Origin of the sequence: Sulfidibacter corallicola, assembly GCF_017498545.1 — a bacterium.
GTDB classification, from domain to species: domain Bacteria; phylum Acidobacteriota; class Holophagae; order Acanthopleuribacterales; family Acanthopleuribacteraceae; genus Sulfidibacter; species Sulfidibacter corallicola.
Window position 1 is genome coordinate 9,598,304 of record NZ_CP071793.1, and the last position, 115,343, is coordinate 9,713,646.

At 58.8% G+C, this 115,343-nt stretch carries 91 protein-coding genes (2 of these 91 running past the window's edge); 65 read left to right on the forward strand and 26 right to left on the reverse strand.

From position 1 onward, the window contains the following. From J3U87_RS28975 to J3U87_RS29165, 41 genes are all read left to right on the forward strand, one after another. Positions 1-1,100 carry the final stretch of an LAGLIDADG family homing endonuclease gene (locus J3U87_RS28975; RefSeq protein ID WP_237379278.1) on the forward strand. The gene continues 1,648 nt to the left of window position 1, outside the view, so only the last 1,100 of its 2,748 coding nucleotides appear in the window; the start codon falls outside the window, past its left edge; the stop codon is at positions 1,098-1,100. A gap of 783 nt (positions 1,101-1,883) precedes the next feature. After that, entirely contained in the window at positions 1,884-2,027 is a 144-nt protein-coding gene (locus J3U87_RS35415) for a DUF6985 domain-containing protein (RefSeq protein WP_420038229.1), read from the forward strand. 69 nt (positions 2,028-2,096) lie between these two features. Then, positions 2,097-2,981: a hypothetical protein gene (locus tag J3U87_RS28980; RefSeq protein WP_237379279.1), complete on the forward strand. Its 885-nt coding sequence runs from the start codon at positions 2,097-2,099 to the stop codon at positions 2,979-2,981. 326 nt (positions 2,982-3,307) lie between these two features. Continuing rightward, positions 3,308-4,792 carry a phage portal protein gene (locus tag J3U87_RS28985; protein WP_237379280.1) on the forward strand — a complete coding sequence of 495 codons (1,485 nt, stop codon included), beginning with the start codon at positions 3,308-3,310 and terminating at the stop codon, positions 4,790-4,792. 101 nt (positions 4,793-4,893) lie between these two features. Next, positions 4,894-6,324 carry a phage head morphogenesis protein gene (locus J3U87_RS28990; protein ID WP_237379281.1) on the forward strand — a complete coding sequence of 477 codons (1,431 nt, stop codon included), beginning with the start codon at positions 4,894-4,896 and terminating at the stop codon, positions 6,322-6,324. Between the two features lie 44 nt (positions 6,325-6,368). Next, a complete protein-coding gene (locus J3U87_RS28995; RefSeq protein ID WP_237379282.1) occupies positions 6,369-7,619 on the forward strand; it encodes a hypothetical protein in 1,251 nt (416 codons plus the stop codon). A 10-nt stretch (positions 7,620-7,629) separates the two neighbouring features. Further along, entirely contained in the window at positions 7,630-7,989 is a 360-nt protein-coding gene (locus J3U87_RS29000; protein WP_237379283.1) for a hypothetical protein, read from the forward strand. 37 nt (positions 7,990-8,026) lie between these two features. Further along, the gene (locus J3U87_RS29005) at positions 8,027-8,890 is read left to right on the forward strand and encodes an HK97-fold major capsid protein (RefSeq protein ID WP_237379284.1); all 864 of its coding nucleotides are present in this window, start codon (positions 8,027-8,029) and stop codon (positions 8,888-8,890) included. A gap of 14 nt (positions 8,891-8,904) precedes the next feature. After that, positions 8,905-9,240, forward strand: a complete 336-nt coding sequence (locus tag J3U87_RS29010; protein ID WP_237379285.1) for a hypothetical protein — start codon at positions 8,905-8,907, stop codon at positions 9,238-9,240. Beyond that, a complete protein-coding gene (locus J3U87_RS29015; RefSeq protein ID WP_237379286.1) occupies positions 9,227-9,679 on the forward strand; it encodes a hypothetical protein in 453 nt (150 codons plus the stop codon). The genes J3U87_RS29010 and J3U87_RS29015 overlap by 14 nt, the downstream gene beginning before the upstream one ends. After that, a complete protein-coding gene (locus J3U87_RS29020) occupies positions 9,679-10,035 on the forward strand; it encodes a hypothetical protein (RefSeq protein ID WP_237379287.1) in 357 nt (118 codons plus the stop codon). The genes J3U87_RS29015 and J3U87_RS29020 overlap by 1 nt, the downstream gene beginning before the upstream one ends. Positions 10,036-10,048: 13 nt before the next feature. Further along, positions 10,049-10,537: a phage virion morphogenesis protein gene (locus tag J3U87_RS29025; RefSeq protein WP_237379288.1), complete on the forward strand. Its 489-nt coding sequence runs from the start codon at positions 10,049-10,051 to the stop codon at positions 10,535-10,537. A gap of 319 nt (positions 10,538-10,856) precedes the next feature. Then, a complete protein-coding gene (locus tag J3U87_RS29030; RefSeq protein ID WP_237379289.1) occupies positions 10,857-11,072 on the forward strand; it encodes a hypothetical protein in 216 nt (71 codons plus the stop codon). A 75-nt stretch (positions 11,073-11,147) separates the two neighbouring features. Beyond that, positions 11,148-12,251 carry a hypothetical protein gene (locus tag J3U87_RS29035; protein ID WP_237379290.1) on the forward strand — a complete coding sequence of 368 codons (1,104 nt, stop codon included), beginning with the start codon at positions 11,148-11,150 and terminating at the stop codon, positions 12,249-12,251. Next, positions 12,241-12,861 (forward strand): DsbA family protein, encoded by a 621-nt coding sequence (locus J3U87_RS29040; RefSeq protein WP_237379291.1) that lies wholly within the window; start codon positions 12,241-12,243, stop codon positions 12,859-12,861. The genes J3U87_RS29035 and J3U87_RS29040 overlap by 11 nt, the downstream gene beginning before the upstream one ends. A gap of 165 nt (positions 12,862-13,026) precedes the next feature. After that, complete coding sequence (locus tag J3U87_RS29045) at positions 13,027-13,599, forward strand: hypothetical protein (RefSeq protein ID WP_237379292.1); 573 nt, start codon at positions 13,027-13,029, stop codon at positions 13,597-13,599. After that, entirely contained in the window at positions 13,590-13,853 is a 264-nt protein-coding gene (locus tag J3U87_RS29050) for a hypothetical protein (RefSeq protein WP_237379293.1), read from the forward strand. The genes J3U87_RS29045 and J3U87_RS29050 overlap by 10 nt, the downstream gene beginning before the upstream one ends. Before the next feature lie 9 nt (positions 13,854-13,862). Beyond that, complete coding sequence (locus J3U87_RS29055) at positions 13,863-15,716, forward strand: phage tail sheath C-terminal domain-containing protein (protein ID WP_237379294.1); 1,854 nt, start codon at positions 13,863-13,865, stop codon at positions 15,714-15,716. A 31-nt stretch (positions 15,717-15,747) separates the two neighbouring features. Then, on the forward strand, positions 15,748-16,209 hold the full coding sequence (locus tag J3U87_RS29060; protein WP_237379295.1) for a phage tail protein: 462 nt from the start codon (positions 15,748-15,750) through the stop codon (positions 16,207-16,209). A gap of 23 nt (positions 16,210-16,232) precedes the next feature. Next, positions 16,233-16,904, forward strand: coding sequence for a T4 family baseplate hub assembly chaperone (locus tag J3U87_RS29065; RefSeq protein WP_420038230.1), 672 nt, complete (start codon positions 16,233-16,235; stop codon positions 16,902-16,904). 136 nt (positions 16,905-17,040) lie between these two features. Beyond that, positions 17,041-20,331 carry a phage tail tape measure protein gene (locus J3U87_RS29070; protein WP_237379297.1) on the forward strand — a complete coding sequence of 1,097 codons (3,291 nt, stop codon included), beginning with the start codon at positions 17,041-17,043 and terminating at the stop codon, positions 20,329-20,331. 11 nt (positions 20,332-20,342) lie between these two features. Beyond that, a complete protein-coding gene (locus tag J3U87_RS29075) occupies positions 20,343-20,789 on the forward strand; it encodes a hypothetical protein (protein WP_237379298.1) in 447 nt (148 codons plus the stop codon). Positions 20,790-20,897: 108 nt separating this feature from the next. Next, positions 20,898-22,175 (forward strand): phage late control D family protein, encoded by a 1,278-nt coding sequence (locus tag J3U87_RS29080; protein ID WP_237379299.1) that lies wholly within the window; start codon positions 20,898-20,900, stop codon positions 22,173-22,175. Next, on the forward strand, positions 22,172-22,627 hold the full coding sequence (locus J3U87_RS35145; RefSeq protein WP_337249544.1) for a YcbK family protein: 456 nt from the start codon (positions 22,172-22,174) through the stop codon (positions 22,625-22,627). The genes J3U87_RS29080 and J3U87_RS35145 overlap by 4 nt, the downstream gene beginning before the upstream one ends. Beyond that, the gene (locus J3U87_RS29085) at positions 22,624-22,941 is read left to right on the forward strand and encodes a hypothetical protein (RefSeq protein WP_237379300.1); all 318 of its coding nucleotides are present in this window, start codon (positions 22,624-22,626) and stop codon (positions 22,939-22,941) included. The genes J3U87_RS35145 and J3U87_RS29085 overlap by 4 nt, the downstream gene beginning before the upstream one ends. 57 nt (positions 22,942-22,998) lie before the next feature. Continuing rightward, positions 22,999-23,973 carry a phage baseplate assembly protein V gene (locus J3U87_RS29090; protein ID WP_237379301.1) on the forward strand — a complete coding sequence of 325 codons (975 nt, stop codon included), beginning with the start codon at positions 22,999-23,001 and terminating at the stop codon, positions 23,971-23,973. A gap of 9 nt (positions 23,974-23,982) precedes the next feature. Next, positions 23,983-24,753, forward strand: a complete 771-nt coding sequence (locus J3U87_RS29095; protein ID WP_237379302.1) for a glycosyltransferase — start codon at positions 23,983-23,985, stop codon at positions 24,751-24,753. Further along, entirely contained in the window at positions 24,750-25,103 is a 354-nt protein-coding gene (locus J3U87_RS29100; protein WP_237379303.1) for a hypothetical protein, read from the forward strand. The genes J3U87_RS29095 and J3U87_RS29100 overlap by 4 nt, the downstream gene beginning before the upstream one ends. Positions 25,104-25,110: 7 nt before the next feature. Continuing rightward, on the forward strand, positions 25,111-25,371 hold the full coding sequence (locus tag J3U87_RS29105) for a PAAR domain-containing protein (protein WP_237379304.1): 261 nt from the start codon (positions 25,111-25,113) through the stop codon (positions 25,369-25,371). Between the two features lie 11 nt (positions 25,372-25,382). Then, positions 25,383-25,691 (forward strand): hypothetical protein, encoded by a 309-nt coding sequence (locus J3U87_RS29110; RefSeq protein ID WP_237379305.1) that lies wholly within the window; start codon positions 25,383-25,385, stop codon positions 25,689-25,691. Between the two features lie 38 nt (positions 25,692-25,729). Next, a complete protein-coding gene (locus tag J3U87_RS29115) occupies positions 25,730-26,461 on the forward strand; it encodes a hypothetical protein (protein ID WP_237379306.1) in 732 nt (243 codons plus the stop codon). Continuing rightward, positions 26,458-26,871 carry a GPW/gp25 family protein gene (locus J3U87_RS29120; RefSeq protein ID WP_237379307.1) on the forward strand — a complete coding sequence of 138 codons (414 nt, stop codon included), beginning with the start codon at positions 26,458-26,460 and terminating at the stop codon, positions 26,869-26,871. The genes J3U87_RS29115 and J3U87_RS29120 overlap by 4 nt, the downstream gene beginning before the upstream one ends. A gap of 18 nt (positions 26,872-26,889) precedes the next feature. After that, on the forward strand, positions 26,890-28,317 hold the full coding sequence (locus J3U87_RS29125) for a baseplate J/gp47 family protein (protein ID WP_237379308.1): 1,428 nt from the start codon (positions 26,890-26,892) through the stop codon (positions 28,315-28,317). Continuing rightward, a complete protein-coding gene (locus tag J3U87_RS29130) occupies positions 28,314-29,852 on the forward strand; it encodes a hypothetical protein (protein ID WP_237379309.1) in 1,539 nt (512 codons plus the stop codon). The genes J3U87_RS29125 and J3U87_RS29130 overlap by 4 nt, the downstream gene beginning before the upstream one ends. 81 nt (positions 29,853-29,933) lie before the next feature. Then, positions 29,934-30,539 (forward strand): hypothetical protein, encoded by a 606-nt coding sequence (locus J3U87_RS29135; protein ID WP_237379310.1) that lies wholly within the window; start codon positions 29,934-29,936, stop codon positions 30,537-30,539. Continuing rightward, complete coding sequence (locus tag J3U87_RS29140; protein WP_237379311.1) at positions 30,539-31,141, forward strand: hypothetical protein; 603 nt, start codon at positions 30,539-30,541, stop codon at positions 31,139-31,141. The genes J3U87_RS29135 and J3U87_RS29140 overlap by 1 nt, the downstream gene beginning before the upstream one ends. 132 nt (positions 31,142-31,273) lie before the next feature. After that, a complete protein-coding gene (locus tag J3U87_RS29145; protein WP_237379312.1) occupies positions 31,274-31,525 on the forward strand; it encodes a hypothetical protein in 252 nt (83 codons plus the stop codon). Between the two features lie 444 nt (positions 31,526-31,969). Further along, on the forward strand, positions 31,970-32,284 hold the full coding sequence (locus J3U87_RS29150) for a hypothetical protein (RefSeq protein WP_237379313.1): 315 nt from the start codon (positions 31,970-31,972) through the stop codon (positions 32,282-32,284). Between the two features lie 161 nt (positions 32,285-32,445). Next, positions 32,446-32,979 (forward strand): phage tail protein, encoded by a 534-nt coding sequence (locus tag J3U87_RS29155; RefSeq protein ID WP_237379314.1) that lies wholly within the window; start codon positions 32,446-32,448, stop codon positions 32,977-32,979. A 12-nt stretch (positions 32,980-32,991) separates the two neighbouring features. Then, positions 32,992-36,570, forward strand: coding sequence for a DUF4815 domain-containing protein (locus J3U87_RS29160; RefSeq protein ID WP_237379315.1), 3,579 nt, complete (start codon positions 32,992-32,994; stop codon positions 36,568-36,570). Between the two features lie 516 nt (positions 36,571-37,086). Beyond that, positions 37,087-37,896, forward strand: coding sequence for a hypothetical protein (locus tag J3U87_RS29165; protein ID WP_237379316.1), 810 nt, complete (start codon positions 37,087-37,089; stop codon positions 37,894-37,896). A gap of 236 nt (positions 37,897-38,132) precedes the next feature. On the opposite strand, the gene J3U87_RS29170 is transcribed toward J3U87_RS29165, so the two are convergent. Further along, positions 38,133-39,221, reverse strand: a complete 1,089-nt coding sequence (locus J3U87_RS29170) for a tetratricopeptide repeat protein (RefSeq protein WP_237379317.1) — start codon at positions 39,219-39,221, stop codon at positions 38,133-38,135. Between the two features lie 334 nt (positions 39,222-39,555). Between J3U87_RS29170 and J3U87_RS29175 the strand changes: the two genes are divergently transcribed. The 5 genes from J3U87_RS29175 to J3U87_RS29195 all read left to right on the forward strand — a co-directional run bounded on the left by J3U87_RS29175 (position 39,556) and on the right by J3U87_RS29195 (position 48,115). Further along, on the forward strand, positions 39,556-40,428 hold the full coding sequence (locus tag J3U87_RS29175) for a PP2C family protein-serine/threonine phosphatase (RefSeq protein WP_237379318.1): 873 nt from the start codon (positions 39,556-39,558) through the stop codon (positions 40,426-40,428). 69 nt (positions 40,429-40,497) lie between these two features. Beyond that, a complete protein-coding gene (locus J3U87_RS29180) occupies positions 40,498-41,184 on the forward strand; it encodes a hypothetical protein (RefSeq protein ID WP_237379319.1) in 687 nt (228 codons plus the stop codon). A 152-nt stretch (positions 41,185-41,336) separates the two neighbouring features. Then, positions 41,337-41,861: a hypothetical protein gene (locus tag J3U87_RS29185; RefSeq protein WP_237379320.1), complete on the forward strand. Its 525-nt coding sequence runs from the start codon at positions 41,337-41,339 to the stop codon at positions 41,859-41,861. A gap of 570 nt (positions 41,862-42,431) precedes the next feature. After that, a complete protein-coding gene (locus tag J3U87_RS29190; RefSeq protein WP_237379321.1) occupies positions 42,432-47,735 on the forward strand; it encodes an RHS repeat domain-containing protein in 5,304 nt (1,767 codons plus the stop codon). Between the two features lie 11 nt (positions 47,736-47,746). Then, a complete protein-coding gene (locus J3U87_RS29195) occupies positions 47,747-48,115 on the forward strand; it encodes a hypothetical protein (RefSeq protein ID WP_237379322.1) in 369 nt (122 codons plus the stop codon). A gap of 96 nt (positions 48,116-48,211) precedes the next feature. On the opposite strand, the gene J3U87_RS29200 is transcribed toward J3U87_RS29195, so the two are convergent. Beyond that, the gene (locus tag J3U87_RS29200; protein WP_237379323.1) at positions 48,212-49,570 is read right to left on the reverse strand and encodes a tyrosine-type recombinase/integrase; all 1,359 of its coding nucleotides are present in this window, start codon (positions 49,568-49,570) and stop codon (positions 48,212-48,214) included. Positions 49,571-50,282: 712 nt separating this feature from the next. Continuing rightward, positions 50,283-55,679, reverse strand: coding sequence for a hypothetical protein (locus tag J3U87_RS29205; protein ID WP_237379324.1), 5,397 nt, complete (start codon positions 55,677-55,679; stop codon positions 50,283-50,285). Between the two features lie 528 nt (positions 55,680-56,207). Between J3U87_RS29205 and J3U87_RS29210 the strand changes: the two genes are divergently transcribed. The 4 genes from J3U87_RS29210 to J3U87_RS29225 all read left to right on the forward strand — a co-directional run bounded on the left by J3U87_RS29210 (position 56,208) and on the right by J3U87_RS29225 (position 60,697). Then, on the forward strand, positions 56,208-56,678 hold the full coding sequence (locus J3U87_RS29210; RefSeq protein ID WP_237379325.1) for a type III secretion system chaperone: 471 nt from the start codon (positions 56,208-56,210) through the stop codon (positions 56,676-56,678). A gap of 965 nt (positions 56,679-57,643) precedes the next feature. Continuing rightward, a complete protein-coding gene (locus J3U87_RS29215; RefSeq protein ID WP_237379326.1) occupies positions 57,644-58,837 on the forward strand; it encodes an acyltransferase family protein in 1,194 nt (397 codons plus the stop codon). Beyond that, positions 58,834-59,967, forward strand: coding sequence for a sensor histidine kinase (locus J3U87_RS29220; protein WP_237379327.1), 1,134 nt, complete (start codon positions 58,834-58,836; stop codon positions 59,965-59,967). Before J3U87_RS29215 ends, J3U87_RS29220 begins: the two co-directional genes overlap by 4 nt. Further along, entirely contained in the window at positions 59,942-60,697 is a 756-nt protein-coding gene (locus J3U87_RS29225) for a LytR/AlgR family response regulator transcription factor (protein ID WP_237379328.1), read from the forward strand. The genes J3U87_RS29220 and J3U87_RS29225 overlap by 26 nt, the downstream gene beginning before the upstream one ends. Here J3U87_RS29225 and J3U87_RS29230 read toward each other — a convergent pair whose 3' ends face one another. Both J3U87_RS29230 and J3U87_RS29235 read right to left on the reverse strand, forming a co-directional pair. Next, a complete protein-coding gene (locus J3U87_RS29230) occupies positions 60,698-61,819 on the reverse strand; it encodes an acyltransferase family protein (protein ID WP_237379329.1) in 1,122 nt (373 codons plus the stop codon). Between the two features lie 468 nt (positions 61,820-62,287). After that, the gene (locus tag J3U87_RS29235) at positions 62,288-62,677 is read right to left on the reverse strand and encodes a hypothetical protein (protein WP_237379330.1); all 390 of its coding nucleotides are present in this window, start codon (positions 62,675-62,677) and stop codon (positions 62,288-62,290) included. A gap of 82 nt (positions 62,678-62,759) precedes the next feature. On the opposite strand from J3U87_RS29235, the gene J3U87_RS29240 reads away from it, so the two are divergent. Further along, entirely contained in the window at positions 62,760-63,497 is a 738-nt protein-coding gene (locus tag J3U87_RS29240) for a hypothetical protein (RefSeq protein WP_237379331.1), read from the forward strand. Between the two features lie 35 nt (positions 63,498-63,532). Here the strand turns inward: J3U87_RS29240 and J3U87_RS29245 are convergent, their stop codons facing one another. The 5 genes from J3U87_RS29245 to add all read right to left on the reverse strand — a co-directional run bounded on the left by J3U87_RS29245 (position 63,533) and on the right by add (position 70,775). Beyond that, positions 63,533-64,618, reverse strand: coding sequence for an osmoprotectant NAGGN system M42 family peptidase (locus tag J3U87_RS29245; RefSeq protein ID WP_420038331.1), 1,086 nt, complete (start codon positions 64,616-64,618; stop codon positions 63,533-63,535). A 98-nt stretch (positions 64,619-64,716) separates the two neighbouring features. Beyond that, positions 64,717-66,474 carry an N-acetylglutaminylglutamine synthetase gene (gene ngg / locus J3U87_RS29250; protein ID WP_237379333.1) on the reverse strand — a complete coding sequence of 586 codons (1,758 nt, stop codon included), beginning with the start codon at positions 66,472-66,474 and terminating at the stop codon, positions 64,717-64,719. 44 nt (positions 66,475-66,518) lie between these two features. Beyond that, positions 66,519-68,357: an N-acetylglutaminylglutamine amidotransferase gene (locus tag J3U87_RS29255; RefSeq protein WP_237379334.1), complete on the reverse strand. Its 1,839-nt coding sequence runs from the start codon at positions 68,355-68,357 to the stop codon at positions 66,519-66,521. Positions 68,358-69,160: 803 nt separating this feature from the next. Continuing rightward, positions 69,161-69,640, reverse strand: a complete 480-nt coding sequence (locus J3U87_RS29260; RefSeq protein ID WP_237379335.1) for a GreA/GreB family elongation factor — start codon at positions 69,638-69,640, stop codon at positions 69,161-69,163. 127 nt (positions 69,641-69,767) lie between these two features. After that, positions 69,768-70,775, reverse strand: a complete 1,008-nt coding sequence (gene add / locus J3U87_RS29265) for an adenosine deaminase (protein ID WP_237379336.1) — start codon at positions 70,773-70,775, stop codon at positions 69,768-69,770. Positions 70,776-71,660: 885 nt separating this feature from the next. Here add and J3U87_RS29270 point away from each other — a divergent pair. Beyond that, positions 71,661-72,380, forward strand: coding sequence for a dioxygenase family protein (locus tag J3U87_RS29270; RefSeq protein WP_237379337.1), 720 nt, complete (start codon positions 71,661-71,663; stop codon positions 72,378-72,380). 7 nt (positions 72,381-72,387) lie between these two features. Here J3U87_RS29270 and J3U87_RS35070 read toward each other — a convergent pair whose 3' ends face one another. Beyond that, positions 72,388-72,585, reverse strand: a complete 198-nt coding sequence (locus J3U87_RS35070) for a cytochrome P450 (RefSeq protein ID WP_272932432.1) — start codon at positions 72,583-72,585, stop codon at positions 72,388-72,390. On the opposite strand from J3U87_RS35070, the gene J3U87_RS35075 reads away from it, so the two are divergent. Next, positions 72,553-72,831 (forward strand): hypothetical protein, encoded by a 279-nt coding sequence (locus J3U87_RS35075; protein ID WP_272932529.1) that lies wholly within the window; start codon positions 72,553-72,555, stop codon positions 72,829-72,831. The genes J3U87_RS35070 and J3U87_RS35075 overlap by 33 nt on opposite strands. Before the next feature lie 886 nt (positions 72,832-73,717). On the opposite strand, the gene J3U87_RS29280 is transcribed toward J3U87_RS35075, so the two are convergent. Next, complete coding sequence (locus tag J3U87_RS29280) at positions 73,718-74,431, reverse strand: HAD family hydrolase (protein ID WP_237379338.1); 714 nt, start codon at positions 74,429-74,431, stop codon at positions 73,718-73,720. A 222-nt stretch (positions 74,432-74,653) separates the two neighbouring features. Between J3U87_RS29280 and J3U87_RS29285 the strand changes: the two genes are divergently transcribed. Further along, on the forward strand, positions 74,654-76,015 hold the full coding sequence (locus tag J3U87_RS29285; RefSeq protein WP_237379339.1) for a sigma-54-dependent transcriptional regulator: 1,362 nt from the start codon (positions 74,654-74,656) through the stop codon (positions 76,013-76,015). A 15-nt stretch (positions 76,016-76,030) separates the two neighbouring features. Here the strand turns inward: J3U87_RS29285 and J3U87_RS29290 are convergent, their stop codons facing one another. After that, complete coding sequence (locus tag J3U87_RS29290; RefSeq protein WP_237379340.1) at positions 76,031-77,272, reverse strand: MFS transporter; 1,242 nt, start codon at positions 77,270-77,272, stop codon at positions 76,031-76,033. Between the two features lie 706 nt (positions 77,273-77,978). Here J3U87_RS29290 and J3U87_RS29295 point away from each other — a divergent pair. The 7 genes from J3U87_RS29295 to J3U87_RS29325 all read left to right on the forward strand — a co-directional run bounded on the left by J3U87_RS29295 (position 77,979) and on the right by J3U87_RS29325 (position 92,060). Continuing rightward, entirely contained in the window at positions 77,979-79,028 is a 1,050-nt protein-coding gene (locus tag J3U87_RS29295) for a hypothetical protein (protein ID WP_237379341.1), read from the forward strand. Positions 79,029-79,513: 485 nt separating this feature from the next. Continuing rightward, on the forward strand, positions 79,514-81,664 hold the full coding sequence (locus tag J3U87_RS29300) for a hypothetical protein (protein WP_237379342.1): 2,151 nt from the start codon (positions 79,514-79,516) through the stop codon (positions 81,662-81,664). A gap of 277 nt (positions 81,665-81,941) precedes the next feature. Next, positions 81,942-82,433 (forward strand): type III secretion system chaperone, encoded by a 492-nt coding sequence (locus J3U87_RS29305; protein ID WP_237379343.1) that lies wholly within the window; start codon positions 81,942-81,944, stop codon positions 82,431-82,433. Positions 82,434-82,471: 38 nt separating this feature from the next. Continuing rightward, a complete protein-coding gene (locus J3U87_RS29310) occupies positions 82,472-86,827 on the forward strand; it encodes an OTU domain-containing protein (protein ID WP_237379344.1) in 4,356 nt (1,451 codons plus the stop codon). A 249-nt stretch (positions 86,828-87,076) separates the two neighbouring features. Beyond that, complete coding sequence (locus tag J3U87_RS29315; RefSeq protein ID WP_237379345.1) at positions 87,077-88,612, forward strand: virginiamycin B lyase family protein; 1,536 nt, start codon at positions 87,077-87,079, stop codon at positions 88,610-88,612. 1,478 nt (positions 88,613-90,090) lie between these two features. Continuing rightward, on the forward strand, positions 90,091-91,257 hold the full coding sequence (locus tag J3U87_RS29320) for a sensor histidine kinase (RefSeq protein ID WP_237379346.1): 1,167 nt from the start codon (positions 90,091-90,093) through the stop codon (positions 91,255-91,257). Then, positions 91,254-92,060 carry a LytR/AlgR family response regulator transcription factor gene (locus J3U87_RS29325; RefSeq protein WP_237379347.1) on the forward strand — a complete coding sequence of 269 codons (807 nt, stop codon included), beginning with the start codon at positions 91,254-91,256 and terminating at the stop codon, positions 92,058-92,060. The genes J3U87_RS29320 and J3U87_RS29325 overlap by 4 nt, the downstream gene beginning before the upstream one ends. Positions 92,061-92,193: 133 nt before the next feature. On the opposite strand, the gene J3U87_RS29330 is transcribed toward J3U87_RS29325, so the two are convergent. Further along, positions 92,194-93,801: a glycoside hydrolase family 43 protein gene (locus J3U87_RS29330; RefSeq protein ID WP_237379348.1), complete on the reverse strand. Its 1,608-nt coding sequence runs from the start codon at positions 93,799-93,801 to the stop codon at positions 92,194-92,196. A 435-nt stretch (positions 93,802-94,236) separates the two neighbouring features. On the opposite strand from J3U87_RS29330, the gene J3U87_RS29335 reads away from it, so the two are divergent. Then, on the forward strand, positions 94,237-95,016 hold the full coding sequence (locus tag J3U87_RS29335) for an aldose epimerase family protein (RefSeq protein ID WP_237379349.1): 780 nt from the start codon (positions 94,237-94,239) through the stop codon (positions 95,014-95,016). Positions 95,017-96,259: 1,243 nt separating this feature from the next. Here the strand turns inward: J3U87_RS29335 and xylA are convergent. The 7 genes from xylA to J3U87_RS29370 all read right to left on the reverse strand — a co-directional run bounded on the left by xylA (position 96,260) and on the right by J3U87_RS29370 (position 106,184). Beyond that, positions 96,260-97,600, reverse strand: a complete 1,341-nt coding sequence (gene xylA, locus J3U87_RS29340; RefSeq protein ID WP_237379350.1) for a xylose isomerase — start codon at positions 97,598-97,600, stop codon at positions 96,260-96,262. Between the two features lie 86 nt (positions 97,601-97,686). After that, positions 97,687-99,174 carry a xylulokinase gene (gene xylB / locus J3U87_RS29345; protein ID WP_237379351.1) on the reverse strand — a complete coding sequence of 496 codons (1,488 nt, stop codon included), beginning with the start codon at positions 99,172-99,174 and terminating at the stop codon, positions 97,687-97,689. Next, positions 99,171-100,142, reverse strand: coding sequence for a Gfo/Idh/MocA family protein (locus tag J3U87_RS29350; protein ID WP_237379352.1), 972 nt, complete (start codon positions 100,140-100,142; stop codon positions 99,171-99,173). The genes xylB and J3U87_RS29350 overlap by 4 nt, the downstream gene beginning before the upstream one ends. Continuing rightward, on the reverse strand, positions 100,139-101,752 hold the full coding sequence (locus J3U87_RS29355) for a sugar porter family MFS transporter (protein WP_237379353.1): 1,614 nt from the start codon (positions 101,750-101,752) through the stop codon (positions 100,139-100,141). Before J3U87_RS29355 ends, J3U87_RS29350 begins: the two co-directional genes overlap by 4 nt. Further along, positions 101,749-102,456: a phytanoyl-CoA dioxygenase family protein gene (locus J3U87_RS29360; RefSeq protein ID WP_237379354.1), complete on the reverse strand. Its 708-nt coding sequence runs from the start codon at positions 102,454-102,456 to the stop codon at positions 101,749-101,751. The genes J3U87_RS29355 and J3U87_RS29360 overlap by 4 nt, the downstream gene beginning before the upstream one ends. Continuing rightward, positions 102,453-103,706, reverse strand: a complete 1,254-nt coding sequence (locus J3U87_RS29365) for a glycoside hydrolase family 26 protein (RefSeq protein WP_237379355.1) — start codon at positions 103,704-103,706, stop codon at positions 102,453-102,455. The genes J3U87_RS29360 and J3U87_RS29365 overlap by 4 nt, the downstream gene beginning before the upstream one ends. A gap of 114 nt (positions 103,707-103,820) precedes the next feature. Continuing rightward, on the reverse strand, positions 103,821-106,184 hold the full coding sequence (locus tag J3U87_RS29370; protein ID WP_237379356.1) for a TonB-dependent receptor: 2,364 nt from the start codon (positions 106,182-106,184) through the stop codon (positions 103,821-103,823). Between J3U87_RS29370 and J3U87_RS29375 the strand changes: the two genes are divergently transcribed. Continuing rightward, positions 106,185-106,457, forward strand: a complete 273-nt coding sequence (locus J3U87_RS29375; RefSeq protein ID WP_237379357.1) for a hypothetical protein — start codon at positions 106,185-106,187, stop codon at positions 106,455-106,457. It abuts the gene before it with no gap. A gap of 416 nt (positions 106,458-106,873) precedes the next feature. On the opposite strand, the gene J3U87_RS29380 is transcribed toward J3U87_RS29375, so the two are convergent. Then, positions 106,874-107,962, reverse strand: coding sequence for a LacI family DNA-binding transcriptional regulator (locus J3U87_RS29380; RefSeq protein WP_237379358.1), 1,089 nt, complete (start codon positions 107,960-107,962; stop codon positions 106,874-106,876). Positions 107,963-108,247: 285 nt separating this feature from the next. On the opposite strand from J3U87_RS29380, the gene J3U87_RS29385 reads away from it, so the two are divergent. Beyond that, positions 108,248-109,939, forward strand: a complete 1,692-nt coding sequence (locus tag J3U87_RS29385) for an amidase (RefSeq protein ID WP_237379359.1) — start codon at positions 108,248-108,250, stop codon at positions 109,937-109,939. Between the two features lie 362 nt (positions 109,940-110,301). On the opposite strand, the gene J3U87_RS29390 is transcribed toward J3U87_RS29385, so the two are convergent. The 3 genes from J3U87_RS29390 to J3U87_RS29400 all read right to left on the reverse strand — a co-directional run bounded on the left by J3U87_RS29390 (position 110,302) and on the right by J3U87_RS29400 (position 112,963). Next, the gene (locus tag J3U87_RS29390; protein WP_237379360.1) at positions 110,302-111,684 is read right to left on the reverse strand and encodes a cobyrinic acid a,c-diamide synthase CobB; all 1,383 of its coding nucleotides are present in this window, start codon (positions 111,682-111,684) and stop codon (positions 110,302-110,304) included. A 96-nt stretch (positions 111,685-111,780) separates the two neighbouring features. Beyond that, positions 111,781-112,230, reverse strand: a complete 450-nt coding sequence (locus J3U87_RS29395; protein ID WP_237379361.1) for a hypothetical protein — start codon at positions 112,228-112,230, stop codon at positions 111,781-111,783. Continuing rightward, complete coding sequence (locus J3U87_RS29400) at positions 112,214-112,963, reverse strand: glycoside hydrolase family 25 protein (RefSeq protein WP_237379362.1); 750 nt, start codon at positions 112,961-112,963, stop codon at positions 112,214-112,216. The genes J3U87_RS29395 and J3U87_RS29400 overlap by 17 nt, the downstream gene beginning before the upstream one ends. A 701-nt stretch (positions 112,964-113,664) precedes the next feature. Here J3U87_RS29400 and J3U87_RS29405 point away from each other — a divergent pair. After that, complete coding sequence (locus J3U87_RS29405; protein ID WP_237379363.1) at positions 113,665-114,570, forward strand: MerR family transcriptional regulator; 906 nt, start codon at positions 113,665-113,667, stop codon at positions 114,568-114,570. A 391-nt stretch (positions 114,571-114,961) separates the two neighbouring features. Here J3U87_RS29405 and hemN read toward each other — a convergent pair whose 3' ends face one another. Next, positions 114,962-115,343: the final stretch of an oxygen-independent coproporphyrinogen III oxidase gene (hemN, locus tag J3U87_RS29410; RefSeq protein WP_237379364.1), read on the reverse strand. The gene runs 1,040 nt beyond the window's last position; 382 of the gene's 1,422 nt are visible here — the last part of the coding sequence; its start codon lies off the right edge, out of view; it ends in the stop codon at positions 114,962-114,964.

The window sequence follows — 115,343 nt, forward strand, 5'->3', positions numbered from 1 at the left end:
CAGGTGCCAACGGCGAATCATTCCGGTCACTCCACGTGCACCGCGTCTGGGTCGACGAAGGCGCCTGGCTGACCGAGCGGGCCTGGAAAGCGTTGCGCCAATGTCTGTTGACCGGGGGCCGGATGCGGATTTACTCGACGCCGAACGGCATGCGCAACACGACCTATTACCGGCTCACCACGAACAGCTCGTTCAAGGTGTTTCGCTGGCCGTCGTGGATCAGCCCTCTGTGGACCAAGGACCGGGAGCGAGACTTGCTCGACTTCTACGGCGGTCGAGACACCGCAGGATGGCAACACGAGGTTGCGGGTGAACACGGCAAGCCAAGTTACAGCGCATTCAACCTCGATGCCTTCAACGCCTGTCGCAAAGAGGTGTTGGCATACAGCCGCATCGCTATCACGGGCGCCGAACTGACTGATTGTGCCGATGAGTCGGCTGTTTTCGATCGGCTCGAAATGTTGTTGAACCTGGAGCCACAGGACGGCGTGTTCTGGATCGGTGGCGACCTGGGCTATACCAACGACCCGACTGAATTGGTCGTGTTCCGCGAAGACGAAAGCGGCGGAAAACCAGTCCTAACGCTTTTCTTGCGAGTCCACATGGAGCAGGTGGCCTATCCGTGCATCTCTCAGGTCATCGCCCTGCTGGATCACCATTTCTCCGCAACCGGAATTGGTGTGGACTACGGTGGGAACGGAATGGCGGTCGTTCAAGAGCTATTGGGCCTCGACAAGTACAAGTCGAATAGCCTGAACGGCCGATTGCTTGGCATCCATTTCGGCGGCATGACGACCGTGACCGTCCGCGGCGGGCAGGAAATCAAAAAGCGAACCAAAGAGCACATGACTCAGCTCATTAACGGAGCGCTTCAACGACGAGAGCTGATCATTCCTGCAAGCGATTCGGACATCGAAGACGAGTTCACCACGCATACCTATGTGTTGCGGGACGGCCGCGTGATCTACAGTAAAGGACACGATCACATCATCGATGCCGTGCGGTGCGCCATGTTGGTGAGGGAACGAAGCCAAACGAACCAGGATGGCGGTCAGGCCAGGTGCGTTTTGCCTGTGGTGACCAATCCCGTTTTTCTTTGACGGGTTTAGGATCCGGTTTGAGGAGAGCTGGGCGCAGGAGATAGACCGTCTCCGCGCTAGCTGAGAGCATAAAGGAAAGTTGGCGAGCACACTTTGTCGTCAAATCATCCCCGTGCTTGCGCAATGCGATTAAGTTAAGGATTCAACCTTAGCGGTTAGGCCGGTAAGCAAAGGTGTAACAGACGGTTTTTGTATTTCGGTTCGTTGGCAGACGGCGTAGGTACTTTCAGCCCGGCTCGATGCTGGTGAGCGAACGGACAAACACCTCCTTTAACTTTTGGATTTGTGGGCTGGGCTTTCCGCGTAATAGCAATAACGGCAACGTGTTTTTAATTTTCGCCAAAGCTTGCGTGAGGCATATTTTGTAGTTGACCTTTTTCCTGAGGTTTGATCTCTTGACTATTTCTCGACAATCTATGCTACAGTAGTCCGGTCACAATTAAGTCAAATATGTTTATTGCACAAGCGACCGTTTTAGTTGCACCACAGGCCACGATTTTGTCAGACACGAGCAATTTCTGTGAAGTTACTCTTGTTTGGGATAATCTTTTGGTTAGGTACAGTGAATAATTTAGCCTTTGATCCTTTTCCTGGGTCAAATCTTAAGCTACACGCAAACATCAAAATTGAGGAAAACACACCTTTAGACGATAATTTAAACGCCGTCTAAGGATTTTTTAGATCCCAGTCGACGTTAGTTTCGGAAATCTTAAAAGGCATTTTTGAATACTACAAAACAATGCGTTCTCGATATGAGCGAATGGGGTCCAGTGGGTAAAAAATATGCCGGATTTTCAGTCATCAATCGAAATACCAGCATTGGTAAACCTTAATTACATTACTGTTAGCTGGCCATATGGAGGCTCGTCACTGATTGGACTAAGTTACACCTGTGATTGGGCTGAGGAGCATGGTCTCGGGGCGTAGTCAATAAAACCCGACTCGGTAAAGTTGGATCCGCTGATTGTGCAATTGTATGAATTGGAGATCAGTCTTATGAACAAGAAAAAGAGAAAAGAAATGCAAAAAGCTTTAATTGAAGCTGCCGAAAGAAGAAGGCGAGAATCTCTTTGGAGCCCAGACCTTCCACCCGAAGAGCTGGAACATTTTGCAATTGAAGCTGCTGAAAGAAGAAGGCGAGAATCTCTTTGGAGCCCAGACCTTCCACCCGAAGAGCTGGAACATTTTTCAAAAGTCACTTCTCAGTATTTTGAGTGTTATCAAAGCATTTCAAAGAAATGTTCATTACCACGGAGACCGATACACAATGAATCCCCTGGAAAAAGTCATTTTGGGGGTTCCTTTCTTTTTCCGGATCGAAAACCTCTACCCAAATCAAAAGACGGGACGCTACTTACTCCGGTTTTTGAATTTTACGTAGACGAACTGCCATTTGTTCCTAGCCAATTAGATGGGACATTGTTAATTCAATTGTTCTTAGAATTAAATCAGTTTAATCCGAATCACTACGATAATTATTCACAATTGGAATACAGCGGAGGCGATTGGGAAATAATTACTTATGATTCGATTGAAAATTTAACTGAGCGCGTATCGAATAACGGCTTTGATCCAGATTTCCTAATATGGGATGAAGTTGTTACTTATCCTTGTTATCCCGACGACTTGGGAATTGTGCCAGACAACTTAGAAAAGCTATTTGAAGAACTTCCTCGTTCAAACGAAATGGCTGGTGAGAAAATCACAACCGGTTATTGGACACGAATTGGAGGGTGGCCAACTTGGTTAACTGGGAGCAATGTCGGCGATTTCTTAATTCAAATCGATGGAGACAGCAGTGGTATCAACCTAGGTTTTGATGGCCAATTGTATTTGGGGTTGGATAAAGGTAAATGGGAAATGGCGTGGGAAATCGGTTAAATGAAAATAGGTTACGCTAGAGTATCAAAAGCAGACGGTTCACAATCGTTAAATTTGTAAGCGGTACCTGCTGGCCTGTCGCATGGCCAACGTCGCCGAAATCAAGAGGAAGAACACTGCATCCGTCACATCGAAGACCATCCCGGTAGGTAGGTCAATAGAGACCTCGTTTCTCTACTCCACGACCAAGGTTTTCTCATGCGTTTCGGAACGGTTTTCAGCGGCACCGAAGCGCCAAGCGTGGCTTGGCATGATCTCGGATGTACAACCAAGTTCTTCGCGGGAATCGTCGAATTCCCGTCGACAATAAAGCATGGGGCAATTCCATGAAAAACGACCCAGCGGTTTCAAGCTCAGATGCAATTGGGCCCCTCGCGACGGTCGCGGCCCTTGACCCATCGGCCTTTTCCACCATCCAAACCAACGAGGCCATCCCCTCGGGATGGACCGAGCGCGCCAAAAAAGCATGGGCCTTCTACCAAGAGGAACCCTTGGTCAAGAACTGCATCAACAGTTGGAAGACCTTCGCCGTCGGCGACTGTATCCAGTTCGCTTCCAACGACGACGACCTCAAGCAGGAAGCAAGCACCCTGGCCCAGCGCGTCCAGTTATCCACCTTCGTCAAGGACATGATTCTCCAACTGCTCGTCAAAGGCGATGCGGTTGGGTTCAAGTCAACCGATCCCAAAGGTGACCTGGCCGAACTGGTGTGTGTGAACCCGGTCTCGGTCAAGGTCACCTATGAAGACGGCAAACTCGTCAAAGCCGCCCAGCAGGCGGAAAACAACGTCGGCGACGGAGGCGTCAAGCTCCCCGTCGACCAACTTCTGCACCTCAAATGGGACGCGCCGACCTTCTCGCAGCGCGGCAACAGCATGGTCCTGCCCGCGTTCGAGTCCATCGAACTCTTGCGAGACTACCGCCGCGCCGAACGTGCGATCGCCAAGCGCTGGACGACACCGCTCCGGTTGATCAAGGTCGGCGGCAGCTACGGCCAAAAGATGGTGATGCCCGATCAGGCCATGTTGGAGCAGACCCGCGACATGATCAACCGGATGGACCTCAAAAGCGGGCTGGTGGTGCCGTTTTACGTGACTTGTGAGACCCACGGCACCGAGGGACAGGTCCTGAACGTCGAAGACAAGATCAGCGACGTCAAGGAAGACATCATGGTCGCGCTCGGCCTGTCACGGAGCATGGTTACGGGAGACGGGCCCAACTTCGCGACGGCCTCCGTGTCGCTTCAGAAGATGCTGGTCATGATCCGGGAAATCAAAGGGTTCGCCATCCGCATCCTCGATTGGGTGTTCGCTGATTGGATCGAAGCCAACGGCTATTCCGGCAAAAGCCTGCAATACCTGTTCAACGACCTGGACCCCACCGACGCCGTCGACTACAAGAAGCTATTGCTGGAACTCTACGACCGCAAATTGATATCCCGGTCGACCCTGCAAACCAAAATGGACCTGGTTCCCGATATCGAGCGCGACAATCGGGAACAGGAAAAGCGCTTGGACCTGTTCGACGAGCGAACGACCCGACCCATCATCGACCTGGTTGTGGCCGGAGTGTTGGACATCTCGCAGGCCAAAGCAATTCTCGGCCTGGACGATGGCGCCACAACTGAGGCCCAAGCGACCGCTTTGGATGGGTTGGGTACTCAGGCCTCGAACAAGCTTTGTGACGACTGTGCCCACTTCGACGCGGACACCAACCATTGTCGGATCCATCGACGGGAAACCCTGTTCGATAGCCCGGCCTGTCGGTTTCTCTCACAAAAGCCGGATCCGGCCGCAGGTAGGGAAAGGTGATCGCGGCAACAGCAGCTCGGACACGCGACCCGCTAGCGATTGCGATTCGCAACGCGACCATTGAAACGGTCGCCGACCGGAACCAATACACCGAGAAGACCGTGTCGGAATTGGTTGCGCTGCTGGAAGCCACACAAAAGGATGTCCATCGGATCATGTTGCGGGCGAAGACGCAAAACATGGTGGAGAACGACAAACGAGCAAAGACCCATGGCCTTCAGACTCTCGAAAAGGAAATCAGCGCCATAGTCGGCGATCTCCGCGCCAACAGCTCATTGTTGTTTCGGCGGACGATTCGGGAAGCCTTCAAAAACGGCATTCGGGGTGGGGCTCAAACACTCATGGCCGCGAGCCTTCCGTATTTCAAGGACCTGGCGCCGAGGGGCTTGAACAAGTTGACCACGTCGGTGTTCCAGGTTATCGACCGCGACGCCTTAGATTTCCTGGCCAAGTACACGGTTCGCTTGTCAGGCGACGTATCCCGCGAATTGCGCGATGGGATCAAGCGCACCCTGTTGACCGGCATCGTGCGCGGCCTCAGTTCGGAGCAAATCGCCAAAGAGATGGGCCAGGTCATTCCCGACCTGGAATCGTTTCGAAATGCAGGTGGCCGGGTGTTTTCGAAGGCGCAATATCGGTTGGAACTCATTGCCCGAACCGAGACCTTGCGTGCGCACAACCAAGGACGGGTCACCTTCTACCAACAAGTCGGTGTCGAGAAAGTGGAATGGCTCACCCTGGACGATGAACGGGTATGTCCAGTCTGTGGACCACTGAACGGCCAAGTGTTTCCTATCGATCAGCCTCTTGACCAACCGCGGCATCCGAACTGCCGGTGCACGCACGTGCCGGCGGGTGACTTCGAAGTTGCCGAGCCTGGCCGCAAACAGAAAGGCGGACTCAAGCCACCGGATGAAATCAACCGTCTGGCGAAGGTCAAAGCCACCAAGCGACGCGAACGTACTCGCGCCTTCAACAGTGGCGACCCCGCGCAATTGAAAGCCTTGCCCTCTGGTCAACTCGCGCAATTGTCGATCGACGAAGGGTTGAGCCTGTGGCGATCCAAATCCGAGTTGGTGGCCCAGTTGAACCGCCAAAACCCTGCCGTCGACCACAGCCGCCTGGACGGCGCAGCATTGCAAGCAACTTTACGGGCCGCAAACATCGGTCGCCGCCGTGATCGCTCCGAGTTGCTGGCGCAGCTCAAGCGCGCGCAAGCCGAAATGATTGCCCTTCGCGAGAAAGCGGAGGCCCTGACGCTCAGCGACTTGACGGTGGCCGAACTGCGGGAGCTGGCCAAAGCCTATTCGGTGCCGGTGACCGTCACCCGAAAGGACGTGATCGACATCGCGACCGACCGATACCCCAAACGCGATTGGACGGAAGTGGCTGGCGCCGAGCTGGCCGCCCTTCGTCGCAAGATGGGCCTGAGCACCGTCAAGACCAAGGATCAATTGATTCGAGCCATCGAAGACCGCCTGGGTGCGCGCCTGGCCAAAAAGGCCATCAACCGTCCGACACTTCGCAAGTGATTGCTTTAGGTAGATAGGGAGAGCGTTTTTCAACGAGGTGGCGCATGGATTCAGCCGATCCGCAAACCCTTGATGCCCAGCCGCAGAATGATGCGTCGGGATCCTTGAGGTGCACAACGACCGTTCCCGTTGATCTGGAGCCGCTCACAACTGCCGCCGATATGGCCACGACTCTCAACGTCGACCCGAGGTTCCGGTTCACCTTGTGCCACGTGGGCACCAACCGCAATGGCGATCACTTTGGCGAAGACGAATTGCGCCAAGCGTTTTCATCGGCCATCGGCCAGAAAATCGACCTGGCCCACAGTCAGGACATCAAGGATATCGTCGGCGCGATCACCGCCGCCGACCTGGCCGGTGCAGGCGAGGAAACCCGAATTGAATGCCAAGGCGAGCTGTACACGCGCGAAAGCGCGTTGGCGAGATTGGTTCACAAGCTGATCGCGCGACGGGTCATTCGCCAGGTGTCCATGGAATGCGATTACCAAACCGGAACCTGCAGCGTGTGCGGCCAATCGTTTCGGGCCAAGGCCGATTACTGCGTGCACCTCAAAAAGTACAAAGGCAAGGAATACCAGGGGAAACCGGTGTTCGAGGTCTTGAACGGCGTTCGATTCTGTGGTCTGGGCCTACTTTCCAAGGAAGGTGCCGACCCGAATGCCCGAATCACCCAAGTCGCCCATCGCGATGCGGACAGCCCGAAAGGAGACACTTTGGAAGACGTCACGGAACCCAGTCAGGAAACGCAGATACCCAGGGCCGCCAATTCACCCAATGACGATAAACCCAAAACCGAGCAAGCACCCAAAGGCCAAGACGCGGAGCTGCGACGCGTTCAGACAGAGAACCAACGCCTCAAGGACGAAAAGCAGGCCGTCGAAAGCAAAGTCCTGGAATTGACCAAGCAGGTCAAGCAACTTCAATCGGAGCAACAGGCCGCCGCGCGACGGGAACGTGCGGCTTCTCTGATTGCTCAGTTGGAAACCGGCGGAATCGTATTGGACGCGTCGACCAAGACTGCGGAACTCGACCGGCTGGCCGAGTTGGATGACGCCGCCTTTACCGCGGCCAAGACCACATGGGATTTCGCGCTGTCGGCCGCGGCCAAGAAAGGCGCTGGTGCTCCACCAAACAAGCCGACCGGGACCGCCCAAACCTCGGAGCCTGGCGTTGCCAAAACCGCAACCGCCGACGTTCGACCGCGCGACGTGGAAGACCGGATTGGTGGTGACCTCCAATCCCGCCTAACCGAGCGATTTATGGGTGCTTGGCGCGCACGCACCAACCAAACCTAAAGGGGGAATCATGCCGTTCTTCAGATCTCTTCACCGAGGTATCGCATACGGTGCCGGGCACATGCAAACGGCTGGCACCGAAGGTCAAGTCGTTGCGCTGACTGGCAACGATCTGTTTGCACCGATCACCGGCAACGCAACGCCGTTTGGCATCCTGCGCGCGGATTGCGCGGTCGGAGAGATGCCAGGCGTGTGGTTCAACGGCGGCCTCTACGAAACCGATCGCTACGAGGGCACACCTACCGCAGGCGCACCACTGACCTTCAGCGCCAACAGCCTGTTGACGGCCGATGTTCAAACGGATGATTCCGTGATCGGCACCGTCGTCGCGGTCAACGGCAGCACGATCAAGTTTAAGTTGCTTATCTAAACCGCCTGACCGGCGGTTCTCATCGAAAGGGGAACACGTGGAAGAACAAGTCGTGGACTACCACAGCCAGGAGTTCTTGGAAACCATGGCTGGGTTGATGACCGAAGCGCTGGACACGCCTGGCGGGCTGCAGGCCCTTGCCGCCGCGATCGCCGCACCGATCGAAAGCGAGATCATGCGCCGGGAGATCAGTAGCCTGTTGCTCACGCGGCATGCGCTGCCCAAGGGCGAACGCGCGGTCTACCAGATCAAACCCCAGGTTCGGGCGTATTGGATCAGTAAGCACGGCGACGCCATCGCCCAGGAACTCGGCCAGGATGAAGTCGAACTCCCAATTAACCGGATCCACAGCGCACCGACGGTCGATGTCTCCGTGCTTCGCCACGGGAACATCGGCACGATTCAGGACATCCAGCAAAGCGCCGCCGACGCGATTCGGACGGAAATAGACCGCCGCACCATTTCGGTGATCAGCGAAGCGGTTCCCACGTCCAATACGATCGAAGTCACCGGCGGCAAGCTGACCGAGGAAGCCTTGAACGAAGCGATTTCGATCATCGAGGACAAGGAACTGTCGGTGAAGCACATCGTGATGCGCGGCCGTCGCTTCAATGACCTGCGTTCGTGGGACCTGGACCCGACGACCAAGGCCGAGCTGCGCGCCAAGGGCGTCGTCAAGAACTACGGGACCGGGTCCATCCTGCTGACCGCGTCGGCCTCGATGAACGAGGTGCTGATCGTGCCGAACAAGGAAGTCGGCAAACTTGCCGTGCGTGAACCCCTGAAAACCCAACCGATCGACAAGGCGATGGAGTTCTCAACGGGTTGGTTGGTCTGGTCGGAAATCGGTCAGGGCGTGACGCGTCCCGACATCATCACCAAGATTCGGATCTTGGATTAACGGAGGTGGCCATCATGCGGGTCAAAAACATGCGCCCCAACGTGCTGATCGTCGCCGATGCCCATGCGCGTCTGAATCCTGGCGAGACGTGCGAATGCTCGGAGACGCCGCAGATCAAAGCGGCCTTGGCCAACGATTTTTTGGTGGCGGTTGATCCTGTCGACACTTCGAAACCGGAACTTGAAACCCGTCACGAAATCACCTTGATGGGTTGGAGCGACGCGTGTGACGCGGCAGCGGCGTTAACGGATGTTGGCGAAATCGACCACCTGCTGACCGAGGAAACCCGCCGCACCGTGCAAGACGCGTTGCGGAAACGCAAACGGGAATTGACCGATGCGGGTGGCTGACCTGATTGTCGACCTGCAAGTGGATCTTGCCGATCCCGATCACGGGCTGTTCACTCAGGCCGCCTCGGAACGCTTCGTGTCCAAGGCGGTCCTTTTTGTGGGCCGCGATCTTGACAGCACATTCCAAATCGATGCGGGCGCGATCACGCCGGAACCGGACGCCGACACACGCGAATTGTTCCTGATCCTGGCACAGATCCACGCTTGCCAATTCATGCGGGCGCGAACGGCGACGGTCATTGACGTGTCGAGCGGCGACAAGAGTGTGGACCGGAGCCGCACGCCGGTCGAATGGGCCAACCTTGAAAAGGACCTTCGCACGCACTACCAACAACGACTGGCGGCAGCTCGGCCGACACCGTCGTCGCCAGGTGACGATTGCGGGCTGATCACGCCGAACTTGGCCACGGTCATCTATGAACAGGGGCGAGACCTGTAATGTGGACAAGCCGGGAAGCGGACGACATCCGCCAAGTCTTCCGAGCAATGATCGAGGCGTGCGATACCAGGGCCCGCGTGCTACGACGGGGCGAAGGCGAGCGCCTGTTCGGCCCCGATCCCGACGGCTGGGATGAGGTTGGTGAAGAACCCATCGAGATCATTCGCACCCCGCCGATTGACGTCACGAACGCGATTGACGCCAAGGCCAGCACCTTCCCGGATTCGGTCATCCAGGCCGGTGACCGGTTGGAAGTCAGTGGCCAAACCTATCGGGTCCAGACACGGGTGGAAAAGGACTTGTTCGGCGTCGTGACCCATTGGGAACTGGAATTGGTCGAGATCATCGAAACATGAGGTTGTGGCAGACATGGGCATGAAACGTACCGGTGACTGGAACGAGTTGAAGCGGAACGTGGGTTCGAATTTTGGTGCACGGCTGGCCGTTGAACTCCGAAAAGCCACGACCAAGAACGCAATCATCCTGGTTCGGGCGATCAAAAAGGGCATCATCAGCCAAGCACCTGGCGGCCAAAAGTTTGTCGCATTGTCACCATCGACGATCGCCAATAAAGGTTCATCTAAGGCTCTGATCGATGAAGGCTATTTGATCAACGCGATCACGCAAAAGATCATGGGTGATAAGGCCATCGTGGGCTTGATGCGCGGTGCGACGAACAAGCGAGGCGAAGACCTGGTGAACATCGGTGCGGTTATGGAATTCGGCGCAACGATTCGGATGCCGAACGGCACGCTGATCGTGATTCCCGCACGGCCATTTTTGCACCCGGTGTTCGACGAGATGCGAGGGGAAATGGTCGGGAACTATCGAAAGGCCATTCAAAAGGCTGTTGCATGATTGAATTCACAAACTCAGACAAACCCTTTGCCTTCGAAGAATTTGTTTTATTGATGGAAACCGGCACTTTGAGCTCGCAGTCTTCCTTCTTATCAATGTTGCAGTTTGCATGCTGCTTGTAGTTACTATCATTCAATGTTTTTAAATACTGTATTGTGAAATATTGAATTAAAATTAAAACATCTTGAATCATCCATTTGATTTGATTATCATTCTCTTCTGTGGCCACAAGAGTAATCCCAGTCTAGAAATATAACCGAAGCGATCGGGATGCGGTGCTGTCCTCGCGTATTCCGATCTGCTTTACAGGAGAACCAAAATGAAAAACCTTTACCTCTGCCTCGTCGTGGCAGTATCGTTGATGTATGGGTCATTTTCCATGTGGTCTTTTGCGGGAAGCCGCGACAACGATCTTCATTGCCAACAAGAATGGATGGATGATATCAATGGCTGTATGGGAGACGGCGGCGAAATAGGCCCGGCCCAAGAACGTTGTCTCCGTGCGGCTCAAAGAGCCTATGAAGCCTGCATCTAAACGGAACTCAAAGTAGGATAATTAATCACCAGGCCGGAAAGAAGTCATTCTTCCCGGCCTGAACGGAGAAGACACATGTTTTTCATTGCTGTTGCCGTTTTGGCCGTAATTCCCGAGTGGCAAGTTTCCGTTGACTATTACATGCCGCTTTCCTCGAAATCGACCGTCATAGACGCTTCTGGTAATATATACACATTAAATGCGCACGAACCCTTTGTTACACAGTACTCAAAAGAGGGGAAGCGTCTGAATAATTTTGTAAAAAAGGGTGAGGGTCCTGACAGCGCCATGTCGCCAAAGTCTCTGTATTATATTGGTGACCATTTGATTATCAAAGACTCAAAGTATTTCAAAAAATTTTCTACCGACGGCGTATCCGTTCATGCTGAGCGCTTGAAAAGCCAGAAAGGCTTTTTCGTCACGGAATACCTTTCCCTACCTGTTGTCAACGGATGGGCTTGCATATTGAACCCCTTCTATTTAAAGAAAGATACCCCACTTCTCTTCATCGACAATGACGCGCCACCTCTTACCTTGATGACCTTGACAGAATTGCAATCATTTGGCTTTGACGCCGACGCTTATTCACCGTGCCGACCCTCCTATGGAATGAAAATAGATCGGTCAGGTCGCTTCGTTTACGTCAAGGATGACGACGAATACAAGTTCTGGGTTTTCGATATGACAACCAAAAAGGCCGTTGGAACGGTGCATCGCGCACTCAAGCCATTGTTTAATCCCGAATGGGGTGAATCGATGTTTCAGAACCATATCGAGGAGTCGAAAGAAGATCTCCGAATCATGGGCATTGACCCGAATGCTGCGCACCATACCGAACGTGACTTTCCAACCCATTGTCCGGGCGTTCGAAGTTGGTTGATTGATCCACACGGGAACTTGATTGTCATGGCCTATTCAGAAAACCCTGCCGTTGACAAACCTGTTCATGGGTACAACACCAAAGGCGAACCGATCGAACTCAAATACTCTTGGGAAGCCTACGAGCGGATTCTCGGCTTTCACGGAGAGTTTGCCTACGTGGCGACCTTTGACAATGATGAGGAACAGGCTGGTATCGCCAAAGTCAAAAAGCAAGATGTGAACGCCTTCGTGGCGAAACATCCAGTGATTTTTAAGATGACCGCCCGGCACTTCTTCGGTGGAAAGTATGCCAAATGAAAAGGTTAGCTTCTCGGGTACACTCCTTCGAATTTATCCGGTACTCGCGACCCTTTTGATTTTGTTTCTCGCATACGCAAACAACCAATTGATGGCGAGGCTGAAGACCCAAGCAAAGGTACCCGTGCTCATCGAGCAGGAAAGCGCGCCGTCGACCGGGTCAGATTCGGCGCCCGTCACGATTATCGAGTACACATCTCTTTCCTGCGTCTACTGTCGTATCGGTTTCCAGAATTTGGACAACCTGATCCGCGAGAAACCCAACGGAATTAGGGTGGTGACCAAGTTTGTCTCTGAGGAACCGGGCCAACCTCTCGAAACATACCTTTGGAACACACAGTTTGAGGGCACCTTTTGGTCCTCGAGAAGTAAGGTCCACGCCCTTTCTCATAGCCCATCCGAGCTTGCAACATTCATCGCCCAACTTGACCCGGAAATGCGCCCCTTGGATCCGATCGCCTGGAAAAGATACCGATCCCATGTAGATCGAGAGGTGGAAGAACTAGAGATTAAAAGATTTCCGACCTATTTCGTCGACGGCATCAGGGTCGAGGGAAGTGACCTTGACCCCATGCTTGTGGCTATAGAAAAGGTAACAGCCACTGATTGAAGTCGCTCTAGGCCACATCCCTTCCGTTTCTCTTGCTCGTAATCAAACGCCGTCAGGCCCAGTGCTGCCGGCGTTTTTTATCGAGCATTGCGTTTTGATGCTTCGACACTTGGCTCGCCATCCCGGTAGGTAGAAAAGGAAGTGCCCCACATTGGAGTCGCCGCCTTGGATACCCTACTTCTGACCATCGAATCGCTGATCAGGCTTTGTCAGGCAGACATCGACGGCAATACAATCTTGGTGCCCAAGGACGACCCATTCGAAGTCAAGCGCCTGCCTTCGGTGATTCTGCAAGGTCCCGTCCTTGAGGAACACAAGCGGCGTCGCACGATGGCCACCTTCATTAACCGCGACCTGCCAAACCTCACGTACACCGAAGGCCGTTTCCCGCGCTTGTATCACCTGGTGTTCGACCTGATCGTGACCACGCGAACCGAACGAGAATTGATCCAATTCCACGAGGTCGTCGCCCGGTTTTTCGCGCGCCATCCGCAATTGCAGGTTGCCGACCGCGGCACGTTGACGCTCACCGTCGACAAGCCGCTCGGTTCGGTCGCACGCGTGAATCTGTCGAATTTGCGCCAGGCGTCCGGTCAGTTCCGGGTGGAGGACTGCCCGATATTCGACGGGGCACTTCAAACCGGCAAGCTCATTCGTGATCGCATGGTCGCGTTTGAGGGCTGCCAACACGAAACCATCACGATTCATCCCGACCAAGAGGTGTCACTGTGCCCCTGATTCGAAACCTACTGTTTCAGCCCATCACTCTGAACACGACCGGAGATCATGACGCGGTCCACTTGGGAAGCCGAAAGGTGCTGTCGGTTCCTGCCGACCAGATTTCACCCGAAATCGTCCTGGCCGCGCACCGGGGGTTCATCAAGATCCTGCCCGATTTGAAGGAACGTCAAACGCCATCCGCTTCCCAAACCGGATCCGGCAGGACCGCACCGAAACCGCGTCGCCGCACCAAGCGGTCGAGCAACCGATAGGGAGGCGACATGACGGCTTATCTCAGTCCTGGTGTCTACACCAAGGAAACCGACTTTTCTTATTACGTCCGGCAAATCTCCACATCCACGGCTGGCATGGTCGGCGTCGCCGAACGTGGACCGATCAACCAACCGCAACTGGTCACGAGTTGGGAACAGTACACCAACCGCTTTGGTGGGTATACGGCCAACGGGTATTTGGCCTATGCAGCCCGGTCGTTTTTCGACAATGGCGGCCGCAATCTCTTCGTCAACCGAATCGCGCACCTATCCGATCCCACCAACCGGGCATCCGTAACCGCCAGGCGGGCGACAACGACCTTGCGTGACCGTCGGCAGGTCGCCGCCTCCTTGACAACCGGAACCGCCGGCAACGACGAGATCACATGGACGGCAACGGTTGCAGGGGCGGCCGGGAATGCGATCACCATTGAAGTACTGGCGACTGGCAACGATTCACCTCTGACCGTCGATGTGGCCGACAATGCCGTCACGATCCGACTTGCCACCGACAGCGGCGGCATTCCGATCACGACGGTCGCCGAGTTGCGCGCGGCCCTGGCCGTTCAGGCATCGGCAGTGATATTGGCCGAATCCGAAGATTCGGGCGTTGTTGCCCCGTTCGCAGTCGCCTCCCTTGCCGGAGGAAGCGGCGCGGGCGACACCCTCACCGTATCCGCTGCCAGCGAAGGCTCCTGGGGTGATTACTTGGAAGTGATCGCGTCTGAATCAGGTCGGGGGACCGGCACCTACGATCTGGCTGTTCGGTATCGCGGCCAACAAGTTGAGGTGTTCCGCGACCTGTCGATGGACGAAAACGCCCCCAACCATTGCGAGCTGGCCGTCAACGGCGTGTCGGCATTCATTGTGGTAGAAGACCTCAATCCCGGTTCGAATTCGACCGACGACCAACCGCAGGTGGGCGCCTCACCGCTTGCCAGTGGCGACGACGGCCTGACCGGCCTTTCCGATCAGGACTACATCGGCGACCCCTCCCAGCACACCGGCCTGTATGCCTTCCAGGAACGAGACGCGTTGAATATGCTGGCGGTGCCCGGCGTGTCGTCCTCGGCAGTGATCGCCGCGGGTGCCGCCCTGGCAGAATCCCGAAGAGACCTGATGTTCCTGGTGGACCCGCCCATGTTGCTCGAGCCCCTCGAGGTCATCGACTTTCGCAAGGGTGAGGGCCTTTACAGCCACGCCCCCATTCAATCGTCCTACGCGGCGATGTACTATCCCTGGCTCAAGATCTCCGATCCGGTGACCGGCCGTGATCGACTTATTCCGCCGAGTGGTGCGGTGGCGGGTTGCTACGCCCGATCCGATCTGTCCGCCTACGTCTGGCGTGCCCCTGCCGGGATTGCGCGCGGCCGAGTCTTCAACGTTCTCGGCGTCGGTTACCGGCTTTCCCAGGGCGAGATGGACGCCCTCTATCCCGAGGGTATCAACCCGATTGCCGTCTTCGACGATTCGGGTGTCACGGTGTGGGGTCAACGAACCCTTTGGGGCCAATCCACCGCGCTCGATCGCGTCAACGTGCGACGCCTCATGATCTACCTAGAAGAAGCCATTTCCAAGTCATCGCGGTTCGTGGTTTTCGAGCCTAACAACGAGCAGACTTGGCGCGCCATCAAACGCACGCTGAACCCCTTCCTTCGTGAGGTGCAGGACAAGGGCGGCTTGGCGGCTTATCGCGTCCAGTGCGACGAAGACACCAATCCGCCAGCCGTGATCGATCGCAACGAAATCGGCGTCCGCATCTTCGTCACGCCGGTCAAGGCCGCCGAAATGGTGGAACTGAATTTCACGCTGACACCTACCGGCGCCAACTTCCAAGAAATCTACACCGGCAACCGCCGATAACCTGCGCCGCGCGCGCCTGTGAGGTGAACCTGTGAAGCCTGGCAACATGCCCAAAGGTCTCTATCAACGTTGGCAATTCGCGGTCGAAATCAATGGTTTCGACGTGGCGTTGTTCAGCAAGTCCAATCTCCCCAAAACCGAATTCGAGGAAGTCACCTTCAACCCCGCGGGCAGCATGTTCCCCCAAAAGCTTGCTGGACGCGTCAAATTCGACGACATCACCCTCGAAAAAGGCGTGCTCCAGGACGGGAGCGAACAGGCTGCGCGCGATTGGATCACCGCGATTGTCGACGTCAACGCGGGTAACGGCGCCTTGCCGTCAGACTACATGCGCCAGGTGGAATTGGTCCAGTACGACCGGAGCGGGAGCGAGACTCGACGGTGGACCTTGCACGGCGCCTGGATCAAGGCCTTGGAATACGACGAGTTGGAAGGCGGCAGCTCGGAAAACCTGATTGAGAAACTGACCCTTTGCTATCAATACTGGGAATAACCGGATAGATAGGAGTGACTTGCATGTATACCGTCATCTTGCCGAGCGGCACCGAGGCCGAGATTCGCGAATTGACCGGTCGCGAGGAAGAACTTTTGACCAACGAACGGCTGGTCCGGAAAGGCGAGGCCATCAACAAGGTGTTCGAGAACTGCGTACTTCGGATCGGGGAGAAGACCGACATCACCGCTACGGACGTGCTCGATTTGCTGGCCGGTGATCGGCTGGCGCTCTTAATCGAGTTGCGCAAGGTCTCGTTGGGTTCCGACCTCGATCTCAATTTGACTTGCACCAACCCGGCCTGCGGTCATGAACAAGTGATCGCCGTCGACCTGGGACAGCTCCCCGTTCGGCCATATCCGTCAGAGCGTGATTTCTCGGTGGTGTTACCCAGCCAAACCCGAATCACGTTTGGGTTGCTGGACGGCCATGCCGAAAAGCGACTGGCGGCGATCGCCGAGCCGACGGTTTCCACCGCGCTGATGATGCGGATCCGTACCATCAACGACCAACCACCGACCAAAAAGACGCTGGCCGATCTTTCGATGCGAGATCGCGTGGCGCTCCGTCGCGAGATGCAAGCGGTTGATGGTGGCGTCGACACATCAATCGACCACGCATGCGAAGCCTGCGGCACACGGCTGACTACCCGAGTGGAGGTCGAGCCGGATTTTTTGTTCCCGAATCTCCGTTGACCGCGGACGCGTTCGCGCTGGCCTATGGCGGCCTACACTGGCCCTTCTCTGAAGTGGCAGGCCTGACACTTCGGCAGCGCGAGCAATTCGTGGCAGCACTCATGAACCAGCTTGACCTGGAACGGAAGGCGGCGACATGAACGAACTCGGCTTGGGCGTGGTCATCAGCATGCGTGACTTGTTCACGAACACGGCCAACCGGGTTCGTTCGTCCGTACTAAGTCTGGATTCGACGGTGGCGGCCGTATCCAAACGGATCGACCGCAATTTCGATCGGATGCAAACAGGCATGATGGCGGTCGGTGCCGGAATCAGCACCCTTGCGGTTCCAGCCGGATTGCTGGCGTCCTACGCTGACACACAGGCCGCGCTCGGCACTCTGGCGAGCCTTGGTGTCAAAGACCTGAATGCGCTCGAACTCGCCTCGGAACGCTTCGTCAACCAATGGGCGGGCTTCACCAAGGGCGAGTTCATCCGTGCCGCCTATGACGTGCGGTCAGCGATTTCGGGTTTGAGCGACGAAGCGACAGGCGCATTCACAGCTAATGCGGCTCTCACCGCCAAAGCAACCAAGGCCAGCATTCAAGAGATGGTTGGCGCGTTCACGACGAGTTACGGCATTTTCAAACCGATGATGGCGGACCTGTCCGACATGCAGTTCGGCGAGGCGCTTTCCGGTGCGCTCAGCCAAACCGTGAAATCGTTCAAGACAAACGGAAAGGAAATGGCGGACGCGATCAAGAACATCGGCGGTGTGGCCGCCATCGCCAATACCCCCTTACAGGAACAATTGGCCATCTTGGGGACCTTACAAAGCTCGATGCCCGGAGGCGAGGCCGGCACGCTGTACAAAAGCTTCGCGCTGAAAGCCTCCAAGGCGGGGCTGACGTTGGGCTTGAGTTTCACGGATGCCCAAGATCGAATGAAAGGCATTGTCCCCATTTTGAGGGAGATCAAGAACCGCTTTCCCGATCTGGGAAAATCGATGCAGTCGCGCACGCTTCAAGAAGCCCTGGGCGATGAGGCCTATAAATTTGTGACCCAGATGATCAAGGGTTTGGAGCCACTTGAAGCCAACATCAACGCGATTGCCGGTGCGATGAAGACCGGCACAGCCAACGCGGAAAAAATGGCGCATGCCATGAACATCGACATCGGTTCGCGGTTTCGGCTGATCGGCCAACAGGCACGGAACCTAGCCGAAATCCTTGGTCGCACACTGGTTCCCGTCATCACGCCGATCACCAACGGTATCTCGGCGGTCCTTTTGCGGCTCCAAGAACTGGCGCGCGCCTATCCCGGATTGACTGGGGGTCTCATGGTCACCGTCAGCGCCATCGGTGCGGCCTTGGTCGCGGTCGGCGGCGTCATCTCGGCGATCGGCCTGGTGGGTGTGATCGTGCCAGGGATCAAGGCCGGTTTCGCGGCGATCGCCGTCGGTGTGAAGGGGGCGATGGCGGCCATCGCGGCCAACTTCCTGCCGATCACGCTCGGCATCGCGGCGGTGATTGGCGGGGTGATCCTTCTCAAACGGGCCTGGAAGACCAATTTCGGCGGGATGCGAACGACGCTCACCAACCTGTGGACCAAGATTCGGCTGTTTGCGCGAGGTGCGCGTGACCTGATCATGTCGCTATCCGATGGAACCGGTCAGATTTCCGCCAAACTGCACGACCAAATGAAGGCCGCAGGCGTTTGGGACTTTGCGGTTTCATTGTTTCGGTTGTTCTACCGGGTCCGTTCGGCGGTGGTCGCATTCGGGAATGCGATGGGCGAGGCGTTTTCAAAGGTTGGCAACATCTTGGCGCCGACAGTCAAGGCGCTGGGTTCCGCCTTTTGGGAACTCCAAGCCGCGGGAGTGGCCATTGTGGAATCGCTGTTCGGCGTGGGCAATGCGATCAACCATCCCGCCTTTCAAACTGTCGGTTTCGTCGTCGGAAAGGTCGTAGGCATGGCGGTCCAAGGGGCTGCGTATCTGCTCAAGGGCGTTTTGACCCTGGTGACCGGCTTGCTCAAAACCATCACCTGGGGCATCGGGGCGGTGGGTGGATTGGTTCGATTCCTTTCGACGACCATTCCCATGGTGGTTTCCGGCCTGTACAAAAACGTGCTCCCGATTCGGTTGCTGGTCCGAAGCTTCGTTTTTCTTGGCGAGACCGTCTCTACCGTTTGGAAAGCGTTGTCTGGACGAATCACGGTTTGGCAGGGCATCAAGGACATCGGTGCCGCGCTTGGGCGCTACCTTATGACGCCATTCCGGTTTTTCAGAGATCTGGCGGAGACTGCCGCCGATCGCACAATCACCGCATGGCAGGGCGTTTCCAAAACCTTGATGCGGGTGGGACGGGCCTTTTCCTGGTTTATTTTCCCGCTTACCTGGCTCACGAAACAAGCGCTTCAGCCCTTCAGGCAATTGCCGTCACTCGTTGGCGGCGTGAGCGCCAATGTCGTGAAACTCCTGGCCTGGCCCTTCCGATCCCTTGCTCGAATCGGAATGGGTTCGATAGGAAAATGGCTCGGATTGACCGGTCAGGGCGTTGACATCATTGCATCCAAAGTCCGTTCGCTTTTTACCTTATTGGCGGGCTTGAAGGTTTCGCGGCCCTTCGATTTCAGATCGCTCGTTCGCACCGCTTCTCAAGGTTTTTTGGCAATCGGGGAGAATGCACGCACGTCGTTGGTGGGTGCATTCCAAATTGGCCTCGAAGCGCTGAAAACCAAATGGCGCGCCACCGTTCAACATTTCGGGCGACCGATTCAGGGCCTGATCGGTCGAATTCGCAACTTGTTCCGAACCATCAGGGCGGGCGTCCAAGCATTGAGAAATACGCCATTGTTCCAGGGCATGGAGAAGGCCTTGAGCAAGATCAGCACTTTGGCACGGAACCTGGCGGGCGCCTGGCCCGGTTCGGGAATCCCGGGCAAAGCAGTTGCCGGTTTGATACCACCTCCCGCGACCGTTTCCGACGAAGCCGCACTTCGTTGGACAACCCGGCCGCAACGCTCCACGCCATTGGCCCCCATATCGCGACCCCTCGCGACCACGCTTTCGGTGACGCCACAGTTGGCGGGTTCTATGCCCGGCACCTTTGCGGGTCGAATGTGGGTCACGCCTCGCTTGGGTCCCATGCCGGACGTGGCAGCCAGGCCGATGGCTAGTTCCAAGGCACGTTCGCGAAAAAATGATCAGCGTCATTCGCGTTTGGCAGACCTGTTGACCCGACCTGAACCCGCGAAAATGCGCGGCATGGAAATGGCCGGGCAACTTGATGCAGTTCAAGCGGAACTCGCCGCGATCAAGGCCTTGTTCGCTGCCCAGGTTGACCGACCGATTTCCCTGAACCTCAGCACCCAGGTGGATGGCCGCGAAATCGCACGCTCCGTTTTGGAAAACATCCGCGACAGTCAAACGCGGCATTACCGGTAAGGCGGCAATCGATGAAGTGGAATAAGCCACCCGAAAAAGGCATGCTGATCGATACGATCAACCAGGAACGACTTGAATTCCCGTTGAATCCTGAGCAGATCACGGATAGCAAAACCACCAGTTATGCCGCGATCAAGGTTCCAGGATTAGACCGGCCACGGTACCAATTCGTGACTGGGGATGTGCGTAAGATCGAATTCAAGATTCATCTGTTCCAGGGCCCCGTAATGGAACAGGTCGCATGGTTGCGAAGCCGGCAGGTACCTGAACGTGAGGATGCCAGATTAGTGGCAGCCCCGCATTCGGTGCTGTTTCTATTCGGGACGATGTATTCGGGGGTGCTGTGTGTCGTCACGAGCGTCAAAGCCGATTTCCATTCTCTGTTTTCGCCAGAACTTGAGCCCATGCAGTGCGAGGTGAGTCTAGCGCTTGAAGTTCTGGAAGATCAAAAAAGGTGACTGCCCACTATTTTTGCCGGGTCCATTTCGGGCTCGTCACTTCCTGGATGATTTCGGTAGGTAGAAAAGAGAAGCTCATTTCTCAACTACCGACCGGAGCAGGCCGTCATGTTCCCCAGCTACCACCAACCGACTTTCCACCTAACGATCGAAGACGAAGACCTGCCCGCAATCGTCACGGAGGAAATCACGGCGCTTACCTTCGAAGATGCCGAAGGCGAACTCGATTTGCTGGAACTGACCCTTGCCAACCGGAACGGTCAACTCACCGACCATCCCTTGTTCCAGGAAGGCAACGCCATCACGATCCGATTTGGCTATGTCGACGACCTTTCCCCGCCAAAACACTGCGTGATCAAAGACATCACCTATGACTTTCCGGAAAGCGACGCGCCCCGCATCTCCGTCAAAGCCTACGATCGCGGCTTCCAGCTCTCCGGCAAGGAAACGCAACGCGTGTGGACCAAACCGGCACCCGGCATCCTGTATTCCGACATCGCCGAAACCATGGCGGCCGAAAACGGACTTCAAGCGCTCGTGGCCCCAACGCGAGTGCCCCACCTGCGTGTGGTTCAAAGCAACCAGAGCGATGCCGTTTTTCTTACCGAGCTGGCCAAATCGGCTCGAGCACAGGACGGCGACGGGTTGACCGGTTACGTCTTCTACGTCGAAGACGACGTGCTTCACTTTCATCCGCCGAACCACGATACCGAGCCGAAGGCCCACTTCGCGTATTTCACCGACGGAGACAGCATCCTTCGAAGCTTCCGCGCTGAGATTCGTGCTCAGGGTGTCAAGAGCCGCGGCACCGAGATCAAAACCATCGGCGTCGATCCTCGCGAAAAGAAGGTGGTCGAACACCGCGCCAGTAATCAGACCGCTGGCGATCGACCGGTTTTGGGTGAGCGAACCTATCTCGTCGACGGGAATACCGGAGAAGCCCGGTTCAAGCCTTCTGAGTCAGGCCACATCCAACCCGCCTTCGCGCGCGCTGAGTACCTTCACAAGGAATCCGCAGTCAAACCGGAACAGGCCCAGGCCGAGGGCACCTTCAAACAAGGCGAGTTCTTGCAAGTCACCGCAACGGCCACTACGATCGGCCTTCCCTCGCTGAAGGCCAAACAGAATGTGATGATCACGGGCGTCGGTGAAAAGCTGTCCGGGGTCTACTACTGCCGGACCGTCCGCCACCAAATCGACAGCAACGGCTACCTGTGCGAGTTGACTTTGCGGAAAAACGCACTCGGCACAGGCGCGGGAGCCAAGAGCGAGAAAGCCAAGGGCAAGCAAGTCGGCAAGGTTCAGCCGGTACCAACCCCGGCTGGGCCCGACCTAATCCGGGTCGATGCAAACACCGGCGTCGTCCTTGGCAGGGGGCCGCGATGAAACGAAGTGTGTTGCTTGTCTTGGCGCTTGTTGCATGTGGTCAAACCGGCCCAGGTTCCGAGATCCAACTCGCCACTCGGGACGCTGCAGGTTCCGAGTTCGCGTGCCGGCACTGTGGACGGAACCGTATTGATCCCGCTCTGGTCGCCGCACTCCAAGAGCTTCGTAACCTTGCCGGGCAACCCATTACCGTCACCAGTGGGTTCCGGTGCCCCGAGCACAACCGCGCAGTAGGCGGCGCCTGCCATTCCTACCACTTGACCGGCCAGGCCGTGGATGTTCGCTGCGATGCGTTGACCCCTGCAATCCTGGCTGACCTGGCAACCCGGGTCCCGCCCTTCGCCAATGGCGGCATCGGCGTGTATCCCGATCATGTCCACCTTGACTTACGACTCAAACCCACTCGTTGGGGTAACTGGCATGAATCAAACACCTTGGAGGTGACCCCTTGAACTCGATCCTTGACCTGATTTCCAACCATCCGTATGCCGTCGGCTCTGCCGTGGCGTTTCTTGTGGCGCTTCTCAAGCTCACCAAATGGGGCCGGGCCCAAGGCGAAGCGCTGGATATGTTGGTGAACATCATCGAAGAACACAACTCCAAACCCATCAAACGGGAAGTGGCCGAAGCCAGCCAGCGCGGCACCCAAGGCGCGGCCGACGCCATCGACAACGCCGTCCGCAAAGCCGACCGTCGCAAAACGCCGCGTCCCTTCCTGGAACGCGCTGCCATGGAACTGTTGCGCGGTTGGGGCCGCAAGGCCTGATCAATCAGGGGAAGCCCGGAACGACCGGGTTTCCCTTTCATCGGGGATAGGATTGCCATGCTCGATCACATATCAACGACGACACAACCCGGACACTGGTTCGGTAAATACCGGGGTTTTATTCGCGACAACAACGACCCGGAACGCTTGGGACGGTGCCGTCTCGAAGTGCCGGCCGTTTTAGGCTCCGGCCCTGATCATTGGTCGGACTGGGCGGCGCCGTGCTTTCCGTATGGGGGCAACGACGACCTCGGGATGTTCATGGTTCCGCCGGAAGGTGCTTCGATCTGGGCTGAGTTCGAAGGTGGTGACCCACAGTTCCCGATTTGGTCGGGGGTCTGGTTGGCGCGCTCGAATCCTGGTGAACAATCCGAGGAATCCAAGCGCCTGTGCCACAACCCGCTGTGTCACGATTGCGAAGATGCCAAAGACCACGCATCCAATCCCATCGACGCCGCCGAACACGCTCGGTTCCATGATCACCCGCCGTATTACTGCCCACGACGGTTGGTTTTGCTCAAGTCGGAAACCGGCCACACGATTGTGTGTGACGATCGGGATCAAGAGGAGTTCCTAAAAGTCCTGGATCGTGCCGGCCAGGGGATTCATTTTCAGGCCCACGTCAAACGCGACGTGCAGGTGGCCAACACCAAACGGCGTGGCACGCGCGAAGCCGAGAACGGCGACCAACTGGATCTGGCCACGGACATCGAAGACCAACGCGCCAAAATCGAAATCACCGACATTTCCCGGCAAACCCTTCGGTTCGACGCCTGGCACGACCACGAGAAGATCACCATCCAAAGCAACGACAAAACCCGATCCCGTTGGCAACGGCTTGTGTTCGACACGACTAAAGGCCGCGAGAAGGTCACGATTTTCGGGCTCGGTGGTACGCAAACCATCGTCGTCGACGGTACCGAAAGTCGAGAACGCATCCAGATTCGAGACAAGGCGGGAAGCATGATTCGGATGGATGGCGTCTCGGGCATCCTGGCTGTCAAGGCGGCCAACAAGCTGTTGTTGGGTTGAGGTGCCATCATGCAAACGCCTCGCGTGTCCCTCGTGATGACCGTGCTGAATGGCGCGCGCTACATTTCCGAAGCCATCCAGAGCGCCGTCGATCAAACCTTCCCCGACTGGGAACTGATCATCTTCGATGACGGCAGCACGGATCGGTCGCAAGCCCTGGCCCGGACGTGTGCGAAGACGGATCCCCGCATTCGGGTCGTTGCATCCGAACATGTAGGCCGAGTTGAAGCCCTGAATCGAGCAATGGCCTTGGCGACCGGCATCTACGTGGGTTGGCTGGATGCGGATGATCGACTCACCCCCGATTGCTTGGCAAAGACTGTCGCCTTCCTGGATCAACACCCCATGGTCGGCATGGTGTACACCGATTACCTGAACATTGACCTCAACAGCAGGAACCCCAGTTTGGGTCATCGAACGCGAACGCCCTATTCCCCGCAAGCCCTCTTGACCTCGTTCATGGTTTTCCATTTCCGCCTGTTCCGGCGTGAGCTGTTCACGTTGGTCGGCGGCCTTGATCCCGAGACCGCGTTTGCCGAGGATTACGATTTCGCGCTCAAAGCCTCGGAGGTCGCGGAAATCCGCCATTTACTCAAGGCGCTCTACTGCTATCGGCGCCATCCCGACAGCACCACCAGCCGCCACCGATACCAGCAAATCGTGGCGTCCCGAATCGCCATCCAACATGCCTTGAACCGGCGCGGCCTTGGCGACCGGTACCGGGTCGAATTGGAAATCCAAGGCCGTTACCGCATCACGCGAAAGGACCATCGCCCATGAACACCCCTAACGGATCCCACCAAGCACCCCACGGCAACGGCTTCATCGTGCACGCGTTGCGGGACTTCAAAGAAGATGTTCGCACCATCCTGACCGAACACAAGGAAGCCATCACGAAACGCTTGGCCCAAATCGAATCCAGCCTTGCCAACAAGTCCGACCGGGCTTACGTGAACTTGCTGATTGAACAACTTCGTTCGGACCTGCAGGCCCAGGCGGTGGACATCGAGAAAATCGAAGCCGAGCTGGTCAAAAAGATGAACACGGAAGCGATGTGGAAGTTGGTGTCGGTCATCTTGGCGGTCATCACCGCCTTGGCCGGCTTCATCGGCTTCCTGATCCAGAAGTGAGCGCGTAGTGAAACCCGCGGCGCGTCTCGGGGACGCCACCAGTCACGGTGGCACCATCGTCACCGGATCGACGACGGTCACTGTCGACGGAAAACCAGTCGTCCGCATGGGTGATGTGCACGTTTGCCCTCTGCGCGGGCACGGCCTGAACTCCGTCGTGACAGGCTCCGCTCGAGGCCTGGCCGACGGTCGCCCCATCGCGGCGCTGGGTGACCAAACCGCCTGTGGCGCGATCATCGTCGGCGGCAGTACCAATGCCATGATTTGAAGGATGGAACCATGCCGGTAACCTGGTGGGACGTCGAACCCAAAAAGATTCGACAAACGCAAAGCTTCGACGGTGTGGTGGTGCCGGTGGTGATTCGGGGCAACCCGCCGGCGGTGCCCTATCTCGAAATCGGTGACGAATCGATTGCGGAAGCCCATGGAAGCGGCTTGCGAATCGGAAACAAGATCGGTGCGACCATGGTCACGGTTCGGGCCGGTCCATCGGTGCGATACATTCAAGTCGAAGTAATCGACGAAACCGCGACCGGTTACCAGCCTGGCGACGATCCCCACGATCCAAGCACCTGGGGGAACGGATGATCTTCGACGAGACATACACTAGCCCATCCGACTATTTCATGCACTTGGCCAACGAGCGCGCTGTAGATCTGGAGGGTCGCGCCAACACAGTGTTGAACGCTCACGAGCAGGCCGTTCAGGACTACACGCGCCAGGCCGAGGCACCCGACTGGTACCCGTTTGTCGTGTTGCCCACGGGGACCGAAGCCCGTGAGTTGCCGGACGGGGGACGCCTGTTCATCCTGTCCGATGGAGCGGTTTTGGTCGCTTCGGCACCCCAGGCCTTTCCATTCATCGATCCCCAGGGCAATCAGTCCGTGTTGACATCCCAAGGAAAGTGGCTCCATCTGCCCGACGGCCGCACGTTTGAGCTTGCGGACGGTGCTCCTGTTGCTTCCACCAGCCAAGCGGGCATAGAGGGCTTGCCTCACCATGTTGGCTTGATTGATTTGGGCCACCAACGCTATCGCGGTTCCTTCCCTGACTTCGACCTGATCGTGGACCACCCCGCCCGGGTGGCGACGGTCATCAATGAGACCGGAACCGTTCTCATCCTTGGTTCCGAGATTCGCGCGGTTGGGGAAGCGATCCAAGTGCATCCCGCCGGTGACGGCGGCCGTGGTTTCCATGCCGACTCCGGTCATGCCGGCTTGGTCGAGTTGACCGGAGACATTCGCTTGAGCGCGGCGGGCGGCGTCGATCTTGTGATTCGGTTCCCGGTTCAAACGCAACCGGAACCCGTCGTTCGATCACCCGGGCCCTTTCGATGTAGTCAAGGGGAGCCGGTATGACGGATTTCCTCGGTAAGGGGCTTTCATTCCCGTTTCGGTTCTCACCGCGAACGGGCGGGACGGCGGTGTCATCGTCTACGTCGTTCCATCCTGACCACATCCACGAATCGATCACTCAAATCCTTGGGACGCGGCTTGGTGAGCGCATCCACCGGCCCGATTTCGGTAGCCGCCTTCACGAGCTGGTGTTCGAACCCAACGATCGCATTTTGAAGGCCTTGCTTCGCCAATACATCAGCCAGGCGCTTCGCCGATGGGAACCGCGTATTCGCGTGACGTCGATCGCGTTCGACGACAACCCCGTCGTCACGGACCAAAACCGCCTGGACGTTCACATGCACTATTCGATCATCGCCACCAACACCGAAGCGAATTTTGTATATCCCTTTTACCGCCAGCCGCCAACCTGATTGCTTGGAGTATTCCCCATGACCAAGGCCCGCTTGGACTACAGCCGCAGGGACTACGAATCGATTCGGCGCGACCTCATCGCCAAGATCCCGTTGCTGACCGATCAGTGGACCGACCACAACCCGAGCGACTTGGGCATGGTCCTGTTGGAGTTGTTCGCGGCGGTCGGTGACCTGCTTGCGCATCACCAAGATACAATTGCGGCCGAAACCTATCTGGCGACGGCCCAGGAACGTCAAAACCTCATCAACTTGTGTGCCCTGATCGGTTACCGATTGGATCGGCCCGTTCCGGCTGCGACGGTGATTCAATTCGAAGTGGACGCCCCCCTGACGGAAGATCTCGCGATTCCGCGCGGCACGGCCTGCGTGGCCGCCGTACCCGACGAGAACGGAACGATTGAAGAAATCCCCTTCGTGACCTCCGAAAACGCGACCTTGGTGACCGGTGAACGCGTCGTTCAGGTGGCTGCAGTTCAAGGACGACTGTTCGAGGAGTCGTTCGCGGCGACTGGCGCGGCCTGGCAACAGTTCGAATTGCACGCCCACGACTTGGCTCAAGGGCACTTTCACCTGTGGGTGGACGATGACCCCTGGTCGGAGGTGGCCCACTTCCAGGATGCCATTCATAGTTCACGTCAGTTCGTTCTGACCACCGACGGCGATGACCTCACGCGGGTGCGCTTTGGGGACGGCATTCGTGGCGCGATTCCCCAGGCTGGCCAAACCGTCAAGGTCACCTACCTGCGGACGCTCGGCACCCGTGGCAATCTTGGCCCCCGGCTCATCAACCGCACCACCGAAACCTTCTACGCTGGCGGCTTGCCCATCCGTCTTCGGGTGACCAACCTGATTCCGGCCACCGGCGGCGCTAATCGGGAATCCATCGACCACGCCAGACTGCAAGCACCGGCCGAGCTTGAAGCACTGTGGCGCGGCGTCACCAAGGACAATTACCAAGCGCTTGTCGAGGGGTTCCCTGGTGTCGCCAAAGCCCAGGTGATCGACGTCAACGACTGCGCCAGCGTGCGATACTTCCAGGTCAACCTGGCCGTGGCGCCCAACGGCGGCGGCCATCCGTCCCCGCAATTGCTCCGCGACCTGCAAGGTTTCCTCGATGACCGCAAGGTGATTACCCAAGAGATCCGATTGTTCGATCCCGACTATGTGCCCATTGATGTGCACGTCCGCTGCACGCTCACATCGGAGACCAGCCAAGCCGAGTCTCGGCCCAATCTCGAACACGTCCTGGCCGACCACTTCGATTTCGACCGTGTGGGCTTTGGCCAAACCATTTCGCCCTTGGATCTTCGCGCCAACCTGGAACGAGTGGCCGGCGTGGTCAGCGCCGTCGTGATCCAACCGGCCGCCGATCATCAGCTCGGCCTCGGTCAGATTCCTACCTTGGGAACCGTCCAGATTGATTTGGTGGGGGGCCGAACGTGACCCGCTTCGATCTTATCCGCCTGCTTCCCGAGCTTTACCGAACCGCCGACGTCAATGGCGACCTGGCGCGTTTTCTCTCTCTTCCCGAATTGGAATTGAACGGCTTGGCGGCGTCCGCCGACCGTTTGCCGAGCCTGATCGACCTGGATCACATCGATCCTCGTTTCCTCGACCTGCTTGCCTCGCTCTCGGGAATCCGTCTGAATCCCGGCTGGGACTTGGACCTTCAACGCCTGACGATTCGTGACGCCGTGCCGAACTTTCGGCGGCGGGCCACGTTGCCGGCCCTGATACGGGACCTAACCCTTGCCGGTTGGGCTGGTGACATCACCGAAACCTTCCGCGACACCCACCGCTTGAACCTACGCGCCGCCATCAACCAAGCCAAGTTGGCCGGCCGCATCAACAGTCTGGGCGTGTTCCGAGTTAGGAGTGACACCCAAATCGACAAGGTTCGGGACATCATCGAGCCCCATCATCCCGCCGGCACCGCGGTCTATTTTTGGCAATGGCTCTATGCCTGGGAAGATCCTGAACCTTTGGTGTTCGGCCACCTCAAGGCGTTCTTCGATCAGTTCTCGTTTTCCGATCTTTCCGGGATCTTCGATTTGAACACCAGTCCGGTCAACGGCACCCGCAAACTCACGCGGCGCAAATCGCGATTCGAGTTGATGGACGTGAGTGTCGGAACCACGCTTCGACCGGAGCCCTTGCCGTCGCCCACCTGTCTGGCCCAGTGGCACCGCCCGTTTCCAGGTCGGTTACGAACGAATCGACCATCACTGAACAGAACCAAGTTCACCAACACTTGGGTGAGCGAGCGAAAGGTGGTCGTCGAACATCTGTTTACCAGCCAGAACCGGGAACCGAAGTCGGGGAGGATCAATACATATATAAACGGTCCCCATCTTCCGCAGGCCGAACCGACCGAGCTGTTCAAGTTTCGGCAACGGGACCTGATCGATCTGCAGGTCATAGAACCCGAGCCGATCGATCCTGTTCGCGCACTGGTGTGCGCTTCCTGGAACCAACCGCGGGTTGGGTTCCACATGGGTCGGTCACGACTCAATCAATCCTCGCCTTTGGCCGGTCGCCTGCTTGGCGGTCATGCCCGTGCCCTGATGCTGGTCGCCGCTGCGACAACGTCCCCTGACCTGGCTGCCGGTCGCGTCGATCGATGGCAACGGCCGTCCCGGTTCTGGTCACTCGGGCATGCGGCCTTGAACCAAAGTCCCCTCACCGATGCCCACGTGACTGATGACCGCTTGGCCCTGGAAGTGTTCGGGTCAACGAGCTGGCCGTCGCTGCCGTTCGCCCTGAACCGAGGCACACTCAACCATCGCGGCTTGCACCTGGCGACCGAGCCAACCACGCCGATTCGGCTGGGATGGGGCCGCCTAAACCAAGCCGGAATCCGGAGTGCCGAACAGGATTACCGCTGGCATGTCCGCCAGGATGACGAGAAGGACATCCTGACCCCGAATCTGGAAGTCGCTTCCACCCGTTTTGAAGTCACACGCTGGCCGGATCCTTAGCCGACAGATGGGCCCGCGCTCCGGTAGGTAGGAAAGGAAGGCCGTGGTTTCGGCCAACTTTTCAGGAAAAGGGGGACGCGAATGACCTTGCGCGTATTCCTCGACGCCGCGTTAACCAACCCCATCAGCGCGGATGGCGATTTCTCCAACCCGGACACCGGCACCTTCAACGGAACCGACGGAGATTCCAAGGACCGCCAATTGTGGATCGCCAACAGTCAGGCAGCACTTTCCGCGGCAGCCGATGCCAGCCAAACCCAGATCTCGCTGACCCGACCGGTCTTCGCCGATGGCGATGTATTGGTCGTTGGTTTCGAACACCTGCGGGTGTTTTCTGGCGGCGGGACCGTAACCCTGACCGTCGAGCGCGGTTATGCGGGGTCAACCGCTGCCGAGCATATCGCCGATGCGGTGGTTTACAGTGCCCTGGATCATGGCGATGTGACCGTGTCGGTATACGATGCCGAAGGCTCCGACGAACGTCAATGGATCCGCTTGGCCGTCGATCAGGCCGCATTGGACACGGCCACCGACGGTGCCTCGTTGGTTCTGGGTGCCAAGCCGCACGATCAGGTATTGACCTTTTGGCGGCGGGTCACCGTGCCGGCCGGAACCCCGGTACAAGCCAAGATCGATCTGGGCCTTGAAATCTCAGCCATCGAAAGCCCGGCCCAGGCAGGTGCGTGATGGCGTATCACAGCGCTTCTGGGACCGCGCCGAACAAGCCCGCCTTCTATGATGCCTTGAAATCGTTCGCCACTACCATCGGTTGGTCGACCATCGATGAAGACACTTCGGGATCCGAGCCGTTCACGGTCTTTCAATCGCCTGGCGAATCGGGTCAATCTCGGCTTGTGGTTCAGGTGATCAACCGGGACCGGAATCACCAGATCAGCGTGTACGGCTACCAAAGCTGGGACAGTGACACCCACGCAGGCGTCAACCAAGCGGGCTACTCGTCGGGTAGCTACGTGTATGTCAATGAGTCGACCGATTCCCTGTACTGGTTGTTCGGCGACCTGGATCATTTGTTCACCGTCGTGAAAATCGGCGCCAACTATTTCGGATTCTATGCCGGCCTGATCAAAAGCTACTATCCCGCAGACACAACCCGATTGCTGGACCCCGTGCCCGCAGGCAATCACGTGACGGTGTCGGTGAATGACGCATCTCCCTTCGAGCCCGATCAACACCTCATGATTTTGGACACGGCAAACGTCCAACGCACAAAACTGGTCTCGCTGGATACGGAAAACCAGCCTCATACCGTAACGCTCGAGAATCTATAGACGCCCTTCCTGGCCGATTCGTTTCTCGGTACGGATCCACTCCCGCTCATTGTGGGGCGTCATTCGAACACGGCGATTTACGCCCTCAACCATTCGCAGGGGTACAGCGGCCCAACCTCCCAACAGGGATTGTTGACACCCGCGCATGGCGGCGACTGGGACAGTTATACGTCCCCCAATTCAAGAACGGGAAAAGCCGTCCTGTTCCCGATGTTCGCGGGCCACAACCAATCAGCGACCGGTGAACTCCGCGGCGAATTGATTGACGTGTTCGCGATGGGCGGCGAAGGACTCGACAGCGAAGATATCGTGGAAGTCGGCCAAGTCCAATACCGGGCCTTCAATTTGGCCTCGCTCGGTTGGGTCGCGGTGAGGCTGCAATGAACCATTCGGGCACCATCCTGATCATTGCGACCCAGTCGGGGCGAATCCGGCCGCAACCCAAACGCGGCCAAGTTCGATTCCCAGCCATCCGGATTCACGGGGCGCTCGATGCCCATACTCGGTGAGCGCCTAGACATCCACACCCGCGAAGGTGACATCAAGCCACAGTTCCGCGCCTCCACGTCGATTCTTCCGGCCCATCACTTTCGGTTGCAGGTGGAAGGCGCGCATGACGATTCGAATCAATCCCGACGTGCCGTTCGGCTTGCGTCTCGTTGGCGTGTCGCACAACAGGCCTCTTTACGGTCGCCGGTGCACTACACGATCCAAACCTCGAGCACCAGGAACCTGGATCGCGTTTGGCGGATCAACGAGCGACGCATCTCGAAAACCTGTGGCCGCTGGATGCTTGCCGGTTCCATGAAACGACAGGTGCCGATAGCGATGCGCGTACTCGTAAAGCGACGTATTCGTGCCGCGCTCTTGATCCAAGTCGCACAGGATTCCGTTGATGTGCTCCGTGCCCGTTGGGTGATCGGATGGGGCACCCGACAACGAGGCTCGCATCGATGGCGTGTTGCCAACCGAACCAAACGACCCTTGGACCTTCACATGGGTATCGGGGCCGAAATGGCCTTGCGCCTCGCGGCGGACTTCCGGGTCGGCCTGGCTCGATCAGCCACCGCAACAACCAAGCAAGTCGTCTATGAAGTCGTGATTTCCGAAACCCACGAAATCGACATTTCTGCCGACACCTGACACGCATTTGCTTTAGGTAGATATGGAAAGGGCGCGTTTCGACGATGTCCTAATTCGTTTCAAAGCAGGGCGGTGCGGAACGGACGTCACCCTGTTGGTTGCTGCATCGGACCAACCGGAGTGGCGTCCCTTCCCCGCCAAACATCCACGGAGGGGGCCACATGCCGCTAGGGGTCATCACGCGTTCCGGCCGGATCCTGACCGCCAAGCTGTTGAGGGGTGAGCCGGTCGAAGGCATCACCCATTGTGCCATCGGGGATGGCAACGCGACGTTTTCGGATCCGCTTCATCCACCCGCGCCGAGCGTTGAGCAAACCGGTCTGATTCACGAGTGCGCCCGCAAGCGGTTTTACAAGCGGTCTTTTCTCGAGGAACACCAAGACGGTGCCTTGCTGGTCAACGGAACCCGCTACATCGAGACGCCGACCGAGACCCGAACCATCGGCGTGTTTTTCCGGTTCGAGGAAGCCGAAGCCAACGGGATCACGATCAAGGAATACGGGTTTTTCGGTGGAGACGTGGCCTACGTCGCGGACAACCAAACGGATTTCGCGGTGGACGGCCGCTATCACGAAATCACGAACCCAACTGGCCAGGTCCTTCAATGGGGCTACCTCTACGAGGTCAAGAACATTCCCGACTTCAACAAAACCAATGATACCCGCGTCGAATTCGTCGGCGTGTTCCGGTACTGATCGGAGGCTTCCTTGTCCATTTCCCGTGACACGTTCGACCCGCATAAGAACTACAAGCGCATTTCCTTCCACCAGGACCGCGACCTGTTGGACAGCGAACTGAACGAGCAACAGCACATCGCCATCCATGAGCGCACCAAGTTGTTCGATGCTGTGTTCCATGAGGGCTCGATTCTCAGCGGCTTCGAAGTCGTGAGGGCCGACCACATCTTGACCGTCGGCCCAGGCGTGACCTACATCGAAGGCCACATCGAACAGGTTCCAGGTGCCGTGCTGACCTTCGATCCTGCCAAGGACGATGGCGCCGATTACGTCTTCGTCGAGCTCCTCAAATACAACGTCGACCGCAACACCGACGCGACCCTCATCAACCCGGCCACGGGCGAGCCGACCGCCGAACGCGAACGCTGGGTGCTGCAGTTGACCCATGAGGACACGACGGCTGCACCGTTGCCGAACAACGTTACAGGCCGACGCGTGCTGCCCATTTACAAGTTCGACCGCGCCGACGGATCGGTCACGCCGATCGTCAAGTTCAAGAACAAGTTGGTGCTGGATGATTTGGTCGGCACCTTGCCCGGTGAACGTATTCGGGTTTCCTCGATTTCGGAAGCGCAGCTCTCGTTTCGAGCTGCCGAGGGCATGAACTCCTTGCTTGACAACATGGCCGAACGGACCCACGACCAAGCTGGTTCCTATCTGGTGAGCGGTTTTGATTCGGTCGTCGGTGATCCCGAGGACGACCACGTCACGGTCACCACGAACGCCGGCCGAGCCTACATTCGTGGGTTCCGCCTGCAACGCGACCTGCCCACCAGCACCTTGGTTCCCGTGTCCAAGGCGACCAAGCACGTTCGCGGCGAGCAAAAGACTTTTGTCGCCGATCGTCGTCGGTACCCGGTCAATAGCACCCCCCTCAAAGCATCCACGCAGGTGGAGGCGATCGTCGAAACCACCCAGAATGTGACGCGCGGAAGCGTGGCTGGCGGCGAAGATCTCCTTTCGCCGAATCCCGTCGTGACGATTCTCGAAGTCAGCCAAGGCGCGACGACCTTTCAACCTGGGGTGGACTGGAACCAATCGGGGAATGTGGTCGATTGGACCGGTACCGGTGATGAACCAGGTATCGGCACGACCTACACGGTTCGGTGGACCTACACCCGTCAGATGGAACGGGGGGTCGACTACACCGATGGAGGATGGTTCGGAGGGTCCGGCGGTCATCCATCGACAGGGGATTACCATTATCTCGTGACCGCGGTCGATGCCCAGGGCGAATCCGGTTTTGATGCGGCGAACGTGGTGACGCGAACCGTCGCCGAAGGGGGCATCAACGAACTATTCTGGCTGCCCGTTTCGGGTGCGACCGGTTATCGGGTCTATCGCGGTACCGGTGACATCGCGGTCAACCAGTTCGGTTTGCTGATCGAATTGCCAGCCAATGCCACCCAATACATCGACGACGGTGTCGATGTGGGCCCGGGCACGCCGCCGTTGAGTGTAGGGACGTCACCTTTGATCATGTCACAGGTGGCACTCCATCGCGGCAACACCAACATCATCAACTTCGGCCGAACCGACCACGGACAGCAACCCGTTCCCGGATCCAATTGCAGTATCGATTATGACTACTACCTTGGACGGATCGACGTGATGTACGCGACCGCCTCCGAGATCAAGCGCCTGGAAGGCCCGCCGTCCGACCATCCCAAGATGCCGGTCTTGCCCGATGGGACCCTTGGTTTGTCGGCGATCCACTGCCCACCCAATTCGATCTCGATGACCGCCAGGAACTTCGGTCTTCGACGGATCACGATGGACCAAATTCACGACCTGATCCGCGACGTCGAACGGCTCAAGTACAACGACGCCCAGAGCCAAATGAACGCGGATCTTTCGCACCGAGAAGGTGGGATTAAAAAGGGCATCTACAGCGACGACTTTTCGAGCGAGTCCCAGAGCGATGTCCATCATCCCGAATGGTCGGCGCGGGTGGACACCGTCGGTCGCTTCGTCGCACCCAACCGAACCGCGACATCTCATGCCTTGCAGGTGGATCATTCCCGGTCAAACGTGCAAGTCATTGGCTCACTGGCGCTGTTGCCTGGAGAGGAAACGGTTCTGGTCCAACAGCCTGATTGGAGCGAGGCGAGGAACATCAACCCGTACGCGGTGTTTGACCCGCCGCCGCCCAGTTTCATGGTCTCGCCGAACATTGGGCGAAGGGGGGTTACCGGGGTCACGGTCACCTCGAATCATTTCCCTCCGAATGAGCCAATCACCGTCCGGTGCGCGGGTGTGGTGGTCGCTGACGGCATTCTCCCGGATTCGGCAGGCCGTATGACAGCCACGTTCATCATTCCCCCAGAGACGCAATTAGGAAACCAACGGGTCTCGGCTTCCAATGGTTCCCAGGGGGCGAGCGCGCCTTTGGAGATCAACAACCCATTGGATATCGCCCGTGTGGATCGAGTTGTGACCGAACCCGAAACCGAGGACACCCGCATCGTCAGGCGTTCGGTTCGAGACCGCGTGTGGCGATCCCGATTCCAAACGGCCAAGCGCGATCCGTTGGCGCAGACCTTCAGTTTCCCAGTCAACCGCATCGTAACCGCTGTCGGCGTATGGTTCGCGGCCAAAGATCCGTCGATCCCGGTCACTGTCCAGATTCGTGGCGTGACCACAGGGCTTCCAAATGACCAAGTCTTGGCGGAACAGGTGATGGCGCCGGCGGAAATCACCACCGGATCGGAAACCAAAGTGACCTTTGATGAGCCGTTCTATGCCGAAGCGAACACGTCGTATGCCGTGGTGTTGTTGACCAACAGTAGCGAGTACCAGGTTCAGGTGGCGACGCTCGGCCAAATGTCCCAGGTCGGGAACCGCGGTATCATCACAAGCCAGGCGTATCCCGCTGGTGTATTGCTGGAATCAAGTAATGCCGAGACCTGGACGCCGTTGAACGGGTCCGACCTTCGCTGCAACATCTATGGCAGAACTTTCCAACCCAATGGTGAAATCCGGTTTCAACCTGTCACGGGTGTGATCGTAACCCAGTTGAACGTCGACGAATTCAGTCACCTTCCCGAGGGGACTTTCATCACTTGGGAGTATTCGACAGATGGCGGCCAGGTGTGGGACGCGCTCGTTCCTGCCGAGGAAGAGCAATTACCAAATATCACCAACCAGGTCCTGGTGCGCGCCAGATTCGTGCGTACTGAGCCCTTGGAACACGAAAGCCCCGCACTTGTAATAGGTGACGTAGCATTGATCGGGTACTTCAATGACGATTCTGGCGTCTACATCACACGGGAACATACCGTGACTCAAGGCATTGCGTCCAATCGGATCTACGCTGAGATGGATGTTCCCAGTGGTACGGCCGTGAACTGGTTCGCAAGCAACAACGGAGAGTCTTGGGAGCCGATGTCTTTGGAAGCAACCAATCCAATCGACACAATTTGGACCGAGTATTCCTATGAGTTGACGTTTGCCGATCCGAACGGTACCCGTATCCGCTTTAAAGCTGAGATGACAGGCACGAATATGGTCAGCCCGAGAATACATCGATTCGGCGCAACACTGAGCTAACGGAAGAATAAGGGTCAGTCAATGATTTTTCGAAAACAATGAAAAACGCTTGGTGCTGAATGCTCTTACCTGTCGAGCTTTCTGTTGGAGTTCGACAGGTATCCCTCAAGAGGAAAGAGAGGTCTTGTCTTTTAAGACATTTAATTCCAATTCTATAGAAGTAATTTGTTTTAAAAAAATGAGCTCGATATTTCACTTCATTTTGATCGTGGAGGAAAAACGCCGAAAAACTGGACACTTAGCAGTGTGATAATTGTCACAATTTACCAGAGAGTCAGGCTGAAAATATGAAGAATCGCGCAATATATCAATGTAGGCAACTGTGAAAAGATGAGGCAGCAATCAAGCTGAGGAAATAAGGCCCCGCGCTTTTTCTTGAAAGGGGCATTCAGCATGGACTGACAGGGAAAACCTTCTCTACAAAGTGTGAAGTATAAGAGCATGATGGGCTTGGTTGGCAGTACGCCTTTGTGACAAAACCCATATTTTCCATGAAAGGGCAACCAAAAAGGCAGTATGAGCACCAATCAAGTCGGAAAGCCGATGTCCCTACAAAATTCGATGCTGATTCTTGCCCTTGAAGATGATCGCCTGTATGCGCCATCGAATGTTGCGAAATTAGGTATTGACCAGAAAGCGAACAAAGATCTTTACGACGCCGCTAGAAAATCATTAGGCGAATGGTCTAGGTACCACAACATCAGAAAAACATTCGATAACAGGGATGAAGTAGGTCGGCAAGAGGGGCGTTTTCCCCAGTGGCTTGGAAAAACCTGGAAAAACCATTTAACTGTCGAGCAACAAGAAAAAGCAAGTGGGGTAATCGCCTTAGCACAAAAAATAGCCCAATCCAGAGATCCCCTTCTTTGGTATCCAGTTGCATTAACGGTCCTAGAAGGTACTAGCACGTCCGCTGCTCTTTTCAATGCGGGGAATTCTTCACCTTTTACTGATTCAAGTGAAGATAGTTCAGAAGCAGGGCGAGGTCTGAACCCGGCGAATGATTCAAGCGCTAGTTCGATCTCTCCCCATCGTTCAGAATCCTTTGATGATCCAATAAAGGATTATTCTGTTTTTTTATTATTTCTAAAGCGATTGGTTTCATTTAAGTCACGCCTAGGGTTGATGACAGTTTTAACTCTTGCATTAGCTTCTTCACTCATTCTTCAGAAGAAACCCAACAATGACTCAGTTGCGGATTACGGAAAGCTATTGAGAAAAAGTCACTTCCTGAAGATTTTTCAAATCAAAATTTGTACCCTGGCATTCAGCTTTATAAGTCCGCTCCAAGTGATCAATTCATTGTTTCAGTTGATTAATCTCTAAGGCTCGTCGTCTACCGGTGGCGGAGGCTTGTCAGGTCCTCCGAAAGATAGTTCTACTATATCAGGTATGCCGTCATTGATTGGGAAATCAAGTGAGCTGGAGTTGAATTCTATAGTATCTATCTCGTGTTGGCGTGGGAAAATGTTCGAATTTGAAATATTTTCGCTATAGGCTGGCTTTGGATTTTGTAAGCCAAGAGGACTGAAGCTACCTATTTCCAAGTCGGTTCTCCTTAATCAATGACACTTCCAGGAAGTGACCGTTTCCAATAGTTTTAGTATGCGATAATCTTTTCTTTTTTTGCCCCAGCTTGAGACATCGTTAATCATCGAATTGTATTCAGGCAGCGTCGTCTTCTTCCCGCAACGATAGGCAAAGATCCAATTGATCGTATTGTAATAAGACAGATCTTCGTAGCCGGCATCGCGGATTTTTTTCTCTGCCTCGGTTGTCTGCTCTATTCCCAACTTGACTTCACCCAGCATAAGGTGAATCAAGGCGATGTTATTTAATTGAGTAATAGCCTGACGGGTTTCACCCGCTTGATAGTATAGCTGTCTGCTCTTTTCATATTTTTTTATTGCAAGTTCAAGCTCTTTCTTTTGCCAATGAAGGTGACCTTCTAATTCATAAAAGTAGCCTAGGTGCCGAGGTTGCTTTCCCAGCTCTTTTCTCTTGATAACATGAAAGTCATAATATTCTCGCGCAACAAAAAGGTTTCTTTCTGCATCTGAGGTTTGGTTTAAATCTAGGTAAAGAGAAGCTACAGAGCATGTTAAAACAAACAAATTCCCAAAGCTGCTCTTCTCTTTGTATAGCTGTGTTGCTGATTGGAAGTCATCTAATGCTGCATCAAATTCTCCTCTAATTGCGTGTAGCTTTGCAGATAAAAAGGAGCTGTGCGCATTCAAGATGTTTGTTGGACGGTCTTCTAATTGTTTTTTGACAAATCTATTAATACTCTCGGCTTGATCAAGGTCATCATCCTGCCAATACGCCCATGCTAAATAAAAAATACTTTTTAAATCATTTTGTGTAATTGAGAGGGTTTCAAAGTATTCCATTCCAGCATTGGCGCCATGAGTCAAAAGGATATCCACCCCTATTTCGTAAATTGTTTTATTTTCCCGTTTACTTAAATCGGCAAAGTATCTAACAGCTTCGCTTTCTCTTTCTGAGCGGAGAATCACCAAACCCTCTATGAGGGATGAGTCGTAGGGTTTGCTCGTCTCATTTTCGACATTTTTTTGATTTTCATCACTGGAGAAGCTGATTAGAAAGGGCTGATTAAGGTCGGCCAGAAATAGAATCAAGATGTAAAACACGACATTCTCCTAGTGAGTTAACATTATAATTTCAAACAACTTAGCCTAGTTGGCAAGATATTCGAGGTGATGACCAGAAATTCTCTGGCCAGAAACTGGGATTATACACCTGTGGTTATTTACTTGTCGACAAGATTTTTTCTCTTGAGTCGCATTCTTGCGGAGTTTAATTTGGATCCGACAGAAGCCATCCAGAGCTTTCTTTGCTGTTCGAATTGATTAGTGAGATAGGTTCGATTTTAGGGAGAAACCAAGAAATGATGTTTCTTTCTGAACAGCATCAAAACCTATTTGATAGGATGTTTTTTTTCGGAAAATACATGGGAGGCCTAATATGGCCAATGTAAAAGATTGGTTTATATCGTTGTTTGGCTTGAAAAGCTCTAAATGCCATTATCCAAACCAACAGCTTGGTATAACTCTATTTGGAGCTACTCACTGCGGACAAGCCCGCCTCAATAATGAGGATGCCTATTACATGTTGCCTAAAATTGGAATCTTTGCAGTTGCTGATGGTCTTGGTGGCCCGGCCAATGGTGAGATTGCAAGCAATCTGGCGGTTAGACGATTTCATCACTCTACTGAAGAGGCGAGTGGTGTCGGAGGCTGGTTTTGGCCAAAAAACCGAGAGGTTGGTGGCTTTGACATTGAAACCAAAATGATTCCAGCCATACTCCACTACGCAATAAAGTCAGCTCAAAATTTTCTGCTCCAAGCTATCCAAAACGATCCCATCCTTCAAGGTATGGGCACAACCTTCACGGCCGCGATCATATCAGATAGAACGCTGTATATAGCTCATGTCGGTGACTCGCGCGCGTACTTGCTTCGTCGAAATCTCCTTATGCAATTGACAGACGACCACAGTTACGCTCGTTGGCTCGTTCGCACCGGGCAAATCACTTCTGAACAGGCGAAAACTCACCCAGGTCGAAATCAACTGCTTCAGTCACTCGGTGGTGAAGCGATCTCGATTGCTCACAACCAAAAACCCTTGGAGCCCGGTGATCGAGTCCTCATGTGCACGGACGGAATTTACAACATGATTGATGAGGTACGACTGCGAGACATCCTTGCCCAAAAGGGCATCGGCCCGCGCCAGGTCACCGATCAACTCATCCATGAGGCCAACGCCAATGGCGGCCGTGACAACATGACCGCCATTGTCGTTCACGTGGATGAAATCTCAGAATTCGACCATAAATGAAATCGCGTCAGTTTCCCTCCCGTCATCCTGGCGTGGGAGCCAAGCGGTCCGGCGATATTTCACCTAGGAATGGAAGAACCCCGCTTCAAGACAACCATCAGAACTCCAAACCATCCACCATCGCAAGCCAAGGGTGAGGTCACGCCATGCAACCCGAGCCAGTTCAACATTGTCAGGTCGCATCGTCGTGGCTTCACCCGTGGTTGGTTGACGGTGGTCAACTCGAAAGGGCACAACATGACCGAAGTCTTCAGCAAAGATGAAATCACCTTAATCCAAAACCATAAAGATTGGAGCAAGGAAAAAATCCTGGCAAGTGAGGGGGTCTTTTTCTTCAAAGACATCGTCAAACCATTGGGTCTTTCCCCGGCCAAAGTGAAACACCGGGCGAAGGCGATCAAAGCCCGCGGTGGAAACGCTTGGGAAGAAATGGGCCTCCGCTTGATCTGGAACCATTGGGTTGTTCGCATGACGGTGTTCTCGTCTTATTATCGCGAACATCTCATTTCCAAGGTGCGGAGGGTCGACCCTACTTGGGATGGCAACGACTTGCTGAAGCAAAAGGGCCTGTTTCAATTGAGCGACGTGTGTAGTCGTGTTCCCTTCACCAGCCATCAGTTGAGATATCAAGCCAAAACCACGCAGGATGCGCGGAACGAGATCGGGGTATTCAAGGATCCTGAACTCAACACGTATCTTGTCGACATGGAAATCTTCGCTCCCTGGATCATCAAATTGTGGCAGTCCACGGAATAAATCCAAATTCCAGCCAACCGAAAAACCGGGCTCGCAGGCTAGAGGCGAGATCGCGCCGAGAAACACCACATCTCCATGCCGTGAAATCAGGAATCTCGGCGCGGTTTCACCTGTAGCCCACCGAACCCATGACCTCGATATATGGAGTTCACATGGAGAACATTTTTCATCGAGACGAAATGACCCAAATCGTTCACCCCAAGGACTGGACACCCGAACAGATTCTCGATCACGATGGCATCTTTTACCTGAAGGATGTCGTCGAGCCTTTGAACATTTGCACCAAAAAAGTGAGAAAGCGGGCACGAAAAATCATCGAGGATGACATCGACCCGTGGGAAGAAATCGGTGTGCGGATTCTATGGAATTACTGGGTGGTGCGCATGTCCGTGTTCTCGCGTTGCTACAGCGCCTTCACCCCAGCCCGGGTCTCCACGATCAAGGCCTCCTGGGACGCGAACACCATGCTGCATCAGCGAGGCTTGTATTACCTGACCGACGTCTGCAAGAAAATTCCGTTTACGGCCCACCAGTTGCGCTACCAGGTCAAACAGCGAGATCGACCGCGGGATGAGATCGGCGTGTATCGCGATGATGAGATGGGCGCCTATCTCGTGGACATGGAACTATTCGCGAAGTGGCTGAAGGAAATCTGGAAAGGCCGGTGGGTGGCGTAACCACCCAAAAGTTCTCTCAGTGCTCAGTATCTCCGTTTCAAAAACTCCCAACCCAATCCGCTCATGAACGTCAATCGGTCCTACAACCTGCCGAATGGCGTTTGTGCCAACAAAAACTCCCACCCGCATCATGAGGCGGCATCAACACCGCCTGGTAGTGCGGCGCCAACAGACATTACAAGCAACTTGTTCGTGTCGGGTGACCTTGCCCTAGGAAGCTCACCCGGCACCTTTTTTATGGCTTTTTCCTCTGAAAAAAGCGCTGAAGGGAGCCTCTTTTTGCCGCCTACAGATGTAACGCGCCCGGTTTTCCGGCCCTTGCGATGCCCTTGAATTGAAGCTTCAAGGGCCCTGACCTCCACAATACCCGCGTGCCAACCCCTCGCGGATTACACCCCCTGGGAGATCCACGTTCCAGCGAGGGATCGAACAGACCGCCAACGTGTATCGGCCGGTTCGATCGAAGTATGCCTTGGCGCACCTGAACCATGACCTCTTCGTCAACGATCTTGAAATACGGACCTTAACTCCTTCATTCATCGAATTGATTTTTATCTGGAGTTGGACATCATGTCTTTCTATTCCTCATTTCGAGGTCAGTGCTCTCGGCGTGCATATCGCTTGACGCTGGCCTACGTCATTGCTGGGCTTTTCTTTCTAACAAACACACCGGTTTTCGCCTCTGACGCGGATGCCGACGACTCGAACTGCCGTAATCCTGCCCTGACCGAACCCCAAAATGGCGTTGCCTCCCTTTCTTCGGACTCCGATCGTCTGGGCCTCAGTACCTCAGCGCCCTTCACCTCCGTCAACGAGTTTACCGGCAAGCTCAACATCGCGCTCGATCCCATCGGCGTTCCGGGCATGTTCCTGCAGCCCATCTACAAGTCGCCGCAGGAGAAGTATTGCGACGACGAAAGCGGCTTCCGTCTGTGCCCCATGAACGAGGCGCCCACCGGCCAGGGCTTGGGCTTCGGGTGGAGCTTCAACTTTGGTTACATCCTGGCCCGTAACGCCGTGTTCGGAAACGGAACCGGTCCAGCCTCCGCCGATTGGGAACGCGTCCGTTTCGTCGATACCGCCGGCAACGTCACGGTGTTCGGCCGCGACAACCTGTTTCAGGCCGATCCTGAAAACGGAGGGCCCGAAGACGTTTGCGATTTCGACGGCTGCATGCCCCTCCATGCCGACATCCATTTCGTCGACGACCAATTGCGCCGCATCACGCGAGCGCGAACGCTGGACGGAACTTCCCTGGAAGGGTTTTCCCAGAACAGTTACTACCTGCTCGACCCCAACGGCCAGCGCACCGAGTTCCACGCCGTTCAGCGTGTCACCCAGTGGAACAACGCGACCGCGGTCAAGTTCTTCCCCGTGGAAATCCGCCTCCCGAATCAGCGCACGATCTCCATTTCATATGTTGGTGGGCGTGATCCCGACGGGACCTTGCCCGATTCGGCGCTGGTCGACCGCGTCACCGACTCCTTTGGTCGGGCCTTGCAGTTTCACTATGAGGGCGACCGACTGATTCGGGTCACACTCGAATCCGCCCAGGGCGCCAAACTTCTGAAGTCGTTTGCGTATCGGTCCATTCACCTCGGAAACCAGACCTTCACGGTCCTTCACAAGGTCACCACGCCCGAAGGCTACGAGACCACTTTCACGACCGAGCACATCGGCGAGCGCTTTCCCTATATCACCGCGATGGCCCTGCCCACCGGTGGCACGGTCCAGTACGACTACGCCTCCCAGGCCTTCCAACACCTGGAGGTGGACACCAGTGATTGCCGCGCCCCGCGCGATGACGGCTGCGAGGTCTACCACACCGTTTCACGCCCATACGTGCGTCTGAGCGAGATGATCTTTGCCGGTGGTCGCTATACCTTCGACTACCGCCAGTGGACGGCCAACGAGGAACGCACCAACCCGCAACAGGAAGGCCGGATCGATGTCACGGTCACGGAACACAATGGCGACCAGACCTATCGGCGGGTGACCAGTTACGTCAACACGCCCATCTTCGAAACCTACTTCCAGACGTGGGACCAGGCCCATGTGGTCGGCCGTCCGCGCGAACGCACCGTCACCTTCGGCGATTCCAGTTATCGGGAGGCCTGGACCTACACGCCGCCACTCACCATCGGCGATCATGCCGGCGGCGACCTGATCCAGGTTCATGCCCTGCGGCAGCACAGCCAGTTGGAGGATGGCGTTTGGATCGACACCAACTATCACTACAGTTGGTTTGACGAAAACGGTCTGAACGGTCCGAATTTCGACCAGCATTTCCTGCAGCCGACGGCCGTCACGCGCAAAGCACGCAACGGGTCTCACCTGTTGCGCCGGGAGTTTGACTACACGCATCGGGTGGTTCGGGAGATCGGCGAACACGACCACGTCTTCGACGCGCCCTACGTGCTCGGCCTCGTTACAGAGGAGCGGGAGACCTTCCAACGAAGCGCGGTCACGGAAACGATCGGCCGCACCACCTACAGATACCAAGACGCGGCCTTTCCCTTCGTTACGGAGGTTCGGCGCTGGCGCCATGCGACCGAATCCGAGCGCGACACCTTCACCTATTATCAGACCGGCGCGAACCGCGGATTGCCGTTCCAGGAAACCCGTGGTGAAAGCGGAGCCCCGACCCGCTTCCACGACTACGTCTTTGGTGTGCCGACACGCATCGATCACCCCGAAGGTGTGGACACCACCCGGACCCTCAACCCCGACGGCTCGGTGGCCACCGAAACCGTCGACGGCGTCACCACGACCTACCATTACGACGATGACGGCCGCGTCGAGCTGGTCCAGCGGCCGGACACCGCCGACCTAGTGACCGAATACGCTCGGCCAGGGGCTACAGCGCCTTACATCACGAGCTATTACCGACTTCAGGCGCCGGAGCACGAACGATCGGGGACGGCGTTTCCAATGGTGACCCGGACCAAGTCGGGCTACACCATCCCGGTCCTGTTCCGGCAGTTCGACGTGTGGGGTCGGGAAACCCGCGAAAGCATTGCCACGCTCGATCGAATCACCTTTGAACGCGGCACCACCTACACGCCGTTGGGCCTAGTGGCGCACAAGACCAGTGGTCTTGGCGGGCAATGGTCCTACGAGTACGACGCCTTCGGTCGGCCGACCCGCATCTATTTCACTTGGACCGAAGCGAACCGCATCCTGCAGGACACCCAGTTCGGATATCGCCGCACCGCCGATGGCGGCGCAGTCCTATCCCAACGTGTGTCGGCCTACGACACAGACAGCACCTTGGAACGGGTTCGGGAAACCGATTTCCTGGGTCGGATCACCATGGCGGGCACCAATGGATCAAGCACGTTTTTTCAGTACGCCGCACATCCAAAGGGTCTAAAGACCACGGTTCTTCCCCTCGGAGATAACGCGCTGGCCCGCACGACCGTTCGCACCTGGCTGGGTCAGGTGCTCGAGGAAACCCATCCCGAAATCAGTGAGCCGGTTCGATACGCCTATGACAATCGCGGGCTCTTGGCGCGCCGGTATCAAGGCGACGAGGCGAACCCCACTGCCGCCACCAGATACGTTTACGACGGCCTGGGTCGTGTGCGAGAGACATATGGTCGCCTTCTAAACGAACCCAACGAATCCTTGCTGTCGACCTTCGCCTACGATGCCCGCAACCGCCTGACCGAAGCGGTTCAGGTGTCCGACAGCGGGTTACCGGTCACCTACACCTACAAGTCATTCGACGGCGCTAATCGGCTTATGGGCATGACGATCACCTTGCCGCAGTTGGATGGCTCTAGCCTGGAAAACGGAGGCTTCTCAGTTGAAGCGCTTTCGGGAACTCGCGCTTACGAAATCGATGTGGCATTCGACGAGATCGGCCGGGAACGGTGGTTCCAGCATCCCCATGGAGCCTTCGAGTCCTACACCTACGACTATTTCGATTCGCCACGAGGCGTGTTCTATGGGTTCGGTCCCAACCATCCCGAAGGTCCCGATTTCGAACATCTGATCGATCACGGCCAATACAATCCTTACAACGGCCAACTGTTGGCGGCAATTTGGGATCTGGGTGATTGCCAGTCGGAGAGCTGCGCGCCGGCACTCGCGCGGATGGCGGAGCCGGTCACGGCCGAGGAGCGAAGCAGGCCCCAGCTCGCCGAGGACCAGTTGATCGATGAAGGCGCGCTTGAAGGTGCTTCCGCGGAAGCCATGGGGACGGGTCCCTCGCTGTTCAACTACTGGTGGCCGGACACCCTGGGTCGCTCGGCGACCTGCGAGCTTCGCGGAAGCATGGGGCACTTGTACCGACGTGTCTTCACCACCTACAACGAGTGGGGCTTCATGGCGTCCTACACCCGGAACGACCGGTTGTTCCCTTCCGCGACGGAGGTTCGTCACGGCTACACCGAGCTGGGCCAATTGCAGTCGTTCGCCGTCGGGAACGCGTCGATCACCTACGGCTACGACCTAGTCGGGAACCTCACCAACCGAACCGCGCTGAGCTATCACACCGGGAATGCGACGTTGGCCGTGGGTGCCCATGCAGCCACTTACAGCCAGGGGAATCCGTTTCACCGAGACGGTGGTTACACCTACGACGTGCAAGGCCGGTTGACGGACACACGGAACCATCAGGTCCAGTACAACCGAGCCGGCCAGGTTTCCCGGATCACGGCAAGTCGGCGCGTCAACGGGAACCGTTTGGGATCGGGTGAGCAATTCTTCCTGTATGACGCCTTCGGCCAACGCGTTGCCGCCGTCCGCGAGGATACCGGAACGGTAACGTACTCGATCCGCCACGCAGACGGCCGGATCATCACCGAGGAAGACTTCGCCATTGGAACCGCCGACACCTTGGAGCAGCGGCGCCAGTACATCACCTTGCAAGGCAAGGCCATCTATCTCGAAAAGGAAGACTTCGAAAACGGCCAGCCCGTGAACAAGGAAAAGACCCACTTTTTCCGCGATCGGTTGGGCAACCCGGTCGTGACCTGGGATGGAGAAACCAACGAAGCCACGACCTCTGCCTACGAACCCTACGGGCAGCCGTTCATCGCCGAAGCCCGCCACAAGGGCGCACACGGCTTCACGGGCCACGAGGAAGACCCGAACGGGCTGATCTACATGAAAGCCCGGTTCTACGACCCAGTGGCCGGTTGCTTCACCCAACCGGATCCGGGCCGTGATTTCAATCCGTACCAGCCAAACAGCTACAACCTGTACGCCTACACCCACCAAAACCCGGTGAACGCGGTGGACCCGGACGGCCAAGCCCTGGAAACCGTGTGGGACGTGGCCAACATCGGGATAGGGGTGGCCTCGTTCGTCCACAATGCCCGCGAAGGCAACTGGCTCGATGCCACGATCGATGCCGGCGGTGTGGTGGTCGACACCTTGGCGGCCGCGGTTCCGGTAGTGCCTGGCGGCGCGGGGACGGCGATCAAGGTGTCGCGGGCCGGAAAGATGGTGGTCAATGCCGCGACGAAGTCCGACAAGGCAAATGACCTTCGCAAAGCGGCCAATACATTGGATAATGCGGGGGATACTGCAAAAGCCCTAGACAAGGTTGATGACGCGGCGGACGCTGGTAGGAAAGCCGACACACTCAAGCCCGGTCCTTATACCAAAGAGTCAATCCCAGGCCACAACGGCCGCCCCACAACTTCTGAACAAAAACAAGTGAATGAGTTGATGAAGAAGAATGGTTGTCATACATGTGGCTCAAAGGACCCTGGAACAAAATCAGGCAATGCTGTTGTGGACCACCAGCCTGCTAAAGCACTTGGAAAAACAAAAAAATTCTTGCCGCACTGTATTGATTGTGCACGAAGGCAGGGTGGACAGGTTCTCCAAGAGCTTCGTAGACGACAACAGATTCAACAGTAAAGGAGAATGCGGTGATAGCATTGGATCTACCCCATCCGATTATTTTTTTGTATGACGCCGATAATGGCCAAATGGAGATTCCAGAGTATGTTGACGGAAAAACGATTGCCTCCAACAGGACGTGTGTATCCGTGGGTACTCAGGCAAGTGTAGATGGTCCTGTCACATTGAGGCTTGTCAAAAAGGCACCAAAGGAAATAGTGGAGTCGTTCATCCAAATCTTTGAAGGCGTTATCGACTCTCCCAAGAAGACGCTATCTATTTTCACCAGCGAAGGCGCAAGCGCACTTGAGATCAATGTAAGAACCAACCACCCAAACATCATCGTTTGGGTTGATAACATTGATGTTCCCGGCAGTGTTTGCATAGAAGCGAATTGATACAGCCCTCTTGACCTTGGCAACACAAAAAGGCATAAGGCTCTTAGCCCTATGCCTTTAAAAGAGAAACGGCTTGTAAGGGAGAAACGTTCGAGTTTACAAGCTCTTGAGCTCTGAATCCGCGCGAAAAATTCCAAGCTCGTTGAGAAACGCCTTCTCTACTTTCTTCGCCCATTTTCGATAGGGCTCTGGGTCAAAGTCGCGTTGAACGTACAAATCGGTGACATTGCCAACGTGGTTCAAGAACATTTTCAGAATCGGCCGGGGCATGCAAATCGGTTCCAATTCCGCGAAGGACGCGAACGTTCTCCGAAGCGCGTGAGGATGCACTTTGAATCCGACCCTGTTGGAAACGAGCGCATTGAAGCAACCATTTCGATTGACCGGCTGATAACCCTTTCTCTTTTTGTAGTACGGGCTCAAAAAAACAAAGGGGTTTTCCATGTCCTCACGATTTTCGTATCGTTCCTCGAGGATTTTGCGAATGAAGGGGCCAAACGGAACTTTGTGTTCTCGGCCGTTTTTGACCAACTCGCCCGGGAAGGTAATCGTCCCGTGGTCGAAGGAGACGAATTCCCATCGTAGGTTACAGGTCTCGCCATCTCGGAATCCCAGAAACAGGCTCACCAAAAACCGATCCGCATTGGTGGCTTGGCTTTTGGTGCCGTTGGTCCGTATGTCGAGAAGGGCATCGATCAGTTGACCCAAATTCTTCCTTCGGATGACCGTTCGCTTCGGTTCCTTTTGATAGCCTTTTCCATTGTGGTCGAGGAGCTTGATGGGGTTTTGTGGGACCGGGCGTTGGTCCTCAACTTCGAAATGGAGCTTGGCCGTGTTCCAGACCGAGGAGAGCACATCCAGGGCTTTCTTGGTGGTTGCAGAACCGCGCTTGAGCATTTCCTTATGTTTGGTCCTGAGTACGGCGATGGTCAGCGATTCCAAGGTCCGGTCGAACCAGTCGCGAAAGTGGCCATCCAAAGCCTGTCGATACTTGTAGACCGTGTATGGCCTCAAGGTAGCGACATCGAAAAACCGCTCGATGGCCTCGCCAAGGGTCACCGGCATGGGTCCCTCAAGTTCGGATTCCTCAATGTTCAGGTCAGGAGTAATGCCCGCTTCCTTGGCCCGTTCCTTCTTGAGTTCAGTACGTGGGTCTTTCCCCTCATCACACCAGAGGGAGAGTTTTCTGGCCATTTTCCGAGCTTCCTCAAGGTCCCAATTCTCAAACTTGCCAATTGTAACCTTGGGAACTTTGCCGATCCGTTTTCGGCCAGGGGCGTGCCGAACCCGTTTTTCGAAAAAGAGAGTTTTGGTTCGGGCGCCGACCCGCAACTTGAGGCCTTCGACCTCGGTATCTCGAATGACGGTTTGCCCGGACTCCGGATTTTTGATCCGGCGCAGCAGCGATTTGGTGAACTTGACCTTCTGATTGGGGATGAGTTTAGCTTGAGGCATCGATTACACTCCATTGCGTCAGGTTTTCAGTGGTCCCACTTTGGCGACAACTGTGCGACAGGAGACATGTATACACCGTGGAACCACGAGTACAAAACCGCCTCCCCGTCGACCTTTACAATAGGTCAATGCCTTTATTTCAATGGCTTTATGCTAAACAAGTGCAAACCAGTGTAACCGAGAGCAAAGGCGAGCAGCTCAGTAGGTTGGCCCGCCGGGCCGACGCCTCGAAGCGACCCAAGCAACAGCAATCAATTGCGCCAAAGAGCGAAGCCGATCATTTCCCTCGCGACGCCAATCAAAAGCCGCAAAGTCCAAAGTCCCCGCATCGGGAGAGGGGCGTAAGGCCTGTAGATGGAGCAGCCTGCCTTACCGGCCCTGCTCCACCAATCGAAGCGACCTAGCATAGATCGAAATCGATCATTGAGAGATCGAGAGGGTCGACTTTTCTGCTTCGCTCTTTTACGACTCGATCTTTGGAAGCCTGGGCCGCTTCGAAATGTCGGGCCAGCGGCCATACCGGCCGTGCCCACCCTACCGGGCATGGCGATTCTCTCGATATTCGGGAACTCCGGGCAGGTTTGTTTCGAATGAACCGCGGAAAAGCCGGCACACCCACTCGATTTCGTACGGTGCCGACCACCCGGCCATCCGCCCACCCGATGCCCGAAACACCTGACCGTGGTGGCGCCCACCACGGCCAGACGTTCGCTCAGGTGAAGTTGGCCGGGCTGGGGTTTCTCTGGCCGTGCGTCTCGAGAAGCTGGTGGATTTGTTTGGCGACGATGTTGGCGTGAACCGGGTCGAACTGCTCCAGATTGGTCAAAATCCCCTTTTGGGCCTCCTCCAGGAAACTGGCCGAAGTCTTGTCGATGAAGGGCGTCATGGTGCGCAACAACACGCTCACCAAGTTGCGGTCGGTGCGCGTCTGCGCCGCTCGGTCGGCGAGCCGTACGAAGGCCTGCACCCATTGCCTCGAATCTGCCGCCAGAAGGGCCGGGTCGCGCTCGGCGGCGAAGGTCTTCACTTCCAACAAGGCCTCTTCGAGCTGCGCCACGCTCACCGCCTGATCCCCGTTGGCCACCATGATCCGACCGAGCATGATGCGGACGGCGTCTCTCGACGTTGCCTGGGCCAATTGGGAACCCATCCCCAAGGCCTCCTCCGCCGCCTGGTAGATGGATCTCAAGGTATCCGTCATTTCGGCCAGGTCCGGTCGTGCCTCGCGGTTCAACATTTCCTGCACCAGCGTCGCCGCCAGTCGCTCGTCCCCCAGGGAGGCCGCCGTCTTGGCCATCTCACCCAGGACCTGGGCCACCGGATTGGGAAACGCGTTGCCCGAAGACTTGTTTACGAATCGCTCGAACGAGGAAGGCCGCATCGACAGGTTGTCCATGGCCGTCCGCATCATGGCCGAGAGCTTTTGCTGGGCACCCTGTAACGGCGGCCGCGAAATGGTCAAGCGCGTCGCCGTTTCCTGCGCCCCGAGAAACGCTTCGAAGTTACCGAGCGCCTGGGCCTGGTCCAGGATGGTGTCCAGCAAGGGTTCCATGTGGGCGCCGTTCGCGGAGAAATGGCCGAAGTGGTCGCGTACCAAGGCGGTCGCGAATCGCTGCGTTTCCACTATGTTGTGGTTATCGACCGATCGTGCCAACTGACCCAGCAGCGGTCCCAGTCGCGCCGCGTTGCCATCTCCGCCGAAATTGGCCTGGATGAAGGCCCGCGTCTGAGCGATCGTCGCCGGATCGGTGCGATTGTGGACCAGATGGTTGACGTGCCCGCCCACCAGATCGATGAAACGCGTCAAGGTCGGGGCGTGGCCCCTGGCCATCAGCGATTCGAACACTTTGCTCATGGCCTCGGTGAACTGGAACCGAACACCACCGTTGCCCAAATCGATGGCGGGATCTCGGATGATCTTGTCGGCGGCCGCAAGCGCTGCCTGGGCATCGCCCTCGCGCGCGGCGGTCATGGCGATCTGGTTCTGCATCGCCAAGTTGTAGCGAGGATTGTCCTTGCACAGGTTCGGGTGCAAATCCCATCGCCAAGCCTGGTCCAATTTCTTGAGCTGGGTCGAGCCGCCACCGCGCTCTCCGATCAGCACGACCAGGTCGTTGAGCAGGCGACGATCGCCATCGTTGTCGCCTCCGGAAGTGACCAGGTACCTGTTCGCGCCCTGGATCATGCCACGGTCGTACGTCTTGTGTTCGCTCATCATGCGAACGGCGTCGCTCATGGTTTGGCGTGCCTCGCCAGGATTGCCCAGCTTGGGGGCTTCGGCCACCAACTCACGCATCAGGTTCCGCGCCCATTCGGGTTTCAGGTTGGACTGCGCATTGGCCAACTGACGCAACGCGCCGTTCAACGCCACCGCCTCGGCGGGGCTCTTGACGGCGATCTCGCGGAGCTTGGCGACGGCCTGGGCTTCGGCCTCGGACAAGGCCGTGCGGTTCCGGGCCCGCAGCGCGAGCGCCTGGACCGCGTTCGCGGCAGTGGTGTCGTCATCGTTCCCGGCGAACACCAGCGGCCTGACGGCACGATGCAACTGATCGTTGCGGGCGAAGGACAGGGCTGTCTCGGTCATTCCCCGCGATTGAACCGGTCCCTTGTCCACGGCCGCGACATACAGGGTCTCGGCCGCCTCGGGCACCCCCGCGCGGTTCCAAAGTTCGGCCAGGGTGTTGATTTCCGATTCGCTGAACTTGCCCTTTATCTTCGGTTCCAGGGTCAGGTCGTGTCCATTCCCGGTGAAGTCGATCATGCGCCCCTCGCGGGCCATGTCCCGATAGGCCTCGAAGAGCTCCGAAGGCGCCGAAGTGATGACGTTCTTGAAACGTTCCGGGTCGTTCGTGGCCAGGACCGCCACGTCCCCGACGGCACGCATCGTGGTGAAGACCTCCCGCCATCCGACAATCTCCTTGGGGGTGATCGCCCCCAGGGTCACCCGGAAATTCCTGCCGGCGATCGAGGCCGTGTTGGAGTGGGCGAAGCCGAAGCTGGGGCGTGTACCGAAGGTCAGCCCGGCATTCTTGGCCAAACCCTCCGCTCGATTCATGAAAAAGGTGTAGGCCGTATCGTCGTGTGCGTCGGCGAAGCGGTTGATGAAGGGCGAACGAATGTCCAGAAACACGGTATTGCCCAAGTCGTCCGTGGGCGCGACCGTCAGCGACTCGTTGCCGGTGATCGGATCGGGATCGCGAATGTGCTTGGGCAACGCCAATTCGCTATGGGGATCCAGCAGCGCGCGGTGGGCGCCCATGATGGCCTCGCGATAGCCGTTCAATTCGCGTTGACAATGCAGCTCCAAGTGCATCATACCCTGGGTGTTGCCGATCGAGGGCTGACCGATGTTGGACGCCCCCTGGTTGTAGGCGCCGAAATGGGTGTCGTTGTTGTAGGTCACCGTGAAGCCGGCGTTGAGGTTGTCCTGCCCGCCCATGTCGAATTTCTGGCCGCTACGGAACATGACCACGTTCAACCGGCCGTCGTTGATTTCGTCTTTGAAGGCTTCCAGGAACTGCTTGATCTCGGGAGCGTCGGTCTTGGCGATGGTGGCGTCGATCGCCACGGTGAAGTGGTCCGAGACGAGGCCGCGGGCGAACAGGCCGCGCACCTGCTCGATCAGGTTCTCGGCCTTGTAGCGGCCCGTCAACGACGCCGAGATGTTGTGGTGGAACTCGCCCACGTAGACGTCCAGTTTCTTGCCGTCCAGTTCCTGTTCGATACGGTTCAGCGAGGTCGCCACATCGCCGCCGTCCATCACCGACTTCTTGTAGTGCGCCGCCTCGGGCACGACGTGATCCGACTCCTCGTAATAGGTGCCCTTGACCGTACACACATTGAGGTCACGGCGCCCGGTCATCGCTTCCACCCCGGAAAGGACCGAGGTGAAGGCGTGCATGCCGCCGTTCTTGAAGCCGTACTGCGGTTCCACCTGCACGCCGTCGGGACGGATGTCGGTGACCTGGTGGAAATCCCGGCCGAAGTCATTGTAATCATAGGGCCTGGCCACCGCCAGCAGGGTCGAGATCTCCTCCTGGATGAGGTGGATGTGGTTCAAAAAGGCGGGCATGTCGGCGATCTTCGCGAGGGCATTTTCGATGTGCCCGATCATGCGATTGAGGGCGAACTGCATGACCGGTCCCGCATCGGGATCGGTCAACATGCCGCCGACGGAGTGATCGAGCGAATTGATTTGTTGCACGGTCATTTTGATCAACACGTCGGCGTATTCTGGGAGACCAAACCTCGTGGCCTGCATGTAGAGGTCCCGAACCGCGGGATGGGAGGTGAAGGCGTCGAGCGTGGGATAGTTGGCGATGTCGGGGCTGGACTTGGGGAAGGCGACGTTTTGGGGCAGTTGCAACTCCGTGCTCTCGTTCTGCAGGCGGGTGAGCATCGAGTCGAGATTGGGTGCCAGGGCGGCCCAGTTCTCCAGCACCTGGGTCGGTCCTGCGGCGTGCCCCCCGTGATAGACCATTTCCCTGACACGCGAACCGTGCAGGCCCGCAGAGCGTCCGTTGAAGCCCGAGAGGTAGAGCGCATCCTGGTCACCCACCTTGATCGAACCGCCGAGCACCGTATTGTCCACCACCCTGCGCATGATCTCCCGCACCTGGACGTCGATTTCGCGTTCCGTCGCCTCCATCGGGCTGTTTTGGCGCACGTTGATCTCCACTTGGAGGCGCAGCTTGTCGAACACCTGGTCCAGTATCTCCCGGTAGGCCTTGCCGTTCGCCACCGCACCCTCCGAGCCAGATCCCGGATTGGGCGGAGGGATGTTGGCAACCAGATGGCTGATGTCCAGAAAAAAGCGGGCGTTGTCTTCCGTGGCCGCCTCGGCGATGCGCTGGAACACTGCCGGCGAACTGAAATCCGTGATCTCCATGACCTTGTGGTTGACGTCGGCGAACTCGTACTGTCGCTTGACGTGGTCCATGGCCCGTCCGTCGAACACCGGCCAGACCGTGCCCTTGGGCAGGCCCAGGGAGGATTCCAACTCGTGGGCGAAGGCCTTGTAAATCTTCTGATCACCGCTGCGGAAATAGGTGCCGTCGCCCTGGGACAAGATATTCCCCTGCCAACCCATCAGGGTGGGATTCTCCACCGACGCGAACTTGTAAAGATAGGCAAGGGCTCGTTGGATGACCGCCTTACGCGTATCCGGATCCAGGTTTTGGGTATTCAACATATCGTTGAGAACCGTGAAGTTGATCATCCACTCCCGCCCGGTTCCTCGGGGGAACAAGCCACCGGAACCGGAATCCATGCTCACCCCGCCAAAGAAGCGCGCCGGACTGACTTGAGGCTTGGATAACAGGGAGCTCCTGGAGAACATGGAGGTCACGGATTCCATTTTGCTGATGCCCCCACCATCCAATCGCGCCCGCAAACCTTTCAGGTTCGCCGTATTCACCAGGTGCGGCAGGGGCTCGGTGGCCCGCGCCAAGCCTTGGGCCTCGAAGTTCTGATTCAGCCCCAAGTAGCGGGTCAAGCCATCGGGAACGGTCCCCACAGCCAGGTCGCTCGTCACCTCGCGCGTGATCCGGGCCAGGTTCGCTGCCGTCATCGGGATCTTGTTCACGATCATGACCATCATCACATCGCGGGAGATCTCCTGCGGATCGGTGGTCAAGGGATCTGGGACCGGGTCCATCAACTGCGGCCGTGTCAACGCATAGTCGCGATCCCTCTGGGCCATGTTCAATACATGCTTCACGGTACCCGTGAAGTCTCTGGACTGGAAAAATTCGTTGACCTCCAAATGCGAGAGCAGGCGGTGTTCTTCACCCTCATTTTGGACACGGGCGATATCCTCGCTCGTCAAGAGGCGGTCTCCCGAGATATCCAACGCCTCCATCTGGCGCATGACGAACAGGCCGTCGTAATTCTTGGCCAGGGTTTCGGCGAACATCTTTTTCAACTCTTGGTTGTTGGCCACCTGTTCCTTGGTCAACTTAGGCCCATTGAAATTAGAAAGGGACTGCACCTCGCGTCCGCGGAACGTGCCTCGGATCACGCTCAACTGCTGGGTGTTCTTGTCGATTTGGGCGACGCCCCTCTGGCGATTGGCGGCGAATTGTTGGAACCGTTGGATTGGAATGGACATCGTGCTCCCCCTCGGAAAATGATGCTCCGGGCCCTCGTGTCCGCGCGTGGCAATGCGGACCAGCCCACCCCGATATTCACGAAACCGTTTTTCGGTCGACAGGCGGGAAAATGTGTAGGAACCAAGGAGACGTCATCATATTCGGTTCCAAATATGGAAGAATTATGGAGATTGAAAATTAAGCATTTTAGGTTTATTTAAAGAATCAAACGTTAGCGAAAATTTATAAATTCAAAATTACACAATCGCGAACCCAGGATCGTTCTCGCCTTCACGACGCCTTCGCCCCAACCGACCCCTCGTTCCCCGAACGCTTCGCATCCTTGCCCTGATGATTGGCCCCCGGTTTCCCAGCCCAGATCAATCGATGACAACCGGCCCGCACCGAACCGTTCGATCGAGGCTTCGGCGGGGAAGACTTGCCTCTCGAGACTGGCGCACCTAAGATCAGGAGCAAAGCCAAGAAAATTAGACAATATCCGTACAATCTAATTTTTCATGAATTTCGAGCAGAACAAGGAGGACGTCATGGCACCGAGCAAGGCATTCCTGGAACTGTTGGACGACTTCGCCCAGACCGCCGGCATGGAGACCTGTCCCTTGGACGAGCGAGGCATCTGCTCTCTCGTCTTCGACGAGAAACTGATCGTCAACATCGGCCAAGCCGAAGCACGCGACGAAGTCTGGCTCTTTTCGCCGCTCGGCCATACCCCCGACGAAAACCGTCTGGCCCACTTCACCGCCAAGTGGCAACGCGATCCCGACCGCGAGGCTCATGGCATGTCCCTGAATTTCGATCAGGATGGGACGGGCGCGGTGCTATCCGCCGGGGCTCCCATCGTCTCGCTCGACGGCACCAGGTTCGGTGACTGGCTGGAGACGTTTCTCGACACCGCCGAAACCTGGCAGGCCGAATTGGAAGGCGACGGACCCCAGGATGATCCGCAAGGCGAGACGCCCGAGCGCTCGGATCCGCCCCCTTTCGGGCTACGCGCCTAACTCGGGAATTCGATCGAGGATATATGAGAGCCCCGCACAAGCGGGGCGGACACCCTGCTCGATTTCGTGAAGGAAACGCCGCGGAAGAACCAGCCCGGGGAGCCCGCATGCGCGTACCCGACGTAACACCAGGAAGCAGCTTGAGGCTGTGTGAAAACGTCGTAAATGATCACAATCCGGCTTGGCTTCATTGCATAAACCGTTTAAAACCAAATCATTCAACCAAAAAACTATTAACACGAAGCGCATTTTCACACAGCCTCGGCTTTCTCGACCAATCGAAGCGACCTAGCCTGGATAGAAATCGGTCATCGAGAGATCTGGAGGCCCGACTTATCTGCTTCGCTCTTATACCACTCGATCTTGCGAAGCCTGGGCTGCTTCGCAGTGTCGGGCCAGCGGCCTTATCGCCCCTGCCCAACCCACTGCAATGGCAATCCTCATAGCATGCGGGAACCCTCTTGAAACAAAAGGGTGGATTCAACCTTAGCTGGGTCTTGCCGTCGTCACATCTTGATCAGGAAGGCAGGAATGATGGAAACCAGGAAAAGCAGGACCATGATGGGTCACCAAATGCGGATCCTTTCCTGGTTTCCGATGTTCCTGGGTTCCCGCTAAATTTATCGGATGAACGACCCACGGCCCTTCGCCAGAAACCAGGTGGTCTGTTTCTTTCTCGAAATCGAGGTGGGTATACCCGCTGGTTCGCGGCTCTCATGTAACAAACTCTGTAAAATTCGAAGATAAGGTTTAAAGTCTTTGAGGAAGTAAGTTCCGTTCGGAGAGCCGATAAGCGGAACTCCCCAAACAGTCCCTTCGTGAAGAAAGGGTCGGTTCCCCATCGACCCACCCGGTGCTCCGCTGGTCCGCGATGCAGCCCCACTGGTCCCGAATGGCGCGTCAACGACGCGGCGGTCCCCTAACCTCGAAGAGGTCCTCAATCCTGGTCTCCGAGAGGTAGCCCCATGCACCAAAAACGACTGTACGGCCTGGACTGGCTTCGCGTCTTCGCGTTCGGGATCCTGATTCTCTACCACACGGGCATGGTCTTCGTGGGATGGCAATTCCATTTGATGAACCCCGAAACCCTGGATTCGCTGAAAATCCCGATGACTTTCTTTCATCACTGGCGCCTGGCGCTGTTGTTCGTGATTTCCGGCGCGGGAACCTGGTTCGCCCTGCGGGGTCGCACCACCGGCGTCTTCTGTCGCGATCGCCTGAAAAGACTGCTCCTCCCGCTCGTGTTCACGATGTTCTGGATCGTTCCGCCACAAATCTACGTGGAGCGTCTCGCCCAGGGCCACACCTACACATCCTACTGGGCCTTCCAACGAACGGTCTTCGACATGGTCCCCTACCCCGAAGGCAGTTTCTCCTGGCACCACCTCTGGTTCGTCGCCTATCTGCTGTGCTACACCCTGCTCCTGTTGCCGCTGATGGTTTGGTTCCGCGGCCCGCGCGGTGCCGAAACGCTGATCCGTGTGAGAACCCTGCTCGGGCGCCACTCCTGGCTGCTGTTCAGCTTGGGATTCGTCAACATGGCGCTCAACCTCGCCCTTCGCCCCTTCTGGCCGGAGACCACCCACGCCCTGATCGACGACTGGGCGACCTTCGCCCGCTACGGCTTTCTGTTCTTTGCCGGCTACCTTGTGCTGGGGGATCCCAAATTGGCGGCCAGGCTGAAGGACACCTGCTTCAAGGCGACCGGCGCCGCCCTCGCGATCTACGTGCTGGGCTCCAGCCTCTGGCCCTTCGTGGAGAATCAGCCCTGGTCGCAGGTCTTCGCCTACGCGGCCAGGGACAATTTCACCTGGATCGTGATTCTCGGCGTCACCGGCCTCGCCCTGCGCCTGCTCGATTTCAGCAACGCCTGGCTGCGCTATGCCAACGAGGCGGTCTATCCCTTCTACATCCTTCACCAAACCGTGACCCTGATACTGGCCTACTGGGTGATCCCCCTCGATTGGCACCCCTGGCCCAAGTTCTTCGTGGTGGCCGTCGGCACGTTCGCCCTGTGCGGGTTACTCTACGAGAGCCTGATTCGCCGCTTCTCGCTGCTGCGCCTGCTTTTCGGCATGAAACCACTGCCCGCATCCCCGCGACCCGAACCCACGCCGAAACCCGAAACGGCACCACTGGATGATATGATTCGCTCATGAATCGCCTCGATGCCTCTCAAGTTCGGCTGATGATCGGTCTGTGGTGCCTGCTCTGGGCGGTTTACACGGTCCTGCACTCGGTTCACGGGATCCTGGACTACCAGCGAACCGGCGGACACGAGCTCTGGAAGCCGGTGTTGTGGGAATCCAGCAGCATCGCCGTCACGGGACTGTTGTTCTTCGCGGTCTGGTGGTTCACCTTCCGATTTCCCTTCGTCAGGAGGAAGCTACTGCTCCGGCTGGGACAGCATGCCTTGGCGGCCATCGCTTTTTCCCTTCTCCACATCGCCGGCATGAACCTCATCCGCGTGGTGGTCTACCGCATGGTGGGCCATACCTACACCTGGGCCGAACCACCGGCCGTCGTCCTCGGTTACGAGTTCAGCAAAGACCTGCCCACCTACGCGTCCATGGTCGTCGTCGCCACCATGCTGCACACCCACCAATCCTTTCGCGAGAAGGTGGTGGAAAACCTGAATTTGGAACGGGAGCTGGTTCAGTTGCAGGCCCAGCGCTTGCGCGAACAGTTGCGGCCCCATTTCCTTTTCAACGCCCTGAACCTCGTTTCGGCGACGATGTTCGAGGACGTCGAAAAGGCCGATCGCCTGCTGGTGAACATCAGTGCGTTGCTGCGCCACAGCCTACAGGCCCCCGATCGGGTCTGCATTCCGCTCGCCGAAGAGCTGCACTACCTGAAGATCTACCTCACGCTCATCGGCGAGCGTTTCGACGGCCGCACGACCTTCGATTTCGAGGTCGCACCGGAGCTCGATAGCGCCCTGATCCCGCGCTTCCTGTTGCAGCCGCTGGCCGAAAACGCCGTCAATCACGGCTTTCGACTCCGCAACGGTCGGGGTACCATCGTCTTTCGCGCCCACTGCGAAGGCGAGGACCTGATCCTCGAAATCGAGGACGACGGGTGCGGCCTTCAAGTCGAGCAAGCGGCTGCCTTGACTCGCGGCATCGGTTTGAGCAATACCGTGAAGACCCTGAACCAGCTCTACGGCGAACGGGGCCGCCTACAATTGCTGCCAGGCGATCTGGGCGGACTTTGCGTACGGTTGGGTTTCCCCTACCGTGTGGCGACAGACGAGGAGCATGCCCATGCGCTTACTGATTACCGACGATGAATCCAGCGCGCGCCGCAAGGTGTTGCGGTTTCTCGAGGGCCAGGAGGACGTCGAGGTGGTCGGCGAAGCCGAAAACGGCGAGCAGGCCCTGGACATGGTGCTCTCGCACAGGGTGGACGCGGTCTACCTGGACATTCACATGCCCGGCCTCGACGGTTTCGGGTTGCTGCGCCAGTTGCCCTACGAGACGCGACCCCTGGTGGTGTTCGCCACCGCATTCGACACCTACGCCGTCGAGGCCTTCGAGGCCAACGCGGTGGACTACCTCCTGAAGCCCTTCGATCGCGCCCGCTTTCTGGCATCCCTGAACCGCCTGCGCACACGTCTGGCCAACGAACGGCCGGTGGTTTGGCACCAGCGCATCGAGGCCACCCTGCAGCGGCTGCAACCCGAATCGACCTACGCCGAGCAGTTCCTGGTTCCGGGCGAGGATCGCATCCAGGTGGTTCATCGGGACCACATCGATTGGATCGAGGCCGCGGCCAATTACGTGGTGCTCCATTGCGGAGAACAGCGTCACGTGTTGCGCACCTCGCTGACCGCGCTGGAAGAGAAGTTGTGTCCCAAGCGGTTTTGCCGCGTCCACCGCCAAGCGGTGGTCAACGTGACCGCGGTGGTCACCCTGGAACCCCTGTTCAAGGGCGACATGCTGCTGCACCTCAAATCCGGCGCCCAGGTGCGCCTGAGTCGACGTTATCGCGACGCCTTCACGCAGCGGTTCCAGCGTTGATCAATTGCGCTCGGCAGCGAGTTTGGCTTCCGCGCGATGCTTGAGTCGATCCTTGTAGGCGAGAATCGGCGATTCGACCAGTTTGAAACTGACCTCGGCGATCACCCAGGTCACCACCAAACACAACCCGAAACGCAGCAGCGGTTGATCGAACAGGTTCTGCGGTAGACCGCGACTCATCGCCTCGCGCACGAACATGTGGTAGAGGTACATGCCGTAGCTGACGAGCCCGATCCTTTTGAAGAAAAAGGACCGCATCGGCCGGTCGATCACGTGGTCCTCGCGCATCACGCAGCTCAACAGCAGGCCGGTCATGATCAACTGGGTCAAAAGCCTTGGCAACCCGGAGATGTCGTCGAAGGGCAGGTTGAGCGAAACGAGCAGAACGCCACCACAGACCAAGGGCATGAACGGGTGCCCGAAGATGCGCGCGAGCGCGTCGAATCCGGATTTGTGATGGAGCACGTGGGCCACCACGACACCCAGGCAGATGGGCGTGAAGGTGGCCTGAAGCACTTCCAATTCGGCGGTACCCAACAGGGATTCGAAAAAGGGATCCAAGATGCCGAAATTGGCGAGTTGGTTGACGAAGATGAAGGCGACGATCGCGGGTAGCACCCACTTGCGCAGGAACTTCTCGATGGGTGGATAGATCAGGTAGAACTGTTCTTCGCATGCCAGGGACCAGGCCACCGCGAAGACCGCGGTGTGGGTCCAGTTGGAGGTATAGGTCAGGTAGTAGGGCAACTCCTGCCAGAAGGCCTGGGCCATCGGCGAACCGGAGCGCACGAACAGGAACAGCGCGGCCAGCGCGGCCATGATCCCGTAGTAGATCGGGAAGATGCGCAGGGTCCGCCGCAAGTAGAAACCCTTGAGGGAAATACCGCCCGTGCGATCCCGTTCGCGAAGCAGCAGGGTCACGATCAGGAAACCGCTGATTACGAAAAACATGTCGACACCCAGGAAGCCCAGTTTCAGCATGGGAATCCCGTTGCCGACGATGTCGCCACCCGTGTGGTGCCAAATCACGGCGATGATGCTCAAGGCGCGAAAGCCGTCCAAAGACCCGAAATAGCGTTTTGCGCGGTAATCGGCATAGAGAGAAGTGGCGGGGTCACTCATGCTGGCGGTTCCTCGTGGGGAAGAATGACTCGATCAAAATGCGAGCGCGTAGCGGTCCCGGCGAAACCGGGAGACCGTGGAGAGACCCGGCGAGCCCGACCTGCAAAACGGTCATGGGTTTGGCGATCGGATGTGTGCCGCTCCTGGTTCTCATCCAGGCGAAGCACACGACTCGGGTCGGGAGGGAATCGCCACCATCCTAAACCAAAGGCTCCGATTTGGTGGAGTTTTTTATGCCGCTGAACGCCATTTGGGAGTCGAAAGCCTCGCCCCGAAGAAGCGAAAACCCCACGTAGCGACATCGGGCCCACCGAAGCCTCCGAACATGGGCACCATTGACGGGATGTGCCAACTTCGAAGCACCTGGGTGCATCGTTCCCGTTTCTGGAGAGCCCCGAGCCGGCGAGCAAACTCGAGGCGACTTCGGGAAAGAAGCACCATACCCGGTTTCTGGGGAAGGGCCATGGGTCATTCTCCTGAAAAATGAAGCAGGAAACCAAGAATTCCGGAAGCCTGGAACGGATGGGCATATGGTGGCACACCCTGTCCTTGCTTTTCCTCGTCTCGATTTTTCCGGGGTTCCCGATTTAGATTCGACGATGGCAAGACCCAACTCAGATTGAATGCGCCCATTCGTTTCAAGAGCGCGACGTCCGAGGGCCAGCCCGAATCGAAGAACGGAGCCGGATATGTCAATTGGTGACGCGTGCCGACGATTGCGGAAAATATCCCGGAAAAAACCACGGTATTCGAAAGATTTCCTTCGAGCGAATGCCATCGAAAGCGCGATTTCCAAGGGCCGAGAACCCGGATTTTTGCTTTGACTACCACCGCATTCGTTTTTATGATGGGAGGCAATGCCCCAACGTCCTGGCCTCCCCATGTTCGGGCATTGCGTCATCTCGCCCATTGGCGACCGCCGCACTCAAGGAGTTTGGATTTGATTCGGCTTTCTGGATTTTTTCTGTTGTTCCTGATTTCCGGCCTGCCTACGCTGGCGCAAGGCCAAATCGAAGACATCGTCTCCCGAAACCCTTTTGATCCCATGCGCGGTCAAAAAGAGGAAGAAGCCGCGGTCGAAGAGAAAGTCGAAGAGGTCGTCCAAGAGAAAGACATTCCCAAAATGATGTTGGACGGCACCTTGATTTTCGGCAAGAAGCGCTTCGCCATCGTGCGGTACGTCAAACCTCCGGAAATGGATCCACCTCCGTCGCGGGAATCGGCTGCCAAAAACACCGCGCGCACACGCACCAACCGGAACGCGAACAAAGACCGGACCAGGAAACCGCCGAAACGAAAGGCACGCAGATCGGGTCCAAAGATGGCCACCAAGACCCTCGAGCGGGGCGACGAACTGGTGGGTTACAAAGTGCAGGCCATCGAAAACGGCGCCGTGACCATGGCACGCGGCAGCCATACCTTCAAACTCGAATTGTTCTCGGGTGAGAAGGAGAACCGAGGCGGCTCCAAGCAACAGGTCAAGTTGGCCAGCGCGAAGAAAAAGCCCGAGATCCGCAAGAAGCCCAACAAGGGCAAAAAGAACGACAAGAAACCCACCGCGAAACCCAAAAAGAAATCATCCAAAGATGGCAAGGGCTCGCTGCGGGATCAAAAGAATCAATCCAAGGTCAAGGCCAACAAAGGGCAAAAACGGCGCAAACCACCGGTGGAGTTCTAGGTTCTCTTCATCTTCACCAAAGGCCGCCGCAGCTTTCAGGTCGGCTGGGTCGGGAACCCCTTGAGCGGGCCCATTTCTTTCTTGTCACGCGTGAAGATGCGCGGGCTGATCATGTAATTCGCCAGCAGTTTGGCCACCGCTTCCAGCGAGTCCAGGTGAACCCGCTCGTACCCGTGGGAAGCGTCCACCCCGAAGCCGACCAGGGCCGTGCGGATATCGTTGCCCGCTTCCACCGCCGAAGCGGCGTCGCAGCGATAGAACTTGAACACGTCGCGTTTGAAGGAGATCTCTTCAGCCTCGCAGATCCGGACCAACTTGCGGGTGAGGTGGAAATCGAAGGGTCCGGTGGAATCCATGACCGCGATCGTCACCCCGTATTCGGACGAGTTTTGCCCGGGCGCCACGGTGGCGTTGTCGACGGCGATCATTTCACTGACATCGCCGTGCAGCACCGCGGAGGCGCCGGCCCCCACTTCCTCGAAAATGGTGAACAGTGGATGGCAGTCCACCGGCAGGGCGATCCCCGAATCGAGGACGGCCTTCACGGCGGTCAGCAGGGCCGCCACCCCGGCCTTGTCGTCCAGGTGACGGGCGTTGACGAAGCCGTTGACGATTTCGGGATTGCTGTCGACCGCGATGAAATCGCCGATTTGAAAGCCGCAACCTTCCAAATCGGCGGATGTGTGACAGCGTTCGTCGACCCGCAGCTCCAAATGATCCCAGGAGACCGGCATGGCGTCGACCTCGGTGTTGAAGGTATGCCCGGATGCCTTGAGGGGCAGAATGGTGCCGCGCGCCGGACCCCGCTCGCGAAACACGGTCACGCGGGCCCCTTCGGCGAAGCGACTGGACCAGTGGCCGATGGGAACCACGCGCATCCGTCCGTTGGGCAGGAATCCCTTGACCATCGCGCCCAGCGTATCGAGGTGGGCCACGATGGCCCGATCGGGACTGCCCAGCTCGCCCTTCAAATTGGCCCGGATCGCACCGCGGCGGGTCAATTCGAAGGGGACCTTCAATTGATTGAGTTGATCGCCCATGAAATGAACGATCTGGTCGGTGTAGCCGGAAGGGCTGGGAATCTTCAGCAATCGAAAGAGGAGATCCGAACAGTAACCCATGTCCACGTGAAGTTCACTCAAGAGACGCTACCTCCCAAAGAATGCCAATATGGGTCGAGATACCGAACGGTCCCGGTAAAGCCGAAGCCTCGCGCCCCCTAGCCTTCTCCCGGTGGGACCGGCTGATCCTTGGCACTGTTCGGGAACAGGAAGTCCAGGAACAACTGAGCCATCGGCTGGGGTTCGTGGTTGGCCAGGCCGGGTCTTTCGTTGGCCTCTATGATCCAATACTCGGTCTTTTGAAGATCGGGCATGAAGAAATCGAAGCCCACCACGGGAATGTCCAAAATTCGAGCGGCCTCTTCCGCCGCGTGGACCACCTCGGGATGGAGTTCCTCGGTAATGTCGTGGATGGTGCCACCGGTGTGGACGTTGGCCGTGCGCCGCACCATCAAATGGGCCCCTTCGGGAAGGATTTCATCGAAATGGTAGCCGGCAGCGGCGACGCAGCGCCGGGTCTCTCGATCGAGCGGAATACAACTCTCGCCGTCGGTCGCCGCCTGACGGCGCCGACTCTGCTTCTCGATCAACTCCAGCACGCTGTGGTGTCCCGTGCCGATGATTTGCGGCGGACGGCGCACCGCCGCGGCCGCGAACTTGAAATCGATGCAGATGATGCGCACATCTTCACCCTTGACGCATTCCTCGAGAATCAGAGGTCCGCTGCCGTGACCCGCGCCCTCGATCGCCTCCTCCAACTCTTCGAGGGTCTTGATCCCGACCGAGACGCCGTGTCCCTGCTCACCCAAGGCGGGTTTGACCACAATCTCGCCGTACTCCTCCAAAAAAGCGAGGTTTTCCTCGGAGGTCCCCGTTTCGCGTTGCCCCGGAATGCGGAAACCGGCCTTGCGCAGCATCCGTTGGGTCACTCGCTTGTCCTGGCAGCGACTCATGGCGATGGCGCTGGTCAGCTCGGTGAGCGATTCGCGACACAGAACGGTGCGACCACCGTAACTCAACGAGAAGTAGGCGTCCTGCGCGTCGATCACGTCCACGGCGATCCCGCGAACCCGCGCCTCGTTCACGATGATGCGGGCGTAGGGATTCAACGGGGAATCTTGCTGGGGCACCGCATAGAGCGGTTCGTTGAAGGCGTTCTTGCATTTCACGCTATAGGCCGGAACCCGCGCGAACCCCAGGCGTTCGTAGAGGGCGATCGCTTCCTGATTGTCGTGAATGACGGAAAGATCCATGAAGCGGCGTTTCAGGTGGCGGAACCGAACGGCCAGGTCGTTGACCAGCGCCGTACCGACGCCCGGATGGGCACATTGGGGATCGACCGCAAGGCACCAGAGACTGCAACCCTGCTCGGGATCTTCGAAGACGGCGCAGTGGTCCACGCCGGTCACGGTGCCGACCACCATCCCCGTATCCAAGTCGCGGGCGACGAGATACCGCGCCGTGGAGGCCTGGTGATTGGCCATCGCCCGGGTCACGTCCAAGGGCATCATCGCCAAGGTTTTGAAGATGCGATTCATCTCCAGGAAATCGGATATGTCGCGGGCTTCCTGAATCTCGAAGCCCTGGGGTAGCTTGGCCGGGCGCGCCGGTTTGGCCAGGTCCAGGCGGTACATGTGCGACGGATCGAGGAACAGGTCCTGCGGCGCCAGGGACAAGAGGACGTGGGGATCGCGGTTATATACCGCGATATTGCGCTTGTCGATGTCTTCGTCGGCGATCATGCGAGCCAGGCCTTGAAGGTCCAAAAAGGTGTGGCCGAAAATCAGCTTTCCCCACCCGATATCGAGAAAAGCGTCGTGTTTGAGTTTGCGCACTTGATCGTCCGTCATGGGTAACCAATTGACAAGACTCGGCTTGTCGCGCCAATCTTCAGGAGGCAAGTGAGTGGTGACCATGGCTGTGTTCTCTCCTTGTTTCTCGAACATTCAAAGTCCCGTGCCTAGGTGGATCGGGCTTCGAGCTGAGCGCCCTCCGACCGAGAGGCGAAGGTGCGGGCGCCGGGTCCCTGACCCAATTGGATTTGGAACCAATATTCCAGCAGTGCCAGTTGCCATAGTTTGGAGCCACGCAAGGGCGTGATGTGGTGTTCCGGATCGGCGAGTAGCTTGTCGAGATAGGGTCTGTGAATCAGGCCGCGCTGGCGTGCCGCATCCGAGGTGACGACGTCGCGCACCCGCTCCAGGACGGAGCCGCGCAAATACTTGAGCGCGGGCACGGGAAAATACCCCTTGGGTCGATCGATCACCTCGGCGGGGATGACGCGACGCGCCGCTTCCTTCAGCACGTGCTTGCCGGAGCCCAAGACGTGGTGTTCGGACGGCACGCGGGCGGCGAGCTCGACCAATTCGTGGTCGAGAAAGGGCACGCGCGCTTCCAGGCCCCAGGCCATCGTCATGTTGTCGACGCGCTTGACCGGATCGTCGACCAGCATGATGTGGGTATCCAAACGGAGCGCCTTGGCCACGGGATCGGAGCAATCCGGCATCGCGAAATGCCGTTCGACGAAATCGAGACTCGGTTGATCGGCCAAAAAGCGCGGGTGCAGCACTTCCGCCATTTCCGCCTGGTCGCGATCGAAAAAGACGCGAGCATAATCGCCGACAGGATCAACACTGTCCCGCAACGGCGGATACCAATGGTAGCCACCGAACACCTCGTCGGCCCCCTGCCCGCTCTGAACCACCTTGACGTGTTTGCTCACTTCGCGACTGAGGAGGTAGAACCCGATGTTGTCGTGGCTGGTCATCGGTTCCGACATGGCGGCGATGCAGTCGTCCAGGTGGTCCAGAATGCCGGAGGAGTCCACGAACAACCGGTGATGTTGGGTTTCATAGGTCCGAGCGATCAGGTCGCTGTACCTGAACTCGTTGCCCTCCTCGTCGCCGACGTTCTCGAACCCGATCGAGAAGGTTTGGAGATCGTGCTGGCCCTGCTCCGCCAGCAATCCCACGATCAGGGAGGAATCCACACCACCCGAGAGCAGGACGCCCACCGGCACGTCGGCGACCATCCGGCGACGCACCGCGGTCTTCAGCGAAGACAACACCAAATCCCGCCATTCCGCCACATCGCGCCGGCGATCTTCGTCGGTGGGTTCGTAGCTCGGCGACCAATACCGGAACTGCCGCATACGGCCCTCGGCGTCGATCTGGGCGATGGTGGCGGGAGGCACCTTGCGAATTCCGCGGAACATGGTGTGCGGCGCGGGCACCACACCGTGGAACGACAGGTAGTGATGAAGGGCGATCGGATCGATTTCCGTGTCGACCCCGCCCCCGGCCAAAAGGGCCGGCAGGCTGGAAGCGAATCGTATTTCGTGATCGTCGCGACTGAAATAGAGCGGCTTGATCCCGAGCCGGTCGCGAACCAGCCAGAGACTGGATCGGTTCAAATCCACCACCGCGAACGCGAACATGCCTTGCAAATGATCGACGCAATCGGGACCCCAGGCATGAAAGGCCTTGAGCACGACCTCGGTGTCGCCCCGCGAAAAGAACGCGTAGCCCTTGGCGGCGAGGCGGTCGCGCAGCTCCCGGTAATTGTAGATACAGCCGTTGAACACGATCGCCATGTTCAAGGTGCGATCGACCATCGGTTGGGCCGAGTGATCGGATAAATCGATGATTTTGAGGCGCCGATGACCCAGACCGACGGAACCCTCCACGAACATACCGCGGGCGTCGGGCCCCCGCGAAGCCATGGAACCGGTCATGTCTTCCAATCTGGCGCGATCGATCGATGTTGAATCGAAGCGGACGATGCCGCACAAGCCACACAAAGAATCTTCCTCCTGAAATGGGAATTGCGGATTGAGATACCCCGCAACGCGAGCGAACCGGCCGGATCCTGTCCCGGGCGGCGCTCATTTGGGGTTTCGAGATTCACAAAAGGCCCGACCCGGCACCTTCGAGCGAAGCGTGTCGGGAAGAGGTCGAGGCGAGATGATTCATCTCGCGGATATCAAAGGCGATTCCCGCTCGAGAAACAGGGAACCGCGAACAGACGCGGAGGGCCGAGGATCACGAGGTCGAATGAGGTTCAGTGTCGAGCATGTCTCCTGCCGCGCATCACGCGCTTCGATCACTCGAGGATGTGTTCTGAATCGCTGCGGATCGATGCAAGCGAAGTCCCGCCAACCAGCGAGATAAAAACCGTCGAGAGCCCAAATGTATTTTTCCTTCGTACTCGAAGCATATCACCAGTACCAACCACACATGGGAAGGCCTCACCGCTCGTGCCCAACTCAATGGATGACGCCATTGCGCCAGGATTCTCGGGTGCACCATACCGTGTCATACAGTGGTTGTCCGAAGTAATTTCCTTTGGATACCATAGAGAACAAAAGAAACCTTGTAAACCCAACCCCGGCGAATTCTCACAAAAAAATCCTCGATCGAACATTTCTCACACAATCACCAAAGATTCGGTTCGAGGGTGGCCCAATGTGAGGAAACCCATTTTGGCGCGAATTCTATTCGTCGACGGCAGCCTGAATGCGTCGAACGGGTGAGCATGGCGTCAGGAGAGCGACTCGGGTCGATCTTTGCCACTCGGCGGATCGAATGCCGGCGCGGGTCGTCGTCAGGTCACACCGGTGATTTCGTATTCGCGTTCGTTGCCGCCGCTCTCGAGGATCACCAGGTCGCCGACTTCCTTGCCGATCAGGGCGCTGCCCAACGGGGAGGCGCCGGTGACGATCACGAACCCGATGTCGCCGAATCGAATGCGGGCACCACCGCCGGCGGGACCCAGGAAATAAGCGGCTTCACCCTGCTCCGATTTCAAGGTGACCAGGGCGCCTTGGCCGATGGGGTCGTCTTCGCCGAAGCGAACGGGTTTCATGCCGCGGTAGCGGTTGGCCGTCTGCTGGAGTTCGCGGGCGCGCTTCGATTGGGATTCCGCCAGGTAGGAGGCTTCCAAACCGCGCGTGTCGTATTTGTTCTCGGCGCGGTTCTCCTCGTGGGTTGCTGCCTCGTACGTGGCCATGGCGGCCTTGGCCAACACCTGATATTCGTTTTCGAAGTGAGTCACGATGGCGGAGAGAATGGCCTGCTTTTCCATGAACCCTACTTTCCAAGCGCGCCGCGGTCAGCGATCGAACCATCGGCGCGCTTCAAAAGATCAAAAGATCGAAGCAACATCTTAATATGAACCACCGCCCCTTGTCAGCCGCGGAGGACGGGCCGGCCTACTTGGACTCCACACCGATCTCGCAATAGGCTTCCAGCATGCGGCGTTCCAGCCACTGTTTGTCGTTTTGCGGCAAAAAGGCCGCGTGCAACGCATTGAGGTTGCACCTCAAAAACTCGTTGTTGCCCCAGCCGAAGGTTTCCGCCAGGCGTTCGTACTCGCCGGTCAGGTCGATATCGCTGATGGTGCGTCCGTCCGTGTTGATGCCCACCGAAATGCCCTGGTCGTAGAGCCGCTTGATGGGGTGATCGGCCATGGTGTCGAACACGTCGATCTGCACGTTGCAGGAGGGACAGATCTCCAGGTGGATGTCGCGTTCCTTCAGGTGCTTGACCAGCATCGGATCCTCGATGGAGCGCACGCCGTGGCCGATCCGCTTGGGCTTCAGCTTTTCCAGCGTCTCCCAGATGCTCTCGGGTCCCAACGCTTCTCCGGCGTGGGCGGTACAGGCGATTCCGTGTTGGCGGGCCCAGTCGAAGGCCGCCACGTGGGCGTCGATGGGGAAGCCGGCCTCGTCGGCCGCCAAATCCAGGGCGGTCACCATCGAGTTCTTGAACTGATCGGCCAAGCGAGCGGTCGCCAAGCCCTGTCGTTCGTCGAAATGGCGCAGGGTGCAGAGGATCAGGCGGGCCTCGATCCCCGTCTCGGCCGAGGCTCTGCTGGTTTCGCGGTCGACCACGCGCACCACCTCTTCGGGCGTCATGCCGCCGTCCGTGTGCAACAGCGGCGCAAAGCGGATTTCGGCATAGATCACCTGATCCTTGCGCAGTTGGTGGAACAGGTCATGGGTCGCCACGGTCAAGCCCCTGGCGTCCTGCATCAGGGCGGTGAATCGCGGCGGGCGGGTCAGGAAATCGGCCAAGTCGCGGCACTTGGGCGGCGCGACAAAGTCCTCTCGATAACCCTCGATCGAGATGTCCGGACGCAACTCGGCAACCGCTTCGTAGGAGAGCGAGCAGTCCAGGTGCAGGTGAAGCTCTACTTTGGGAAGCTTGGCAAATGGCATGGCATTTCCTCGTAGTGCAGCGCAAGTGATGGGTTGACTGTCGTGGTTCGAGGGGTGCCGGAGGTTGATAACTGGTTGTTTCTTTTGTCTATTTAGGCAAAACCCGGGCAAGGGGTCAAGCCTTCGTCTCGACCGAACGGCACCTTCGATGGCAATTTTCACACAACAGCTCCCATTGTATCAGGAACTTGGCGACAATCATGCCGCATTACGGCAATAGCGCCCACAAAAAATCCGAAGACGCGTTGACCACGGTCCTGGATACGCCGAACGCCGTTCCCAATGCGGTTGACAATGCCGCTTTCGGAGCCGGTTTGCGGGGGGCCGTCTCCCCGAGGCTTCGATCACGGTGGCCCGCGCCGTTTTGGGCAAAAAAAAGGCCTCTCCCCCGGGTTATCAGGGAAGAGGCATTTGAACGGCTGGGTACGCTCATGACGACGCCGCTGGGGCAGGACCGCCATGAAAAGGACCCGTGGAAGTGAAAATGAGGTGAAAAAGAAGGAACGTGCCCGAAACGGCCTCGATCAGGTGGTGATCGCTCGAAACCAGGGCGAAGCGCCCGGCCACCGTGAGGCGAGCCTCGAACAACGGGGAAACCCGGATGAGGACCCATATCATCCGAACTTCCCGACCACTCGAGGAGCAGCGGTTCACTAGATATCTCGGATCACGAGGAGGGGAAAAAGCTGTTCGTAAGGACGGGACTTCTTGGGGTTGGAGCCGCTTCCCATCTCCTCGTGTTGGAACCTATCTTAGGGGGCCCATGTTACGGTCAGGTTACGGTCACTTCCTCATCTCGACGCATTCCCTTGAAAATCACCTTGTTGGCCCACCCCTGAGACTCGTGGGGGCCTTCCCCCGTATACCTGGTTTGGAGGCTACCCCATGACAATTCATCGCAAGACCGAGGATGCCCAGGCATCCGATGGCGGCAACGCCATCCATCGGCGCGCCTGGCTGAAAGCCACCGCCGCCTCGTTGGCCACCCTCGCCGCGAACACGGCGATCGCGGGCCGGCCCTGTGCCACCACCGTCGGCAACGGCGACGGGCCCTTCTATCCCGATACCGAGATCCCGCCCGCCCTCGACCTGACGCGCACACCGGGTCGATCAGGACGGGCGACCGGCCAACCGCTCCTCATCGTCGGTCGCGTGCTGGACGCCGATTGCCGGCCAGTGAAAGGGGCGCGGGTCGAGATCTGGCAGGCCGACGATCGCGGCCGCTACCACACCGGCGGCGACAAGCCGGAACGGCTCGATCCCGCGTTCCGCTATTTCGCCCACGCGATCACCGACGACGCGGGTCAATACCGCTTCAAAACCCTGTTGCCCGCGGCCTACCAGGTGGGTCGCAGCACGCGTGCGCCGCACATTCACTACAAGGTGAAACACCCCGATTTCCGGACGCTCAGCACCGAACTCTACTTCGAACCCCACGGCGATATCCGTCGACAGGACGGCATTTTCCAGATGATTCCCGAGCACGGCCGCGAGCGATTGATCGTACCGCTGGTGGCACCGGCGACGATGACCGAATTGGCCGACCTCGGGCACGAGGCCGACCAGGCCTGTCGCTTCGACATCACCATCGGCACCCGCGCCTGAGCGCCGCTCAACCCACTTCGAAGGTCATCGGCAGGGAACACGGCCCGCGATTGGCGATGTCCGGCCGCCAGACCGCCGGCTCGGACGTCAACGATAGATCGGAAAACCGCTGGAGCGCCTTGGAAAAGGTGATTTTCGCCTCCAGGCGCGCCAGAGGTGCTCCCAAGCAGTAGTGCTCCCCGAATCCGAAGGCGATGTGGCGCACGTCGCGGCGATCGATGCGGAAGTCGTCCGGGGCTTGAAACCGGCGTCGATCACCTCGGCGCAGCTCGGCATGGAGGTCTTCCTGGACCTCGCCATTTCCCCCAAATGGAAGATGACGGCACCCGACCAGCGCGACCTGGCCCACCGCGAGTATCTGGAGATCTGCGAGCTGGCGAAGGATCCCCAGGCCTGGGGTTTCCTCGGGTTGTTTCTGGCGATGGGCACCGTGCCGGCTTCCGTGGAATAGGCTGGATCTCCCCTGCCCCAGCCCGCGCCCATCCCGGAACGGGAACGTCGCGACGCCCGAGGAGATCGAGCTGGGCGCGCACTCGCGCGACGTCTGCATAATAGTGGTTTTTCATCACGATCAGCGGTGACTTCGGATGTTCACCATGGAGTGCCTGAGGAGACTAAATCTCCCTAAACGAGGAGGAAACGCTTGATGGGTTTCTTGAAAGAAGACAATTTTGTCCACAGATCACACGAATTGACACGAATCAACGCATTTCCGCGGAACTGCTCCCGCGGTACCGCCGCTCATTCAAAAAACCCGGTATGCGGAATTCGAGGGTGGTTTTTACATTCGTGTCAATCGGTGTGATTCGTGGGCAGGTTTTTTTAGCCGAGGATGAGCCAAGACGGGGTGGTTTACTGAAAGTCGCGGCTCAGGCCAGAGCGGGATAGCCTGGCCTGTAGGTCGAGTCGGGCCGCGCAATCAGCCTGCCTTACCGGCCCTGCCTTGCCGGCCGTGCCTTACCGACCCTGCCATACTGGCCGTGCCTTACCGGCCCTGCCTTACCGGCCCTGCCTTACCGGCCGTGCTCGACCAATCGAAGCGACCTGACATGGATCGAAATCGATCATCGAGAGGTCTGGATTCCCGACGCATCCGCTTCGCTCTTCTCCCGCTCGGTCTTGCGATGCCTAGGCCACTTCGAAGTGTCGGCCCGGCGGGCCAACCTACAGCCGTTCCGACCTTCAAAGCATGCGGGAACCCTGAGCATGGATCACTTCGAAAAGTTCAGCCAGTGGGCTTACCACCCCTGCTTAACTACCGGGCACCACGACTCTCTCGGCACTCGGGTACTCCAAACGAGTTCGTATCAATATGGCTGTTGACCGATGGGCAGGCGTCACACGGGACTGATCCCGGCAATGCGGTCGGCGATCCAATCGGGGAGGCGACCGATGTGTTCCAACTCCGCGAACCGGCCCGCGTAGGCCGAGGTATCGTCGACCAATTCGTGGGCCCAGGTGGTTTCGTAGGGCACGTAGACCGCGTGACCGCCGATGTCCACAACCGGCAGGATGTCCGATTTCAGCGAGTTGCCGACCATCAGGAATCGCTCGGGCCGAATGTCGTGGCGCTCCATCAGGTCCATGTAGGTTTCCACCGATTTGTCGCTGACGATTTCCACGCGACTGAAGAAGTCGCCGAGGTGGGAGCGCGCCAGTTTGCTTTCCTGGTCGAACAGATCGCCCTTGGTGATCACCATCAGCTCGAAGTCGCGATGCAGCCGCTCCAGCGTTTCGCGCACGTAGCGCAAGGGCTCGACGGGCGCTTTCAGCATCGACTTGGCCTGATCCAGCAACACCTGGATTTCCGCGCCGGTGATCCGGCCCTCCGACAGTTCCACGGCGGTTTCGATCATCGAGAGCGCGAACCCCTTGATGCCGTAGCCGAAGAGCCGCAGGTTGCGCATCTCCGTCTCGTGGAGTTTCTCGAGGGTCCATTCCTTGTCGTGGTAGGGCTCCAGCAGCTCGGCGAAACGCCCTTGTGTCATGGTAAACAGCGTTTCGTTGTGCCAAAGTGTATCGTCGGCATCGAATGCGATGATGTCGAACATGATGCGCCTCCCAAACGAAAGGACCCGGAGCTGGGGTGAGGGAGAAAAGCCTACCACAGCCGCGCGAGCGGCGGCAATCGGAGCGATTCGATGGAATGCGGCCCGGTCCTATGACCCGATCGTGGTTTGGTGGTACCATGGGGCGTACTCTTCCCTCTGGCTTCATTCTTTTTGCGGAAACGCCCAAGAGCCGCGGCTCGGGTCGATTTCGGACGAGGATTCATGCGACTGCTGCTGGTCGAAGACGATCACATGTTGCGCGATTTGCTGGTGGCGTTGCTCCAGGAAGACGATTACCAGGTCACCGCCTGTGGCGATGGCGCCAAGGCCTGGGATATCTTCCGCCGCACTCCCTTTCCGCTCGTCGTCACCGATTGGAATCTGCCCGGTCAGACCGGGCTCGATCTCTGCCGCCAGATCCGCAACCTTCCGGAGAGCGATACCACCTTCATCATCGTCATCACCGCCAATCGCCAAATCAGCCACCTGAAACAGGTGCTGGCAGCGGGGGCGGACGACTTCATCAGCAAACCCTTCGACCTGGAACTCTTTCAAATCCGCCTGACGATCGCCGCCACCCAGGCGGAAAACCTGGCCCGCAAGCACGAGGCGGAAACCAAACTGCAAGCCTTGCGACGGCAGTTGACCCAGCAGTCCCGCTTCCACGATTTCATCGGCAAGAGCAAACCCATGCGCGCGGTCTATCAACTGATCCAAGACCTGGCCCGGGTCGACGCCACCGTGTTGATCAACGGCGAGACCGGCACCGGCAAGGAATTGGTGGCGCGCGCGATTCACGGTGAGGGCGATCGCCGCTCGGGCCCCTTCATCACGGTCAATTGCGGCGGCCTGTCGGAGTCCCTGATCGCCAGCCAACTGTTCGGCCACCGCAAGGGCGCCTTCACCGGGGCCATCTCCGACCAGCAAGGCGTGTTCGAGGCCGCCGACGGCGGCACCCTGTTCCTCGACGAGATCGGCGATCTCCCGCTCAACCTCCAAACCAGCTTCCTGCGGGTCCTGGAATCGCGAACCATCACCCGCATCGGCGAGGCCCACCAGCGCAAAGTCGACGTGCGCGTCGTCGCCGCCACCCATCACGAGCTGACCCACCTCGTCAACGAGGGCCAGTTCCGCGAAGACCTCATGTACCGCATCCGCGTCGGCCGCGTCCACCTGCCGCCCCTCCGAGAGCGACGCGAGGACATTCCCCTGCTGGTCAATCACTTCCTCCAGGAGATGGGCAACGACCGCAAGCGGGTGAAGGGCGCAGGCGACGACACCCTCGCTCAACTGATGAGCTACCCCTGGCCGGGAAACGTCCGCGAGTTGCGCAACGCCGTGGAATTCGCCTTCATTCGCTGTCACGAGACGTGGATCTCGATCGCCGACCTGCCGCCGGAACTGCAGAACACCTGGACACCCACACCGCAGAAAAAGGTCACCACGGACAAGGCCACCTCGTTGAAGGAAGCCGTCAAGATTTGCGGCGGCAACCACAGCCAGGCCGCACGCTATCTCGGCATCAGTCGCGCGACCTACTATCGCTGGCTCAAAGAAGCGCGCGACAAAGGCGAACTCGCCTGATCGCGCCCCGGCGCTTCAATGGCTGACGGCGGGTCCGATCAACGCGATGCGCCCGCCGGCCCGAACCCATCGTCGAGCCAGGATCGCAAAGGCCACGACCCCCAACAACGTCAACACCATGGACGTCTGAAAGGTGAAGCCGTAGCCATGGTAATCGGCCACCAATCCGCTCAGGGTTTTGGCGATGCCGGTCGCGATGACCACGGCGCTGGCCTGCAGGGTGTAGTCGCTCGAAGCGGTGGTGCCGTCGCACACATCCATCATCACCGTGAACAGGGCCGCGGTCGCCATCCCGGCGGCGAAATGCTCCCAGCAAACGACCCAGTTCAACAGATCGAGCGACAACCACCCATCGGCCAGGGCCACGTAGCCGCCCACCGAGATCGTCTGAAGCAGGCCCAGGACCAACAAGGCGATGTAGCGCCCCATGAGCGTCACCAGGAAACCGCCCAGCAGGGAGCCCAGCAGGCCGCCGACGAAGCCCCATTTCCCCGTGACTTCGGCGATGTCGACCATGTTCATCCCCAAGTCGCTGAGAAACGGCGTCAACATGCCCGTCGCCATGGCCTCGCCGAATTTGTAGAAGGCGATCAATCCCAGCCAAACCGGGAACCCGGGTTTGCGCCAGACATGGCTGAAGATCTCCCAATAACCCTCGCGGGTTCTGCCGGACGCCGCCCCTGGCTCGCGCCAGGAAAGGGCCGGCAGGGTACTCAATACCAACAGTCCCGCCATGAACAGAAAGATACCGCGCCAACCCAACGACCCGAAAAAGCTCAATAGGACGCCGCCGCCCACGATCATCCCCAAACGATAACCGGCCACCTGAATCCCGTTGCCGATGCCGCGTTCCTCGGGCGAAAGCAGGTTGACGGCCATGCCGTCGGTGGCGATGTCCTGGGTGGCGGCCAACAGGTTGGCGAGAAAGAACCCCCAGAACAGCAGGCTCGTGCCGCCGCCGTCGTCCAATCCCGCATACAGTCCGAGGTAGAGCAAGACGGTCACCGTCAACACCTGGGCGGCGACGAGCCAGGTCTTGCGGTGTCCGAACCCGGGAATCCCGAGCTCGTCCACCAATGGCGCCCAAAGGAACTTGAGCGCCCAGGGCAGCAACAGCAAATAGGTCAAACCGATATGGGTCAGGCTCATGTCGCGTTCGCGCAGAATCGCCGGCAACGCCTGGGAGAAAAAGCCATAGGGCATGCCCTGACTGAAGTACAAGCAGGCCAGGAGGATAAATTTCCGGGAAGTATGCATCAGGCGCATCTCCCGGCGATTTCGGCGAACCTCGACCTTCGATCGAGCGCACGAAAGGCGGCGTGGTGGCGGGGCATCATGGGGAGGGTCCAAGGTACGGATTGGGAAATGGGAACACACATGAGGGAAACGGGAGGTCGCGGCCGGCTCGAACGGCAAAAATGCGCTGGAGCGCCAGGAAACACGCAATGTGGGGAAATTTCGAAAAGGAATCGAGCCGAAGAAACACCGAGTTCCAGTTTAATGCGCATCCCTTCGTGCGGCAATCGCTTTCGATGGTCGCGGCTCGACACGCCGCGACCTGGTTCCGCGAACCTTAGGCCAGCAGAGGAATGCGAGCATCGGTATCACCCGGCGAGGTTTCCTGCGCGAGCCACACCCGAAGTTGGGCACGGGAGAAGCGGTGGGTGGCGGTATCGGTGATCGCGGTCCGCGATGAGCCGAGACCGGCGAGACCGTCATTTAAGAGGTTGGAAGCCGCGTTCGCCCGAAAGGACGAATCTCGCGACATAAATACTCCGGTATTTCCAGTTATCTGTCAAAATCACCGAAAATCACCACCTCAAAGGCCCATTTAACGATATTTCGACAGGCGTCCAGGAAATCCTTGTTGAAAAACAGTGAGGAATTCAGCTAATATGGCGCGGAATTAAATCGAAATACTTTGTGGCCAACTGTGCCACCCCAACCACTCAGGAGTGCCTTGATGAAATTTCGTCTTCTTTTATTTTTAGCTTTCACCGTCCCACTGATCGCGCAAAAACCAGAACCGAGCACTGCGACCAATGCCCTCACCGCTCCCGTTTTCCAACGTGGGGGAACCGACAGTTACGAAACGAGCTTCGAATCTTCCGAAGGTTTCGCCACCGGGTTCCTGGGTACGCAGACCGCGACCAACTGGACCATTTTCACCGCCTCCACCACGCAACCGACCATCAGTGCCGCCGACGCTCATCAGGGCACCCAAAGCATGAATATCGACAAGGACGACGCCAACACCACCGGCACGCTGCTCGGCGGCTTCTCTCCGCAGATCGCACCTTCCGATGCCACCGCGGTTCAAAGATGTCAGGTTTGGGTTAAAATCACGCCCGGCGGCGGCGGTGACTACGATGTGGCCCCGCAATCACCGACCCAAGGGTTCTTGACCGCGCGCGTCAATTTTCGCTTCAACGGTCCCGTCCGGGTCTTGGATGGCGGCTCTTTCGTCGAAACCGGCACCAACTGGACGGAGAACCAATGGCATTTCTTGGAAATCGTCTTGGATCCCGTCGCGGAAACGCTCGATTACTACCTCGACTCCAACCTGATCTACCAGGCCACGACCCTGTTGGGTGGAACCACGATGGAACAGGTCGTCCTGATTTCCGATAACTGGAACGACGGCGACAGCGTCTTTTACGATGAACTCGCCTTCGGCATTCTGGACCCCTGCACCATCGACTCGGTGGTCGTTTCCGGTAACAGCGCGACCATCACCGGCGAGTGCGATGCCATCGACATCTACGCACGCAACGCCAATACCGGCGCAGTGGAACTGATCGCTTCCGGTGTCGTTTTGGACGGTTCCTACACCATCAACGGCATCCCCAACGATTCTCAGATCATCGCGGTTGCCGCCGGCGGCGACGTTGCAGACGGCGTGGCTTCCGCCAACTTCTCGGTACCCACCTTAGGGGAATGGGGCCTCATCGCATTCACCATGATGTTGATGAGCGGTGGCCTGCTGTACATGCGGCGCCAACGCCAAGCCTGATTCCACATCCCGAAGCCAAGGCGGATGAATCGCCATCGGGAACAAACCAGGAATACCCGAGAAAAGGCCCGGCCCAAGCCGGGCCTTTTCCTTTTGCTCCCGAATCGAAGCGATGCGTTCGGGAGTTCCCGCATTGGCGAGAGAGGCGTCGTCGCAGTAGGTTGGCCGGCCCGGCCGACATATCGAAGCGATTCAGCCAAGCAGTCGCCGCATGCCGAAATCGTCGTCATGCAAGATCGTTGATGCGATGTGGGTGTGGGGGCCTTGCCGGCCCTGCCATACCGGCCCAGCACGACGAATCTTTTGGAATTAGGCCACTCCAAACCGGCTTGGGTGGACGGGCACCTCAGCCGACGGGTTGACGGTGGGTTTTCCTCCGTCGGTTCCCCAAATCCCAAGAAAGGTGCCGGTAGGCGAGCCAGCTATGGTAAGTTGCCCTTACCGTTGATCGAGACATTGAATTTGGGGTCAGGTCCATTCTAGCCATGGATTTGGGAAACAGAATCGCGGCCGCGACGAGCCGTCTGCCGTGCCCGTGGAAACCGAACGGCACGGCTACCCGGGGAACCTTGCTTCAGTTGGGGTTCTTCTTCGCGCTGAACGCGCTGATCTCGGTGCCGGAAACCTGGCGCGACGCCCCCTACCTCAACGACGTGCTGCTGCACGGTCACCAGGTTCAGTCAATGATGGATGCCTGGTACCGCGGCATGCAACTGCTCGACCATTGGGACCCCACAGTCGGGTTGGGCCACCCGTTCACACGCACCTACGCTTCGGGATCGCACCTGCTGTTGACGGCGATTCACTTGCTGGCCGGCCAGCGCGAGATCGTTCCGGGCTTGTTCCGCTGGTTTGCCTACCTGCTCTGGATCGCCTTGCCCCTGACCACCTACGTGGGACTTCGATGGACGCGATTACCGGTGTCCATCGCGCTGGCCACCGCCGCCATGATCCCTTGGCTGCACGCCGGATTCCGTTTCGGCATCGCACCGGAAAGCTATCTCTGGGCGGGTCACGGCCTGATTCCCAACCTCCTTGCGCTTGTGCTGCTGGCGCCCGCCTTGGGCCTGTCGGCGCGGTTCCTCGCCAGCGGAAGGGGTTGGTTTCCCGCCACACTGTCGCTCGCCGGCGTGTGGTTCGCCCATGTCCAAATCGGCTATGTGGCTTCGCTGTCGACGGTGATCTGGGCCCTGTGGGGGGTCGCGCGATCCCCGCGAAAGTGGTCGGCACCGCTCGCTCGTTTGGCCATGTTGGGCGGCGCAGTCATGGGTTGCTGTGCTTTTTTCCTCTATCCCTTCGTGACCGAAGGCGCCTGGATCAACAAAACCATCCGGGAACCGGATCACTATTGGAACTCGCAGGGTCCGCGGGTCTTGCTGGATCTGCTGCGCAGCGACTGGTTCGATGCCGCCTCTCCCCTCCCCAGCTTGACGGTGATGTGGTTGCTGGGTTGGGTGGTCGTGATGCGCGGCGCCGGCCGCAAGCAGCCATGGCCGTGGCTGGCCCTGTTCTGGGCCCTCGCGTTCGTGGGCCGGGGGAGCCTGAACCCACTCCCCCATCTCCTGCCCTTCGCCGAAAAGCTCTCCTTCGAGCGCTTCGGCATGGCCGCCCAGTGGTGCCATTTGATCATTGCGGGGGCGGGCGTAGCCTGTCTGGCCGAGCTGTTGGGCAAGTACCTTCCGAAGCGGGTACCGTCTTTGTCACTGATCCTGATCCTGTTGTTGTTACCGGCGATCTGGATCAACACCCGCCACCATTGGCGGTTCTCGGCGGACCTGGAACATCGAATCGCCAGTCGATGGCGATCCATGCAAGCCGAGTGGCAGCCGGTTTCGGAGCTGGCACGACACCGCCAGGGCCGCGTTTGGGTACCGCCGACGGAGAGCGGCCCCGCCTTGGGCGTGCAACTGTATCACCTTCCCTTGGCCGACCACCTGGACCACATCGGCTTCCTGTGGCACTCGATGTCGCTGAACGCCGACTTCCTGTACGCCATCGACCCGGCCGACGCCGGCCACCGACGCATCTTCGCCATTCGCTATCTGGTCACCGATCCGGACCGGCCCATCGCCGGCCTTCGCCAATTGAACGGCAGCACCCACTTCCGCCTGTACGAAGATACCGACGCCCGACTGTTCCGGTTCGGTCAGGTCAAGGAGGTGCTCCCGGGACTTCCCACCGATCACCGCGACCGGATCACCGCCTGGCTCGAAAGCGATCTGCCGGAGACGGGACATTACCTCGGCTTCGGCCCGGCCGATTCGTTCCCCACGCCCGATCCGGCGGACGAGGAACCACCGTGGAAGCCGCCGCGAATCCTCGGCCCCCAGCGCCTCGAAGGCGATGTCTTCGGATACAAATTGCGCGTGCGCACCGAAGGCCCCGGCTATTTGGTGGGATCCTTTTCCCATCACCCCGGCTGGCAGGCGGAGGTCAACGGCCAGGCCGTTTCCGTGCTCCAGGTCTCGCCGTCGCTGGTCGCCGTTCAGCTCGAGCCGGGCCAATCGGAGGTGGTGCTTCGCTACCGGCCCTCACCCTGGACGCGGCTCTTGATCTTCGCGGCGTTCCTGGCGATGGGAAGCGTGGCCGCTCGGGATTTGTGGATGTGGCGGAAGCGTTCGTTTTCCCGGCCTTGACCTTTGACCGAATTTTCACACTGAAATCACCTTCTTGATTTTTCCATATTCACCTAATTACCCATTGCTCTCCACATTTCCTTCACATTCTTGCATCAAGTTAACCTCATTCCACCCAAGCGGGCAATCGATCAACGGACCGCCACGCCGTTGAATTTTTATGAATAATTCTGCGAACGCACCGAAAGTGCCAGATCGCAGATGCACCATCGATCGATTTTCATGGCCAGGATTCATGGCGCCGCCCGCTCGGATTCACGGAGAAGGAGGTTGGGTTATGGCATTGGATGCCTTGTTGCGGCAATTGGCAAACGACGCGGGTGTTCCCTACGCGGGATTGGGAGAAGACGGATCTTGTACCTTGACGTTCGGCGACCGAACCGAAGTCTATATCGTTCCCGGGCAGAACGACTCCCGGATTCACCTCATCGCACCGCTTCCCCCGCTTCCGGAGCAGGGCTCGGAACTCCTGCTTCACCAGATGCTACAGGCGCAAACGCTCGGGATCTCCACCGAGGACGCCTACTTCGGTTTGGATTCCACCACTGGGGAATTACTGCTGTTTCGGCACCTGACTCCGGCAGCCATGGACCACCTCGAATTTCGCCAATGCTTGGAGACCTTTCTCGACGTTCACCAGGAATGGTGTGACCGTCTTGGCGTGTCGCTGACCCCGTCCGAAGGTGAAGCCCAGCCCCGGGAACAGGCGCCCCTACATGCTCCAGAACCGCCTACTCTGGCCCTGCCTTCCAACGCCCTGCTCGTGTAGATCCCTCGACGACAGGCCCGAATCGACAGGAGGCAAAAATGTCATACAGACCGGTTCAATCGGGCGGCGACCATCGGCGATTTCAAAGCACGCCCTTGGTGCCGACCCATCAGCTTCCTTCCTTTACGCAACGGCAATCGAGCATCCATGGCAGGCACATCAGCGGTATCAGCCCAGGTGTCCCCGCACAGATCGGCGGGCTGACGACACCGATCGGGCACCAACCCCACAGAGGCGCTTCCACCCGCAAGCGAAGCCTCGTGTCGACCATCTCACCGGGGGTGACGACGCCAGTCACGAACCTCGCCAAGAGGCCGAGAACCACTCGGACGCCGACCGACGCCCACATGCCGGACTTCGAAGGCATTCGACGTACCCGTCTCACCGATCAACTCAAGACCCGAAAAGGCGACGGTAACTTCTCCCGCGAGTTGGGCCACCTCTACGGTACCTTTCTCCGTCGCCGCGATTGGCAGGATGCAGCGACCCAAAGCATGCACCGACGCGTCACCCAGTTCCAGGCGGAATTCAAACAGCACAAACGCGACGCCATTCAAAACCTGCTCGGCCAACAGAAAAAAACCCAACCCAAAAAGCACGGACCCGGGTATTGGGCCGACAAGAGCAAGCGCATCCAGGCGGACAGGGCCAAGGACAAGGGTTATTATGCGGCCGCCTCGGGAAGCCCGCTGGCCAAAAACCCGACCTACTACGGAATGAACATGCAGGGTAAGTCCTGGATGGTCGCCATGACGGAACTGCGCGTCATTCGCAAGCATTTGGGCCACCGCCACAACCAGCTTGGGCGGTACCAACACCATGTGACCGAGCTTCGCTTTCCCGGAGGGACCCGCATCCTCGCGGTCAACGAAAAAGGCGGCGGTGGCGGCACCACCCGCATGAAATGGCCCTTGCCCGGCCTGTCCAAGGTAAAGGGCAACACCGCCATGCTCGATCTCTCCTATCCCAACATCCAGACCATCGTCCGCCGGAGCCTTCTGGCCAAAACGGCCGGTTCAGCGGGTTATTCCGACGCCCAATTGGCCCAGCTCATGTTGCGCGTGCTGGGCGGCGATGAAACCGCCATCGCGGAAATGGCCAAAGTCCCCATTCGACTGGGAACCTTGCCGGTGACCTATGAAAAGGACCTGGTCATGACAAGGGATGGCGTTGCCTTCGGTTCGGATTGGCATCGGAAACCCGCTTACAAACCGGGCGGAGAGAAAAAGTACTACACCGATCTGGACCAGGCCGTTGGGGGGGTCACCGCCCGCGACGCAGTCCTGAACATCATGTCGATCCTGTTTCTGGCCGAGCCACGCCACGCACTCGGCACCTGGCTGTCCACCGAACAAGCGCTTCACATGATCGCCAACGGTTCCCTGACGTTCGCCGACATGCTGGGAGATCTCGGCGGGAACATCGCCCACGGCGGGCTGTTTCCGGGGCAGAATTACTTGCGTGACCCCGTGAAGAAGGGAGCGCTGACTGCCCAGCAGAAACGACTGGCGATGCCGTTGGTCGACCACTACGGCCACGTCCCGGATGCTCAAAAAAACCCGACCCACCCCATGTCTCAAGCGGTCATGAAGAGCCTTTTCCTGGAAATGCTGGCCAGCGAAACCGGAGTCCAGGTCAACCATGGCAAACAATTCCTGCAAAACCGCGAAGCCCGGCACTTGGAACGCGTTTTCGACAGCCTGCATTTGAAGGCCCGCCCAATCGCCCTGAAACCGCCAAATTCCGACGTTCAGCCGCCCACGATGTCCCCGGAAAAAATGTGCATCGATCGTATGAACCAAGCCAAACAACGGTACACGGATGCAAGAGACGACGACGGGCGAGCCCAGGCCCTGGCCGAGATGAAACAGGCCCTGAACCTGGCACTCCAAACATTTTTTCCCGCCCAGACCAAAACACTCGACGCCTTCTTCGCGAGCGGCGACCACCACGGCGAATGGCAACGCACCCAGGCCAAGCTGCTCGCCACGAATTCGCTGGAGGCCCGTCTCGAGGTCTTCGAAGAGGTTCAAGACCTGATCCACGACGAGTTGGGGGATCTGGCCGAGGATCTCGGCCAGTCACCCGCCTTCTACAATCGGTTTCAACTGCTGCCCGAGGCGCGCCAGGAGGAAGTGAGCCGGCTCCTGCTCCAAGATACCGGTCTCCAAAAGTCGGGCTCTTTCAGGCCAGGAACGCCGCTGAAATTGACCGGGAACCCGTCCCAGGACCTGAAACGCCTGTTGGTGCAAATCCAAAAGGACAGGAGCGCCAACGATTTCCAGGTACACCTGGAGCAGTTCTTCACCGAAATCGAAAAGCTGCCCAAGGGCGACGAGCGCCATGCCTTGCTGCTGGAATCGCAAAAGGTGCTGCGCGGCCTGAACAGCAAAACCTGGCGGGATCTGGATCAACTCGGCAGCCTGGGTCACCTGTTCGGCAGACGAAGAATACCCCTGATCGATCGCGATTTCGCCCTCCAGGGCCTGGACCTGCGCCAGTGGCACACCCACGGCGACAATCGATGCGCGTACAACGGGTTCGCCATGGGTTTGATGGCCCTGGTCCATCAGAACCGAATCGACCCCGCGACGGTGGCGGGTGTCTTGGGGGTAAGTCCCGAACACATGCAGGAGCTGAGGCAGCTCGCGGCCACGGTTTTCACCGACGACGGCGATGTGGGCAACGCACTGTTGTTGCAGGGCGTACTTCAGGATCGGCTACGCACCATCGCCCTGCGGGGATTGCAGCACAACATGACCGTCGCCAACCAGATATGGGAGAACGTCGAACAGGAAATCCGCCACCGGGTGTTCACCCTGTGCAACGTGCCGGACTACCACGTCTCGACGGACCTGTTCCGCGATCAACCCGAAATCCAGAGATATATGGATCAGGTCGCCCAGGGTCTCGTCCTCGGTTTTCGTCTGGCTACGGATCAACCGAACGGGCAGACTCGGCTACGGGTTCTCGGCGCAAACAACAGACGCAGGGAGCGCGAGGCGGTCGCCGCCTACATCCAGAAATTCGAAACCGCTTACCAAGGCTCCAAAATCAAGCCGTCACCACACTTGACAGCCCTGGTCCGATTGGAGGCGAATCTGGATCAGGCCGACCACGACGCCTTGCGGGAAGCGCTGCAAGCCCACATGGACACGCGTTTTGCCATAATTGGCAGCCAGGATCGAAGGCACCGAATCCTGAACATGTACACCGCGGCGATGTTCCACAATCGCGACGCCTGGGGAGGACCTCTGGAGCTCCAATCCCTGGGCCGAGCCTTTGGGGTCCAAGTAGCGCTGTTGACCCCGTTCGGCGTCAACGACGGCGGCCCCGGCTTCGGTTCGGCCGTTTTCAGTTGGAACACCCATCCCGTCGTGAACACCACCAGCTTGAGCGAGAACGAATGTGCCATCTTGCGCCGGCTGGAATTGATTCACGGCGAACCGCTCCCGGCACGCAACCCGCGGATGAGATTCAAACCCCATACGCGCGCCCAGGTGATCGCCAAGCTGCAGGACCACGCCACCGGCCAGAACAGCCTGGCCCAGCGGTTTCTGCACCTCTACGACGCCCACTACCGCCAGCCGCCGGTCATCGCCATGAACAACCCCAATGCGGTTCACTGGAGTGCGGTCTCGTTGAGGGACGGCACTTTCGACGTAGCTCATCGCATCTTCCATCCTCCACCCAGGCAAATCCTCCCTCAACTGGGCTTGGCCCAACCCAAGCCCAAACCGAAGCCGTCGGAACCCAAGCCCAAGACCAGTTTCGAGCAGGCCTTCGAAACCGTTACCAAACTCGCCCTGGAAAACGATATTCGCGACCCGGTGGCACTCGCGGCGCTGTTCGACAACTTGGGCTGGAAAGCGGATACGCGGGTCGAAGACCGGCACAAGGTGGCGCGGTACTGCCAATACATCGTCAACGATTTCGTGAAAGGCATCGCGCTCGACGACCAAATCCGAAATAGCGGCAATTTCAATCTCGTTTCGGAGACCATCGGAAGGCAGGTCGTGCAAAAAGGAATCATCGACAAGACCAAGATCGTGAATGCGTTCAAACGAGCGGGATTCTCGCCCCAAAGTCCAACCCATGCATCCCGGCTGCAGGAAAGAACACGAGAGCTCGTCACGGCCGGCCTTCCCAAATACCTGAACCGCAAATTCGGCATCGATCTGAACCAGCTTCTGGAACAAGACCGGCGGGATTACGTGAAGGTCTACAACTTCCTCAAGGGGCAGGCGATCGCCGCAAGGGACAGAGGGCTGCAAATGCCACCAGATCAGTTGTTGCTCGCCTTTCACTACTACCATCCCGAAAATCCCGAGCGACGGGACCCCAGCCTCGATATGAACCGAATCTTCCAAAAGTTCGTGCGCCAATCGGGCTGAACCCGAACATTGCGCCTCACACTTGCCCAAGCTCGATGTCTCGGCGGGGTGGATCGCCATCCCGAGCGTTCGCGAGGATGCCCACTCCAATCGCGCGGTAAGGCGCCATCCCACCTCACGGCCGGGTCGTCCCCGCACATCCTGGCTTCGTCCCAAACGGGGCGCGCACACCACCCCCACCCTCCATGCTTGGACCACGTCGGCCGGCGCTCCTCCGGCCCGTTCATCAAGTCTATGTGAGGTGTGTGCGTGAGAATTCCGTGTCTGCTTTTGCTGCTGCAAACCTGCACCCTGTTCGCCTATCAAACCGACCTGGCCTTTCCCTGGGCCACCCACAACGAAGACTTTCCGTCTCAAATCACGATCAACAATCCCCACAATCTCGGCGCGCGGGTCACGCTCACCCTGACCCGTGCGGGCGAAACCACCGAAACCCACCGTGTCGAATTGATCCTCAACCCGTTCGACCAACAGGCCTTCACCATCGACACCCTGTTCCCCGACCTGGCCTCGGGCACCGGTTTCAACGTGCGTCTCGCCAGCTCGGCCGACGACCTGCGCGCCAGCGTGACCGTTTGGGCCACCAGCACCGCAACGAGAGCCTCGCCCGCCCAGACCAATGCCCAGCCCATGAACCAGGCCGCGCCGATCCTCCTGTTCAACAACCTGCCCCGCAATGAAACCGGCTTCGCGGCGCCCGTGGTCATGAACACCGGCGACACGCCGGCCGAGGTTCGCTTCTACGCCTACCAGTTCGGCAGTCGCGGCGAGCCCGTGACCCGAACCGTGGCGGCCGGTACGTCCCACGCCGAAACCATGGGCGACCTCTTTCCCGAAAGCGCCGGTCCCTACTACGTGGTAGCCGAAAGCGATCAGCCGCTCCTGGGCGCCAGCTTCGTCTTCAACGAATTGCGCGAACCGGCGCTGGCCCATGCGATGCCGCTCGACCAGCTTCCCGCGGTTCGCAATGGCTCGGAGGTCTCGACGCTGGCGTCCGATCAGGGCTTCGTGGACGCCATCACCGTCGATGGCGAGGGCAACCTGTACGTCTCCGACTTCTTCGGCGGTGGTGACTTCAACGACATCCGCGGCACCAGGGTGCTCAAGGTCAGCCCCGAAGGTGACGTCAGCACCTACGCCGAAGGCTTCGACGGCCCGCTGGGCCAGGCTTGGGATTCCCAGGGCAACCTCTACGTGTCCAACTGGAATGCCGGCGACGTGCGGCGCGTGACTCCCGCGGGCGAGCTGACCGTGTTCGCCACCGGCTTCAACGGGCCCTCCGGCCTGGCGATCGACGCTCAGGACAACCTCTTCGTGGCCAACTACCTCGACGGCCAGACGATTCATCGCGTCACCCCGGCCGGCGAGGTTTCGGTGTTCGTACAGGATGCCGCGCTGAACGGCCCGGTGGGCATCGTCTTCGACGAAGCGGGTACCTTGTACGTGGCCAATTACAACGACGGCAAGATCTTCAGCCTCTCGCCCGAGGGAGCCATGAGCCTGATCGCCCAAATCCGAGGACCCAACTTCTTCACCATCGGGTACTTGACCTATGCCGGCGGGCATCTCTACGCCACGGCCATCGGTGAGGGCAAGATCTACAAGGTGAGCCTGGACGGCGACGTCAGCGTCTTGGCCGGCACGGGTGGATTCGACCTGGTCGACGGTCCCGCCGCCGACGCGGTGTTCGCCAACCCCAACGGCATCACCGCCGCTGCGGACGGGTCGCGGCTGTACATGACCTCGTTCGCCGGTCGCGTGGTGCGCGTCATCACCCTTCCCTGATCGCGGACTTCCGACCTCGGCCGGGCCCTCCTCCCCACGGAGCCGCTGCGCGAGCCGAGGGCCGGATTGCCGATGTGCCGGACCATCGGCACACCGGCTACCGGGTTTCAGGTTGGAAACCAATCGAAGCGATTCGCTCGGGAGTTCCCGCATTCACGAAAGAGGCGTCGTCGCAGTAGGTTGGCCCGCTGGGCCGACACTTCGAAGCAATCCAAGCAACGGCAATCATTTGTGCCAAAGAGCGAAGCCCTAATTCCCCCTCGCTACCCCAATCGAAAGCCGTGATGTCCAAAGTTCCCACATCGTGGGAGAGGCGTCGTCGCAGTAGGTTGGCCCGCTGGGCCGACACTTCGAAGCAATCCAAGCTACGGCAATCATTTGTGCCAAAGAGCGAAGCCCTAAATCCCCCTCGCTACCCCAATCGAAAGCCGTGAAGTCCAAAGTTCCCACATCGTGGGAGAGGCGTTAGGCCTGAGGGTTGGCCCGCTGGGCCGACACTTCGAAGCAATCCAAGCTACGGCAATCATTTGTGCCAAAGAGCGAAGCCCTAAATCCCCCTCGCTACCCCAATCGAAAGCCGTGAAGTCCAAAGTTCCCACATCGTGGGAGAGGCGTTAGGCCTGCAGGTTGGCCCGCTGGGCCGACATGTCGAAGCCGCTCCTTTCGGAGAACCTGTTTTCTCTAGAGAGGCGTGGTGCCAGGTAGGTTCAGCGGCCCACTGGGCCACCATTCATGACGCAATCCCCGAATATCTGACTCTTCAGGTTATTAACTCTATCTTCGATTTTTACAGAGTTCACTTCATGAGAGCCATGAACAAGCCACCTGGGGGCCTAGCTTGATTTCGAGAACGAAACGACGTGAAGCGAGAAAGCATGGTGTTCCAGTCTTCCGAAGAGGGGCGTCGTGCGGTGCCCTACAGGCCGCGCCATACCGGCCGTACCCACAACATATTACGAAGCTCCTCTTTGCACTTATCCGAACAGCCCAATAATGTGCTTCGCTCTTTTCCCGTTCGATCTTGCGAAGCCTGGACCACTTCGAAGTGTCGGCCCAGCGGGCCAACCTACTGCAGCGCCGATCCTCAAAACATGCGGGAACTCCCCGCATGGATCACTTCGAAAAGTACATCCAGCGGGCTTACCGCCCTGCACGACGAATCTTTGGACATTCGGGCACTCCAATCGAATTTGATTCACATGAGCCACCGACAGGCGGGCGGCTCGTCCCTTTGCCACGCAGCGTGAAGGTGAACTTGGGGTATGATGCAGCGACAAACGCGTCGTCAACCACAGCCCATCGCCCCGCAGGCGGGTCCGCGTGGGCCACGCCTTTCCGTCGCGAGCACCCAGTCCCGGCAGTCGGGTCCAAAGCGATCGAATCCAACCAGGCGGCGCCGTTTTCGGTAGCCTCATCGAGGCGTCCAGGTGCCGCGTTCCCATCGGAAAACGGGCTTGGCAATCCTACGAGGTCTCAGTTTGGCATCCTATCGCGAACAACCGAGCGGCCAAGTGGCCCCGATCTCGCCCAAATGGCAGGCGATTCTCTATGCCTCCGTGCTGGTGTTCTGGACCATGGTTTGCGGCCTGGTGGCCAGTAACGGATACCTACGCCGCAATCCTCAGCTCGAGCGCACCTGGACCTGGTACTTCATCGACCAGATCGGCTTCTACATGCCGTTTCTCGTGGTCACGATCTTCATCTTCCTGCTGGCCCAGTATCAACAGCGGCACCGGGCCCCGTTGAAGCACATGATCCTCGCCAACCTGATGGCCAGCCTGGCGTGGATGGCGGTCTACGGGTTTTACGCGATCTGGTGGTTCCTCTGGCATCGTGGCCTGGCGATGGACCAGTTCTGGGACTATTTCGCCATCATGCACGGCATCAATTCGCTGTTCGACTACGCCATCTACTGGTTCATCGCCACCGCCGTCTACGCCGGGGTGCTGTACCGGGAGTCGCGGATTCGCGAGCGCGATGCCGCCGAGCTAAGCCTGCGCACCTCGCAACTGGAGGGCATGCTGACCAAGAGTCAGTTGGAAGCGCTCAAGGCCCAACTCCATCCGCATTTCCTGTTCAACACGCTCAACTCGATTTCCTCGTTCTTCCGGACCGGCGAGAACGAACAAGGCCTGGCCCTGCTGGTCAAATTCTCCGATCTCCTGCGGTCGTTGCTCACCCAGGGATCGGATCAATGGATCACGCTCAGGCAGGAGTTGGCCTTCATCGACCTCTATCTCGACATCGAAGCGGTTCGCTTCGAGGACCGGTTGGTCATCGGGCGCGACATCGACCCGGGCTCCCTGGACCTGATGGTGCCTTCGATGATCCTGCAACCCTTGGTCGAGAACGCCATCCGGCACGGCGTGTCCCAAAGCCTGGTGCGGGCCGAATTGATCCTGGAGACCCGGATCCACGAAGGGCGGCTCGACATCTCGGTACGCAACGACGGTCCCCAACTGAGCGATCCGCAAACAGTCGTCGATCCCGAGGAAGGCGGGATCGGCCTGCGCAACACCCTGATGCGCCTGGACACGATCTACGGCGGTGCGGCCCGACTGGACCTGACCAACTGGGATCGGCGGGGCGTGGTGGCCCGCTTGAGCCTGCCCGTCGAGACTTCCGCCCGAGGAGCCCCGCAATGACGAAAACCATCCGCACGATCATCGTCGACGACGAGTTGCCGGCCCGGCGCAACCTGCAGCACGTGCTCGGCAAGGAGCCCGACATCGAGTTGATCGCGAGCTGCGCCAACGGATTCGAGGCCCTGGAGGCGATCGACCGCCACGCACTCGACCTGATGTTCCTCGACGTGCAGATGCCGCAAATGACCGGTTTCGAAGTGATGCGCCGCATTCCGGACGATCGCCTGCCGGTCACGATCTTCGTGACCGCCTTCGACGCGTTCGCAATTCAGGCTTTCGAAGTGAACGCCATCGATTACCTGCTGAAACCCTTCGACGACGCGCGCTTTCAAAAAGCCGTGGCACGGGCCCGTGCCCGGATTCGCGACCAACGCGAGCGCGAGAATTTGCGGCTCATGCGCCGGCTCCTCGACCAAATCGAATCCGAACAGCCGGCACGGCCCACCCCCCAACCGAGCGAACCCCCCGAAACCCATCTGACCCGATTGATGGTCAAGGCCTCCGATCGATTCTTTTTCCTGCCGGTGGCCCACATCGATTGGCTGGCCTCGGCCGGCAATTACGTGGAAGTGCACAGCGGCGACAAGACATACCTGGTGCGCGGAACCCTGACCCATTTCGCGAACCGGCTGGACCGGCGATTCGTGCGGATCAGCCGCACCAACATCATCAACACGGAGCGGGCCCTGGGATTCGAACCACACTTTCACGGCGAGTACATGGCCCTGATGCCGGACGGCGCCAAGCTACTGATGAGCCGAAAGTTCCGCGGCAACTGGGGCGGTTTGTTCGAAAGGGCTTGAGGGCCGATAAGGCGGAGCACCACGGGCGGAAGGACGATCTTGGGATCGCGTCACCCGACGGCCCGGACGGCTTGTCCGGACGACGGAGCGAGAATGCGCCGCAACGTGCGCGGCGCATTCCCCAAGCCAAGCCTTACCTGCCGTTTCTCGGCAGCTCGCGGTATTCGAACCAATCGAAGTCGGCGTGCAGCCGCATGCCCGTCAGGTCCTGACAGCACAGGCCCACGAAGGCCCCCGTAAAGGCCGGCCGGTAGCGATTCTTCTCGTCACATACGTAGTCGTCCGAAAGGATACTGCCGTCCAGCACGGGCCCGATCGGCAACAGGGCTTCCATCGAGTACCCGTAATAGAACCGCAACGCGGCACCGTCGTAGTCGACCTTCATGAAGACCGGGCCGTTCTCGGGAAACAAAACGCCTTCAGGGACGGGCTCCGTCATCCGGTAGTTGTCGGAGGTGATCACGTTGACGATGCGCCGCCCCTGGTCATCGGCGGTCACGTACAGGTAGTGGTAGTTGTAACTGTTGTAGTAGCAGACCAGGCCGGCCATTTGCTGATAGCTCTGGGGCGAGAATTCCAACGCGCAGGAGGCCTGAATGTGGTGCTCGGTCACGCGACGGGCCACCAGGCTTTGATAGTGGTGGGAGTTCAGCGACTCGCGACCGAACAGGCGCAGGAAGCCCGGCCGTTGGCGCAGCGACAGCCAATCCTCCGCGACCGGAATGCGCAGCGATTGCCAGGTGGGGTCGAGCGACAATCGATCGAAATCGTCGCGCGCTGGACGGGGCGCGGGCGCCGGTGCGACCTCGTGCGACACCTCCACGCGTTCGCGGGGCATGCGGCCGCCACAGGACAGGCGCGGCCACCCGTCCTCGTCCCATTGGAAACGGTCGATGGCCGTCTCGCGACCGGTGATGCAGCGACCCCGTGTGGTCAAGGGCCGGCCCGTCAGAAAGGCCACGTACCAATCCCCCCCGGGCGTCTCCACGAAACTGCCGTGCCCGGTTTTCTGAAGCGGATGTTCGGGATCTTCGGCACAACTCACCATCGGGTTGTCGGGATGAACTTCGTAGGCTCCGGTGATGGTTCGTGACCGGGCGACCGTGATCGCGTGGTTGTACTCGGTGCCGCCCTCGGCCATCACCAGGTAGTAGTAACCCTGTCGTTTGTACAGGTGCGGACCCTCGGTGCAGCCCAATTCGGTATTGCCGAAGATGTGGCTCACCGGCCCCACCAGGCGCTTGGCTTCGGGATCGTACTCCTGCAGCACGATCCCACCGAAAAATTTGCCGCCGCGGTGGTCCATGATCATGTTCAGCACCCATTTGCGGCCGTCATCGTCGTGGAAGAGCGAGGGATCGAAGCCGCTGGCGTTGAGAAAGATCGGATCCGACCAGGGCCCGGTGACCGAGCGGCTGGTAACCATGAAGTTGGGCGTGTCTTTCCAGGGCCCGTCGAAGGTGCGCACATTGGTGTAGACCAGGTAGAAGGTACCGTTGTCGTAGGAAAGGCAAGGCGCCCAAACACCGCACGAATCGGGCACCCCCAGCATATCGAGCTGCGAAACCCGATCCAGAGGCCGAGCCACCAGGCTCCAGTGGGCCAAATCGCGAGAGTGATGAATTTGAATGCCGGGGAACCATTCGAAGGTGGAAGTGGCGATGTAGTAATCGTGGTCGACCCGAAGAATACTGGGATCGGGTTGGAATCCACGCAAAATCGGATTTTGAATACTATTCATGAAGCATGTCCTGTCAGTGATTCGATGTTAACACGCACCCAAGCGGCGTGGTTCAGGCCCCTTTCGATCGTCCATGGGTGGAAAGAAACGGGCCGTCACATTGATGGAAGAGCGTTGGCGGAAGCCCCCACGAGCGGGGCGGGAAAGAGAGCCAAGCGAAGGGAAACGCTTGACAACACCACAATGTTAGCGCAAACATGAATTCAGGACCACCCTCTTTCACGCGGCCGACCTCCGCGCTCCGCCGCGCCGACCAACGCGTCCAGGTTAGGTTTTGGCCGGCCCATGCGTCCTCTACGCCAGGGACCTCCGAAACCGCAATAGGCCGTGTCGCTTTCGTTCACCCGGTCCCGCACCTTGCGCGCGATTCGAATGCCCCGGTATCATCGCATTTCCCATCGCGATTTCGCTCTACCACCGATCTTGGGAGTTATCATGGAACATTTGACATCCGGAGACGCCACGCTCGCCATCGATCCTTCACACGGCGCACGTCTCACCTCACTCTCCATCGCAGGGCTGGAACTTCTGGTCCCCCCCACGGCCAACACCTTTCACTGGGGGTGTTATCCCATGGCCCCTTGGGCCGGGCGCATCCGCTACGGCCGCTTCGAATTCGACGGCCGCGACTACCAACTCCCCCTCACCATGCCACCCCACGCCATTCACGGCACCACCTACAACCGCCCCTGGCGCAGGTACAACGGGGCCGCCTCCTTCGACATCGACCTGGGTCCCGACTGGCCCTTTCCCGGCCGCGCCGTTCAGCACTTCCGCCTGGGGCCCAACCGTTTGGATCTGACCATGGAGATCCACAGCGACAGCGAGCCCTTCCCCGCATCCGCCGGTTGGCACCCTTGGTTTCAACGCCAATTGGGTCGCGGCGAACCGGCGCAACTGTCCATTCAGGCCGATTCCATGTACGCCCGTGACGAGCACCACATGGCCACCGATCGCCTGATTCCGCCGCCGCCGGGTCCTTGGGACGATTGCTTCGTGGGGGTGCGCCAGCCCGTGGAAATCCTCTGGCCGGGCGCCTTGCGACTGTGCATGGAGGCCGACGTCCAGCATTGGGTCGTCTACAACGAGCCCGAGCATGCGTTCTGTGTGGAGCCTCAATCGGCACCCCCGGACGCCCTCAACATCGAACCGCGACTGGTTACACCGGAAGCGCCGTTGACCCTGAACGCATCGCTACACTGGGAGATCCTGTGAGGCACCATCGGGCGGCCCATCCCTCGGCCGCCGAAATGGGCGGATGGCGACGGCGCCGCGAAGGCGCTTCGTAGCCCCGCTTGCGGTATCCTGGGATGCGTATTGTCTGTGGTCGAACGGATGTCTGGATAATTTCCCTTCGCGGTTCACCGATGGCCTGGATCGTCTTCCTTCGCGGTTCACCGCATGCCTGGATTGTCTTCCCTTCGCGGTTCACCGCACGCCTGGACTGTCTCCGCTCGCGGCCAATCCTGAAGGGATGGCCAAACCCATGCTCGGACCACCATTTGATTAAAACGCGGACCGCAGGTCCGCTACCAGCAGGCACCCCGGAGGGGTGACACAGTACAGCGAAGGGTTAAGGAGGCAGCGCCGACGCAACCCTGGTTCTCGGGAGTTCCCGTGCTCCAGCCCTGAAGGGGCGGGACTACGAAGCCCCTCTCCGGAGTTCACACCTACTCCGAGCCCTTTGCGGAGCCGCCCCTTCAGGGCTGGATGCGGGAACCCCTGGCAACCAGGGTTGCGTCGCTGTTCGCTCCTTAACCGGATCGCCGGACCGCCTTCGCTGTATTGTGTCGTCCCTTCAGGACGCCTGCTGGTGGCGCGCCAGAGGCGCGCGTTTTAATCAAATGGTGGTCCAAGCGTTCCGCTGGCCATCCCTCCAGGATTGGCCCGGGACACCCATCATCCGAGGCCGCCGTTGACCCGCGACATCCACCATCCAGAGCCGCCGTTCACGCCCGACAATCATCATCGCGACGTCCATCATCCGACATCATCCGGGACACCCACCATCCAAAGCCGCCGTTCACACCCGCCAACCATCGTCGGGACGCACATGGTCCAGGACAGCCATCACCCCACCGCTCACCAAGCGGGAGGTTCAATCAAAAAAAGAAAAGGGTCGAGTTCACCACGAATGGATGTGGGGAGACTGGAACTCGACCCTCTCAGAGGGAGAGCACAACCTACGGGATCCGTGACAGCGTCGAACCCCGTAGTGGGAGTCACTCGACGAATCGTTCGTTCGGAAGGCTGGTGCCGCATTACCGCTACCGCCGCACGGGCCGATCCCACCAAGCAAAGGAAATCGAATATCCGCGGGAAACGATCGTCGAAGAGATGAGAAAGGGAACCAATCGGCTCGAGCCGGCGCGAACCTTCCGAACCGAGGCACCGTCGAAAAAGCTCGGCCCGGCCCCTCCTCGTGAAAGGGGCCGAGCCGATTCGAAGTGCCAGGCAATCAGGCGAACATCAGGTCGTTCATGCGGTTTTCGAGCTGCTCTTGCTTGCCGCTCTGGCGCTCGGGCTCGCCGTAACCGGCCGCGAAGTTGCGGAGGTCGGCCAAACCCAACTGGCCGGATTCGAACCGCTGACCCAGGTCGCTTTCGAAACTTTTGTACCGATCCCCGCGCAGCCGGCCCAAAACGGGATCCTTGACCATGCGCTCGGCGATGACCAGGCCGCGTGCGAAGGCATCCATGCCACCGATGTGGGCGAGGAAGAGGTCCTCCAGATCGGTGGACTCGCGGCGGAGCTTGGCGTCGAAATTGAGCCCGCCGTTCTGGAAGCCGCCGCTGGCCAGGACGATCGCCATGGCGGCGACGCAGTCGTTCATATCCAGGGGGAATTGATCCGTATCCCAACCGTTCTGGGGATTGCCGCGGTTGGCGTCGATGGATCCCAACAGGCCGGCATCGACACACATCTGCAGCTCGTGGGCGAAGCTGTGACCGGCGAGGGTCGCGTGGTTGGCTTCGATGTTCAGTTTGAAATCGCCGTCGAGGCCGTGATGGCGCAGGAAACCGATGACGGTCTGGGCATCGAAGTCGTACTGGTGCTTCATGGGCTCCATCGGTTTGGGCTCGATCAGGAAGGTTCCCTCGAAGCCGATCGAGCGGCCGTAGTCGCGCGCCAATTCCAGGAAGCGGGCGAAGTGGTCCAATTCCTTGCGGGTGTCGGTGTTGAAGAGGCAGGAGTACCCTTCACGGCCGCCCCAGAACACGTAGTTGACGCCACCCAGTTCGACGGTCGCGTCCAGTGCGGCCTTGACCTGGGCGCCGGCCAGGGCCACGACGGCGAGATCGGGATTGGTCGCGGCGCCGTTCATGTAGCGCGGGTGGGAGAACAGGTTGGCGGTACCCCAGAGAAGCCGCATCCCGGACGCCTGCTGCCGCTCCTTGGCAAGTGCCACCATGGTCTGGAGATTCTTTTCGGACTCCGCGACGGACGCGCCTTCCGGGGCCAGGTCACGGTCGTGGAAGCAGTAGAAGGGAACGTCGAGTTTGGTGAAGAATTCGAAGGCGGCGTCGATGCGGGCACGGGCCTGGGTCATGGCGTCGCCATCCACCTGCCAGGGGAAGGCACGCGTACCGGGACCGAAGGGATCGGCACCGGAACCCCAGAAGGTGTGCCAGTAGCAAACCGCGAAGCGAAGATGCTCCTCCATCGTTTTGCCGCCGACGAGCTCCATCGGGTTGTAGGCCTTGAAGGCCAAGGGGTTGTCGGATTCGGGCCCCTCGTATTGGATGCGCCCGATCTGGGGGAAATATTCCCGGTCGCCCACGAATGGTGTTCTCTTCATGACGTTCTCCTCACTATGAATACTTGTTCCATGATTCGGTAAATCAGGTCTTGGCGAGCCATCGGCATCGATTGAAGACGATGGTTTCAGCGGTAGAGGTCGATGGCCAAAGCAACCGCCTTTCGGTACTCGGCAAACAGATCTCGATAGATGTCGACCGCGCTGTCGTTTGGCGTGCAGCAAAGGGGTTCGTTACGCGAAAGGTGATCTCGGACCAGGGCGGCGAAGGCATCGCCGCGCACGCCGGCAAGCAGGCCGAGGGCCTGAAGGGCGGCACCCATGGCGGCCCCTTCGCTTTGGTCCAGCACGGTCACGGGCAGGTTGCCGATGTCGGCCACGATCTGGCGCCAGGTGGCGCTGCGGGCGCCGCCGCCCGTGAGTACGATCTCGCGGGTCGAGCAACCCAGCGAGGTCAGAATCTCGATGCCCGCGAACAGCGAGAAGGTCGCGCCTTCGACCGCCGATCGCAGCAAGTTTTCGGGCTTGCCGTTATCACCGTCCAACCCCAGCAGGCATCCCTTGGCCTTGGGCAGGTTGGGCGTCCGCTCCCCGTGAAAGAACGGCAACGTCAAAACCCCGCCGGCACCACAGTCGGCCTTGGCGATGTGGGCCTCGAAGGCGTCGATGTCCAGGGAGAACAGGCGACGCATCCACTCGGTAGAAACTGTGCAGTTCATGGTGCACAGCAAGGGCAGCCAGCCGTCGTTGGAGGAACAGAAGGCGGCGATGCGTCCCTCCGGATCGACCCGAGGCTGGTCGGAAAAGGCGTAGAGCGTGCCGGATGTGCCCAGACTCATGGTGATCGTGCCCGGCACCACGTTGCCGGTCCCGATGGCGCCCATCATGTTGTCGCCACCGCCGACGGAAACCGGAATGCCCGCCGGCAATCCGAGCTGTTGGGCCACCGACGCGCGCAGGGTGCCGATGGGCTCGTCGGACAGGAACAACGGCGGCAGGCAATCCCGGAGATCCCGATCGGGATCGATGGCGCGCAGTACCTCGTCGGACCAGGCCCGTCGCCGTACGTCGAAGAACCCGGTACCGGACGCGTCGCCGAACTCCATGCCGGCCTGGCCGGTCAGGTAGAAATTGAGGTAGTCGTGGGGCAGCAGGACGCGCACCATGCGGGCGTAGTTCTCGGGATCGTACTTGCGGAACCAGCGAATCTTGCCCGCCGTGTAACCGGGAAGGATGGGGTTGCCCAGCTTATCGATACAGGCGGCTTCACCACCCAGGTTCGCCATGATCTCGTCGCATTCGGCCGCGCAGGTCGTGTCGCACCAAAGCTTGACGGGGAACAGGGCGTGCCCGTCCCTGTCCAGCGCCACCAGGCCGTGTTGCTGGCCCGAGACGCCGATGGCGGTCGCCGAGCGACGGATCTCCGGATCGACGGCCAACATGGCCTTGTGCAATCCCTCGACCCACCAGGCCACGCGTTGTTCGGCCCGGCCGGAACCGTCCTGATCCAGACTGAGCGGTGCGGATTCGCTGGCCACCACCCGACGGAGGTCACCGTCGTAGAAAACCACTTTCAGGGACTGCGTCCCCAGATCGATGCCCAATACCGTACTCATGATGGAACCGCCTCGAAATGCCGCCGCAGTTGGTCCATGTGGCGCTGGAACGCGAGGCTGACCTCGAGCGGCACCACGGTCGACTGGCGACGGCCCATCGCCAGATCTTCACCCACGGCGACGGTCTGGTAATTCAGGCCGAGCGATTCACGACCGTCTTGAAAGTGCTCGGTCCGGGTTTCCAGGTGATAGAGATGGCATTCGTGGGCGCGCCAGAAATCGGGAATGGTGATCAGGCCTTCTTCACCGACGATGGTCGCCCAATTGTGCAGTTTGCAGCGGAACGAGGTGGAAAGCGCGGCGGTCATGTCGCCGTAGTCGAAAATCGCGGTGACGTCGTCCTCGACCCCGTTGGGCGCGGTGCGGGCCACCGCCTGAATGTCGATCGGGTCGCGTTCGGCGAACAGCCAGGCCAGGGCCACCGGATAGATCCCCATTTCCAGAAGGCAGCCGCCGGCCAGGTCGCGGTCGTACTCGCGCAGGCTGGGGTCGTAGGCGATGGGATAGCCGAAATTGGCCTGGATCCGCCTGACCTCGCCGATGCGCCCCGCTTCCACCCACGACTTCGCCTTGCGAATGGCCGGTAGGAAGTAGGTCCACATGGCCTCCATCGCATAGACGTCGTGGTGGCGGGCCGCCCGCTGAAACTCGAGACATTCCTCGGGAGTGGTGACCAACGGTTTTTCGCAGAGAATGGCCTTGCCTTCGGCCATCGCGGAGGTCGCCTGGGCCAGGTGCAGATTGTGGGGCGTGGCGATGTAGACCGCATCGACTTCGTCGCATTCGAACAGGGATTGATAATCGTCGAATCGATGGGGAATGTCGTATTGGGCACCAAAGGCCTCCGCGGCCACTTTGGAGCGGGAACCGATCGCACTCAGTACACCGTTGGGAACGAAGGACATGTCTCGGGCGAACTGGTGGGCGATTCTTCCCGCACCGATGAGGCCCCAGCGAATCTTTTTCATGACAACTCCTGCAATGGATTCAGTTCGGACGGGCTCTGAACCCCGCCACCCGAGCGGCCGCGGGCCAATTCGGTTTCCAGTTGCTCCAGCGATTTCCCCTTCGTTTCCGGTACCAGCCAGGCCACCAGGCCGAGACCGATCAGCGCGAAGAATCCATAGATCGCGAACGTGGCGGGCGCGCCCAGGTTGGCGACCTCCCAAGGAAAGAGAAACTGAACGCCGAAGCTGACGAGACTGTTGATCGCACCGACGAACGAGATCGCCAGGCCGCGAATGCGGTTGGGAAAGATTTCGGAAAAGAGCACCCACATCACCGGTCCCAACGAGATGGCGAAGGAGGCCACGAAGCCCAGAATCCCGATCAGGATCAACCAGGGATTCATGCGAATCCCGGCTTGGATCAAGGCGGCCTCGTTGGCACGCGCGACGGCGTCGCCCAAGGCCTCACGCAAGGCGACCTTGTAGGACACGTCGTCGGCGAACGCCTGGCCGAGCAGCGGTTCCAGGGCCGCGACGTCTACGGTTTCGGCAAGCGGTGCCAGTCGCTCGCGATCGAGGCGATACTTGGCACTGTAAAAACCGTAGGCGCACAGCGACATGCTCAGGAACACGCCGCTCAAGCCCCAGATCAGCAGTGGCTTGCGACCGAGTCGGTCGATCAGCGCCATGGCGATGACGGTGAACACCACGTTGATGATGCCCACACTGGCCGCCTGGGCGAACGCCGCATCCTTCCCGACGCCGCTCTGCTCGAAAATGCTGGGCGCGTAGAAGTAGACCGCGTTGATGCCGGTGATCTGCTGCGCCACCCCGACGATCAGGCCGATGATCAGCGCGTAGCGAACCTTGGGTCCGAAGAGCTGGCGAAAACGATGCAGCAACGACTCGCGCGACTTGCCGCTGGTCTCCTTGATGGCCTGGATCTGGGCGTTCACATCGGCATGGGGCTGCAGCTCCTGCAACACGGTACGGGCGCGCTGGAAGCGGCCCTTGACCACCAGCCAGCGCGGACTTTCGGGGATGAAGAAGAGCAACAGGAAGAAGGCCGCGGCGGGCAGGACCTCGATGCCGAGCATCCAGCGCCAGACCGCTTCGTCGATCCCGAGCGTGCGCACCCAGGCCGCATCCGACCCACTGAGCTTCAACAGGAAGTAATTGCCGAAATAGGCCGCGGAGAATCCGATCATGATATTGAGCTGATTGATGGACACCATTTTCCCGCGCAAACTGGCCGGTGAGATTTCGGCGATGTACATGGGGGCGATCATCAGGGATGCAAAGGCCAGCCCCCCGATGAAGCGCGCCACCACGAGCGCCTGATAGTTGGGCGCGAAGGCCGAGGCGACGGCCGAGAGCAAATAAAGGAACGCGATGATCTTCAATACTTTGCGACGCCCGATCGCGTCAGCGACAATGCCCGCGGCAGAGGCCGCGATGAGCGCTCCCAACGTGGGGGCACTGACCACCAGACCCTGCTCCCATTCGTTGAGATTGAATTTGCCGACGACGAATCCGATGACTCCGGAAATCACGGATGCGTCGAAGCCGAACACGAAGCCGCCCAGCGAAACGAAGCATGCATACATCAATGCGCGGTTGGCAGGCTTCATGATGCGCGCTCCTGTACGATTCGATTGGTGGAGAACTGGTAGCGCATGGTGCGGTAGACGCAGATATCGGTAATGTCCAGCGGGGTCCCCTGGGGCACGCAGCGGTAGTTGGTGGACACGCGGCAGCGGTCACCCACGGGCAGGACGCGATGATAGGCGTGGCCGTGGAGCAGGACCAGGCTTCCCTTGGCGGGCTGCAGCGTCACCTGGGTGGGTAGATCGCCGTGGGGCGCACCCACCGGCAGCAGCCCGCGGCGATGGCTGCCGGGCACGACGACCACCTGGCCGCCGTTGTCGGGATCCACGTCCTCGGTATAGATCAGGCGGTTGAGGTTGAACCGCTCGGGAATGTCGGGCGGGCAGTCCTGGTGCCAGGCCTGGCCCTTGCTCCCCGGTTTGGAGAACATCACCATGCACTCCTGGCTGTGCCAGCCGGAGCCCAAAATGGCGTCGGTGAGTGCGCACAGGGACGGATGCTCGGCCACTTCCTCGAACGCCGCCACATTCGTTCGCTGGGGGAACCAGGGAATGACCTCCGTGGCGGCCCTGCTGAGAAATTCCTGGTTGTGAAAGTGTTCGGGATCGGGCCCGTAATGTGCCAAGATCAGGTCGTGAAGGCGATCCATGAGATCGAGATCGAAGAAGTTTTCGAGGTGGAGATAGCCGTCGCACCAGAGCCGTTCCGCCAGAGTGTGCACATTCATTTGGTTGTCCTTTGGGGATCGTTGCCGAGTCGGGTAAACAGTGAAGGGCCGCCGTGTAACCAAGCCGTGCGCTTCATTTCGCCGAGCCAACGCTCCGAAATGAGCGGATCGGCCTGCACGCGCGAGTCGCCCCACAGACCCGAATCGTAGGGTGGCCCCCACATCGGCTGTTGGTCCCAGTAACAATTGATGTAGGCCACGGCGCGAATCACGTCCGCGTTTTCGTGCACGAACGCGAAGAACGGGACGAACCATTCGTTCCAAATCTCTTCGGGACGCTTGTCGACGACGCCCTCACCCGCGGGTCCATCGACCACGTCGGCGATATTGGCATTGATCTTTTTCTCGATGAAGTAACCCTGCGGTGCCGCTTCGGCGATCATCATGGGTTTGTTGTGTTTGCGTGCGAAGGCCAGCAGTTGGTCCAGCAGTTGGCGCTGGGTGGTGTGGACCTGCTCGTGGGTACCGGCCTCTTCCAACAGCAGGAACCAGGAGCAGCCGATCCAGTCCACGTATTTGTCGCCCGGGTACCACTGCGCCAGATCCGGTTCGAAAAAGCCTTCGATGGCGTCGTCCGCCGGCGAGGAACTGCCCTGCCAGACGTAGGCCACGTTGTCGACCTTCTGCTCGCGAAGGCGATCCACGATGCGGCGCCAGGCATCCGTGTACTTGGCCGCGTTGTGGTAACCCTCGTTCCAGACACCGTCGAACTCGTATCCGATCCGCAGGAACACCGGTTTGCCGACCTTTTTCAGAAAGCCACCGAGCTTGTCGATTTCGGGATCGAACTCGCCGGCGACCAATCGGGCCAGCCCGTTTTCCGCGTATTTTTCGGTGATGTCGAGGCCGATCGCGAGTACGGAGCCCTCGAATTCCCGGGCCGCCTTCCAGGAGCTGTGGGGACCGCTACCCCACCAGTCGGCCTCGGCGTCGACGGGATTCAGATCGTTGTCCAGGCCGATGCCCGCGTAGGCCTTTTCCGGATCGCGCACCAGATAGAGCGAAAAGTAATTGGTAATGCCGCCAGGAACGGGGTACTTGCCGGCGGCGGTATAGTCGCGCACCGCTTCCAGGTCCTGACCGATGATCGAGAGGATGCGGCCTTCGGGCGGGAGGAATTTCGCCGCGATCGCATGGTCCTGAACGAGGGGCGCGTCCGCCGCGACGGGCACGGCCTCGGGGGAAATGCTGCAGGCGGTGACACAGAGCCACAGGGGGAACAGGAGTTTTTGAGGATTCGATAACTTCATGACCAACCTTCCTGTATTCGAGGACCGATCGTTGTTTGGGTTTCGAGGGGGGTGGGGGCGTGCCGGCTTCCCAGGGGCACGCCCCCGTCCGGGACGTTTCTAGAGGGGGGGACTCTAGAAAAGGGACCGAAACCGGAAACCGAATTCGCGCGGCGACTCATATACATAAGTCGGGATACCGCCCGTATCGGTACGTTCGTGAGAAATCACGTCCTCGTCGAGAACGTTGGTGCAGAAGAATTCGATGTCGTAACGTTTGGTGCCGTATTTCAGGAAGAAATTCAACTTGGTGGCGCCATCCTGCAGATCGCTGTACAAGTCGGATTCGTTCGAGCTCAGGCCCAAGGTCGCGGCGCTGACCCCTTCCAGGTTCTCGTTGGTCAGGTGGTACTCGGAACGGTAGTAGGCGTTGATGGTCGGCGTCAGGGTGGCACCGCTGCGCATCGAGAAAATGTGGCTGTAGGTGGCGTTGAGCGTGAACTCGGGCGTGTTCTTGGGGGTGTTGCCCTCCCAGTTTTCGATGGGACAGGGCTGCCCATCGCCGAACCGGGTATTGCAATCGACCGCGCTGGAACCCAGATACTCGCGGAATTCCGCGTCCACCCAGGTGAAGTAGCCGCTCAGTACGTTGCTGGGATCGGGCATCAGGCTGTACTCGAATTCGATACCCTGGACATCCAGGCCGTCGACGTTCAGGACCAGGAACTCGTTTTGGTCGGCGAAGACGTTGTCGTCCAGATCGACGAAACTGCCGCCGGCGCCGCAACCCGCATCCTGCTCGCCCGGATCGTCGGCATCGCCGTCGCCGTTGAGGTCGCAGAAGCGGTCGCCGAAGCCCAGGATCGAGGCTTCCTGCTTGTTCTTGAAGTCCATGTAGAAGTAATCCACGGCGTAGCGGAAGCGGCCGTTCATCAGGGTGCCCTTGGCGCCGATCTCGTAGCTGAGGTTTTCCTCGGGCTCGAGCGGGATCACCACCAGTTCGTTGGTGCGCAGCACGGTGATGCGGGTATCGAACAAGCCGGATTTGTGGCCGGTGGCCGCCGACAGGTACACCATCGTGTCGTCGTTGATCTGGAAATTGAATCCGCCGCGCCAATCGGTGTAGGCGAAATCCTTTTGGTTGGTCACGTCGTCGTAGCGACAATCCTGACCGTTCATCCCGGTGGTGGGATCGGCATCCAGGTCGCCGATGAGCGTCTGCGGGTTTTCGTTGCCGAGCGCGTTGGTGTTGTTACACGCATCGCTGCCCGTGAAGGGACCGTAGGAACCGCCGCCGCGGTTGCCGCGATCGTCCTCGGTGCGGCGAATGCCGGCGAACATGTTGAATTTGTCGTTGATCTGGTAGTTGAAGTCGGCGTAGGCCGCCTGGGACTCGGCGTAGATGTCGGGCTGGTGGAAGAGCACGTAGCCGAAGGGTTGGAAATCGACGCCGAAGGTGCGGGTGTTCTTCTCTTCGAAGTAATACAGACCGGCCGTCCACTGGAAGGGCCCGCCGTGAGCGGAGGTGAAGGTCAGGTCGTGACCGTCACTGGTGTTGGTCCAGGGTTCGTCGACGAAGACGATCTGAATGTCGATACCGCCGTCCAGATCTTGAATCATGGTCTGTTCGAACTCGCTGTGGCCATAGGTGTACTTGGCCGAGAACACGTCTTCCATGTGGTATTCCATCACGGAGCGGAAGTTGTCGATGGTCATGTCCAGACGGGAGGGGTCACTGTTGACCGCGGTCCAGGGATCGCCGTCGACGGCGGCGCGTTGCTCGGGCGAAAGGTATCTATCGCTCGGGATGCGGTTGCTGAGCAGTGATAGTGGGTTTCCTGGCGCTTTGTCCTCATAGAGTTCATAGGTGACATACCAATTGAAGGCGTCGCTGGGTTTCCAGTATGCACTCAAGCGAAACGCTTCGTTATCGCGTGAGCCCGGAGAACCCGGCGTCGTGTCCAAGGGATCGCCAAAGTTTTCGATATGGGTCGGGTTGATCCCGACGCCGAGGGGAATCACCGTATCGTCGCGAACCAGGTTGTAGGGCGTATCACGCTCGGCCTTTACATAGTTGGCTCGAAAGGCCAGCGTATCGTCGACCGGAATGTTGAGCATGGTACGGATGGCGCGTCCATTCTCGTTGGATGCTTCCAATTCGACACTCGCATCGAATTCGTCGAACGTCGGTCGTTTGGAAATGATGTTGATCGCACCGACGGAAGCGTTGCGACCCGACAAAGTTCCCTGCGGGCCGCGCGACACTTCGATGCGTTCGACGTCGTAGATCATCTGCAACGCGGCCTGGGCTCTGGCCGTGTAGACACCGTCTACGCTGAGGGCGACGTTCGGTTCTCCCGTTTCCACATAGGTGGAATTCCCGATGCCGCGCATGTTGATTTCGATGGAGCCTTGGCCGTCCGTGCCGGTATCTCGGATCTGGAGGCTGGGGATCAGGACGTTGAGCGTGGAAATATCCGCGACATTTTGAGTGGTCAATTGTTCTTGATCGACAGCGGTAATGGCAATGGGCGTTTTGGAAAGAAGTGTTGTGCGCCGGGTGGCCGTGACCACCATTTCTTCTACGACTTCTTCTTGAACTCCATCTTTCTTCTCTTCAGAATCCTCGGCACTGGTTTGAGCAAAGATGGGAGTGAAGAAGGAAACAGAAACCGCAAAAGCGAAGGCAATACAACAAGGAGCAGAAAAAATGAAACGCAACATGTCAGTCTCCTTGGGGTAGGTCGCGCCAACAAAAGGGCAATGGAGTGAGAAATGTGTGAGTTTTTGTTAGCGCTAACATTATGATTATCCAATTCAGTGACCTGTGTCAAGAGACAAATATCGCCATGGCCAAAGCATCTCACAGTGACGGGGTGGTTCACCGTTTTCGAGCCAAACCTCGCGAAAAATCACAAAAAATCGGCTGTCGCCAGGCTTCGCGGCCCCATTGGCCCGTGAAATGGTAGCGCTTACACCGTTCGGCGGAGGCGGTCCGACGTTCCCGTGACACGATCTGGGCCGTGTTCACATGATCGATGCCCACGGCCATCCCTCCAGGATGAGCCCGGGACACCCACCATCCAAACGCGGGTTTGATGCCAAGGGCCGTCCCCTCGGAAATGGCCGTGAACGGTGACCACCCGAGCATTCGGTCGATCGGTTTTCATGACCGGCCCAGCGCCGGACTACTCGACGACGGTGGGAACCACCCGCGGTTTGGCCACCGAATCCCGTAACATCAGATCGAAATGTAGCTCGGTCTGCACGGGCATCTCCCCGTCGCGGATCTTGCCGGGATTGAGTTGCGGCACCAACATGTCGATCGAGGCTCGCGCCATCTCGGCGATCGGCTGGCGTACCGTCGTCAGGGCCGGCCAGATGATCGTCGCGACCGGCGTATCGTCAAAACCAACGACAGATAACTCGTCCGGAATGCGTAAGTTGTGCTTTTGGGCATTGGCGTATACGGCCGCCGCCATATCGTCGTTGCTGGCGAAGATCGCGGTGGGCGGTCGCTCGGCGGAGAGCAACCGCTCGGCCGCCACGAAGCCGGACTTGTAGGAGTAGAAACCCTGGACCACGCGAAATTCGTCGACGGGAATGCCCATCGCCTCGAAGGCATCGCTGAAACCCTGGAAACGCAGGCGGCTGGACTCCTGGTTGGGGTGCCCGCAAATGAAGCCGATGTCCCGATGACCCGCGTCCAGCAAATGCTGGGTGACCTCGCGGGCGGCGCGGCGATCGTCCATGAAGACCACCGGCGATCCGGCACGTTGGGTGCCAGGCGAAATGCGAACATGCGGTATTTCGTTTTGTTTCAGTACGTCGAGCACGCGCTCGTCGTCACAGACCGGGGGCGGCACGATGACGCCGTCCAGGTTCGAATCGCTGATCTGTTGTTTCATCTTCTCGGCCCACTGCAGGGAGTCCGAGCCGCAGCTCTGGACCACCAGGTGGTAACCCACCTGATTGCAGCGATCCAAGGCCCCGATGAGGAGCTCGCTCATGTACCCCGCACTGGGGTTATCACAAATCAAACCAATATAATAGGATCGGGATGTGGCGAGGTTTCGGGCCGAGATGTTGGGCCGATAACCCAATTCCTTGACCGCCGCCATGACGCGTTCGCGGGTTGCCTCTCGAACGGACGATTCGTTGTTGAGCACGCGCGACACGGTCATCATCGACATGCCCACGTGCTCTGCCACATCGCGCATCGTCACGGTTCCATTGGTTCCGCCATTGCCGTGTGTACGGTTTCGTTTCCGACTCAAGAAAACCCCCGAATGTCATTCTGTTAACGCTCACGCTAACACATTTTTGTCAAAATGCCACACTTCAACACGAACGCCATCCCCAAATCCGGCAGTCGGAAAAGGGAAAACGGGCCCCATGAGACCCCGCCATGGACACCAACGGGACATCCCATGTTTCGGCGGAGGGTTCGGCTTCGATCGAGAATGTCCAGGAAGGCCTCCCCTCCTCCGCGATTCGTGTTTGAATGAATGAAACGCGACCATTGTTCGTTAATGATACTTGATTGGAATCCCCTTGGAGTCATGATGTTTACCTATGTCACGCGATCGTGTTTGTTCTGTTTTTTCATCACCCTTTTCGGCGTCCCGGTGTTTGCCCAGGAGACTGCCGAGGAAACGCTGCCGATCGAGATGATCGAGAAGGCCCACCAGGTGCTCGGCCTGCCCTTTACGGCGGAAGAGCGCACCTTGATGGCCGAGGATTTGGCCGAACAGCGAAAATCTCTGGCGGCCTTGCGCAAGGTTTCCTTGGAGAACGAGGTCCCGCCCTCCTTGTTTTTCGACCCGCGGGCCATCGTCGCCCCACCGGCACAGAAGGACGCCAAACCGGCCTGGTCCGATCCTGGACCGGTGAAGCGTCCCGAGAATCTGGAAGACCTGGCCTTCGCCTCGGTCGGCACGCTCGCCAAGCTGATCGAGACCCGCAAGGTGACCTCGCTCGAGCTGACCGAGCTCTTCATCGCCCGCCTGGAAAAGCACGGCCCCACCTTGAAAGCCGTGGTGACCCTGACGAAGGCGCGCGCACGGGAGGCGGCCCGCCGTGCGGATGCGGAAATCGCGGCCGGCAAGTATCGCGGCCCGTTGCACGGCATGCCCTACGGCGCCAAGGACCTCTACGCGGTGCAGGGCTACCCGACGACCTGGGGCGCCAAACCCTACAAGGATCAGGTCATCGACGACACGGCCGAGGTGGTTCGCCGCCTCGACCGGGCCGGCGCGGTCCTGGTCGCCAAGCTGTCCCTGGGCGCCCTGGCCTGGGGTGACGTCTGGTTCGACGGCATGACCCGCAATCCCTGGGACCTGGAGCAAGGCTCGAGCGGCTCCTCGGCCGGTTCGGCCTCGGCGGTGGCGGCCGGCCTGGTGCCCTTCGCCCTCGGCTCGGAGACCTGGGGCTCGATCGTCTCGCCCTCCGACACCTGCGGCGTTACCGGCCTGCGGCCCAGCTTCGGTGCGGTCAGTCGCGCCGGTGCGATGGCGCTGAGCTGGTCGATGGACAAAGTCGGGCCCATGGCGCGTACGGTCGAGGACTGCGCCATCGTGTTCGAGACCATTCGCGGGGTGGACCCGATGGACCCGACCACGCGTTCGGCCCCCTTCCCCTACCGTGCCGACCTACCCATGAACAAAGTCACCCTCGGGTACGTGCCGGCCATGTTCGAGGGTGATGGCCCGGAGAAGGACATCGACCGCAAGACCCTGGCGCATCTGCGGAATTTGGGTGTCACCCTGAAACCGATCGAGCTACCGAACCTGCCGATCCGGGAAATGGCCATCATCTTGAGTGCCGAGGCGGCCGCGGCCTTCAACGACCTGACCCTCTCCAACCGCGACGACGAACTGGTCCGCCAGATCCGATGGGCATGGCCCAACGCGTTCCGCTCGGCCCGCACCATTCCCGCGGTGGAATACATTCACGCCAACCGGATCCGCACCCAGGTGATTCAGCAGATGGACCGACTTTTGAAGGGACTGGACGGCTACGTCGCGCCCAGCTTCGAAGGCGACAGCCTGCTGCTCACCAATTTGACGGGCCATCCCTGCGTGGTGCTGCCCAACGGATTTGCGGAAGCGAACAAACCTCGCAGCGTCAGTTTCATCGGTCAGATGGACGGCGAAGCGAAAATCCTGGCGATCGCCCGCGCCTACCAAAACAAGATCGACGCCCACAAGCGCCGCCCACCGGGTTTCGACCCCGCCAAAATCGTCAAAAACTGACGGAAGGAGTCATGGTGCTTCGCTCCGAGCCACACCGAAAATCGTGGTTCGGGGTGAGGCAGGATTTTTACCGCAGAGTCGCCGGCCTGGGCGGCGACTCTTATGCAACAAACTCTGTAAAGCTCGAAGGTAAAGATAAAAAACTAAAAAGGCGGATGTGCAGGGAGTTCGTCGAAAAATGTCGGCCCGGCGGGCCAACTTACTGCAACGACGCCCCTCTCACAAATGCGGGAACTCCCAAACGATTCGCTTCGATTAGTTACCCACCTGAAACCCGGGCCCCCGGCCTGGGCGGCGACTCTGTGGTAAAAAAACTCATATCGCATCGAAATGTCGGGCTGGCAGGCATACAGGCCCTGCGCTCAGGTCGGGCGCGCCCGGATACAGGCGGCGACCAGATGGCGCGGCACCTCCGGACAAAGCGCCCAGTGGCCGTGCACGTAACTCGCGAGCAGACTCCCCCGCTGCCAACCCTCTCGCCAGGAGCCGGTTGCGTCGCCCATCCGGCAGTAGGCCCCCTGGCCCGCGTCTTCGCCAGGCTCGTACTTCGAGTAGCGGAACTGGTGGCCGCGGAACCGGGTTCCCGCAGGGCCCAGCGGCGAATCGCACCGAGTCTCCACCTCCACGTAGCCCAGGGCCTGGAGCCGCTCGCACATCTCGACCACTCCTGGCAACAGTCCGAACATGACATGGGATCGACCATCCAGGGTCACGAGCCGCTCGGCCAGGGCCATCAGGCCGCCACACTCGGCGTAGATCGGTTTGCCCGCCCGGTGAAATGCCTGAACCTCGGCCCGCATCGCGCCGTTGCGTGCCAAACGGTCGGCCACCAGCTCCGGATACCCGCCACCGAAGTAGAGCCCGTCCGCCGCGGGCAGGCGCTGATCGGCGACCGGCGAGAAAAATACCAGTTCGGCCCCGGCCGCCTCCAACAGCGCCAGGTTCTCGGGATAATAAAAGGAGAAAGCTTCGTCGCGGGCTACCCCGATGCGGCACGTCACGGCTTTTGCCGGCGCCTGCTCGTGGCGCCCGACGGTCAAGCCGGGCGCTTCCCGGGCCAGGGTCAGGATCCGATCCAGGTCGAGGCCGGCTTCGGCACGCCGAGCCCATAGGTCGATCGCATGCTCGGGAAGGCTCTTCTCGTCGGCGCTGCGCAAGCCAAGGTGACGCTCCGCGAAGCGGCCGTCGTCCTCGGCGGAGAACCCGCCGACCAACGCGAGCTTCGCATCGACCCGACGCAACAAATCCAAGTGGGCCGGACCCCCGAGTCGATTGGCGATCCACCCCGCAAGCGGCACTTGGGGATCGAAGGAAGCGAAACCGAGCGTTGCCGCCGCAGCGGAGCGCGCCATCGCCGATGCGTCGATGACCAGCAGGGTCGGCGCCGCCAGCCACTTGGCGAGTTCGGCGGTGGAGCCCGTTTCCGCGTCGGGGGCCAGGCCGTCGTACAAGCCCATCATGCCTTCGATCAGGGCGATGTCGGCATCGGCCACACCGGCAGCGAAGGTCCGCAGCACCGACTCGCGGCCCATCATCCAGCCGTCGAGGTTGTGGACGGTTCGACCACATACCCGCCGATGGTAACCGGGGTCCAGATAATCGGGCCCGCATTTGAAACAGGCGACGCGCAGGCCGCGCCGTCGAAGCGCTGCAGCCAGGGCCAGGGTCACGGTGGTCTTGCCGACCCCGCTCGATACGCCCGCCACAACGAGACGCGGGGTGGTCAGACGCTCTTTTTCAGGCATGTCGCTCACTCCATCACGCGCATGAATCGCGGAATCACGTCCCCCGGATCGTCGGGGCAACGCCGTCCCACCTCGATCGGACGGATCGTCGCCATCTCACTGTTTGGCAGGCAGAGGTGGCGGCAGCTCTTTCAACGGCTTGCGCCGAAGAGACCCTTCGCGATCACCGTAATTCGTGGCCAGATAGTCGACGACCGCCTTTTCCACGTCGGGAGCGAGGGCCCACAAGCCCTGCTTGGCCTGCATCCAACGAATCAGGTGGAGCCAGCGATGGGCGTCGCCGCGAAACTGCAGGATCAAATTGGCCGAGTGACAGGGCGTGCAGTTGGCGCGCACCCACACCACGCCCTCGGCCTCGATCAAACCGTCCGGTCCCACCTTTGGCGTGGCCGCAGCCTCGGGTTCGTGCTTGGCCTTTACCTGATGCGCAAACAGCGACACGGAACTCGACAAGACGATCAGCCCCACCAAAACGAACAGGATCAGCGCGTCGTGCCGCATGGAGATGAGCCGAGGCTCGGCCCCATGCTCAGGGAAGGGTTTCACGTTTCAAATCCTCGAGCGTGCCCGGATACCGGTTCAGGTCCACATCTTTCTCGATGCCCGCCACGCTCTGGTTTTCCGCGTATTGCCAAATCCACCAGGAGGACCAGCCATTGGGCAGTGTGGGCGTGTCCACCTCGTACTGGGCCAACCAAAGCTTGTAATCCGCGAAGGATTCACTGCCGAAATTCGCGTTCCAAAAATTTTGATCGGTGTAGATCACCGGTTTGATCCCGTAGTGGTTTTCCAGCAGGGTCAAGAAGGTGCGCAGATTGGTGGCCAACGTGGTTTGATCGGTTCCTGTGCCAATCGATTCCACATCCACGACCGGGGGCAGATCGCCCTTTTGGAGCGATACGTTGTCGATGAAATTCCGAGCCTGGGTATCAGGCGCGTCACTGGTCACATAAAAGTGGTAGGCACCGCGCACGATGCCGGCCTCCGCCATGCCGGACATGTTGGTCACGAGGGTCGGGTCCACCCAGTCGTCGCCTTCGGTGGCCTTGGTGAAGGCGAACCGGTATCCGTCGCCATAGACATCGCTCCACGTGACGGTACCGCTGAAGTGCGATACATCCACGCCCAGGGTGAGCGGTGCGTTCTGATTGCCGGGATCCTGTTCGGTCGGATGAGTCTCGGTCGTCGGCGTGGAGGAGGAACCGGAACCACAGCCAAGCACGAAAAGGGCCAATAGAAGAACCCACCATCGGTGTGCGGATGCAGACTTTACCGTCATCGAGACCCCCGACCAAACATATTCGGGGCGATCAAGGCGGGAGCACGCGTGACGCTTCCCCCGCCCGGATCCGCCAACTAAGGGCCGACCCGCCAAATCGGTTAGATCCTGGCGAGTACGCTCTGGTGTCGGATGTGCCGTCCTAAACCAAACGATTCGGCCCCATAGCTGTGCGTTTTCTAGGGATAGCATTTTTTACCACAAGTGCCTGAGCAAAGGAAACCCCAACCGCATCAAAACACGAACTCGATCGACGATCTCGGAAATCGGGCGCACGAGACGCGGATATCCGCCCTCGCGGAACCCATGATCGAGGCCGCGGTTGGCCGATTCCGAGACGCACCGACCAACGCTCGGCCGGATCCGCCGCCGAAGCTGCGCCGGTGGAGTCGCCACCGATGACCATGGTCGATCCGGTCGAGAGGGGTTCGACATTCCAACAAATCGTGGATTGTCCAAGACGCATCGAGATTCCAAGGCCCGTGAAATTTTTGTCCAACTTATTTCCCAACCTTGGCCAGCCCTGGTTCAGGGTCCGTTTTTCCGAATAAAACCCTAAAAATTAGCGAATTCCCACTGGCATCCAAAAAATGCTCGGATAAGATATTAAGGTGGATCAAGCACGATATGGATCTTGACCTTTCCTGGATATGCATTCATTCAGGGAGCTACGAAGAAGGAAACCATCGAGGGGCAGACCTATGACTCAATCTCTATACCCGATGCGTGCCGTCTGCAAACTCACCAATCTCACGGCAGATACGGTACGCGCTTGGGAGCGTCGTTACAGCGCCATTTGTCCCGGTCGGGTCAAAGGCGGACGCCTCTACTCCCAAGACGAAATCAATCGGTTGAAATTGTTGAAGCGGGCAGTGGACGCGGGTCACCGAATCGGTCGCATCGCGCATCTCAGCAACGACGACCTGACGACCCTACTCAAGGAATTCCAAGACATTCGCGAGGTACCGCCGGCAACGTCGTACAACGCCAAGGTCGAGGAAATATTCACATCCTGCAAAGAATACGATTTTCTCAAGGTGGATCAAGAACTGGAACGGCAGGCGAGCCTGCAGAGCACCAAGCGATTCCTCCAGGAAATCGCGGTACCGCTATGCGAGCGATCGGAACAGGAGTGGATGCAGGGCACGATCACCATGGGCCAGAAGCACATGTTGTTCGTGTTGTTGCGCAGCCTGATGGGCACCCTGATTCGGTTGCGCGGCAATCAACTGGAGCCCGGCACGGTGATGTTGTTCACGACACCGATGCAGGGCACCTATGAATTCGGATCGCTGATCGCGGCGGCGATGGCCAGCGAGGTCGGCATTTACGGCCTCTACCTGGGACCCAACCTGCCCGATTGCGAGATCGTGATGGCCGCCAAGCGGACATCGGTTTCGGGCGTGGTGCTTTGGCTGTCGGCCGGATCGGGCCGGGACCCGCACACGGTCGAGGTGGTTCAGGGCATCAAACGCTGCCTGCCCAAGAGCTGCAGCGTGGTGGTGGGCGGCCCGATCGAGCCGCCGATTCGCGATGCGATGGAGGCCCTGGATATCCATTGCACGCCGACCTACGAAGATTTCGAGGCTTATCTACAGCGGCGATGAGCTTCACGAAGCGGGGATTCCACGATCGGAAGCGATCGGGGGATCTCCTGCCCTCACATTCGGCGACACCGCAGCGGATGAAACCGTCGCGCCAAACCGCCGAAACACCGGCGTTCCCGGTTCCCGCATCTCGTGAGAGACGTTGGGCCTGTAGGTTGAGCAGCCTGCCATACCGGCCGTGCTCAACCAATCGAAGCAACCCATGCATCGACAACAAGTTACACCAACGAGCGAAGCACAGCATCTCCCTCGCGACCCCAATCCGAAGCCGCAAAGTCAAAGTCCCCGCATCGTGAGTGGGGCGGTAAGGCAGGCTGCTCAACCTACAGACATTCCATCACTTACACACATCCGGGCACTTCTGGCAACGACGTTTCGACGTACTCCGAAATCACACCGTGCGCGAGAAGCGGCGATCGCCGTTCAGCTTCGGCAGATAGGCGTCGAAAACCATGGCGACGTTGCGCAGCAGCAGTCGACCCGTTTCGGTGGTGCGATACCGCTGGTCGTCGCGAATCAGCAAACCGTCGCGCGTCATTTCGTCCAGACGTTCGCGGGCGCCCGGGAAATACTGGTCGAACGGGATCCCGACCATCGCCTCGATCATGTCCAAATCCACCTGTGAGCGGCACATCAGGTGGTTGATGATACCGCGCCGGAGCCGATCGTCCTCGGTGAGGACCACGCCCCGCCAGGTCGCGGGTCGCGACTCTTCGATGCTGCGCTCGTAGGTTCTCAGGTCGTTGTGATTTTGCACGTACAACCCGTCGAAC

Bases quoted from the DNA above. Each gene is read 5' to 3' on its own strand.
- J3U87_RS35415 (WP_420038229.1), top strand. From the start codon at position 1,884: ATGCCGGATTTTCAGTCATCAATCGAAATACCAGCATTGGTAAACCTT.
- J3U87_RS28980 (WP_237379279.1), top strand. From the start codon at position 2,097: ATGAACAAGAAAAAGAGAAAAGAAATGCAAAAAGCTTTAATTGAAGCT.
- J3U87_RS28985 (WP_237379280.1), top strand. From the start codon at position 3,308: ATGAAAAACGACCCAGCGGTTTCAAGCTCAGATGCAATTGGGCCCCTC.
- J3U87_RS28995 (WP_237379282.1), top strand. From the start codon at position 6,369: ATGGATTCAGCCGATCCGCAAACCCTTGATGCCCAGCCGCAGAATGAT.
- J3U87_RS29000 (WP_237379283.1), top strand. From the start codon at position 7,630: ATGCCGTTCTTCAGATCTCTTCACCGAGGTATCGCATACGGTGCCGGG.
- J3U87_RS29010 (WP_237379285.1), top strand. From the start codon at position 8,905: ATGCGGGTCAAAAACATGCGCCCCAACGTGCTGATCGTCGCCGATGCC.
- J3U87_RS29015 (WP_237379286.1), top strand. From the start codon at position 9,227: ATGCGGGTGGCTGACCTGATTGTCGACCTGCAAGTGGATCTTGCCGAT.
- J3U87_RS29020 (WP_237379287.1), top strand. From the start codon at position 9,679: ATGTGGACAAGCCGGGAAGCGGACGACATCCGCCAAGTCTTCCGAGCA.
- J3U87_RS29025 (WP_237379288.1), top strand. From the start codon at position 10,049: ATGGGCATGAAACGTACCGGTGACTGGAACGAGTTGAAGCGGAACGTG.
- J3U87_RS29030 (WP_237379289.1), top strand. From the start codon at position 10,857: ATGAAAAACCTTTACCTCTGCCTCGTCGTGGCAGTATCGTTGATGTAT.
- J3U87_RS29035 (WP_237379290.1), top strand. From the start codon at position 11,148: ATGTTTTTCATTGCTGTTGCCGTTTTGGCCGTAATTCCCGAGTGGCAA.
- J3U87_RS29040 (WP_237379291.1), top strand. From the start codon at position 12,241: ATGCCAAATGAAAAGGTTAGCTTCTCGGGTACACTCCTTCGAATTTAT.
- J3U87_RS29055 (WP_237379294.1), top strand. From the start codon at position 13,863: ATGACGGCTTATCTCAGTCCTGGTGTCTACACCAAGGAAACCGACTTT.
- J3U87_RS29065 (WP_420038230.1), top strand. From the start codon at position 16,233: ATGTATACCGTCATCTTGCCGAGCGGCACCGAGGCCGAGATTCGCGAA.
- J3U87_RS29070 (WP_237379297.1), top strand. From the start codon at position 17,041: ATGAACGAACTCGGCTTGGGCGTGGTCATCAGCATGCGTGACTTGTTC.
- J3U87_RS29075 (WP_237379298.1), top strand. From the start codon at position 20,343: ATGAAGTGGAATAAGCCACCCGAAAAAGGCATGCTGATCGATACGATC.
- J3U87_RS29080 (WP_237379299.1), top strand. From the start codon at position 20,898: ATGTTCCCCAGCTACCACCAACCGACTTTCCACCTAACGATCGAAGAC.
- J3U87_RS35145 (WP_337249544.1), top strand. From the start codon at position 22,172: ATGAAACGAAGTGTGTTGCTTGTCTTGGCGCTTGTTGCATGTGGTCAA.
- J3U87_RS29090 (WP_237379301.1), top strand. From the start codon at position 22,999: ATGCTCGATCACATATCAACGACGACACAACCCGGACACTGGTTCGGT.
- J3U87_RS29095 (WP_237379302.1), top strand. From the start codon at position 23,983: ATGCAAACGCCTCGCGTGTCCCTCGTGATGACCGTGCTGAATGGCGCG.
- J3U87_RS29100 (WP_237379303.1), top strand. From the start codon at position 24,750: ATGAACACCCCTAACGGATCCCACCAAGCACCCCACGGCAACGGCTTC.
- J3U87_RS29110 (WP_237379305.1), top strand. From the start codon at position 25,383: ATGCCGGTAACCTGGTGGGACGTCGAACCCAAAAAGATTCGACAAACG.
- J3U87_RS29115 (WP_237379306.1), top strand. From the start codon at position 25,730: ATGCACTTGGCCAACGAGCGCGCTGTAGATCTGGAGGGTCGCGCCAAC.
- J3U87_RS29120 (WP_237379307.1), top strand. From the start codon at position 26,458: ATGACGGATTTCCTCGGTAAGGGGCTTTCATTCCCGTTTCGGTTCTCA.
- J3U87_RS29125 (WP_237379308.1), top strand. From the start codon at position 26,890: ATGACCAAGGCCCGCTTGGACTACAGCCGCAGGGACTACGAATCGATT.
- J3U87_RS29135 (WP_237379310.1), top strand. From the start codon at position 29,934: ATGACCTTGCGCGTATTCCTCGACGCCGCGTTAACCAACCCCATCAGC.
- J3U87_RS29140 (WP_237379311.1), top strand. From the start codon at position 30,539: ATGGCGTATCACAGCGCTTCTGGGACCGCGCCGAACAAGCCCGCCTTC.
- J3U87_RS29150 (WP_237379313.1), top strand. From the start codon at position 31,970: ATGCGCGTACTCGTAAAGCGACGTATTCGTGCCGCGCTCTTGATCCAA.
- J3U87_RS29155 (WP_237379314.1), top strand. From the start codon at position 32,446: ATGCCGCTAGGGGTCATCACGCGTTCCGGCCGGATCCTGACCGCCAAG.
- J3U87_RS29165 (WP_237379316.1), top strand. From the start codon at position 37,087: ATGAGCACCAATCAAGTCGGAAAGCCGATGTCCCTACAAAATTCGATG.
- J3U87_RS29175 (WP_237379318.1), top strand. From the start codon at position 39,556: ATGGCCAATGTAAAAGATTGGTTTATATCGTTGTTTGGCTTGAAAAGC.
- J3U87_RS29180 (WP_237379319.1), top strand. From the start codon at position 40,498: ATGGAAGAACCCCGCTTCAAGACAACCATCAGAACTCCAAACCATCCA.
- J3U87_RS29185 (WP_237379320.1), top strand. From the start codon at position 41,337: ATGGAGAACATTTTTCATCGAGACGAAATGACCCAAATCGTTCACCCC.
- J3U87_RS29190 (WP_237379321.1), top strand. From the start codon at position 42,432: ATGTCTTTCTATTCCTCATTTCGAGGTCAGTGCTCTCGGCGTGCATAT.
- J3U87_RS29200 (WP_237379323.1), bottom strand. From the start codon at position 49,570: ATGCCTCAAGCTAAACTCATCCCCAATCAGAAGGTCAAGTTCACCAAA.
- J3U87_RS29205 (WP_237379324.1), bottom strand. From the start codon at position 55,679: ATGTCCATTCCAATCCAACGGTTCCAACAATTCGCCGCCAATCGCCAG.
- J3U87_RS29210 (WP_237379325.1), top strand. From the start codon at position 56,208: ATGGCACCGAGCAAGGCATTCCTGGAACTGTTGGACGACTTCGCCCAG.
- J3U87_RS29215 (WP_237379326.1), top strand. From the start codon at position 57,644: ATGCACCAAAAACGACTGTACGGCCTGGACTGGCTTCGCGTCTTCGCG.
- J3U87_RS29220 (WP_237379327.1), top strand. From the start codon at position 58,834: ATGAATCGCCTCGATGCCTCTCAAGTTCGGCTGATGATCGGTCTGTGG.
- J3U87_RS29225 (WP_237379328.1), top strand. From the start codon at position 59,942: ATGCGCTTACTGATTACCGACGATGAATCCAGCGCGCGCCGCAAGGTG.
- J3U87_RS29230 (WP_237379329.1), bottom strand. From the start codon at position 61,819: ATGAGTGACCCCGCCACTTCTCTCTATGCCGATTACCGCGCAAAACGC.
- J3U87_RS29245 (WP_420038331.1), bottom strand. From the start codon at position 64,618: ATGGGTTACTGTTCGGATCTCCTCTTTCGATTGCTGAAGATTCCCAGC.
- ngg (WP_237379333.1), bottom strand. From the start codon at position 66,474: ATGGTCACCACTCACTTGCCTCCTGAAGATTGGCGCGACAAGCCGAGT.
- J3U87_RS29260 (WP_237379335.1), bottom strand. From the start codon at position 69,640: ATGGAAAAGCAGGCCATTCTCTCCGCCATCGTGACTCACTTCGAAAAC.
- add (WP_237379336.1), bottom strand. From the start codon at position 70,775: ATGCCATTTGCCAAGCTTCCCAAAGTAGAGCTTCACCTGCACCTGGAC.
- J3U87_RS29270 (WP_237379337.1), top strand. From the start codon at position 71,661: ATGACAATTCATCGCAAGACCGAGGATGCCCAGGCATCCGATGGCGGC.
- J3U87_RS29280 (WP_237379338.1), bottom strand. From the start codon at position 74,431: ATGTTCGACATCATCGCATTCGATGCCGACGATACACTTTGGCACAAC.
- J3U87_RS29285 (WP_237379339.1), top strand. From the start codon at position 74,654: ATGCGACTGCTGCTGGTCGAAGACGATCACATGTTGCGCGATTTGCTG.
- J3U87_RS29290 (WP_237379340.1), bottom strand. From the start codon at position 77,272: ATGCATACTTCCCGGAAATTTATCCTCCTGGCCTGCTTGTACTTCAGT.
- J3U87_RS29295 (WP_237379341.1), top strand. From the start codon at position 77,979: ATGAAATTTCGTCTTCTTTTATTTTTAGCTTTCACCGTCCCACTGATC.
- J3U87_RS29300 (WP_237379342.1), top strand. From the start codon at position 79,514: ATGGATTTGGGAAACAGAATCGCGGCCGCGACGAGCCGTCTGCCGTGC.
- J3U87_RS29305 (WP_237379343.1), top strand. From the start codon at position 81,942: ATGGCATTGGATGCCTTGTTGCGGCAATTGGCAAACGACGCGGGTGTT.
- J3U87_RS29310 (WP_237379344.1), top strand. From the start codon at position 82,472: ATGTCATACAGACCGGTTCAATCGGGCGGCGACCATCGGCGATTTCAA.
- J3U87_RS29325 (WP_237379347.1), top strand. From the start codon at position 91,254: ATGACGAAAACCATCCGCACGATCATCGTCGACGACGAGTTGCCGGCC.
- J3U87_RS29330 (WP_237379348.1), bottom strand. From the start codon at position 93,801: ATGAATAGTATTCAAAATCCGATTTTGCGTGGATTCCAACCCGATCCC.
- J3U87_RS29335 (WP_237379349.1), top strand. From the start codon at position 94,237: ATGGAACATTTGACATCCGGAGACGCCACGCTCGCCATCGATCCTTCA.
- xylA (WP_237379350.1), bottom strand. From the start codon at position 97,600: ATGAAGAGAACACCATTCGTGGGCGACCGGGAATATTTCCCCCAGATC.
- xylB (WP_237379351.1), bottom strand. From the start codon at position 99,174: ATGAGTACGGTATTGGGCATCGATCTGGGGACGCAGTCCCTGAAAGTG.
- J3U87_RS29350 (WP_237379352.1), bottom strand. From the start codon at position 100,142: ATGAAAAAGATTCGCTGGGGCCTCATCGGTGCGGGAAGAATCGCCCAC.
- J3U87_RS29355 (WP_237379353.1), bottom strand. From the start codon at position 101,752: ATGAAGCCTGCCAACCGCGCATTGATGTATGCATGCTTCGTTTCGCTG.
- J3U87_RS29360 (WP_237379354.1), bottom strand. From the start codon at position 102,456: ATGAATGTGCACACTCTGGCGGAACGGCTCTGGTGCGACGGCTATCTC.
- J3U87_RS29365 (WP_237379355.1), bottom strand. From the start codon at position 103,706: ATGAAGTTATCGAATCCTCAAAAACTCCTGTTCCCCCTGTGGCTCTGT.
- J3U87_RS29385 (WP_237379359.1), top strand. From the start codon at position 108,248: ATGATGTTTACCTATGTCACGCGATCGTGTTTGTTCTGTTTTTTCATC.
- J3U87_RS29390 (WP_237379360.1), bottom strand. From the start codon at position 111,684: ATGCCTGAAAAAGAGCGTCTGACCACCCCGCGTCTCGTTGTGGCGGGC.
- J3U87_RS29400 (WP_237379362.1), bottom strand. From the start codon at position 112,963: ATGACGGTAAAGTCTGCATCCGCACACCGATGGTGGGTTCTTCTATTG.
- J3U87_RS29405 (WP_237379363.1), top strand. From the start codon at position 113,665: ATGACTCAATCTCTATACCCGATGCGTGCCGTCTGCAAACTCACCAAT.